Here is a 115343-nt window from a genome sequence, read left to right on the forward strand (position 1 = left end):
CCATCGACATCGACATCGACGTTCTCCATGGGGCCGGGACTTTCACGGTCGGCGTCGCTGTCCCTCTCGACGTCAACGTCAACGTCGACGTCAACAGCAGCCCCGGCCCCGGAGTCGGCCTCGGCCCCGGAGTCGGAATCGGAATCGGCCGAGCCGGGGACGTCAGCAGTCATGGCGACAGGAGCGCCGGCAGCGCCGCCACTGTCCCCGGCCTCAGCATCGGTGGTGGCGGCATCGTCGGTGGCGCGGGGGTCGGTGGCGGCACGCTCGTCGACCACTGTTGCGGTGGAGAGGTTCTCGACACCGTCACCGTCACCGGCACCGGGGCTGCCGGGCCACAGCTCCACCTCGCCACCGACGCTGCCGCGGGCGGCGGTGGTGGCGGGATCGTCTTCCTCGGGCAGTGTCGGGTCGGGGCGGCCCGCGGCCGGATCAGGCCCGGGCGGGGCGTCCTCACGGCCGCGGCGCCGGCGGGAGCGGAGCTCTCCCTTGGAGTACTTGGCCAGCTTCGCCGCGGGACCGGCCACACCGGGCACCGACAGGGCGGCCATCAGTTCCAGCTGCTGCGCCTGCACCCGCGCGACCAACGCCTGCCCGGCAGCGATCCGGGCCACCAACTCGCGGCCACCCAGCTCGCCCACCTGCAGCCCCTCGAGCAGATCGACCGCGACCACCCAACCCGGGCCGTGCTCACCGGCAACGATCACAGCGACCTCCCCTCGGCGACGTCAGCGGCGCCCCCGCGCCTTCTCCCACTACAGTACCTGATCACAACCTACAATTCGAACAGCAGATCGAGCCCGAGCGAAGATTCACCCGTTTGGAGTTCGATCGGAACCCTTGCTGCAGCACATCTCTCACCATGACAGCCAGCACACTGGGCGAACCCCTGCGACAACTGCTGCTGTGGAACCGATCCAGTCCTATCACGCACCACCGACAGCCCCGCAGTTCGAGATCATCTGCAGGGAAATCGGTCCGGCCGCGTCTCACACAGCACCCGGTCAGGCCCGGCTTCCGACAACGGATCAGCGGGTCACGAGAAACCCCAGGGGCTTTCGTGGCCGACCTCTGGCGGCTCCGCGGCGCTGATCTCGCCTGCCTGCTCCACCACTCCCGCCTCCCCGCACCCTCGGTGGTCGCGATTCGTGCCGCATCCCTATCGCAGGACACCGACAACGGGCTCGCTGCAACAACAGTCACCCTGCACTTTGCGGTGAGAGTTCTGGGGTCGATCTGCACGGGCAGGACGACAGCACTCCCGCCGGTGCGTCCGGTACACACGCGGGACCGCCGTCACTCAACCTCACGACCGAAGGAATCCTGGGCGACGCTCAGGAAATTGAATCGCGCCGCCCACTCGCCGACGTGGCGGCACCGGTCGCCCCGACGGCGCACACCCGGCCGACCGGAGCAGCTCCTGCCTGTGCAAGTGTCCGAGAAGTCGTCCGAGCAGGCGAGGCCGGCCCGCTGGTCGCGTGCGGTGCGGGCACCGCGGGACCGTGGTGGTGCGGAAGTACGCAAGAGCCCGAGTGACCGTCGACGACCGCCAGGGATCGAAGGGGTTCCGACACAACGCGTCCGGAGCCGACCGTTCCTACGCGGACGCCGCGGACCACGCCGGCACAAGGTCCGGGAAAGCCTCGACAGGCGCCGGCACACGAGAGGCGGCTCCAACACCACGCGTCCGGAGCCGACCGTTCCGACGCGGACGCCGCGGACCACGCCGGCACAACGTCGGGGAAGCCTCGACAGGCGCCGGCACACGAGAGGCGGCTCCTGCCGGACGCGTCCGGCAGAGACGGCGTCTGGACGCCGCGGACCGCACCCGCGCGGACCGCCGCTGAGGGAAACCGGGCGACCGCGAGAGCGCGACGCCGACGGCCGGGTACCGGCGCAGTTGCACCAGCCGGTCCCGACAACGGGAGTCAGCTGTGTAGAGAGCCGCCTCTGCGCAGAGGTCAGCGAGAGGTCCGCAGCGCTCGGTCGAGCAGCCGGATCCACTCCCCCACCATCCCTCCTCCGGGCGGGGCATCGGGATAGCGACGGAGGACGTCGACCATCCGATCGGAGGAAAGGCCGACCACAGCGTCGAGATGGACCGCACCGGGCGCACTGTCGGGAGCGAGGCCGAGGGCCACAGCGGCGTGGGCGGCGGATCCGAGGATGTGCTTGACCTGGGTCGCCTTGGCGAGCGGGTGCAGGTAGGCGGACCCGGCGGCGTGCATCGCGGACAGCGCGGCGTCGGAACCAGCAGCCGAACGGACCTCCCGGGATGCCGCGAGGGCACCGAAGGCCGCGTCCCGCAGCGCCTTTCCGCGACGACCACCGTTGGCGAAGTCCGCCGCCACCGCCACCGCAAGAGCGGGACGGGGGTCGTCCGGCCGCGCGGCCGCAAAGACGGGCAGCACCGGCGTGGCGCAGTGGACCGCGAAGGCCGTCACCGCCCGCAGGTCGTCGGCGTCCAACGGTTCAGTGGTCAGCACGCCGTGGGTCACCCCGACAGTCTGCCGCGAACGCCAGCAACACCAACCGGGCGCACCGCCGCGCGAACGCCCTCACGACCGGCATCCAACGGTTCCAGAGGTCAGCGCGCCGTCGCTCATCCCGACGCTCTGCCGTGGAGGGCGCCCGCAACCAGGGTTCCGAGCACGTCAGCGGTGTCGGCCGGTTCAGAGGTCAGCGCGCCGTCGGTCACCCCGACGGTCTGCCGCGAATCCGTTCTCGTCCCCTGCCGCGTACACGTACAGGCCGGTGTCAGCGGCGCCGAACCACAGGCCGGCCATCTCGTGGCGGCCACCGGTCGGCACGACCTCGGTGACGACCCGGCCGATCATGCCGTTGACGGCAGGATCGGCAGCAGCGCGCCACTGCAGCGCCCAGGTCACCCAGGCAACCGGCGGCACCGCGAGATCGATGGTTTCCCAACTGATCGAGAGATCGTCGACCCGCTGCCAGCAGAGTTCCAGCTGCCGCCCGTCGTCGAACACCAGCACCACCGGGAGGTCGGTGAACCATTCGTCCTCCTCCAGGATCCACACGACCCACACCGCCGTGATCCGGCGGCCGACCAGTCCGCCGAGAGCGGCGCGGTGACGTGACACCGCCGAGTACCCGGGTGACCAGTCAGCAACCCAGCCCGAGATCTCGCCCCAGCTCACAACAGTTCACAAGGACAGCGGCGGCGGGATCGGGGCCACGTCGACGGAGACGTCCATGGTGCTGGACTCGGCGTCGGAGTAGATGACCCCGCGCAGCGGCGGCACGTCGGCGTAGTCGCGACCCCAGGCCACCGTCGTGTAGCGCTCGTCGACGAACTGGTCGTTGGTCGGATCGAAGGCCAGCCACTGCCCCGCCGGCAGCCGTACGGCCGCCCAGGCGTGCGAGGCGTCGACACCGACCATCCGTTCCCGGCCGGGCGGCGGATCGGTCGCCAGGTATCCCGACACGTACCGCCCCGGCAGCCCCATCGACCGCAGGCAGGCCACCGCGAGATGGGCGAAATCCTGGCATACGCCGGATCTCTCGGCCATCACCTCGGGGATGGACGTCCCGACGTCGGTGCTGCCCTGCTCGTAGGTGAAGTCGGAGTGGATGCGGCTGGTCAGGTCCCGCACCGCCTCCGCGAGTGGACGACCCTCGGTGAAGGACTCCGCTGCGTACGCCCGCACCTCGTCGGTGAGCAGCACCTTCGGCGAGGACAGCACGAAGTCGACTGCGTCCGGCGCCTCGCACGCCTCCGGCCGGGCCAGCTCCCACGGCAGCGCGGCGTCCAGCAGGTCGATCTCCGGACGCTGCACCCGCACCACCGACACCCCGACCACCAGCAGCTCGTCGTGGGCCTCGGTGACGTGGAAGTAGCTGTCCGAGTTGCCGTACACGTCCACACCTTCCGCCGCATCCGTCGGCGCCGGCGCGACGGTCAGCGTGTACTCCCGGCACTCCTGCGAGTCCAGCGCCCGTGGACGCATGTACCCGCGCCCGTACGAGGCGTTGACGGCATCGGAGTAGCGGTACCGGGTGCGGTGCTCGATCCGGTACCAGCGCACCGGCCGATCGGCGGTCGTCATGACATCGCCCCCGATCCCGCAGCACCCGATCCGCCAGGTCCCAGCGGACCGAGCGGCAGCATCGCCCGGGAGCGGAAGAAGTGCTGCGCGGCAACGGCATCCGCCAACGAGCGCAAGGACTCGTGGATCCCGGCGAGGAAATCGGCGAGTTCGGACCGGCGTCCGGTGGCGTCGACGTCGTCCATCACGCCCGGCCCGGCCCGGCGCAGCCGGCTGGAGATGTCCTCGACGATCCGCTCCGGCCGACTGGTGCCGGAGGCGTCCGGGAGCCGGCGCAGCGCGTCGCCGATGGTGCTGATCTGGTAGGCCAGCGCGCGCGGGTTGCCCTGGTCCAGCAGCAGCAGCTCCAGCACGGTGCCGACCTGCAGGTGACCGCGGTACCGGCGCCGGTAGGTGACGCCGGACTCGGTGACCACCAGCACCGCGTCGATCACCGTCGCCTCCACCTCGGCCGCGTGCCCGACCGTCAGCGTGGCCTGCAGCAGCGCCGAGAGCTGTTGCGCCCGTTCGACCCTCCGCCCGATGTCCATCAGGTACCAGCCCGGATCCCGGACCATGTTCTCCGAGGCGAGCCCGGACAGGGCCAGCATCCCGGAGATCACCGCGGCGTGCGTGGCCTGCAGCTGGGCGCCGGTGTCCTGGCCGGCCGCCGCCAGGTCCGCCACCGACCGGTCGACCCCGGCGAGCACCATCCAGGTGTCGCCCGACAGCTGGTCCCGCACCGAACGAGCGGTCTCGTGCAGGCCGGACAGCGCGTGCGAGACCGTGCCCGGCACACCGGAATCCAGCACCAGCCGGCGCATCTGATCCATCAGGTCGACCCCCGGCGGGAAGCCGAGCCCGGAGGCCGACACCCGGGTCACCGCGTCCAGCAGCACCTGCACCGCACCTGCCCCGGCGTCGCCCGCCCGGTACCGGTAGGTGTCCGCGACATCTCTTGCACTGCTGAGCAACCGGGTCAGGTCCTCGGTGCGCTCGGCGTACCGGCCGAGCCAGAACAGGTCCTCCAGCACACGCGGCGACACGGCGGCCGCCATCTCCACCGGCGGCACCAGGTCCTCGGAGTCCTCGGTACGCCGGTAGGCCGCGGACGCACGCGAGTCCACACCGGAGGACCGCACCCACACGTCCTTCGCGGCCACCGCACCGCCGGCCAGGATGGTGTGCGGCAGCACGTCGTCCTTGATCACCCGGCCCAGCGCACCCGGCATCACCACGTACCCGGACTGGTGCGCCACCAGGAAGGTGCGCATGCCGACCCGACGGGCCGCCAGTTCGGCGCCCTGCACCGTCGGCGCCTCGGAGAACGGCGCGTGCTCCTGGCCGACCCAGCGCGCCGGGTCCGCGAGGATCCGCAGCCGTAGCTCGTCCTTCTCGGCGGCCGACATGCGTTGCGGCACCAGCGGCATGCCGACGCCGGTCGGCTTGATGATCAGATCATCGAGATGCGACAGCACGTAGCCGCGGGCGTCCGGATCGCCGCACCACCAGGTCGGGATCGACGGCATCGCGAGGTCCTCGCCGAGCAGGTCGCGGGCCAGCGCCGGCAGGTACGGCAGCAGGCCGGGGTTCTCCACCGCGCCGCTGCCCAGGGTGTTGACCACGGTGACCGTGCCGCGCCGGCAGGCCTCGACCAGGCCCACCACTCCCAGCGCGGAGTCGGGGCGCAGGTCCAGCGGGTCCGAGTAGTCGGCGTCCACCCGGCGCAGCACCACGTCGACCGGCTCGTACCGGCCCATGGCGCGCATCCAGACGCGGCCGCCGCGCACCGTCAGGTCCGCGCTCTCCACCAGCGGCACGCCCAGCAGCGACGCGAGAAATGCCTGGTCGAAAGCGGTCTCGGAATGCGTGCCGGGACTCAGCACCACCACCCGGGCGTCCTCGGCCCCGGCCGGCGCGACCGCCTGCAGCGCCCCGCGCATGGCATGGAAGTAGGTGCCCAGGCTGCGCGGCGCGCTGCGCCGGTACAGCTGCGGCAGCACCCGGGAGATCACCCGGCGGCCGGCCATGGCGTAGCCGGACCCGGACGGCGCCTGCGCCCGGTCACCGAGCACCAGGAAGTCCCCACCGGGACCGCGGCAGAGGTCGACGGCATGGAAGAAGAGCTGGTGCCGGCCGGGGATCCGGATGCCGTGCGCGGCCCGCAGGTAGTGGTCGTGCCGGAACACCAGCTCCGGCGGCAGCAGGCCGCGGCGGATCAGCGACCGCCGGCCGTAGATGTCGGTCAGCACCGCGTCGAGCAGGGTCGACCGCTGCACCAGGGCCGACTCCAGCCGCCCCCAGTCGTCGCCGTCGACGATCAGCGGCACCGGGTCGACCGGCCAGCGCCGGACGATGCCGGGCGGGCCGTCCGCCCGGGTGCCGACCGGGATGTAGCTGACGCCCTCGTCCTCGAGCAGCCGGTCCACCGACGCGGACAGCGCGGGCAGACCGTGCCGGCCGATGCCGTCGAGCACCGCGGCCACGTCCGCCCACCCGGGCTGCAGTTCATCCGACCCACCGGTCAGCTCGTCCCAGCCGCCGGGCAGCCCCGGCAGCAGCCCCGGGAGCGCGGGGAACAGGCCCGACCGAGCGCGATAGGACTCCACCAGTGACGGCGGCAGCGTGACGGTACCGGTCACCGGCCGGTCCGGAGCGCTTGTCGGGTCGTCACCACGGCTCTGATTGTGACCCATTCGGCCGCCGTTCGTGTCCCACTGCCCCGGTCGCTCACCGCAGGACCGCGTCGGCCCGTCGCAGATCCAGCAGACCGCTCGGGGTGGCGTCGACGGCGAGCCGGGCCGCCGCCTCGCGCAGCGCTCCGATGTCGATCTTCCCGGTGGTGTGGCCGGCCCCCTCGAACCGCCGGCTGCGGCGCGCCTCGGCCTCCAAGGCGTTCATCGGCGGGGTGTCGTAGGCCCGGCCTCCCGGGTGCACCACGTGGTAGGTGGCGCCGCCCAGCGACACGGCGCTCTCCACGTCCACCACGTCGAACCGCAGCGGGGACTGCACCTGGATCGTCGGGTGCAGCGCACTCGGCGGCTGCCAGGCCCGGTACCGCACACCGGCCACCCGGCGGCCGGGCGTGTCGGTGGCCAGCAACGGGACCGGCACGCCGTTGCAGGTGACGATGTGCCGGCCTGGTTCCAGACCCTCGGTCAGCACCTGCATCCGCTCGACGGAGGAGTCGACGTACCGCGCGGTGCCGCCACCGGTCGCCTCCTCCCCCAGCACGTGCCACGGCTCGATCGCCCCACGCAGCTCCAGCTGCACCCCGCCGGCCGTGGTGGTACCGATCCGCGGGAACCGGAACTCGGTGAACGGGTCCAGCCAGCTGGTGGAGAAGTCGATGCCGTGGGCACGGAGATCCGCTGCCACCGCGGAGATGTCGGCGATCACGAAGTACGGCAGCAGGTACCGGCCGTGCAGGTTCTCACCGTGCCGCACCAGCGGGGCGACCAGCGGCTCGTCCCAGAACCGGGCCACCAGCGACCGCACCAGCAGCGCCTGCACCAGCGCCATCTGCGGGTGCGGCGGCATCTCGAACCCGCGCAGTTCCAGCAGCCCCAGCCGGCCGCGGGCCGAATCGGGGCTGTAGAGCTTGTCGATGCAGAACTCGGCCCGGTGGGTGTTGCCGGTCAGGTCGGTGAGGATGTGCCGCAGCGCCCGGTCGACGATCCACGGCGCCGCGCCGCCGTCGTCGGCGGTCAACCGGCCGATCTCCGCGAAGGCGATCTCCAACTCGTACAACATGTCCGGGCGGCCCTCGTCGACCCGCGGGGCCTGCGAAGTGGGGCCGATGAAACGACCGGAGAACAGGTACGACAGCGCCGGGTGACGCTGCCAGTAGGTCAGCATCGACACCAGCAGGTCGGGCCGCCGCAGCAGCGGCGAATCCGCGGGAGTGGTGCCGCCCAGGGTGATGTGGTTGCCGCCGCCGGTGCCCGCGTGCGACCCGTCGATCGCGAACGTCTCCGTCCCCAGCCGGGACAGCCGGGCCTGCTCGTACAGCGTCCCGGTGAGCGCGACCTGCTCCGCCCAGGTGCCGGTGGGCTGCACGTTGACCTCGATCACCCCCGGGTCCGGGGTCACGGTCAGGGTGCCCAGCCGCGGGTCGCCCGGCGGCGGGTAGCCCTCCAGCACCAGCGCGACACCGGTGGCCACCGCTGCCTTCTCGACCACGCCGATGAGCTCGGTGAACGCGTCCAGCTCCTGCACGGGCGGCAGGAAGACGTACAGCACGCCGTCCCGCACCTCGGCCACCAGGGCGGTGGTCGGCATCCCCTCTGCGGGCACGACGGTGGCGACCAGGGCCTCGGCCGGCTCCGGCAGCGCACCACGGAACAGCAGCGGGTCCGGCTCGGCCTCCGGCTCCGGCGGCACCCAGGAGATCGCGTCCAGCGGCAGCCGCAGCCCGGCCGGGGAGTCACCGGCCAGCAGCACGATGCGGCCCCGGCGCAGCTGCCAGTCCGGGCTCAGCCACTGCTCGGCCGCCGGCTCACCGGCGGCCAGCCGGGCGATCGGTACCACGAAGGCGGTGGGATCCGCCGTCCCGGCGTCCAGCTGTCGGACGAGATCCGCTCGGGCGTCCGGGGTGTCGCCGGAGGGATCGAGGTCCTCGGTGACCGGGTCGCCGGCCGGCAGCCGGACCTGGTGCGCCAGCCTGGCCAGCCCGTCCTCGAACGCCGGGCGCACCTGCGATTCCGGCAGACCGAACCCGGCCGCGAACGCCTCGGCGAACGCGCGCGCCGCGGAGGCCGGCGCAGTCGGGGTCGTCGCCGGGTCGGCGAGCAGCTCGGCCGCCGACCACAGCGGCACCCCGTCGTGCCGCCAGTGCATCCCGATCTGCCAGCGCGGCAACGGTTCTCCCGGGTACCACTTGCCCTGGCCGCGGTGCACCAGACCACCCTGCGCGTAGATCTCCCGCAACCGCTCGGCCAGCACGCCGGCGCGTTCCCGTTTCTGCGGGCCGTCCGCGGCCACCGTCCACTCCGCCGCCTCGAAGTCGTCGATGGAGACGAAGGTGGGCTCGCCGCCCATGGTCAGCCGGACGTCCTTCTCGTGCAGCCCGGCGTCCACCGACTCCCCGAGTGCCTGGATGGCCGCCCACTGGGACTCCGTGTAGGGCAACGTGACCCGCGGGTCCTCGTGCACCCGGGTGACCACGTTGGAGTAGTCGAAGGTGACCTCGCACACCTCGGTCGACCCGGTGATCGGTGCGGCCGACGACGGGTGCGGGGTGGCTGCCAGCGGGATGTGCCCCTCGCCGGCGAACAGGCCCGACGTCGGGTCCATCCCGATCCAGCCGGCACCGGGGATGTACACCTCGGTCCAGGCGTGCAGGTCGGTGAAGTCGGCGGTCGGGCCGGACGGCCCGTCCAGCGACTGCTGGTCCGAGGTGAGCTGCACCAGGTAGCCGGAGACGAACCGGGCGGCCAGGCCGAGCTGCCGGAGCACCGACACCAGCAGCCAGGCCGAGTCCCGGCAGGACCCGATGGCGGTGGTCAGCGTGTGGTCCGGGGTCTGCACGCCCGGTTCCATCCGGACCGAGTAGCCGACATCGCCCTGCACAGCGGAGTTCACCGCGACCAGGAAGTCGACGATCGGGGTGCCCTTGCCGGCGCCGATCTTCTCCATCCACGCGGTCACCACCGGGCCGGGACCGCTGCCCGGCCCCGACTCGTCGACCGGCCGCAGGTAGGGCTCCAGGTCGGACAGCAGGTCGGCCGGGTAGGAGAACCCGAACTCCTCGGCGTACTCCTCGATGAAGAAGTCGAACGGGTTGATCACCTCGAGGTCGGCGACCAGGCCGACGGTGATGGTCAGCTCACGGGTGCGCTCCGGGAACACCAGCCGGGCCAGGTAGTTGCCGAAGGCGTCCTGCTGCCAGTTCACGAAGTGCTCGGCCGGGGAGACGGTCAGCGAGTAGGACTCGATCGGGGTGCGGGAGTGCGGCGCCGGCCGCAGCCGGACCACGTGCGGGTGGACGCCGACCAGGCGGTCGAACCGGTAGGAGGTGTGATGCTCCAGCGCCACCTTGATACCCACGACACTCCTCGCCTCCGGCCGGCCCCGGCGGGACCGAAGTCACCCGTGCACTCTAGGGAAGGCGTGTTTCCGGCGTGCGTCAGGCGGTACCTGTCAGAAGCCGCGTCAGGAGATGCCCGCGGCCTTGTCCAGGCGCTGCAGCAGGTCGTGCGCGGCCAGCTCGACGGCCTTGTGCCGCCATTCGGCCGCCCGGTACACGCAGGCGATCAGGCCGGACCGGTGCACCCGACGGAAATCGCCCACCACGAAGGCGTAGCGGGCCTTCGTGCCGTCGGTCGCACCGACCGTCAGCCCGAGGTGCCACGAGGCGTAGGCGTCCCAGTCGTGCCGCTCGAGATAGGCGTTCTGCGCCGCCGCGTCGGGCTGCACCTCACCCCAGTCGCTGTCCAGCACGTACTGCTTGCTCTCGATCAACGACCGCACGTGGTCGACCGCGGCGTCGTTGCGCTCGTACCTGGCCATCAGTCGCGGTCCTGCCAGGTGCAGATGCACACCTCGTTGCCCTCGGCATCGGCCAGGATCCAGAAGGCACGGGCCGCCGCGTCGGACACCAGGGTGCCGCCGGCGGCCAGCGCGGCGGCCAGCCGTGGCTGCGCCTCGTCCTCGGTGACGGTGATGTCGAGGTGGATCCGGTTGCGCTGCCGCCGCGACTCGTCCATCTGCTGGAACCACACCGCCGGCCCGGTGCGGGTCGGGTCGACGATCGCCACGTCGGGGCCCTCCGGATCCGGGACGTAGCCGAGCACCGCCTGCCAGAACGGCAGCACCGCCGGGATGTCCAGCGCATCGATCGCGATCTCCAGCTGCTGCACCGCCCGGGCGCCACCGGCGGTCGCCGTCCGGAACCCGGCCCGGGCCAGCGCCTCGGTGATCCCGCTGGCCAGCGCCAGGTCGCGGCCGGTCAGCGGCGGGTCCGACGCGGTCTGCAGGGTCAGCTCGCAGCGGTCGGGGCGCAGGTCGACCCGCAGGTGACCGTCCGCGGCCGGTCCGGCGGTGCGGACCGCGGTCTGCGCGACGGTGACCGCGTCGGCCATCGAGCCGACGGAGACCGAGGTGGTCAGGGTGCCGAGCAGGTAGCCCCAGCCCCACGGCGCGGCGGTGGCGGCGGCCTCGGGGCGCGGCACTCGGGCCGCGTAGGAATCACTCATCCGAGAACTCTGTCAGTCGCGGCACCGCTCCGCAGCACGACGGGCCACGCGCAGACATGCCATGGCCGGGCGACGGGCGCGGCTCGTCATACCGACGGCGGGGACAGGCCCGTTCGAAGTATGCGTCACCGCACATGATCATCATGGCCGTCGCAGCGTGATCGCAGCGTCGGCGGATTCACCCTGATCGGGAAGTTTCGGTCCATGGATCTCGGGAGAAATGACCGGAGACACCCGAACGGCGCACAGCTCCGGCTCACCGCCCGCCCACACAGGAAGGTCCCGTCGATGCTCACACAAGTGCCCCTGCTGGTCGTCCAGCCGCCGGCGGCGACCGACCCGACCGTGCGGATCTTCACCCCGCCCCGGCATGCGACCGCCGACCACGTGTACCTGAGCGGGCCGGGACCGCTGCACTCCTCCTGCGGGGAGTGCGGGCGGATCCTGCTGCGCGGGCAGCGGTCGGTGCACCACGTCCCGGGGATCTACTTCGTCTGCCCCGGGTGCGGTGCCTGCAACGCCCTGCCCGGCTGAACGGGCCGCGCTCAGGCCCGGGTGAGGGCGATGACCGGGATGATCCGGCTGGTCTTCTCCTGGTAGCCGGCGAAACCGGGGGCCGCGGCGGTGATCTCGACCCACTTCGCGTCACGCTCGGCGCGCGGGAGTTCCTCCGCCACAGCCCGGTAACGCTGCACGTCACCGTTCCCGCCGACCTCCACCTCGACCTCCGGGTGGGCCAGCACGTTGTGGTACCAGGCCGGGTTCTTCGGGGCGCCGGCCGCCGATGCGACGATCAGGATGCGGTCGCCGTCGGGGAACCACATCAGCGGCGAGACGGTCTCAGCGCCGGAGCGGGCACCGATCGAGTGCACCAGGATCATCCGGGCCCCCTCGAACGGACCACCCACCGCCCCGTTGTTCTCGCGGAACTGGCGGATCACGTCGGCGTTGAAGTCGCTCATGATCACCATCATGCCCTGCGGCGGCCGCGCCTCCCGGCCCGGTACACATCGATCCGGCGGACGATCACCAGGGTCAGCACCGCCGCGATCACGATGCCGAACAGGTTGATGGCCAATTGCAGCGCCGCCCCACCGACCTGCGGCCAGTGGCCCAGCACAGCGGCGACCGAGACGTAGCCGGCCGCCGGCACGGTGGTCACCGAGATGAACACCCCCACCAGCGCGGCGGACTTGCCGCTGGTCATCGACAGCATGCCGGCAGCGCCGGCCAGCAGCGCCACGATCAGCGAGAACGGCCCGACCTCGTAGATGAACTCGGTCTGCTGGGACAGGTCCAGCTCGCGGTCGCCGAACAGGCCCGCCGCCACCGCCAGGGCGGCCAGCAGTGCGGTGATCAGCATGGCGATCGGGAACCCGGCGTAGATCGCCAGCGCCCCGCCGCGCACCAGGGACCACCGGCGGCGTACGAGGCCGACCGAGAGTGCCGCCAGCGGGCCGAATTCCGGGCCCACCACCATCGCGCCGACGATGGTGATCGGCGAGTTCAGCACGATGCCGATCCCGGCGAGCAGCGCGGCGATGGTCAGGAACGTCAGATAGGTGCCGGACAGCGCGGCCTCGCCCTCGCTGCGCTCCTCCACCTGCTGCCAGATCACCGAGTCGGCCGACTGGCCCGGGGATTCGGCCTCCGCCCGGTCGGCCTCCGGCGAGCGGACCAGCACCAGGTCCTCGCCGGTGATCGCACCGTCGTCGCACAGGCCGATCGCGATCAGCTCGTCGATCAGCTCGTCCGTCGCCTCGCGGACGACGTCGGCCTCCACCAGGTCGCCCGCCGGCAGCTTGGCGCCACCTGGCACCGAGGTCACGTGGGCGACCCCGGGATAGGACACCAGCAGTTCCAGGATCCGCCCGGTCAGCTCGGCGGGGACCAGCAGACGGAGGTGGAACACCCTGTCACTCGGCGGGTTTCGGGGCCGGCGGCTTCGCGTCGACCCCGGCCTCCTTGCGCTGGGCCGGGGTGATCGGGGCCGGCGCGGCGGTCAGCGGGTCGTAGCCGCCACCCGACTTCGGGAAGGCGATGACCTCGCGGATCGACGACTCCCCGGCCAGCAGCATGACGATCCGGTCCCAACCGAACGCGATCCCGCCGTGCGGCGGCGCACCGAAGGAGAAGGCGTCCAGCAGGAAGCCGAACTTCTCCCGGGCCTGCTCCTCGGACAGCCCCATGACCGCGAAGACCCGCTCCTGCACGTCCTGGCGGTGGATACGGATCGACCCGCCGCCGATCTCGTTGCCGTTGCAGACGATGTCGTAGGCGTAGGCCAGCGCGGAACCCGGGTCGGTGTCGAAGGTCTCGAGGAACTCCGGCTTCGGCGAGGTGAACGCGTGGTGCACCGCGGTCCACGCGCTGCCCTCACCACCCACGGCGACGTCGTCGGTGTCGGCGGTGCTCTCGAACAGCGGGGCGTCGACGACCCAGCAGAAGGCCCAGGCACTCTCGTCGATCAGCCCGGCACGGCGGCCGATCTCCAGGCGGGCCGCGCCGAGCAGCTCCTGCGAGGACTTGCGGGCGCCGGCGGCGAAGAACACCGCGTCGCCCGGCTGCGCGCCGACCGCGGTGGCCAGGTTCTCCCGCTCGGTGTCGGAGATGTTCTTGGCCACCGGGCCGCCGAGCGTGCCGTCCTCGGCGATGGTCACGTAGGCCAGTCCGCGGGAGCCGCGCTGTTTGGCCCACTCCTGCCAGGCGTCGAACCCGCGCCGCGGGGTCGACGCACCGCCGGGCTGCACCACCGCGCCGACGTACGGCGCCTGGAACACCCGGAACGGGGTGGCCGAGAAGTAGTCGGTCAGCTCGGTGAGCTCGAGATCCAGTCGCAGGTCCGGCTTGTCGGAGCCGTACCGGTTCATCGCATCGGTGTAGGTGATGCGCGGGATCGGTGTGCTGATCTCGTGCCCGATCAGCTTCCACAGCGCGCCGACGACCTGCTCGGCGAGGGCGATCACGTCGTCCTGGTCGACGAAGGACATCTCGATGTCGAGCTGGGTGAACTCCGGCTGCCGGTCGGCGCGGAAGTCCTCGTCCCGGTAGCAGCGGGCGATCTGGTAGTACCGCTCCATCCCGGCGACCATCAGCAGCTGCTTGAAGAGCTGCGGGGACTGCGGCAGGGCGTACCAGGAGCCGGGACGCAGCCGGGCCGGCACCAGGAAGTCACGGGCGCCCTCGGGGGTGGACCGGGTGAGCGTCGGCGTCTCGATCTCGACGAAGTCGTGGCCGTCCAGCACCGAGCGCGCCGCCCGGTTGACCGCGCTGCGCAGCCGCAGCGCTGCCGCCGGCTTCGCCCGGCGCAGGTCCAGGTAGCGGTACTTGAGGCGGGCCTCCTCGCCGGCCACCGCATCGCCCTCGACCGGGAACGGCAGCGGCGCGGCCTCGCTCAGCACCTCGAGCGAGGTCACGTCGACCTCGACACCGCCGGTGGGCAGCTCGTCGTTCTCGTTGCCCTCGGGGCGGATGTCGACGGTGCCGGTGACCGCCACGCAGAACTCGCTGCGCAGCCGGTGCGCCTGCTCCAGCACGTCACCGGACCGGAACACCGCCTGCACCACGCCGGAGGCGTCGCGCAGGTCGATGAAGATGACGCCGCCGTGGTCGCGGCGGCGCGCCACCCAGCCCGCGAGATGGACCGTGCTTCCGGCGTCGGTGGTGCGGAGGGAGCCGGCGGGACGGTCGCGGAGCACTGGCAGATCCTTGTCGGTAGCGGGCGGGCTGGTGCCCGCACGATCCTACGGCCAGCGGCGACTCAGTCCTCCGGAGCCGGGCGGGAGCGGTGGTTGCGGACGTGGCCGGCGAGCTCGGTCAGCCGCTGCGCCCGGTCCCGGTTGTCGCGCTGGGCCAGCCAGTCCACGTACTCCCGCTGTTCCGCGGGCCGCATGGCCTCGAAGGCGGTCAGCGCCTCCGGATCGGCGGACAGGGCCGCGGCCATGTCCTCGGGGACGGCGACGCCGGTGGTGGTGATCATGGGTCCACGCTCCTTCGGGTGGTTCAGGTTCCGTCGGTGTTTCGGGAATGTTTCCGCTGTATGTCCTGCACTGCCGAGTGTGCCCGCACATCGCCGCCGACGCCACGGGAGCCGAAGAAGTCCTTCTCGGCGGTGGTGCGGCCGTGCCGGGCGGCCTCGGCCCAGGCGAGCGCGGCCTCGGCGTCGCGGCCGAGGTCGGTGAGGAAGCGGGCACGGGCGGCGTGGGCGTACGGGTCGCGCTGCAGCCCGGCCGGCCCCATCACCTCGTCCAGGTCGGCGAGGGCGGCGTACGGGCCGCGCAGATGCGAGAGCGCGACACAGCGGCCGACGGCGAACCCGGGAGCCGGATCGGCGGAGAGGATCTCGTCGTAGAGCCGGAGGATCCGGGGCCAGTCGGTGGAGGCCAGATCGGCGGCGCGGGCATGCTCGGCGGCGACCAGCGCCTGCGCGACCATCGGACCACGTCCGCCGGCGGCGAACGGGACCAACAGGTCCAGGCCACGGCGGATCAGCTCGCGGTCCCAAAGCCGGCGGTCGGCATCGGCCAGCAGCACCTGCTGCCCGGCGGCGTCGAACCGGCCGGCCGCACGGGCCCGGGTGAGCAGCACCAGTGCGTGCAGCGCGGTCAGGTCCGGGTCGGCGGGCCGGGCCGCGTGCAGCACCCGGGCCAGGTAGTCGGCCCGGTCGGCGAGGTCCTCGTCGGTGAGCTCGTCCCCGTCGGCGGCGGTGTGGCCGAGGGTGAAGGCCAGGTGCACCACCCGGGCGACCGCGGGCAGCCGGCGGTCCACCGTGGCGTCGTCGGGCAGGTCCAGCTGCGGCCCCGCTGCCGCCAGCTTCGCCTTGGCCCGGGTCAGCCGGGCGGCCATGGTCGGGGTGGACACCCGGTGCGCGGCGGCGATCGCCGCGGTGCTGATCCCGCAGGCCAGCCGGAGGGTGAGCGCGACCTGGTCCACCTCGGGGATGCGCGGGTCGCAGCAGAGCACCACCATCCGCAGGTCGTCGTCGCCGACCACGGCCGCCTCGACCGTGCTGTCCGCGCCCGCCGTGGTGCCGGACCAGCCGCCGGTCATGGTGATCAGCGCCCGCCGGGCCACCTGGGCCCGGCGGACCCGGTCGATGGCCCGGCGCTTCGCCGCGGTGATCAGCCAGGCCTCCACCGACCGCGGCACCCCCTGCTCCGGCCAGGTCTGCACGGCCAGCAGGAAGGCGTCGGCGGTGGACTCCTCGGCGATGTCCAGGTCGCGGACCGAGGACAGGGTGGCGGCGAGCACCCGGCCGGACAACGTCCGCCGGGCCTCGGCCAACTGGGCCAGCGCTGCTGCCGCCGCCTCCCCCGTCACCCGCACCGGATCACTGCTGCTCGGAGAAGTCCCAGATCGGCCGCATCTCGATGTAGCCGAAGGGGGCAGGGCAGACCTTCGCCAGCTCGGCCGCCACCGACTCGTCGGCGGCCTCGATCAGGTAGTAGCCGCCGAGGATCTCCTTCGCCTCGGGCAGCGGGTTGTCGACGGTCCGGACGTCGTCGGTACGGGTGCCGCGGAAGAAGGTCGCGGTCGCCACCGGCAGCAGCGCCTCCCCGCCCACGATGCTGGCGCCGGCGTCGGCCACCGCCTGCGAGAACGAGTGGTGCATGGCCATGATCTCGTCGAACGAGGCGCCGCCACCCTCGGCGTACGGTTCCTCGGCCTCGACGATCGACAGCAGGTACTTGGGCATCTCGGGTTCCTCCAGCAACTCGGTGGTCATGCGGTCATCCAGGAGACGAGCGAGGCGCGGCCGGATCGACAGCTCCGGCGCAGATTCTTCCGCAGGGCCTCGGGACGGTGCCGGTTGACATCCGGTCCGGGCGGTCCTACTTTGACCACAGGCTCAATTCTGAACCGGTCTAAAACTCTCGCAAGAAGGCAGCTGCCCGATGAAGCTCGGCGTCTACAACGCGATCCTGCACGACCGTCCCCTGCCCGAGGCCCTCGACGCCGTCGCAGCTCTCGGTCTCACCGGCATCGAGATCAACTCCGGCGGATTCCTGCCGCCGGTGCACATCCCGACGTTCGACGACATCCTGGTGAGCGACACCGCGCGCGACGACTACCTCGGGATCTTCGAGGGCACCGGGGTCTCGATCGCCGGGCTGAACTGCAACGGCAACCCGCTGCACCCGAAGCCGGAGATCGGCGGGGCGCACGCCGAGGACATCCGCCGGTCGATCCGGCTGGCGGAGCGGCTCGGCCAGCACCGGGTGGTCACGATGTCCGGCCTGCCCGGCGGGGAGCCCGGCGCGACGGTCACCAACTGGGTCGTCAACGCGTGGAACTCCGCGGCACTGGACGTGCTGGACTACCAGTGGACGGTCGCCGTGCCGTTCTGGCAGGAGATCGACCGGCTCGCCGCCGACCACGACGTGAAGGTCGCCCTCGAGCTGCACCCGCAGAACCTGGTGTTCAACACCGCCGACGTGCGCAAGCTGGTCGAGCTGACCGGCGCCACCCACGTCGGCGTGGAACTCGATGCCTCGCACCTGTTCTGGCAGCAGATGGACCCGGTCGCGGTGGTCCGCGAACTCGGCCCGCTGGTGTTCCACGCCGCGGCCAAGGACATCCGGGTGAACACCGCCCACGCACAGCTGTACGGGGTGCTGGACAACCGCTTCCGCCGGCTGTCCGCCGACGAGCCGCGGACGAACCTCGGTGGCGACGAGTGGGCCAACGAGTGGCCGAAGGACTCCGCGTGGGACTTCGTGGCCCTGGGCCGGGGTCACGACACCGCCTACTGGACCGAGTTCCTGCGGGCGCTGCACGAGGTCGACCCGGAGATGCTGGTCAACATCGAGCACGAGGACGTCTCGCTGGGCCGGATCGAGGGGCTGGAGATCGCCGCCACCGTGCTCAAGGACGCCGACGCGGCGCTGCAGGCCTCGCTCGCCACGGCCTGACGACCGCATGATTTAGCCTCTCGGGCATGGGGATCCCGGGGCAGCTGCTCGTGCTGCTCCGGGCCCACGCCGGCCGGTTCTGGCGCGAGCTCAGCGTCGGCGGGGTGGCCGGTGCACTCACCTTCTTCTGCTTCTCGATGACGCCGTCGCTGCTGCCGCGGGAGTGGTACCTGCAGGGCGTGGCGAGCGGGATCTGCACGGTGCTCGGATACGCCGTCGGCACCTTCCTCGGCGCCCTGGTGCGGCGGCTGGGATTCCGGGGGCTGCACCACGCCCGGCACCGGGTGATCGCGAACCGGGTCCTGCTCGGACTGGCGATCGTGCTGATCCCGCTGTTCGGAGTCCTCGGCGCCCGGTGGCAGCTGCAGGTGCGGGAGCTGGTCCGCGCCGACACCGACGACCCCAACTACTACGCCCTGGTGCTGCTCATCGCCTTCGTGCTGGCCCGGATCCTGCTCGCCCTGGCCCGTTTCCTGCGCTGGTCGGCGCGGGCCCTCGGCCGGTTCGGCGGCCGGTGGATCCCGGTGCCGATCGCCAAGGCGGTGGCCGCGGTGCTCGTCACGGTGGCGGTGGTGCTGCTGCTGACCGACACCCTCGGCCCGGCGCTGCTGCGGGCGGCGAACAACTCGTTCTCGCTCACCGACCAGGGCACCGCGGACGGGGTGCAGCAGCCGACCGACCCGGACCGCTCGGGATCACCGGCCAGCCTGGTCTCCTGGGACGACCTGGGTCGGGAGGGTCGCAGTTTCGTCGCGACAGGCCCGTCCACGGCTGACATCTCGGCCTTCACCGGCGCCCCCGCACTGGCGCCGGTCCGGGTGTACGCCGGTCTGGAATCGGCCGACGGGCTGCAGCAGCAAGCCGATCTGGTGGTCCGCGAGCTGCAGCGCACCGGCGGCTTCGACCGGTCGGTCCTGGTGGTGGCGACCAGCACCGGGCGGGGCTGGATCAACCAGGTGGCCGCCGCCGCACTGGAGTACATGTGGGGCGGGGACACCGCGATCGCCGGCATGCAGTACTCGACGATGCCCAGCCCGGTGGCCTTCGTGGTGGACACCGCCACGCCGCCGCAGGCCGGCCGGATCCTCTTCGACGCGGTGCACGCGGTCTGGCAGACGCTGCCCGTCGACGACCGGCCCCGGCTCATCACCATGGGCGAGAGCCTCGGGTCCTTCGGCAGCCAGGGCGCGTTCGACGGTCTGGCCGACGTCACCGCGGAGTCGGACGGATCGGTCTGGGCCGGCACCCCGTCGTTCACCCCGCTCTGGGAACGGGCCACCGCGGACCGCGATCCCGGTTCGCCGGAACAGGTCCCGGTGCTCGACGACTGCGCGGTGGTCTGCTTCTCCGCGGCGCAGGGCGACATCCCGGCCGAGGCGACGCCGAAGGTGGTCTACCTGCAGCACGTCAACGACCCGGTCGTCTGGTGGTCCGGCGACCTGCTCTTCAACCGGCCGGACTGGTTGGACGAGACCCCGCAGGAGGGCCGCTCCACCACCATGACCTGGATCCCGCTGGTCACCTTCTGGCAGGTCACCACCGACATGGTGTTCTCCAGCGCGATGCCCGACGGGTACGGCCATCACTACGCCCTCGAGCTGGTGGACGCCTTCGGCGCCGTGGTGCCGCCGGACGGCTGGTCGGCCGGGGAGGCGGAGCGGCTCCGGCAGGTGCTCAGCTCGGTCGGGACCGGGGGCTGAGGGGGCTGAGGGGGCTGAGCATCGTCAGCAGGCTGCGGGTGATCGCCGGTGGCACCACCGAGCTGTGCGACTCGCCGTCGAACACCCGGTGCTCCACCGGCAGTCCGGCGGCGCGCAGGCGGGCGACGAGATCCGCGGCGCCGTCGACCATCCGGAGCGCGGAGATCCACTGGTGGACCTGGTCCAGGGTCATCTCCGGTCGCCCGGCCGGTACCTCGTCGGGCAGGTCCTGCTCCTGGCCGCCGACCGAGACGAACACCTGCGGCTGCACGCCGTCCCACGATGCCGGCACCGCGGACAGCAGCGCCGAGTCGTCCCACCAGACCGACGGGCTGAGCAGGCAGTAGCCACGGAACGCTCCCGGCCGGGTGAGCAGGGCGTGGCCGACGAGCAGACCGCCGAGGGAGTGGCCGATCAGGGTGACGTCGTCGCGGTCGATCGTGGGGTACCGCTCCGCCAGCGCGTCGAGCACCGGCCCGGTGAGCAGGTCCAGGAACCGGTCGGCCTCCCCCGCCCCGGCGTAGGCGGCGACCTGGGCGGTGACCGGGTGGCCGGTGGACACCGGCGGGGTGAGGTCCTGGGTGCGCAGTCCGATCGTCTCGCCGACGGTCGTGCCGTAGCCGATGCCGACGACCAGCGCGGTGCGCACCTCGGCGAACGGCTGCAGGTAGCCGTAGGTCTGCGCGGCGATGCCGAAGTACAGGTCGGCGTCCAGCACCAGCACCACCGGCAGCGGCCTATCGTGCTCCACGGGATCGAGAGTGCTGATGTGGTAGGTGGTCCCGTACGGCGCCTCGATCTCGAACGACGAGATGCTGTCGAGGATCCGGTGCGCCATGGGTCTCCTGTCGGGGGGGTGCTCACCTCACGCTATCCGGCGGGTGCGGACTACCGTCGCGGGCATGACTGTGGACCGGGAACGCATGGTGGACGAACTCGCACGGATGGTGGCGGTGCCGTCGATCGGCATCGAGCCGGAGCACGGCGCGGACGTGCTGCGGTCCGCACAGCAGGTGGCCGAGGCCTTCCGGGCGGTCGGGGTGCCGGTCGAGGTGGTGACCGCCGGCGGAGGTGCACCGGCGGTGATCGGCCGCCGGGAGGGCCCGGCCGGTGCGCCGACGGTGCTGCTGTACGCGCACCACGACGTGCAGCCGGTCGGCCGACGCGACGAGTGGGGCAGCGAGCCGTTCGAGCTCACCGAGCGGGACGGCCGGCTGTACGGCCGCGGCAGTGCGGACGACAAGGGCGGCGTGGTGGTCCATCTCGAGACGCTGCGGGAGCTCGGTGAGCACCCGCCGGTCGGGATCGCGGTGCTGATCGAGGGCGAGGAGGAGATCGGGTCCCCGACCCTGCAGTCACTGCTGGACGAGCACGCCAAGACCCTGCGCGCCGACCTGGTGCTGGCGCCGGACTCGGTGAACCCGGCGCCCATGGTCCCCTCGCTCACCGTGTCGCTGCGCGGTCTGCTGTCGGTCGGGGTGTCGGTCCGCACGATGTCGGCAGCGGTGCACTCGGGCATCTTCGGCGGTGCGGTCCCGGACGCGCTGACCGCCCTGGTCCGGCTGCTGGACTCGCTGGTGACGCCGGGCGGGTCGCCGGCGGTGGCCGGGCTGCACCCGGGGACCGGGCCGTCGGCGTCGGTGGCGCCGACCGAGGCCGGGGTCCGCAAGGGCGCCGGGGTGCTCGAGGGGGTGGAGCTGATCGGGGCGGGACCGCTGGGGCAGCGGCTGTTCGACGCGCCGTCGGTGTCGGTGCTCGGGCTGGACGCGCCGCCGACCGCCGGTGCGGCGAACGTGCTGCACCCGTCGGCGCGGGCCACGGTCGGCTTCCGGTTGGCGCCGGAGGACGATCCGGTGTCCGCGTTCGAGGCGGTCCGGGCGCACCTGGAGCAGCACGCGCCGTGGGGTGTGCAGCTGGAGGTGGAGCTGCTGCAGGCCGGACGCGGGTGGCGTGGGAAGGCCGGCCCGGTGGCCGATCTCGCCCGAACGGCGCTGACCGGGGCGTTCGGGTCGGCGACGGTGGACGTCGGTGTGGGCGGCGGGATCCCGTTCGTCGCGGCCGTGAGCGCGGCCCTGCCGGACGCCGCCGTACTGGTCACCGGGGTGCAGGACGACCGCACCCGGGCGCACGCCCCGGACGAGTCCGTCGACCCGGATGCGCTGGTCGCCATGGCACAGGCGCAGGTGGAGCTGCTGCGGTCCTTGGGCTGAGCCTCAGCCGACGTAGGGCGGGGTGCGGCGCAGCTCGTCGCGGGCGATCGACCGACGGTGCACGGCGTCCGGGCCGTCGACGATCCGCAGCACCCGGGCCCAGGCGTAGAAGTAGGCCAGCGGGGTGTCGTCGGAGACCCCGGCCGCGCCGAACACCTCGATCGCCCGGTCGATCACCGCGGTGGCGACTTGCGGGGCGGCGACCTTGATCGCCGCGATCTCGGTGCGCGCACCCTTGGCGCCGTGGTGGTCGATCAGCCAGGCGGTGTGCTGCACCAGCAGCCGGACCTGGTCGATCTCGATCCGGGAGTTGGCGATCAGCTCACGCACGACACCCTGGTCGGCGAGCGGCTGACCGAACGCCACCCGGTTCTTCGCCCGGTCCACCATCAGCGCCAGCGCACGCTCGGCCATGCCGATCGCACGCATCGCGTGATGGATGCGTCCCGGCCCGAGCCGCGCCTGGGCGATCCGGAACCCGTCGCCCTCCGCTCCGAGCAGGTTGGTGGCCGGCACCCGCACGTCCTCCAGCACGATCTCCGAGTGCCCGTGCTGGTCCTGGTAGCCGAACACCGGCAGGTGCCGGGAGATGGTGAACCCCGGGGTGTCCCGCGGCACCAGCACCATCGACTGCTGCCGGTGCGTCTCCGCCGACGGGTCGGTCTTGCCCATCACGATGAAGATCTCGCACCGGTCGTCGGCCGCCCCGGTGATCCACCACTTGCGGCCGTTGATGACGTAGTCGTCACCGTCGCGGACGATCGAGGTCTCGATGTTGGTCGCGTCGGAGCTGGCCACCGCAGGCTCGGACATCGCGAACGCCGACCGGATCCGGCCGTCCAGCAGCGGCGCGAGCCACTGCCGGCTCTGCTCCGGGGTGGCGAACAGCTGCAGCGTCTCCATGTTGCCGGTGTCCGGCGCCTGGCAGTTGATCGCCTCCGGGGCGATGACCGGCGACCAGCCCGAGATCTCCGCCACCGACGCGTATTCCAGGTTGCTCATCCCGGACACCGACGGCAGGAACAGGTTCCACAGACCGCGGCGGCGGGCTTCCGCCTTGAGCTCGTCGATGACCGGCGGCAGGCCGTGCGGATCGTTCTCCGCGAGCCAGCGGTGGTAGGCCGGCTCGGCCGGGAACACCTGCTCCCGCATGAAGTCCCACATCTCGCCGCAGACCTGCACCGTGCGGTCACTCGGGGTGAAATCCATTGCTCTACCGTCCTTGTCGTGACTGTGCGGGAATGCGCTCGAGACCGTAGGCGGCCATCATCGCCAGGTCGTCGGCGACGTCGCCGAACTGCTGCCCGGCCATCGCACCGTCGGCCGCCCGGCGGGCGACGCCCTGGGTGATCACCGCGAACCGGAAGGCGGCGAACGCCTCGTAGTAGGCGATCCGCGACAGGTCCAGCCCGGACCGCTCCGCGTACCGCTGTGCCAGGTCCGCGCGGGTCGGGAAGCCGGGCAGGTTGCTGACGCCCGGGATCAGCACCGGGAAGCTCTCCCCCATCTCCCGCCAGAAGAACAGCAGGGCACCGATGTCGGCCAGCGGATCACCGATGGTGGCCAGCTCCCAGTCGAGCACGGCGCGCACGGTGCCCGGGTCGGTGGCGTCCAGCACGCAGTTGTCCAGCCGGTAGTCCCCGTGCACGACGGCCACCCCGCCGTCCGGTGGGACATCGGCGCGCAGCCGGCGGGCCAGCTCGTCCAGGTCCGGGACCGGATGGTCGCTGCTGCGTGCCCACTGGTCCGACCAGCGGGCCACCTGCCGCTCGATGTAGCCACCGGCCCGGCCGAAACCGTCCAGCCCGACGGCAGTGTGGTCGACGGTGTGCAGGTCGGCGAGGGTGTCCACCAGGGCGTGGGCGATCGCGGCCCGGTCTGACCCCGCGTCGGCGAAGCCGTCGGGCAGGGTGTCGCGGATGATCTGGCCGTCGACGAGTTCCATGACGTAGCAGGGCACCCCGAGCAGACCGCCATCGTCCGCGAGCGGGATCCGCGCGACCGGGACCGGCGTGGGCGCCAGTGCCTGCTGGACCCGCACCTCGCGGCCCATGTCGTGCGCCTTCGGCAGCAGGGTCCCGGTGGGCGGGCGGCGCAGGACGGCGGACCCGGCGGGTGAGGTGAGCCGGAAGGTCAGGTTGGACTTGCCGCCGGCGATCAGCGTGGCGGTGACGTCGGTCCACCTGTCGTCGCCGGCGGCCGCCGCGAGGGCAGGGCCGATCACGGCCGGGTCCGGTGAGCCCATCGGCTGCGATGCCGTCACACGCTTCCTCTCGCTGTGGCAAACATCCGTTCGCCGCCCGGTGCGAGCATGCGGGAGATTGCCGGAGTGCACAAGCGCGAGTCGGCCTAGGGTATTCAGCGTGACTGAACATTCTGGGGATCCGGTCGTGGGTGCCGCCGTGCGGTCTGCACGGGAGCGGCACGGGCTGGGCCTGCGGGCACTGGCCGCGGCGATCGGGGTCAGCCCGGCGACACTGAGTCATCTGGAGAACGGCAAGGTCGCGGTGTCCACGGTGCGGCTGCGGGCGCTCGCGGCCGCGCTGGGCGTGCCGGTGGGCGAACTGCTGGTGGCGCCGGTGCCGGTTTACCCGGCGGACAATCCTGCGGAGCCGGCCGACTGGCGGGTGTTCCGGCCGCTGGACATCCGGGAGCCGTTGGCCTCGGCGATCGCCGAGTTCGTGCGCACCGGCTACCACGCCGCGACCTTGCGCGGCATCGCCGCGGCCGCCGGGATGAGCGCCGCCGCGATCTACGACCGGCACCCCAACAAGCAGTCGCTGCTGGTGGCCGCACTGGACCTCACCATGGACGAGATCGACGGTCGGATGGCTGCCGCCGCGGCCGAGGCGGAGCCGGGGGCCGCCCGGATGGGGCTGCTGGTCGAGGCGCTCGCGCTGTATCACCTGCACCGCCGCGACCTCGCCTTCCTCGGGGCCAGCGAGATGCGCTCCCTGATCCCGCCGCACCGGGCCCGGATCACTGCCCGCCGGGACGCCGTGCAGCACCGCCTCGACGCGCAGATCGACATGGGCGTCGCCGCCGGGGAACTCCGTCCGGTCTGGCCGACCCGGGTGGCGGGGCGGGCGATCTCCACCATGTGCACCTCGCTCCCCCAGTGGTTCTCGCACAACGGCCCGGCCGACGCCGGCACCGTCGCCCGGGCCTACGCCGGGTATGCGGTGGTGATGCTGGGCGGTGAAACCTGATCCCGGAGTGCGGCTACTGGTCATACAGCATGTGATCGACCCCGACAGTTCTTCGAACCGTCATTCTGAGCTGATCACCACCACACCAACGTAAAACAGCGTATGGTTCCTGAGATGCAGCCACGAATAAGAGAGATCCATCTGACCACCCCCGGGCAAAAGGTGGCCACCAGCAGGAATGTGACCTTGATTGTTGGACCCAACAACGCCGGAAAGTCTGCATTGCTCTACGGCATTTTGCACGAGATGCAGAGAATAGAGGGACAGCAGGGGCCTGACCACCCCATTGTGGATTCTCTTGAAGTCGAGATGCCATCAAAAGAGGATCTGCGAGAATTCTTTGCGGAACGCTCCGAGATCTATCCTCCCGGAACATATCGTAACACTTTCTACCAAGAAACGACCTACGTCGTTCAGAACGGCACACCACTACAAGAGTCCGTGATTGATCAAGCATCAAACATGACGAATCGGTTTGGTCCAAATATTAGCTCATCTCTGATCGCCATCATCGGGCCCGAAGGCCGCGGAGCTGGCCTCTCAAGTCGACAAGCTCCAGATCTGATGAACAACCAGGCACCCCAGGCTCCTCTCGACTTTCTTTGGGCCGACCGCGACCTCGAGGAGAAGATGAATGGCCATATGCACACAGCCTTCGGAGAGAACATCGTGGTCAATCGCCACGCTGGCCCGAATGTGCATCTGCATGTCGGACGGGTCGAGACCCCCGAGCCTCGTATCGGTGATCGATCTCCCTATATGGCAGAACTGATGGCCCTACCGCTCTTCAATGAGCAAGGTGCTGGCATGCAGGCTTTTATGGGAACTGTCGCCACACTCTCTACTGATCGACGCACAATCCTACTGTTCGATGAGCCCGAGGCATTCCTTCATCCTCCCCAAGCGCGACTCTTGGGCACCTTGATGGTTCAATTGGCACGTGAGACAAAGACTCAAGTAATCGCAAGCACACACAGCGATGATCTTGTACGAGGGGTACTTGACGGCGCAAAGACAGAGTCGGAGGTCACTCTCGCGCGCATCACAAGGCCGAGCCATGAGAAGAATCGGATCGCCCAAGTAACGCCTTCGACCATCAAAGACATGTATTCCGATCCATTGCTTCGCTTTTCGAAGATTCTGGACGGAATCTTCTACAAGGGAGTCGTGCTATGTGAAGCGGAAATGGACTGCACCTACTACTCGGCCGTACTTCAGCACGTAGAAGAAACCAAGGAACTGGCAGCTTCCGATCTTCTTTTCACGCATTCCTCGGGCAAGGACCGTCTAGAACGCTCCTTCAGCGCCTTGCATGCCGCATCGGTTCCGGTGGCAGTGATAGCCGACGTCGATCTATTGGCCGACTCGGCAAAGTTTCGATCAATTTATGAAGCAATGGGCGGAGAGTGGACCGTCATAGAAGCGCAGTTCAATGTCTTGGAAGCCTCGATATCGAGTCTGAAACGGTGGCCATCTCGGACAGAGGCCCGCGAGAACCTACAAAAGATTCTCGGCGTTGATGGGAATGAGACTCTCACAGCAAGCGAACTTCGTTCGATTCGAGAAGCAGTCAGGGTCGAAACGGGTTGGAAGCTCATCAAGAAGCGCGGTCGAAGTGGCGTGGATTCCGGTGACCCGACGATTGCTTTCGACAAGATTCTCACGGAATGCTACAAGTGCGGCCTTTTTGTGCTCGAAGTCGGCGAACTGGAACGTTTCCACCCTGAAGTTGGCGGAACGAAGCAAACGTGGCTGCGCCTGGTACTCGAAGGGGGATTATATCGGACTAGTGATGCTGCACAGAAGCTGCTCCTACGGGTTCGGCGATTCATTGAAGGACTGCAGTAGGTCGCCAGCCCGCCCTGAGCGGTCAGCCACTCCGAATCCTCGGTCAGCGCACCGGATCCCGGCCGGTCGGGCGGATGCGGATGTCGTCGACCGAGGCGCCGTTGCGGAGGACGATGGCGTCGCGGATGACGGCAGCCACCTCGTCCGGGCGGAGCAGCAGGGCGGGGTCGTAGTGGCCACCCTCGTGCTGCTCGACGGAGGCCTCGAGCAGCGCGCTGTCGGTGCGGCCGGGGTAGACGCTGGTGACCCGGAGGCCGTGCGGCTCCTCCTCCAGACGCAGGGTGTCGGCGAAGGCCTTCAGCGCGTACTTCGTCGCGGAGTAGAGGCTGCCGGTCGGGTAGGCGAAGAGCCCGGCGCCGGAGTTGACGAACACCACGGTGCCGCCCCGCTCCCGCAGCCCCGGCAGCGCCAGCTGGGTGATCCGCACCGGCGCGAAGACGTTGAGCTGGAACGACTCCCGCCACTCCTCGGGTCCCATGGTCGGCACCGCTCCGCGTGGGTAGGCACCGGCCGAGTGCACAACCGCGTCCAGCGGCGGCAGGTCCGCCGCCGCCCGCTCGAGATCAGCGGGATCGGTCAGGTCCACCGGCCAGGCGGTGATGCCTGGCACGGTGGCCAGGTCCGCCAACCTGCCGGGGTCGCGGCCGCCGGCCAGCACGTCGTGCGTGCCGGCCAGCGCCCGGCACACCGCGCCGCCGATCGCGCCGGACGCCCCGGTCACCAACACCGTCGGTCGTGCACTCATGCGACATCTCCTGTCCGACGGTCGATCCCGAGCTGCTCGGACATCGCCGCCACGAAGTTCTGCAGGGCCGGGTCGACATGGTCGGTGCGCCAGTACATCCAGGTCCGCACCCGCAGCCCGGAACCGTCGAGCGGCACGGTGACCACCCCGCCGAGATGCGTCGTGGCCATCGACTGCGGCACCAGGGCGATGCCGTACCCCGCCGCCACGAACCCCGCGTGCTCGATGTAGGTGGCGTGCACGGTCCGGATCTCCGGCGAGAAGCCGAGCTCGCGCGCCGCGTGCACCAGGTCGTCCTGGCCCCCGGCGTAGGCCTCGCGCGGGAACGAGATGAAACTCTCCGCCCGCAGGTCCAGCAGGGACAGCGACGTCCGGGAGGCCAGCCGGTGGTCCTTCGGCAGCGCCACCACCAGCCGCTCCTCGTGCAGCAGCGCACCCTGGATGCCAGGGGCGTCCACCCCGGAGAAGGTGAAGACGACGTCCAGCTGCTGGTCGGTGAGCCGGTTGACGGCCACCACGTTGTCCATCCGGGTCAGGTCGACCTGTACGTCCGGCAGCTGCGCCCGCACCCGGTAGAGCGCCTCCGGCACCTCACCCAGGTACAGCAGGGTCGGCACGATCCCGGCCCGCACCCGGCCGATCCGGCCGGCCACCGACTGCCGGGCCGCCTGCTGGATCTCCCGGTAGTGCTGCAGGATCGCCAGCGCCCGGGTGTAGATCTCCTGCCCGACCGGGGTCAGCGCGAACGGCCGCAACGACCGGTCCAGCAGGGTCACCCCGAGATCGCGCTCCAGCTTGGTGATCTGCTGGCTCAACGCGGACTGGGTGACCCCGCAGTACGCAGCCGCCCGGGCGAAGCTCTGCTGCTCGACCAGGGCTACCAGGTAGCTCATCCGGCGATCGGCGATCGCCCCCTCCGGATCCACGAAGCCCCCCGCCGTCGGTGCCGCGGCGGGCCCGCTGCCCACCGGTACCGCGACAGCATCGAGATCGAGGCTGCTCTCCGCAAGTCCCCGCTTCACCGGGCAGGCGCTCTCACGGCCCGGGCCAGCCGTAGTCGGCCGCCGCGGCCTCGGCGGTCAGCCGGCCCTGCAGCACCTCACGACCCACGTCCTCGGCGGACCGCAGCGCCGGGTCGCCGTAGCCGCCGCCACCCGCCGTGTCGACGGTGATCACGTCACCCCTGTTCAAGGTGGTCACAGTCCGGGTCACCGGCTCGGACCCGTTGCGGGTCACCGCCAGCGCGGCACCCGGCCGGCCGCCGAACAGGCCCCACGGCCGGCTGGCCACCCGGCTCACACTGACGTCGCAGAGGCAGTCGTCGTGCTCGATCCGCAATTGCCGGCGGATGCCCATGCCGCCGCGGAAGGTGCCGGAACCGGCCGAGCCGTCGACCAGCTCGTACCGTTCCACGGTGATCGGGTACTCGGACTCCAGGCACTCGATCGGCAGGTTGGAGGTGTTGGTGATGTGCGCCTGCACCCCGTCCAGCCCGTCCTGGCAGGAGCCGCCGCCGTAGCCGCCGCCGATGGTCTCCAGGTACACGTAGAACTGCCCGGTCCGCGGGTCGGTCCCGGAGAACTGCACCGCGGGCACCGATCCGTAGCTCGCGGCCAGTACCTGCTCCGGGACGGCCGGCGCCAGCGCCCCGTGCACCAGGTCGACCACCCGCTGACAGAGCTGGGTCCGGCCGTTCACCGCCGCCGGCGCCACGCAGCTGAACACCGAGCCGGACCTGGCCTGCACCTCGATCGGCCGGTAGAGCCCCGCATTCGCCGGGATGTCCGGCCCCACCAGACTTTTCATCGCGTAGTACACGGTCGCCAGCAACGCGGTGCGCACCATGTTGATGCTGGACCGGTGCTGGTCCGGCCCGTCGAACACCAGGCGGACCGTGTCGCCCGCCACGGTGATCTCCACACCGACGTCGAGGGCCTCGTCCAGCTCGTCGCTGTCGAAGGTGTCGCGGAACGGGTAGACGCCGTCCGGGATCCGGCTGATGCCGATCCGCACCATCCGCTCCGAGTAGTCCATCAGCGCACTGCCGGCCGCCGCGACCACGCCGGTGCCGTAACGACGGCAGATCTCGGCGTACCGCCGCACGCCCAGCCGGTTCGCGGCGAGCTGGGCGCTGAAGTCGGCGAGGCGCTCGGTCGGGACCTGCATGTTGGTCAGGATGAGGTGCAGCACGTCGTCGATGTAGCCGTCGGCGGTGGCGAACCGCACGGCCGGGATGCGGATGCCCTCCTGGAAGATCGTGGCGTGCCCGCGGTCCGCGTAGTCGGCGTGGTGCGCCAGGTTGGTCGCCCAGGCCACCAGTTCCCCGTCGACGAAGACCGGTGTGGCCACCACGATGTCGGGCAGGTGGGTGCCGCCACCGGTGTGCGGGTCGTTGCCGACGAAGGAGTCGCCCTCCCGGATGTCGTCCAACGGGTACCGCTGCCGGATCGCGTCGACGATGCCCATCAGCGATCCCAGGTGCAGCGGGATGTGCTCGGCCTGCGCCAGCGACCGCCCCTGCGGGTCGAACAGCGAGGTGGTGCAGTCCCGGCGTTCCTTGATGTTGGGCGAGAACGACGCCTTGACCAGCGCCTCCCCCATCTCCTCGCAGATCGAGGCCAGCGCTGCCCCGATCACCTCCGTGGTGATCGGATCCGGTGCGGCAACAGTGGTGTCGGTCATGACTGCACTCCTGTCAGCACGGCGGCGGACTCGATGGATCGGTCGGGCACGGTGCCGGCCGAGGCCGGTCGGCAGATGATCGCCAGGTGGGCATCGACCTCCGCCTCCTGCCCGGGCAGCAGCACGGTGGTGGCGTCGTACTGCTCGATGACGGCCGGGCCGATGACGACGTCGCCGGCCCGCAGGGCGGCGCGGTCGTACACCGCGGTGGGCACCCGGCCACCGGCCTCGGGGAAGTGGACCTCGCGCATCCCGATCACCGCCGCCGACGGGTCACCGCCGGTCACCTCCACCCGGGCCGGCTCGACCCGCGGCACCGCCTGGGCAGCGGCGACCCGGAAGGTCACCAGCTCGATCGGCGCCCCGGCGTTGACGTAGCCGTAGCGCCGCTGGTGCGCCGCCTCGAAGGCAGTGGTGGTGGACCACAGCCATCCGGCCTCGTCGTCATCGACATCCGCCACCGGGACCCTGATCTCGTAGTTCTGACCGAGATACCGCACGTCCACCGCGAGTTCGGTGGACCGCTGGTCATCGTGCACCCCCTCCCGGTCGAACCAGGCGTGTGCCTGCCCGGTCAGCTCCCGGCCGAGTGCTGCGGCCACCGGCACGGCGGCCGCGTCCAGCACCAGCCGGCGGGTCCGGGTGAAGTCGCAGCGCACATCGGTCATCAGCATGCCCATCGCCGACATCGCCCCGGGGGTGGGCGGCAGCAGGATCTGCGACATGCCCAGTTCGGCGGCCAGTCTCGCGGCGTGCAACGGCCCGGCGCCGCCGAAGGCGACCAGGGTGTAGTCCGCCGGGTTGTAGCCACGCTGCACCGAGATCCGGCGGATGGCCCGGGCCATGTTGGCGGTGACCACGCTGATGATGCCCTGGGCGGTCTGCTCCACGCCGAGCCCCAACCGGTCGGCCAGCCGGGCGACGGCCTTGACCGACAGCTCCGGGTCGATGGACATCCGGCCGCCCAGCAGCGCCCGCTGGTGCAGCACGCCCAGCACCACGTTCGCGTCGGTCACCGTCGCCTCGCCCGAGCCCAGCGCGTAGCAGGCGGGCCCGGGGTCCGCCCCGGCCGACTGCGGCCCGACCTTCAGGTGACCGGCGTCGTCGATCCAGGCGATGGAACCGCCGCCGGCGCCGACGGTGCTGATGTCGAGCATCGGCGTCCGGATCGGCCGGTCCTCGATGGTGGTGCCCGCCGACACCACCGGACGGGCGTCCCGCACCAGCGCGATGTCGGTGGAGGTTCCGCCCATGTCGAAGGTGATGATGTCGTCGTGGCCGGACACCGACGACAGGTGCGCGGCACCGACGACCCCGGTGCTGGGTCCCGAGAGCACCGTGCGCACCGGCAGTTCCGCGGCCTGCTCGAACGAGATGACGCCGCCGTTGCTCTGGGTCACCTTCGGGCCGACCCGCAGCCCGGCCGCGGCCAGCCCGGTGCGCAGCCGGGACAGGTAGCCGTGCATGACCGGGCCGACGAAGGCGTTGACGGCGGTGGTGGACAGCCGCTCGAACTCGCGGAACTCGGGCAGCACCTCGTGCGAGACGGACAGGAAGGCGTCCGGCAGCATCTCCCGCACCACGCCGGCGATCGCCTGCTCGTGGGCCGGGTCGAGATAGCTGTACAGCAGGCAGATCGCCACCGCGCCGACGCCTGCGTCTTTGAGATGCTGGACCTGGGAACGGATGTCGGCCTCGTCGAGCGGGATCCGGACGGCGCCGGTGTGGTCCAGTCGCTCCTGCACCTCCAGCCGCAGCTCCCGCGGGACCAGGTCGGAGGGCTTGCGGGCGGCCAGGTCGTAGAGCCGCGGCCGGCGCTGCCGGCCGAGTTCGAGCAGATCGCGCAGGCCGGCGGTGGTGATCAGGCCCAGGGTGGCGCCACGATGCTGCAGCAGGGCGTTGGTCGCCACGGTCGTGCCATGGGCGAGGTAGGAGATGGCCGTGAGGTCCTCGTCGCCGGACCAGGCCTGCAGCACGCTCCGGACCCCCTGCAGCACCGCCACTCCCGGGTCGGCCGGCGTGCTGGACACCTTGACGACGGTGACCCGCCCGGTGCTCTCGTCGAAGAGGCAGACGTCGGTGAACGTCCCGCCCGTGTCGACCCCGATCCTGACCGTCATGCGACGCCTTCCTCGATCCGCGTGCCGGTGGGCCGGCCGCCAACGGCGAACGGGCTGTCCGTCCGCTCTCCGAGCGCCAGCGCGACGGCGAGTTCGCCGACCGCGGGCGCCATCTTGAACCCGTGTCCCGAGAACCCGGTCACCACGACCGCTCTCGGGTCCGGGCCGGAGACCACCAGTGGTGTCCGATCCGGGGTGTAGACGTCCTGGTGCACCGAGACCCGGACCGGCTCCGGTCCCAGGCCCGGCAGCAGGCCGGCCACCGTGGCACCGAAGGCGGAGAGCTGCCGGCGGGACGGCGCGCCGGGCAGGTCCTGATCGACTGGGACGTCGCCCCAGACGTCGGTGGTGGCCACCTTGACGGTCGCACCGTCCAGGGTGGGCGCCCCGAACAGGTGCACCGGGCCGTGATCGCGCAGGAAGGCCGGGAACACCGACGGCGCAAAGTCCGCGGGGCGGTCGGCCAGGAACCAGGTGAGCAGCAACCGGCGCCGGACCAGCGGCGGCAGGCCGGGGACCGGTACCAGGGGCTGCCGTGTCGATCCGGTGGCGACCACCACCTTCCCGGCGCGGACCGTCCCGGACCTGGTGTGGACGGTGACCGGGTCGGTGGTGAGATCAACGGCGGTCACGCCGTTCCCGCCGTGAAGCCGGGCGCCGGCTGCCCGGGCAGCAGTCTGCGCCGCGTGCACGGCGGCCTCCGACCGCAGCACCCCGCCGCGCGGGTCGAGCACGCCGATCTCGCCGCCGGACAGCCGGTGCTGCGGGAAGCGCCGGGCCAGCTCCGCCGTGTCCAGCACCTCGTGCGGGAGGCCGAACCCCGCCGCCGAGGCGAACACCCCGGCGAGCTCCGGCCGGTCCGGCGGACTCACCGTGAGCACCCCGGTGCGCAGCAGCAGCCCGGCGCCGGTCAGCGCCTCGAGCTCACCCCACAGCCGGTCCGACTCCTGCAGCAGCGGAACGTATCTCGAGCCTTCGTGGTACAAGGAGCGGTACAGCCGCGACTCCCCCGCGTACGAGCCGTGGGAGTGTGCACCGACGTAGGTGTCCAGGCCGACCACCCGTACGCCGCTCCGCCGGGTCGCCCGCCAGGCGGCCATCGACCCGAAGGTCCCGAGCCCGATCACCGCCAGATCGGCGACCTGTTCCGGCATGCCCACTCCCCCTGCGACCCGTCCCGTCCCGGTCAGCCCGCGACGGCGCGGTCGAGCAGGGCGCCGTCGAACTTGACGTCGAAGAGGTAGTCGTCGAGGGCGACGGACAGCGCCGAGTTGAAGATGTTGGAGGCGATCATCTTCGCGCCGACCGTGGTGATCAGCACGATCTCCGACGGTGAGAAGCGGGCCCGGAGCGCATCGGTGATCGCCGGGTCGATCGTGGTCGGGTTGTTGACCATGGCGCGGCCGTAGGCGATCAGCATCTTCTCCTCCTCGGTGAACTCGAAGTCGGCGAAGGACAGGTCGAGCTCGGCGAGCAGGCGGGCGTGGTACCGCGAGCAGATCACGCACTCGTCCTCGACGGAGATGGCGTAGCAGAAGAAGTACACCGCGCGGGATCCCACGACCTCGGTGAGCTTGTCCCGCACCGGGTAGAACTCCATCGCCCGGTAGGACGGCAGGCTGTGCAGCAGTGTGGCCACCATGTTGGTGACCCGGCCGTGCTTGGCGCGGATGGATTCCAGCAGCTCGGCCGCCGCGGGCTCGGCCTCCTCGGCGGTGATCAGCGGGACCACGGGCGCGGCCTGGGTGGCGAACGGGAGGGTCATGACAGGGCCTTTCGGGTGGGGTGTGCGGGGGTGGGGACCAGGCGCCAGGCGGTGCCGTACCAGCGGTCCGCGGCAGCCGGGGTGGTCTTGCCGGCGATCACGTCCGCGGCGACGGCCTCCGGCCGCCGGTCGGCGGCCAGTCCGACGGCGCCGCCACCGGGCAGGGTGTGCACGACGAGATCCCCGGCGACCAGTCGGCGGGTGAACTTGCTCGGCATGTCGCGGGTCTCTCCGTCCTGGGTCAGCGTGGTGCCGCTGACGGTGCCGTCCGCGCCGCCGTGCAGCCCGAACGGTGCCCGCACCGAACGGTCGGACCGCACGTGCACCATCGCCTCGCCGTCGACCAGCCGGTAGGACCGGCGGACGGCGAGCCCGCCGCGGTACTGCCCGGCGCCGCCGGTGTCCGGGACGTAGCCGTACTCCTCGATCCGCACCGGCACCCCCGCCTCGATCAGCTCGACCGGCTCGTTGACCGCGTTGCCGGCCGGCGTGGCGCATCCGTCGATGCCGTCGAGCCCGGACCGCGCACCCCAGCTGCCCGCGAAGAAGTCGACGAACACGTACCGGCTGCCGTCGCTGCGGGTGCCGCCGAAGGACACCCCGGTGGACCCGCCGTCGGAGCCGGCGAACACCGTGCCCGGGCAGGCCAGGTCGAGGGCGCCGAGCACGGTGTCGAAGACCCGGAACATGGTCACCCCGCGGGCCGCGCAGGCGGCCGGCATCGACACGTTGACCAGCGACCCCACCGGCGCGTCGATGTCCACCACCCGGAAGAAGCCCTCGTTGTTCGGGACGTCGACCGGCAGGAAGTACCGGACGGCGGCGTACACGGCGGCCTTCGTCGACGGCAGCGTCGCGTTGATGGCGCCGGCCGCCTTGTCCGCGGTGCCGGCCAGGTCGACCCGCAGCCCGTCGCCGGCCACGGTCAGCGTGACCACCACCGGCAGCGGCGTGTCGCCGATCCCGTCGTTGTCGATGCAGTCCTCGAACCGGTACTCGCCGTCCGGCCAGCGGCTGATCTCCGCGCGCGCCAGCCGCTCCCCGTACTCGACGAGATGCGTGCAGTAGTCGAGCAACTCGCCGGTACCCATCCGCCGGGCCAGTTCGGTCAGACCGCGGGCCGCGGTGGCGCAGGCGGCCAGCTGCGCCCGCAGGTCCGCCATCACCAGGTCCGGCATCCGGACGTTCGCGCAGAGGATGTCGAGCACCACCTGCTGCTTGACACCCCGGTGCACCAACCGGATCGGCGGGATCCGCAGCCCTTCCTGGTGGATCTCGGTGGAGTCGGCGGCGATGCTGCCCGGCACCCGCCCGCCCATGTCGACGTGGTGGCAGACGACCACGGCGAACCCGAGCAGCACCCCTGCCTCGTCGTGCACCGCCCGCACCACGAACACGTCCGGGATGTGCATGCCGCCCTGGTACGGGTCGTTGGTGACGAAGACGTCGCCGACGCCGATGTCGTCGCCGAAGCGGCCCAGCACGGCACGCATCATGTCCGGCATGGCGCCGAGGTGCAGGGCGCTGGACAGGCCCTGCACGAGCAGGGTGCCGTCCGGTCCGCAGACCGCCGTGGAGAAGTCCATGCTCAGCTTCACCACGGTGGACTGCGAGATCCGCAGCACGGTGAAGACCATGTCCTCGGCGATGCTCTCCAGCGCGTGCCGGGTCACCTCGAGGGTGATCGGGTCCGTCGTCACGACTCCCGCTCCATCCTGATCACACCGGCACCGGCCGGCGCGGCCCGCCAGCCGGGAGCGATCACCACCGTGGTGTCAGGCCGGCGCAGGATCAACGGCCCGGATCTCCCGTCGCCCAGATCCGCCACCTCGTCGAGGATCTCGGTCATCAGCCGGCCGTGCCGCGACCCGAAGTGCACGGACCGCTTGCCGACCGGCGGTCGTTCGCCGGCTGCGGAACCGGCCGGTCCGTCGGTGGCCTGCGGCAGATCGGTCGCCAGGGTCGCGACCAGCCGCACGGCGGCGATCTCCAGCGGGAGGTCGAACCGCAGCCCGAAGATGCGCTCGTAGGACTCCTGGAACGACTCGCCGAGATCCGCAGCGGTGACACCGGCGGCGAACCGGACCGGGAGGTCGGTCGACTGCCCGGTGTAGCGGAGGTCCACCTCGACCTCGGTGGTGGCGCCGCCGGTCGACGGCGCCTCGAGTGCGACCCAGTCGGCGGCCTCGGCCCGCAGGACGTCGACCACCGGATCCAGTGCACCGACGGCGATGTCGTCCAGTGCCCGGATGGTGGAGCGCAGGAACGCCCGACGCACAGGGGCGGTGGCCAGGCCGACCGCGCTGAACACCCCGGCCAGCGGCGGCACCAGGACGGTGCGGATGCCGAGTTCCTCGGCGATGTCGCAGGCGTAACCGGGGCCGTTCCCGCCGAACGCGATCAGCGTGAAGTCCCGCGGGTCGTGGCCGCGCTCGGTCGAGACCGCCTTGAGGGTGCGGGCCATCGTGGTGGTGGCGATCCGCCGGGCACCCGAGGCGGCCTCGTCGACCGTCAACTCCAGCGGGGCGGCGATCCGGTCGCGGATCGCGTCCTCGGCCGCTGCGCGATCGAGAGTAACCGTGCCATCAGCGATGTCGTCCAGGTAACCGAGCACCAGACCGGCGTCGGTGATCGTCGGTTCGGTCCCGCCCCGGCCGTAGGCGACCGGTCCGGGCCGGGCACCGGCACTGCGCGGGCCGACCCGGAGCAGGCCGCCCTCGTCCACCCGGAGTAGGCTGCCGCCTCCCGCACCCACCTCGGCGATGTCCAGCGCGGGTGCCCGCACGGCGAACCCGCCGCCGGAGAACACGCGGCTGCCGACGCTGAGCTCGGCGCCGACGGCGAACTCCTCGGCCATCACCACCCGCCCGTCCTCCACCAGGCAGGCCTTCGCGGTGGTGCCGCCCATGTCGAAGCTGAGCGCCCGTGCGACCCCGAGATCGCCGGCCACCCGTTGAGCGGCCACGACTCCCGCGGCCGGACCGGACTCGATGACCGTGACCGGCAATTCCCCGGCGGTGGCCAGGCCGACGAGTCCGCCGTCGGACTGCATGACGTGCACCGGGACCCGCAGGCCGGCTCCGGAGAGTCGGGCGGCGACGCCGGCGAAGTACTCCCGGACGGCCGGGCGCACATAGGCGTTCACCACGGTGGTGCTGGTGCGCTCGTACTCCCCCGGGCGGGCCAGCACCTCGTGCGAGAGCGAGATGTCCAGGCCGGGCAGTCGTGTGGTGAGCAGCTCGGCGAGCCGGCGCTCGTGGGTGCCGTCGGCGTAGGAGTGCAGGAGGCAGATCGCCACCGAGCGGATGCCGTGCCGGTCCAGCTCGCCGGCGATCGCCTCCACACCGGCCTCGTCCAGGGGCGTCACCACCGCACCGGTCGGGTCCAGCCGTTCGTCGACCTCGAAGCGGAACTGCCGGGCCACCAACGGTTCCGGCTTGACCCACAACATGTCGTAGAGCCGGGGCACCCGCATCCGGCCGAGTTCGAGCACGTCCCGGAACCCGCGGGTGGTGATCAGCGCGGTCGGGCCGCCGCGTCGCTCCAGGATCGTGTTGGTCACCACCGTGGTGCCGTGCGCGAGCAGACCGACCGCGTCGGCGGGGATCCCGCAACGGGCCATGATCGCGGCGACGCCCTCGGCGATGCCGCGTGAGTAGTCGTCGGGGGTGGAGTGCACCTTGACAGCGGCGTGCGTCCCGTCCGGTCCGATGGCCACCACGTCGGTGAAGGTGCCGCCGACGTCGGCGCCGATCCGCCAGCCGGTCATCGGGCCACCCGGTGTCCGCCCGGGACCGAGTTCAGCAGCAGCCGGGTGTATTCGTGCTGCGGGTCGGCCATCACCTGCGTGGTCGGCCCGGTCTCCAGGATGCGGCCGCCTCGGATCACCACCACCCGGTCCGACAGGTATTCCGCGACCCGCAGGTCGTGGGTGATCAGCACGATCGCCACCCCCCATTCCTCGCGCAGCCGCAGTAGCACCTCGAGCACGCCGGCGCGGACGGACACGTCGAGCATGGAGACCGGCTCGTCGGCGATCACCAGGTCGGGTCGCTGCACCAGCGCCCGGGCGATCACCACCCGCTGCCGCTGACCGCCGGACAGCTCGTGCGGCAACCGGTGCAGGTACGTCTCCGGCGGCGTGAGCCCGACGGCGGTGAGCGCCTCGACCACCGCCGCGCGGTTGCCGTCCCGGCCCTTCCGGCCGTGCGCCCGCAGCGGTTCCGCGACGGCGTCCAGCACCGGCTGCCGGGGGTCCAGGCTGCGGAACGGGTCCTGGAAGACCATCTGCACCCGGGCGGTGAGCGCGGTCCGGTCCAGGTCCCCGATCGGGGTGCCGTCGATCCGGACGGTGCCGGCGGTGGCCGGCAGCAGGCCCGCGGCGATCGAGGCCATGGTGGACTTGCCGCTGCCGGATTCGCCGACCACGGCAACGATCTCGCCGCGCTCGACGCGCAGGTCGGCGTCCTGCAGGGCGGTCAGCCGGTTCTGCTCCCGGTCGACGAATTGGGCCAGCACACCGGTCTTCGTCCGGTACTCCTTGCGCACCCCGGCCAGCTCCAGCACCGGGACGGCCGCCGGCGCCGGGGGTTCCGGCCGGTCCTGCGGCCTGGAGAGCAGGTCGGCGTCGCGCAGGGCGATGGTGTAGCGGCGCCGGGGCTCGTCGAAGATCTGTGCCACCGGGCCGGACTCGACCACGCCGCCGTTCTGCATCACCACGACGGTGTCGCACATGTCGGCGATCACCCCCAGGTCGTGTGAGATGAGCAGCAGCGCGAAGCCGAGCTCGCGGCGCAGGTCGCGGATGGTGTCCAGCACCTGGGCCTGCACCACCACGTCCAGCGCGGTGGTCGGCTCGTCGGCCACCACCAGGTCCGGCCGTCCGACCAGCGCCATCGCGATGCCGACCCGCTGCCGCATGCCGCCGGACAGCTCGTGCGGGAACGCCGTCAGCCGGGAGGCCGGCAGGCCGACCGCGTCGAAGACCTCGCGCACCCGGGTCCGGATCTCGCTCCGGCCCAGCCCGCCGCGGATCCGCAGCACCTCCGCGATCTGGTCCTGCACCCGCAGTACGGGGTTGAGCCCGTTGATCGCGGCCTGCGGCACCAGGGCGATCTTCTCGCCACGGATGCGCCGCATCCCCCGGTCCCCCACGCCGACCAGATCGGTGCCGCGGAAGAGGATCCCGCCGTCGATGTCGGCGGCCGGGCCGAGCAGGTCGAGCACGGCGTGGGCGACCGTCGACTTCCCGCAGCCGGTCTCGCCGACGATGCCCACCGCACCGCCGGCCGGGACGGTCAGGGACACGTCGTCGACGGCGCGGAACGCCTCCGCGCCGACGCCGTAGGTGACGGACAGGTGGGACAGGGTCAGTACGGGTGCGGGGGCTTCCGGTGTGCTCATCGGACCTCCCCGGTGATCACGTCGACGGTCTTCCGGCGGCGGGGGCGGCGGCGGACGTCGCCGCGGCCGCCGATCGCCGCGTTGATGCCGTCGCCGCACATGTTCAGCGCCACCACGAGAAGGAAGATCGCGGCGCCGGCGGAGGTGGCGATCCACGGTGCCGAGCTCAGGTAGTTCTGCCCGTCCCGCATGACCTGGCCCCAGCTGGTGACGTCGGGGTCGCCGAGGCCGAGGAAGCCCAGGCCCGCCTCGAGGATCACCGCGAACCCGACCAGCAGCGTGGCCTGGGCGATCACCGGGGCCATGCAGTTGGGGATCACGTGGCGGAACAGCGTGCCCCACTCGCCGACACCCGCGGCGCGGGAGGCGGTGACGAACGGTTCATTCCGCGTCGCCTGCACCTGCGCCCGCACCACGCGGGCCACGGCCGGCCAGGACACGGCGCCGGCGACCAGCGCCAGGGTCACCAGGTCCGGTCCGAACAGCGCCGAGAACACCACCAGCAGTAGCAGACTCGGGTACACCGAGACGATCTCCAGCAGCCGGGACACGAGGCTGTCGACCAGCCCGCCGAAGTAGCCGGCCACCGCGCCGAGGACGGTGCCGAGCACCAGGGCGACCACGCCGACCATGACGCCGAACAGGATGGAGGCGCGGCTGCCCCAGATCAGCTGGCTCAGCACGTCCCGGCCCAGGTGGTCGGTGCCCAGCAGGTGGGACCCGGACGGCGAGGCCAGGGTGAGATCACTGCCGGCGAAGGCCGGGTACGGCGCGATCCAGGGCGCGGTGAGGGCCACCAGCACGAGCAGCACGACGACCGATGCACCGACAACGGCCGCCCGGTCGGCGCGGAACCGGGTCCAGGCGGTCGACCGGCGGCGGGTCACCGGCGCACCGGCGTCGTCGCTCATCGGATGCTCACTCTCGGGTCCAGGAAGGCGTTCACCACGTCGGTGACCAGGTTGGCGACAGCGACACCGACGCCGGCCAGCAGGAAGATCCCCATCATCAGCGGGTAGTCGCGGGACAGGATCGCCTGGTTGAGTGTCTGACCGACACCCGGCCAGCCGAAGAGGGTCTCGGTGAGCACGGCGCCGGTGACGGCCAGCCCGAAGTTGAGGCCGGCCAGGGTGATCACCGGCAGCCGGGCGGTGCGCAGGGCGTGGGCGAAGTACACCCGGGTCTCCGAGGCACCCTTGGCGCGGGCGGTGCGGACGAAGTCCTCGCGGGCGGACTGCAGCACGCCGGCCCGGGTGATCCGCAGGTAGGTGGGCAGTGTCCAGGCCGCGGTGAGGGTCACCACCGGCAGCAGCAGGTGCTTGAGCAGGTCCTCGAAGGCCGCCCAGGTGCCGGGTTCGACGAAGGGATCGGACATGCCGGAGGACGGCAGCAGCTGCCACTGCACGCTGAACAGCAGGATCAGCAGCATCCCCAGCCAGAACACCGGCATCGACGCCAGGGCGAGGGAGCCACCGGAGATGAGCCGGTCGGCCGGCGAGCCCCAGCGCTGGGCGGCCATGGTGCCCAGCACCATGCCGAGCACCAGGCCCAGCAACTCGCTGGCCACGATCAGCAGCAGGGTCGCCGGCAGCCGGCTGAGCAGCACCTCGAGCACCGGCTGGTTGGTGGAGAAGGACTGCCCGAGGTCCAGTCGGACCAGCTGGCCGACGTAGTCCAGGAACTGCTGCAGCGTCGACTGGTCCAGCCCGTACCGGACCCGGACCTCCTCGATGTACTCGTTGGTCGCGGTCGGGCCGGCCAGCACCGTCGCCGGGTCACCGGGCGCCAGGTGCACGATCGCGAAACTGATCACCACGACGGCGATCAGCAGCGGGACGAGCTGGAGCACCCGTCCCGCGATGTACCTCGACAGGCTCATCGATCCCCGGCCGGTGTCGGGGCGATGTAGCAGATCCAGTCCCCCGTCATCAGGGTCGCGCTGCGCCGCAGGCTGACGACGGTGCACCGGACGTCCGCCCGGACCACCGCCAGCACGTCACCGAAGACGTCGGCCACTGTTCCGATCTCGTCGCCCGCCTCGACCACCGCGTCGACATCGACGGACGGGCGCCAGATCCCGCCGTCCTCGGCACGCAGCCAGTACGGGTCGCCCAGCTCCTGCAGCACCTCCGGCTCGGGCGGGTCACCGGGCAGGTTGCCGCGGGCGACCAGCACCCGACGCAGGCCGCGGGCCCCCTCGGCGACGACGGCCGGGTCGACCGGTCCGTGGCCACCGAGCTCGACGCAGATCGCCGGGGTGCCCAGGGTGTTGGCGGCCCGGGTGATCATGCCGCCCATACCGGTGGTGGCGACCGGCGGAGTGAGCACCACCGGCATCCCGTTGCCGTAGGCCGCGGCCAGGAACCGGTTGCCCGCCACCAGGTCCGCGTCCGTCGAGTCGTGCACGATGGTGAACCTGGCGTGGCAGTCGCAGCCGCCGTCGTGGAAGTCGACGCAGTAGTCGGCGCGGGCGATGCCGCCGGTCTGGACCGCATCGGCCAGCCGGTCGCTGATCGAACCGTCCGGACGGCCGGGGAAGGCACGGTTCATGTTCGTCCCGGAGGCGTCCAACGGCGCCACCCGGGCGTCTGACATCCAGGCGAGCGGGTTGACCACCGGGAAGGCCACGATGGTGCCGCGCAGCTCGGCCGGGTCGATCGCGCCGAGCACCTCGGCCAGGATGAACACGCCGGTGCGCTCGTCACCGTGCACCGATGCGGTCAGGCAGGCCACCGGTCCCGGGTGTGCCCCGTGCAGCACGTGCACCGGCAGGGTCACCGGGGTGCCCTCGTGCAGCGTGCCGATGGGCACCCTGGCCTTCACCGCCGTGCCGGGATCGCAGGCGAGGCCGAGGGTGTCGAACGAGGCCACCAGGGTGCCGGTCACGCCTTGGTCACCTTGGTGAGGTCGAGCCGGTAGCTGATCGAGCCGTCCTGCGAGAAGAAGCCCTTCCAGCCCGCCGAGTGCACGAAGGAGTAGGGCGCGGCGAAGATGTTGGTGTACGGCAGGTCCTCGACCACGATCTCCTGGATCTTGAAGTACGACTCCGCCCGGGTCGCCTCGTCCGAGCTGGCGACGCCCTCGAGGAACAGCGCGTCGATCTCCTCGTTCGAGTAGCCGGTGCGGTTGTAGGCACCGCCGGTGCCGATCTGCTGGGCCCACTCGTTCGGGTCCGGGCCGATCCACAGCGCATCGATGATGACGTCGTGGTTCAGCTCCTTGGCCTGGGCCATGAAAGTCGGCCGGTCCACCAGGTTGATCTCCAGCACGATGCCGACCTCGGCCAGCTGCGACTTGAGCACCTGCGCGACGTCGTTGTAGAAGTCGTTGGACGAGACCAGGAAACTCAGCGAGAACCGGTTGCCGTCAGCACCTCTGGCGTGGCCGGCGGTGTCCAGCAGGGCATTCGCCGCGGCCACGTCGAAGGCCGGGTAGGCGGCCTTCTCGTCGAAGGCCCACGGGGTGCTCGGCACGAACGGCCCGGTGGCCGCGGTGGCGACGCCCGCGGTCACCCGGGAGGTGATGGTGGCCCGGTCGATCGCGGTGGTGATCGCCTGGCGGACCTGCAGGTCGTCGATCGGGGTGCGGGCCTGGTTGAAGCCCAGGTAGCAGGACCACGGCCCGGGCGGTGCCTCGACGGCGACGCCGGCCTCCTTCTGCAGTCCACCGACCAGGGTCAGCGAGGGCGGGAACGCCAGCGCCTGGAACTGGCCGGAGCGCAGGCCGGCGAGCGCGGTCTGCTCGGTCGGCACGAACTGGAACGCCACCTTCGACAGCGACGGGGTGCCGCCGAAGTAGTCGGGGTTGGCCTCCAGCAGGATCTGCTGGCCGGGGGTGTAGCCGGCGAACTTGTAGGGCCCGGAGCCGACCGGGGCCATGTTGGCCGGATTCGTCTTCCAGTCCGTCCCCGAGTACAGGTGCGCCGGCAGGATCGAGGTCCGCGGGTAGACCGAGATCGCATACAGCAGGGCGGCGTTCGACTCCGACAGCAGGAACTTCACGGTGTGCGCGTCCGGCGTCTCGATGGTCTTGATGACCTTGAGCAGGCCGGCCGCCGGACCGGAGTTGGCGATGATGCCCTCGTAGGTGACCTTGACGTCCTCGGAGGTGACCGGCTTCCCGTCGTGCCACATGGCCTTCGGATCGAGGGTGAAGGTGTACTCCTTCGCATCCGGCGACACCTCCCAGGAGGTGGCCAGCTGCGGGTGGATGGCGAACTCGGGGCCGTAGTCCATGACGGTGAGCCGGCTGAAGATCAGCGTGGACGGGAACTGCGACCCGCCGTCGTAGGCGAGGGACTGGTTGAAGCCGGCGGTGTCGGACATGCCGTTCAGCGCCACCACCATGTTGCCGCCGGTCGGGGCCGTGCCGCTGCCGGCGGTCCCGCCGGTGGTGGCGGCGGACCCGGAGTCGTCGGTGCCGCAGGCGACCAGCCACGGGGCCAGGCCCAGCCCGGCCACCCCGAGGGCGCCGAACCGGAGTGCCTGGCGTCGGCTGACGCGGGCGGGAACGCGGTGGGGCTCGTCGGCGCTCATGACACTCCTTGGGAGTTTTGCTTAAGTTAACGGTCGCCGAATATTAGAGTTGCTGTAGTTGAGGGGTAAAGCTCCACCGCGCGATCCACGGTGTCGGGTAACCCACACCGGCCCTGTCACACGATCGCAACACTGCCGGGTTAGCGCGCGTGGAGCTCCGGAACAGCATGCGGGTCGGCGGTCCGGTCGGGCCCGTCGTAGCGTTCGATCTGCACCAGGACCGTCTGCGCGGTCACGGCCTGGCCCATCCGGGAGGATCCGACATCCCGGGACAGCGCGTTGGGATTGCCGTGCACGTCCCAGATCTCGTCGCCACGGAACTCCGGGGTGAACCATGCGCCGGTGGCCAGCAGGGCGACACCGCGGACGAGGTCGTCCCGCAGCTCCGCCCCGGCGAGCACCGACCCGCGGACGTTGAAGATCCGGATCAGGTCGCCGTCGGCGATTCCCCGGTCGGCGGCGTCGGCGGCGTGCAGCACGCACGGTTCGTACCCGCGGATCTTGCTGCCCAGGCTGACCGCGGCCATGTCGAGCTGGCTGTGCAGCCGGGTGGCGGGCTGCGGGGAGAGCAGGTGCAGGGGGTGTTGTGGGTCGGGGTCCCCGAGCCATTCGTAGGGCGCCAGCCAGACCGGATGGCCGGGGCACTCGGGGTACCCGAACCCGGCGACCCGCTCGGAGAACAGTTCGATCCGCCCGCTCGGCGTGGCCAGCGGGTGCGCCGCGGGATCGGCGCGGAAGTCGGCGAACGGGACCTGGGAGTCGGGCACGTCGATCTCGATGCTTCCCAGCCGCCAGAAGTCCTCGAACCCAGGGAGGTCGACGGCATGCACCGCCGCGTCCGCCCGGGCCTGCTCGTACATGTCCGCCAGCAGTTCGCGTTCGGAACGACCACCGGTGAGATCGTCGAGCACACCGAGTCTCTCGGCCAGCCCGCGGAAGATGGCGTGGTCGTTGCGCGCCTCGCCGACCGGCGGCACGACCCGGCGCATCGCGGTGATGAAGGAGTCCTTCGACCCGGCGGCGATGTCGTCCCGTTCCAGCGTGGTGGTGGCCGGCAGCACGATGTCGGCGTGCCGCGCGGTCGGCGTCCACCACGGCTCGTGCACGATGATCGTCTCGGGCCGCTGCCAGGCCCGGACCAGCCGGTTCAGGTCCTGGTGGTGGTGGAACGGGTTGCCACCGGCCCAGTACACGAGCCGGATGTCCGGGTAGGAGTACCGCGCACCGTTGAACTCGTACTCTCGGCCGGGGTGCAGCAGCATGTCGGCCATCCGCGCCACCGGGATGGACCGGCGCAGCGGGTTCCGGGTGGCGGTGAACGCCGGCACGCCGAAACGCCGCCGGTAGTTGCCCGTCCCGGCGATGGACCCGTACCCGAAGCCGAAACCCGTTCCCCGGAGACCGATCCCGCCGAGCACGGCAGCCAGGGCGATCACCGCCCAGTACGGCTGCTCGCCGTGGTCCGCTCTTTGCAGCGACCAGGTGGCGGTGACCATGGTCCGGCCGCCGGCGAGGGTGGCTGCCAGAGCCAGGATGTCCCGCTCCGGGATCCCGGTGATGCCGCTCGCCCAGCCGGCCGACTTCTCGACGCCGTCGGCGCTGCCGTCCAGGTAGGCGAGGTAGCGGTCGGCGCCGACGGTGCACCGGTCCAGGAAGTCCCGGTCGTGACGCCCGGCGCGGACCACCTCCCGGGTGAGCGCCAGGATCAGCGCCGTGTCGGTGCCCGGTCGGATCGGCAGCCAGGACAGGTTCCGGTGCGGCGGGGCGTCGTAGGCGACCGGGTTGACGTTGACCGCCCGCACCCCGTGGTCCAGCGCGTCGAGCAGGCCGAGCCGGGACCGGTGGGCGGCCACCCCACCGGGCTCCACCTGGACGTTCTTCGCCGGGGCACCGCCGAACATCAGCAGCGTGTCCGCGCCTTCCCGGATGTCCTGCCAGGTCGGCACCCCACCGAGCACGGCGGCGGAGTCGCCGACGACGTGCGGCAGCACGGCGTCCGCGGCGCCGAAGCTGTAGTTCGAGATCTGGCCCACGTAGCCGCCCGTGGTGGCCAGGAAGTGCGACAGCTGGGTCTTGGCGTGGTGGAACCGGCCGGCGCTCGACCACCCGTAGGAGCCGCCGAACACCGCGTCGTGGCCGTGCTCGGCCCGCACCCGCAGCAGCTCCCCCGCCACCAGGTCCAGCGCGGTGTCCCAGTCGACCTCGACGTAGCCGTCCTTCCCGCGCCGACCCGGGTCCCCGCCCTCGCGGCCGGACAGCCACCCCCGGCGCACTGCCGGCCGCAGCACCCGGTTCGCCGCGTGCACCGCCGACGGCACCGACTCCAGCAGAGCCGAGGGGTCCGGGTCCTCGGGCACCGGCCGGGCCCGGATCACCCTGCCGTCGGCCACCTCCGGCACGAACGCACCCCAGTGGGAGCTGTGTCGGGGTGTTTCCTGCCGGTGCACCAGGGCCCCTTCCGTCGGCCGGCCGCGACCATCAGTTCTTCTGACGCCGGCGGGTTCTCTCCTTCAGGAGTTATAGCGCCCCGTCCGACGCCCGTCGCACCACCGTGGCGGTCGTCATGACGGAAACGACCGAGCTGCCATGCTGGTCGGATGGAACCCGCTGATCCCGACGTCGCGCGCCGCCGCAGGGGGACGGTGCTGGAGGACGCGATCCTGGAAGCGGCGCTGACCGAGCTGAACGAGCAGGGCTGGAACGGGTTCAGCATGACGCGCGTCGCAGCGACCGCAGGAACGGGGAAGGCATCACTGTACCGGCGCTGGCCGGACAAGCAGTCGCTGGTGCAGGCCGCGGCGGCGAGGATGGCAGCACGCGGCGATGTGAACCGCCCCGAACTGACCGGTCGGCTCCGGTACGACCTCTTCCAGTTCCTGCTCGGCGTCGCGACGTTCCTGACCGGTCCCTTCGGCCAGGTGGTGCGTGGGTTCGTCACGGATGTCGATCCTGCGGCGCTGTCCGGGCCCTTCGTGGTCGACGACCGGATCGCCGCGGTCGACGCCATCCTCGCTGCCGCGCAGCGGACCGGCGAGTTCGACGGGCGCGAGATCCCGGTACATGCGGTCAATGTCGGGTCCAACCTGGTGGTGCACCATTTCCTCGTGCACGGAGCTGTGCCGGACCGGCGGACCATCGGTGAGTTCGTCGACACGGTCTGGCTGCCACTGTTGGTTCCGACCCCTGCGGTCGATCGGCGGCGGACCTCGTAGGGAACTATCCGTTCCTTATTGACCGCGCTTCACCGGACCAGTACGGTGCACACACGATCTGACGGTGCGCCGGACACAGTCCGCCCGTCCGGCGCACCGGTCGTCCGCGCGCCTCGCGAACCCCACTTCTTGATCGACATCAACTGCGGCGCTGTACTTCTCGGGCCATAGTGGATCGCCGCATCGGTATTCAACCATTGACAGCCAGCCGCTCGTCACCGCACAGTTCACATGGTGCCGATCCATTCGGCACTGACTGTCTATTCAAAGGAGAACTGATGGTGGATCGACGCACGCTCTTCCAGGGTGCCGGCGTGGCCGCGGCGGGTGTGGCGCTCTCCGCGACCGCCACCGGGACCGCCGGTGCGGCTCCCGTGCCGCAGGCGGTGGCGGCCGCGGGTCCGAGCGTCTACCGCGACCCGGCCGGCCCGCGCAGCCGGGTGCTGATCGTCAACGACACCGGTGGTGACCCGGACGGACTGTTCTCCACCGCCCACGCGCTGCTCTGCTCGTCGACCGAGGTCCGCGGCATCGTCGCGACCCTGCACAGCAACGGCAGGATCCCCTCGCCGGCTGATCTCTCCGCCACCAAGGCGAAGGAACTGCTCAAGGTGATGGGCTTCCCGAAGATCCCGGTGCACGTCGGGTCGAACACGAAGATGACGAGCCGCACCATCCCGATCGACACACCGGGCGCACGGGCGATCATCGCAGAGGCGAAGCGGACCGACACCACCCTGCCGCTGTACGTCACCGTCGGCGGCAACCTCACCGAGGTGGCCAGCGCCTACCTGCTGGACCCGACCATCGCCGGGACGTTCACCGTCATCTGGATCGGTGGCGGCTCGTACCCCGACGGCGGACCCGAGTACAACCTCGACCAGGACCCGATCGCTGCGCAGGTGGTCTTCAACGACACCAGCATCCCGATCTGGCAGGTGAACCAGGACGCCTACCGGCAGGCCGTGGTGTCCGACACCGAACTGCAGGCGGCCATGCTCGGCTGCGGCAAGGTCGGGCAGTACCTCTGGAACGAGCTGTACACCAACACCATCGTCGCCTACTCGCGCTACATCAACCTGGGCGAGACCTACGTGCTGGGCGACAGTCCCCTGGTCCTGCTCTCCGCGCTCAACCAGGCCTACGACAGCACCGGGGCCAGCGGCACCGGCACCAGCCTGTTCGACACCGTGCCCGCCCCGGTGCTGGGCGCGACCGGCTCGTACACCGAGAACCCCGACGGCCGGCCGATCCGGGTGTACCGCACGATCGACACCCGTCTGATGTTCAACGACTTCTTCGCCAAGATGCTCTTCCGGTACGGAAAGCACTGAGACGCAGTCCTTCCCATACCCCCACCACGACCCGACGGAGTGAAAGATGGTTGATCGTCGTACTTTCCTGCAGGTTGCCGGAGTGGCATCCGGTGTCATCGCGGGTGGCACACTGTCCGCCACGGCGGCGGGCGCCGCCGCGCCGACACCCGCGGCAGCCGGCCCCCTGGTGCCCACCAGCGCCTGGAAGAACCCCAACGGACCGGTGGCCCGGGTCCTGGTGGTGAACGACAACGGCGGCGACCCGGACGGTCTCGTCTCGACGGCCCATGCCGTGCTGAGTAGCGGCGGACAGGTGGTCGGGATCGTCGCCAGCCGCAAGGTGTACCGCTTCGCGCCGAATCCGACATCCGCGGACCAGGCCAAGGCGAAGACCGACGAACTGCTCAAGGTCATGGGAATCAAAGGCATCAAGACCTACGCCGGTTCCATGGATGCGATGACAGCTGTCGATGCGCCGAAGGACTCGGCCGGCGCCCGCGCCATCATCGCCGAGGCCAACCGGACCGACACCACACTCCCCCTGTACGTCACCGTCGGCGGGGCGCTCACCGATGTGGCGAGTGCCCTGCAGCTCGACCCGTCGATCGCCGGGAAGTTCACCCTGATCTGGATCGGCGGCGCCGCCTACCCCGCCGGCGGCGCCGGCGAGACAAATTCGAGCGACGACCCGATCGCCGCGCAGTCGGTGTTCAACAACTCCACGGTCCACATCTGGCAGGTGCCGATCGACGTCTACTCGCAGGCGCTCGTGGGGATGAGCGAATTCCAGCTCGCCATGCTGCCCTGCGGGAAGGCGGGCGGCTACCTGTTCAACGAGATCACCGCGCGGATCGGGCTCTTCCGGCTGAAGGGCGACTCCTACTGCATGGGCGACAACCCCCTCGTGCTGCTCAGTGCCCAGAACCAGGTGTACGACAACGCCGGCAGCAACGGGAAGTTCGTCGTCCGTCCCGCGCCGACACTCAATGCCGACCTGACCTACACCGACAACCCGGCCGGCCGGCCGATCCGCGTCTACACCTCGATCGACACCCACCTGATGTTCAACGACTTCTACGCCAAGATGCTGCTGAAGTACGCGAAGCGCTGAGGCAGGCGACGCCGGATCGCGGCCGGGCGGTCGGGTCCGGCGTCAACCAGCGTCGCCGGGTGTCGTTGTCAGCCCGCGAACGGTGACACGGCTTCGGCCGCACCCGGCTTCCCGCCGTAGATGCCGAGGACGCTCTCGGCGGTCGTCTGGAACCCGACCAACCCGGCCAACTCCGGGGCGAGATCCTCGACGATGCGGGCGAACTCGGCCGCGGCCCGGGGCCCGAGCTCCTCGTACCCGAGCGCGAACAGCTCGCGGGCGTCCTTGCGTGGCCAGTCGTCGGGCAGCAGCTCGACCGGCAGCTGCGGGTCGCGGGTGGAGAACCCGGACCAGAGCTGGGTGAGGAAGGTGCGGGACACCAGTGCATCCCCCGGCTCCATCACGCCGCTGCGGGCGCGTTGCAGGATCGAGCGGGCGCGCACGATGAACCAGTCGTACTCCGCGCGCAGCGACTGCAGGTCCCACGCCCGCTCGGGACCGCCGGCCGCACTGTCGGCCAGGGTGCGGTGGACCGCGCGGAACGCCGAGACGGTCGGCACGCCGAGCTCGGCCAGGGTCCTCAGCGCGGCTTCGACCCGGTCGTGCGGGGTGACCCACACCCCGTCGTACAGCGAGGCGAATCCCAGCCACCGCAACCGGTCCCGCAACACATCACGCAACCGGCGGTTCTCCTCGGGAACGGAGAACGCGACGAGACTCCAGCGCCCGTCCCAGCCGAGGTCCTCGGCCCCGAAGCCGAAGATGCGCACTGCGCCATCCCGGAGCACCTGCGCGGCGCGTGCGCTCAGCGCGTAGAAGGTGCGCCGGCCACGGCGCTCGACATCGAGCAGGCCGCGCCGGGCCATCCGGCTCAGGGTGGCGCGCGCGGCAGCCTCCGGCACACCGAACAGCCGCAGCAACTCGACCAGCGACGCGGACGGCAGCGGTTCCGGGCGCTCCCACCAGTACTCGCCGAGCACCGACATCAGCAGCGTCGCAGGGTGTTCGAACGGCCGGAGCAGATCCTCGCTCGCCTCGACGGCACGGGTGTCGCCGGTTGTCACTGCCGCATCCCCTTTTCCGGTCCGGTGCGGCCGCCGGGCCATCGGTCATGGCGGGCGGCCGGCACGCAACACGTCGTTCACATTCTGGCAACACATGCAGGGCAACAACAGTCGCTGTCCGCGAGGGGACGGTAACCGACCGGTGAACCGGACCCGCACGTGACATGGACAACACTAGACACATCTACCGACGATCGCTACCTTTCCTGTCATCCGAGCAGGACCGGCGGCCCCTCACGCCGCCCCCGAGTCCGTTCAGCGTCGATGCGCTCGCGATCCGCACCTGCACTGCCGGCACCGCCGTCCGCTGTCCCTCGCCGAATGGAGTCGTTGTGTTCCGTCGTACCCTCGCCCGTCGCTCACGGTCCGCCGCAGGGCCGATTGCCCTGCCCATCGCCGCCTTGACCGCGGTCGCCCTGCTGGTCTCGGCCTGCGGGTCGGGCAGCGACACCGCGGCGACCACCACGTCCGCTTCCACCGCGGACTCGGCGTCCACGGCCCAGTCGGCGTCCTCTGCGTCCTCTGCGTCCTCTGCGTCGTCGGCGCCATCTGCGTCGTCGGTGTCCTCGAGCGGGTCCGCTGCCCCGGTCGACCTGTCGGGGCTGGCGGAACAGGCCCAGCTCTCCCCCGGCTTCCCGGTGGACGATGCCCTGCGTTCCGCACTGCCCGCCGACGTGCTGGAGGCGGGCAAGGTCGACGTCGCGCTGTCGGTGGGCATCGCCCCGGTCAACTTCCCGGGCGCGACCGAGACCGATGTCAAGGGAGCACTTCCCGACCTGCAGGCCGGCCTGCAGGGCCTCTTCGGCGTCGAGTTCACCGGCGAGATCTACCCGAGCACCGCCTCCCAGCTGACCGCGCTACAGTCCGGCCGCGTGCAGATGACGCTGTCCACCAACGGCGACACCGCCGAGCGGCAGGAGACGATGGACTTCGTCGACTACATCCGGGTCGACTTCAACGTCGCGGTGGCCGAGGGCAACCCGCTCGGCGTCACCACCCTCGCCGACCTCTGCGGCAAGCGGCTCGGCCAGGTCAAGGGATCGGCCTCGATCCTGGAGAAGATCCAGCCGGCCTGCGCCGCGGCCGGCACCGAGGATCCCGCGGTGTCGGAGTTCGACGACGTCGCCAGCATGCAGCTGGCGCTGGCCTCCGACCGCATCGACGTGTTCGGTGACAACACCTTCAGCACCCTCTGGTCCAAGGCCCAGGGCCAGCCGGTGGACAGCGTGGTCATCCCCGAGCTCGGATCGCTCTACTTCGGCTTCACCTTCATGAAGGGTCAGGACCAGCTCCGCGACGCGATGCTGGCCGGCATGCAGAAGTTGGTCGAGATGGGCTACTACGACGAGGTTCTGCAGCGCTGGGGCCTGAGCGGTGGGGCCATCACTCCCGGCGTCAACCTGGCCACGGCCGCGAGCTGACCCGCCCCGTATCACGGATCCACCAGCACCAGCGAGGAGCATCATGCAGTCCAGCAGCGCCGGCCCGTTGTCCGGTATCAGGATCATCGACTTCACCCGGCTGATCGCCGGTCCGTGCGCCACGGACCTGCTGGCCGGCATGGGGGCCGAGGTGATCAAGGTCGAGTCGGCCGAGGGCGACGCGATGCGGCAGGCCCGCTCCGTCGACGGCGGCGGGTCCCGGACGGCACCGTCCTTCACGGCCTACAACGTCATGAAGTCCTCGCTGGTGCTGGACCTGAAGGATCCGACGGACCTGGAGACCGTCCGGAACCTGTGTCGGGACGCGGATGTCGTGATGCAGGCGTTCCGGCCCGGGGTCATGGAGCGGCTGGGCCTGGGCCCGGAGGCGCTCCGGGAGACCAACCCCCGGCTGGTCTACGGCTCGCTGTCCGCCTTCGGCGACACCGGGCCGGATGCCGCCCGCGGCGGCGTCGACATCGTGATGCAGGCCGAGACAGGCCTGATGTCGGTGACGGGTGAGGAGGGGCGCGGCCCGGTCAAGGTGGGGTTGCCGATCATCGACGCGGTGAGCGGATACGCCTTGGCCCTCGGCATCCTCGGGGCGCTGCTGCAGCGCGAGAGGCAGGACGTCGCCGGTGATGTCGCGGTGTCGATGCTGGACGCCGGCCTGCACCTGCAGGCGCAGCCGGTGGCCGAGTACCTCAGTTCCGGCAGGATCGCGTCCCGGGTCGGCAACAAGGCCCCCTACGCCGCACCCGCCGACGCCTTCACCACCGGCGAGGGCACCCTGGTGCTGTCGGCCCATCTGCCGGGCCACTGGCGCACGCTGTGCCGGCTGCTCGGCCACCCGGAGTGGATCGAGGACCCGCGTTTCGTGACCACCGAGATCCGGGTGCAGCACCGGGCGGAGATCACCGCGCTCATCGAGGCGGAGCTGGCCACCGCGCCGGCCGACCACTGGGTGGAGGTGCTGGGCGGGGCCGGGCTCACGGTCGGCAAGATCCGCGACTACCGGGAGGTGCTGGGGTCGGCCCAGGTGGCGGCGAACGGCTCCGTGCTGGACGCCACCGATGTCGACGGCACCCCGATCCGGATCGTCCGCACCCCGGTGCGCTTCTCCTCCTTCGACGACACCGCCATCGAACGGCACGTCCCCGGCCTCGGCACCGCGGCCGTCCCGCAGGCGGTGTCCGCATGAGCGCCCCGGTGCTGCTGGAGATCCGGGACGGGGTCGGCGTGGTGACGATGTCCCGGCCGGAGCGGATGAACGCCGTCTCGCTCGATCTGGCCCAGGGTCTGCACGACACGCTCGGCGCACTGGCCGTGGACGACGCGGTGCGCGCCGTCGTGCTCACCGGCGCCGGCCCGCGCGCGTTCGGTGCCGGTCTGGACATCCGTGAGGCCGCGACGCTGGACAGCGACCAGCTCGCCCGTCAGCACGAGCTCTACAGCGGCGTGCAGCGGATGATCGCGGACTTCCCGAAGCCCACGATCGCCGCCGTCAACGGTGTCGCGGCCGGCGCCTCGTTCCAGCTCGCGCTGCACTGCGACCTGCTCCTGGCGGCTCCTGCCGCGCGGTTCGGCATGCCCGAGCTGGCGGCGGGCCGCCCGTGCATCATCGGCAGCTACCTGCTGCACCGCCGGATCGGCCCTGGACTGGCCGCCGATCTTGTGCTCACCGGCCGCTGGCTCCCCGCGACGGAAGCAGTGTCCGTGGGACTTGTCTCGCGCATCGTGCAGCCGGAGTTCCTCCTCGAGGCCGCGGTGGAGGCCGCCGCGGCGATCGGCGGGCGCAGCCCGGCGGCCGTCGCCGCCACCCTGTCCTGGTTGCGGGAACTGCGCACCGGTGCGGTCCCCGACCTGGCCGGTGCCTTCGACCGCGGGGCCCGGGTCAGCGCGGAGTCCGCCGATCCGGACGCGGAGCGGGCGGCGCTGGCAGTCCTCACCGGGAGCCGGTCATGACGATGACACTGCACACCGCTTCCGGGATCCGCTCGCAGTTCCCATGTCTGGCCGACCTGGTCTACCTGAACACCGGCACCGTCGGGCCGTTGCCGACCACCGTGATCGAGGCCGCGACCTCGGCCCTGCGCACCGATCTGGAGCGGGGCCGCAGCTCCGGGCGCCGGTTCCAGGGCATCGCCCGCAACCGGACGCGGGCCCGTGAGCTGTGCGCCGCCCTGGTCGGGGTCGAGCCGGCGGCGGTCACCCTCACCTCGGGCACCACCGAGGGCGTGATGATCGCGCTGCGCACGGTCGGCTGGACGTCGGGTGCCGAGTTGCTGGTCTCCGATGCCGAACACCCGGCCGTCACCGCCGCGCTGCGCGGGCTCTGCGAACGGCACGGCATCGTGCTGCGGAGCTTCCCGACCACCGGTTCCGACGAGCAGGTCCTGGCGGCCGTGCGGGAGGCTCTCGGACCGCGGACCGCCGCCGTCCTGGTCTCGCACGTGCTGTTCGCCGACGGACGACCGCTGCCGGTCGCCGGGATCTGCGCCGCTGCCGCAGGAGTCGGCGCCGTATCCGTGGTCGACGGCGCCCAGGCCGTCGGCGCGATCCAGGTCGACGTCCCCGCCACCGGCGCCGACTTCTACGCCTTCCCCGGCCAGAAATGGCTGTTGTCGATCGAGGGCACCGGGGCGCTTGTCTCCCGGACCGCCGTCAGCGGCCTGGATCCCGCGCCGGTGCCCGGCGCCGCGGTAGCCGCCTTGATCGCCGCCCTGGAGTTCCGCGACGGCATCGACAGCGAGCCGGAACTGGTCGCGCTGGCGGCCCGCCGGAACGCGGAGCTGCGCGCTGTGCTGGAGAGCACCCCCGGCGTCCGGATCCTGTCCCCCGCCTCCGCCACCACGCTGACCTCCTTCGTCGTCGAGGGCACGGCCTCGTCCGAGGTGGTCGCGGCCCTCGGCGCGGCACGGATCGGGACCCGGGTCATCCCGGAGAACGACGCGATCCGGATCAGCGCCGGCTTCTGGACCGACACCCACGACATCGACCGCTTCGCAGCCGGTCTGGCGGGCCTGGCCGGGTCGGGCCGGTCGACGGACCCGCAACCGGCTGCTGCGTGCCCGATCAACCCACCGGTGGCCGAGGGCCCCGCGGAAAGGCAACGATGACTGCGACACTCCCCACCGGCCTGCTGGCCGACCGCCTGGGCATCGAGGTGCTCGAGGCCGGCCCGGAGCGGGTGGTGGCCCGGATGCCGGTCGCCGGCAACCAACAGCCGGACGGCCTTTTGGCCGGTGGCGCCTCCTGCATGCTCGCCGAGAGCGTCAGCTCCCGCGCCGCGGCGCTGCACGCCGCCGAGATGGGCGCCAAGGCCGTCGGTGTCGAGCTCAACGCCACACACCACCGGTCCGCCACCTCCGGGCACGTCACCGCCGTCGCCACGGTGATCCACCGCGGGCGCACGGCCGCCTCCTACCAGGTCGTGGTCACCGACGAGGCGGGCAAGAGGATCTGCACGGCCCGCGTGCTGTGCCTGGTCGTGCGGCGGCCCGGCCACGACCCGAATTCGACGACCCGTGCGGAGGAGACATGACCGTCGACGAGATCCATTCCACCACCACGGCTCCCGATCCCGATGGCCGGTTCGCCGCCGAGATCCTGCTGCCCCGCCGCTCCCCCGGCCGGTGGATCGCCGGGGCGGTCGCCCTCGTGCTGGTGTACTTCGTCGCCTCCTCCCTGCTGACCAAGGAGGGGCTGGAATGGGCTGTCATCGGGAAGTACCTGTTCTCCGAGGGCATCCTGCACGGCCTGCTCAACACCCTCTGGCTCACCGTCGTGGTGATGCTGCTCGGATTCCTCTTCGGGATCGGCCTGGCCGCGATGCGGCTGTCGAAGAACCCGGTGCTGCGTTCGATCAGCTGGACCTACGTCTGGATCTTCCGGTCGGTCCCCATGCTGGTGCAGATCCTGTTCTGGTTCAACATCGGCTACCTCTACCCGCAGATCAGCTTCGGCATCCCGTGGGGACCGACCTTCTTCCGCGGTGACGCCAACGAGATCATCAGCGCCACCACCGCCGCGATCCTGGCGCTGACGGCGCACGAGGCCGCCTACGCCTCGGAGATCATCCGCGGCGGCATCCTCGGCGTCGACCAGGGGCAGACCGAGGCGTCTGTGGCCCTCGGCGTCCCGCAGTGGCGCATCCTGCTGCAGATCGTCCTCCCGCAGGCGATGCGCACCATCGTCCCGGCCGCCGGGAACATGCTGATCGGCACGCTGAAGGGCACCTCGATCGTCAGCATCATCGCGGTGTCCGACCTGCTGTACGCGGCACAGTTCGTCTACAACAAGACGTTCCAGGTGGTCCCGCTGTTGGTGGTGGCCACGATCTGGTACGTCGCGGTCACCTCGCTGCTATCCGTGGGGCAGTACTTCGTCGAGCGCCACTACGCCCGCGGGGCCGTCCGGGTGCTGCCACCGACGCCCTGGCGCCGGCTGATCGCCGCCCTGCAGGGCCACTCGACCAGGAGGACAGGGGCATGACCTCGACTGTTCCACGCGCCGTGCCCGGCGGCGCTCCCGTCACCACGCCGGCGGTCCGGATCTCCGGGCTGCGCAAGCGGTTCGGCTCGATCCTGGTACTGGACGGGATCGACCTGGTGGTCCCGCACGGGTCGGTGACCGTGCTGATCGGACCGTCCGGATCGGGCAAGAGCACGCTGCTGCGCTGCGTGAACCAGCTCGAGACGATCGAGGGCGGCCGGATCGAGGTGGACGGCGAGCTGATGGGCTACGAACCGGCCGGCCCGGGACGGCTGCGGGCGCTCGGCGAACGCCGCAAGCGGCAGCAGCGCACGGCCACCGCCATGGTCTTCCAGTCCTTCAACCTCTTTCCGCACATGACCGCGCTGGAGAACGTCTGCTACGCACCGGTCAAGGTACGACGGCAGGAACCCGCGGCCGTGCGTCGGGAGGCGGTCGCACTGCTCGAGCAGGTCGGCCTGTCCGACCGCGCCGAGCACTACCCGCGGCAGCTGTCCGGTGGTCAGCAGCAGCGGGTGGCGATCGCCAGGGCGCTGGCGATGCAGCCGTCCCTGATGCTCCTGGACGAACCCACCAGTGCCCTCGATCCCGAGCTGGTCGGCGAGGTCCTCACGGTCATCAGGGATCTCGCCGCCTCCGGCATGACGATGCTGGTCGTCACCCACGAGATCGGTTTCGCCAGGGAGGTCGCCGATCAGGTCGTCTTCATGGACGCCGGACGGGTTGTCGAGGCCGGGCCGCCCACCGAGGTGCTGGAGCGCCCCCGCACACCCCGGGCCAGGGAGTTCCTGGAACGACTGCTCTGAGCCGCCCGTCCCCGAACCGGAAGGAACCGTGACCGAGACCGCCCCGTCCACCGGCACTCCCGTCGAAGCGACGGACCTGCGCCGTCGGACCACCCAACGCCGCACCCTGCGGGTGCTGGTCGTGGCGCAGGTGGTCGGCGCGATCGGCACCGCCGTCGGCCCGTCGGTCGGTGTCGTGCTGGGTGACACCGTCGCCGGGTCGGAGGCGGCATCCGGCCTCGCCCGCACCGCATCGACGGTCGGTGCCGCCCTGGCCGGCATCACCCTGGCCACGCTCTCGCTGAAGTTCGGCCGCCGCCCGGCGCTCGTCCTCGGCTGGACCACAGCCGCCGTCGGGGCCGCCCTGCTGACCGTGGCGGCGTTCGCCTCGAGCCTCGTCCTGGTGATCACCGGCATGGCGATGCTGGGGGTGGGCACCTCCGTTGGCGTCCAGTCCGCCTACACCGCCACCGATCTCGCAGATCCCGTGCGCCGTGGCCGACAGCTGTCCCTGGTCGTCTGGGCCGGGACCGTCGGATCGGTGCTCGGCCCGAACATGGGCGCACCCGGCGCCGCGCTGGCCGGGGCGATGGGCTGGCCACCGCTGACCGGCGCGTTCCTGATCGCCACCGTCGTGCTCGTCGTCGCGGCGGTGGTCGTCCTCACGCTGCTCCGGCCCGATCCGCTGCGCCTGGCCAGGGAACTCGACCGTCCGCGGTCCGGCGACCGACCCGCGCTCCCCCGCCTCCGGGAGGCCCTGCCGATCATCTGGCGCACGCCGGCCGCGCGCACCGCCTACATCTCGATGATCTGCGCCCACATCGCGATGATCGGCGTGATGACGATGACCCCCGTGCACCTGCACCGGCACGGGCACTCCCTCACGGTCGTCGGGCTGACCATCTCGGTGCACGTCGCCGGGATGTTCGCCTTCGCACCGCTCGTCGGCTGGTGCGCCGACCGGTTCGGCAGCCGGCCGGTCATCCTCACCGGCCAGGCCCTCTTCGCCGCGGCCGCAGTCAACGGGTTCATGGCTGGCGACTCAGCCGGTGGTGTCACCGGTGCGTTGTTCCTGCTCGGCCTGGCCTGGTCGGTGGTCACCGTGTCCGGGGCCAGCCTGCTCAGCGGCGCCGTCGACCCGCATGTCCGTCCCCTCGTCCAAGGCACCACCGACACCAGCATGAACGCCGCCGCAGCCATCGGCGCCGGGGCCGCCGGGCTGATCGCCGCCGGGATCGGCTTCAACGCCCTCGCCCTGGTCGCGGTCGTCCTGGTGGTGCCGCCGATCGTCGTGCTGGCAGCCGGGCGGGGCGCGCCGGCCGGTCGCTGAGATCGCGCATCATTGGCTGCCTCGGGCATCTCGCGCGACCACCGCTCCTTCCGACGACCGCCCAGCAACCCGTGGTTCAGTCGGTGGCGGCGACACGGATCAACGCACGACCCGCGACGACGTACCCGACACCGGCGTCGAGGACGTCCGGCAGGTTGGTCGCGTCCACTCCGCCGTCGACACCGACGTGACCCAGCCCGCACAGCCGGGCCGCGATATGCAGCCGTCCGGTGCGGGCGCTTCCGGTCGAGCCGGGTGTCAGGAGCATGACCAGGACGCCGTCGAAGTGGCGGGCCACGGCTTCGACCTCGACCGGTGATGTCTCCGGGGACACGGCCAACCACGGCGACGGACCGAGCTCCCGGATCGTCTTCGCGGTGCCCGCCGGATCGGCGAGACGTTCGAGGTGCACGGTGATGCGGTCCGGACCCCCGGCCGCCACGGCGGACAGCATGTCGTCCGGACGCTCGACCATCAGGTGCACGTCCACCCGGTGCGAGACCGCCACCAGCGCGGCGATCTCGTGGACGGGAACACCGGTGCGACCGGCGAACGGCACGTCCATCACGTCGATGTGCGTCCACATCGCGGAGGCTCGCAGCAGGCCGGCAGCGGTGATCCGCCGGCCTGCTGGGACGCCCGTGAGGCTGCCTGCCGGGGTCGCCCCGGACGGCAGCCCGTCGAACAGACCTGTCAGTCCGACGGTCACGCGTGCTCGAGGGCGCCGGACTGGCCGCCCTGGTGGAGGGCGAATCCGTGCTGGCGCTCCACCTCGTCCTCGGGCAGATCGATGGGCTGCCCGATCATCCTGGCCACGGCAACCGTCTTCGCGACCTCCTCGACCATGATCGCGGCGCGGAGGGTGGCGGTCAGATCCGCTGCGGCACAGAACACTCCGTGGTTCTGCATGAGGACCGCCGGCGAGTTGCCACGGACCCGGAGGACCTCCCGGCCGGTCGCGTCACCCCCGATCTCGACATAGTCCCCGCACGGCACGGGTCCACCGAAGTTGTCGGCGATCGATGTGAGGCACGGTGGGATCGCCTGGCCGGTCGCGGCCCACGCCGTCGCATAGACCGAATGCGTGTGGATCACCGCGCCGACGTCGGCGGCGTGACGGTAGAGGTAGAGATGGGTGGAGGTGTCCACCGACGGTTTGAAGGCCCCGTCCACCGTCCTGCCGGACTCCAGGTCGAGCACGACCATCGATTCGACGGTCAGCTCCGGGTAACGGATCCCGGTCGGTTTGATGACCACCACGCCGAGATCCCGGTCGACGATGCTGGCATTGCCGCTCGTCCACGCGACGAGATCGTGGGCAGGCAGCTCCATGTTCGCCTCGAACACCTGCCGGCGGAGCTCCAGGTAGCTCATCTGCTGACAACTCCTTCTGGGATCGTGGCCAGGACGGCATCGATCGAGCCGCCCTCGGACGCATCGGCGAGCACCCGGCGGCGACGTTCCTTCGCGCGCCGCATGAGATCGGTGCCGTGCCGGCCGAAATGGTCGTGCAGTTCCAGGTAGTCGGCGTACATCTCGTCGTAGATCTCACGAAGTGCCGCCTGCGGCAGGTATTCCGCCGCGGGGGGCGCGGCAAGGGCTGCGGCCGCCGCGGCAACCGAGGAGTGTCCTCCGGCCGACGATCCGGCGGCCACCGAGGCGAGCAGGGCCGATCCGCGGGCCGGGATCTGGGTGCTGCCGGCCACGACGACCGGCAGGCCGGTGACGTCGGCGTAGATCTGCATCAACAGCGGGCTCTTCCGGGGCAACCCGCCACAGGCGACCAGTCGGTCGATGGACACGCCGGCACCGGTGAAGGCCTCGACGATGCGACGGGTGCCGAACGCCGTCGCCTCCAGCAGTGCCCGGTAGACGTCGGATGCCCTGGTGGCCAGCGTCATCCCCATGACGAGGCCGCTCAGGCCCGCGTCCACGAGGACCGACCGGTTGCCGCTCCACCAGTCCAGCGCCGTCAGACCGTGCGTGCCGGGTGCGGATCCGGCAGCGGACAGCTCCAGGTACTCGAACGGCGAGAGACCTGCCTCCGCCGCGGCTCTCGTGTCCCGCTCCGGCATGCCCTCGCGGACGAACCAGCCGAACATGTCGCCGACGCTGTTCTGACCGGCTTCGTAGGCCCACAGTCCCGGCGTGACGACGTCCCGCGCTGTCCCGCACATCCCCTCGACCTGCACGAGGTCCTCGCCGAGGACGAAGTCACAGGTCGAGGTGCCCATGACCATGACCATGGCGCCGGGACCGGTGACCCCGGCGGCAGCCACCGAGGCCACCGCGTCCATGTTCGGACAGGCCACCACGGTGTCGGGGGACAGACCGAGCAGGTCGGCCATCGCCGGTGCGAGGGTGCCCACCGCCTCGCCGGGGCGGTGGAACGAGGTGCCGAGGGTGCGGTGCACCAGGGCCGGCAGGTCCGGGTGCAGCGCCGCGAGGAACCCGTCGGCCGGATACCCGCCGCCGTCCGACAGGTACATCGCCTTGTAGGCCGCCCCGGCGATGCTGCGCACCTCGTGCCCGCAGAGCTGCCACACGATCCAGTCCTGCGCCTCGATCAACCGAGCCGCGGCCGCCGCGACCCCGGGATCCTCCTCGAGGATCTGCAGCACCTTGGGCACCATCCACTCGGCCGAGATCCGGCCGCCGTACCGGGCCAACCGGGCCCGGTCGAGCCGTTCCCCGAGATCATTGATCCGGTCCGCCTGTGACTGCGCCGCATGGTGTTTCCACATCTTGGGCCAGGCGTGGGGTCGTGCCGACCACCCGTCCAGCCGGCACAGCGGGGTGCCGTCGGCGGTCGTGGGCAGCATCGTGCAGGAGGTGAAGTCGGTGGCGATGCCGATGATGTCGGCCGGATCGACACCGCTGCCGGCGACGACGTCGCGGACCGTCCCGACCAGGGTGTCGAGGTAGTCCCCCGGATCCTGCAGCGCCCACTCCGGCGGCAGTGCCCCGCCGTCCGGCAGCGCGCGGTCCAGAACGCCGTGCGGGTAGGCCATCTCCGCGACGGCAACCTCCCGCCCGTCCTCCAGGTCGAGCAGCAGGGCTCGCGCGGACTCGCTGCCGAAGTCCACGCCCAGGGTGTACGCCACCGGTGCCGTCAGCTCCCGGCCACGGCCGGCATCACGACATCCGCGACCAGCGAGATGATGTCGAGGTCGTCGCCGGGCGCGAGCATGAGCATCGTGTGCTGGACCCCGACGGCGGCGTACTCCTGCAGTCTGACGACGAGATCCTCGGCGGTGCCGACGGTCCAGGACTCGCGGGTCTTCTCCCGCCAGGCACCGACGTCGTCCAGCCCGAGGAACCGCCCGGCCTGCGCAAGCCGCTCGTCCACGTCGGACCTGTCGGCGGCGATCACCGCACCCACCAGGATGGAGCGCTCGATCTCCGCCGGGTCCCGCCCGATGTCGGCGCAGGCATTGTCGACGTTGCGGTTGAGCCGTCCGGTCTCCTCCGGTGACAGCCAGTCGACGTTGTAGTCGTCGGCGTACCGGGCGGCGATCCTGGGCGTCCGGCGGGGTCCGTGCCCGCCGAGGATCAGCCGCGGGCGGGGCCGCTGCACGGAGGCGGGTGCCACGGTGAAGTCGTCGACCCGGTAGTGCTGCCCCTCGACACCGCCGGTGCTGGTACCCCAGAGCTGGTGCAGCACGGCGAGGTACTCCTCGAGCTGGTCGAACCGGTCGCGGAGCTCCGGGAACGGCAGGCCCAGCCGCAGGTGCTCCGGGGCGTACCAGCCGGTGCCGATCGACACGTCGACCCGACCGTCGCTCATCTCGTCGACGGTGTTGATGATCTTGGCGTACAGCGAGGGGTGGCGGAACCCGACCGGGGTGACCAACGTGCCCAGCCGGAGCCGCGAGGTCTCCCTCGCCAGGCCGGCGAGGGTGCTCCACGCCTCGCTCGCCGCCCGCTCGAAATGGTCCGCCGTAGAGGTCAGGTGATCCGAGCGGTACATGCCGTGGAACCCGAGCCGCTCGGCGGCGAGCGTGGCCTCCCGGAGCGTCGCGTAGGATATGCCTTCCTGCGGGTCCAGGAACAGTGACAGTTTCATGGTGCTCTTCCTTCTCGTGCCGGGGCGGGCCGGCGATGTCCGGGTGAGGCTCAGTGGTTCTCAGAAGCTCAGGCGTTCTCAGAAGTCGTACTCGTCGATGTTGTCCGGGGTGAACACGATGGGCTTCTTGTAGACGACCTCGCCGTCCTTGCCCACCGTGTACGTCCCCGCCGTCCCCGCCTCGAAGGTGGCGCCCTCGGTGGCGGTGAGCTCACCGGTCAGCAGACGGTGGGCGGCGTAGACGGCGATGTAGCCGAGTTCCTTCGGGCTCCACATCATCGAGGCCTTCATGCTGCCGTCCTTCATGAACTCCTTCACCGAGTTCGGCAGCGTCTGACCGGTGGCGTACACCTGGCCGGACCGGTCGCTGGCCACGATCGCCCGGGCCGCGGCGGGGACGCTGACCGAGGACGGGGACACGATGTACTTCAGGTCCGGGTGTGCCTGCATCAGGTTGACCGCGACGTTGTAGCTGGTGGCGTCGTCGTCGTTCGCGTACTGCACGTCGTCGATCGCGGTCAGCTTCGAGTACTTCGGGTCGGACGCGATGTGCTGCTTCATGTACTCGATGATGGCCTTGTGGTTGGGCGCCGTGGGGGATGCCGCGACGAACGCGACCTTCCCGCCGTCCGGGTCGTTCATCAGGGCGCAGTCGAGCTCGGTCGTCGCGATCAGCTCGTAGCCCACCGGGTTGCAGAAGATGTCGCGCGCGTCGGCCGCGGCGTCGCCCTCGAACGAGACCACCTTGATGCCCTGCGAGCGGGCCTTCTTCAGCACCGAGGCGATGGCGTCGCCGTCGATCGCCGCCACCAGGATGGCGGACGGCTTCTGGGTCAGGAAGTTCTGCAGGGTCTGGGTCTGCAGGCTCGCGTCCGGGTGGTCGGCGCCGGCATAGGTGAACGAGTCCGCCAGCTCCTTCGCCGCGGCCTCGCCGCCGATGCGTGCCTGCTCGAAGTACGGGAACCCGGTCCACTTCGGGGTTTCCAGCAGCGTGAAGCCCCCCGCCGCGGCGCTGCCCGCGGCGGAACCGGAGGTCCCGGCGGCGGCGCTCACCGCGTCCTTGCTGGACACCCCGCACGCCGAGAGCCCGAGGCCGAGACCGGCGGTCAGCGCGAGCTTCCCCAGGGTGCGCCGGTCGATGGGGGTCGAGAGGCGGCTGACTGCCGCCGTGGTCAGGTCGGACATCCGTTGTCCTTTCATCGATGGGATTCCGGTCGGTGACGCGATCAGGACGACCGCGTCACCGGGGTGCCGACGGTGTCGGCGTCGGGGCGTGTGTCGGAACGCGGCCGGTCGACCGCGTCGGACCTGGTCCGCCGTGACGGGAGGGCACGACCGACGAGCACGACGACCCGCGGTACAGCAGTACTGAGGACGAGAAGACCGCCGAGAATCAGGGTCTGGGTGGGGCCGGCCACGTTGGCCAGTCCCAGGCCGTTGGACAGCGTGCCCAGCAGGAACAGCGCGAGGACCACACCGAGCACCGTGCCGCGCCCACCGTTGATCGCGACACCGCCGAGCACCACGGCGGTGACCACGAAGAGGATTCCGCCATCGGCGTTGTCGGCCCTGGCCGAGGCGTACTGACCGATCCACACCCAACCGGCGAGTCCGGCCAGCGCTCCGGCGAGCAGGTAGGCGGTGATCTTCGTCCGCTGCAGCGGGACCCCGCCGAACGCAGCCGCTCTCGCGCCGGCGCCGACTGCGTAGCTGTGCCGGCCGAAGACGGTCGTCCGCAGCAGGAGGGCGACGGCCACGGCGACGACCACGAAGAGCACCAGCGAGGCCGGCACGATCCCCAGGTCGGTGCCGCCGAGCCAGGTGAAGCTGTCCGGGAAGTCCGAGACCCCCTCCTGCCCGCCGATGATGTAGGCGAGACCGCGGTAGGCACCCATGGTGCCGAGGGTGACCGCCAGCGACGGCAGCCCCCATCTCGCCACCAGCAGCCCGTTGACGGCGCCGAGGGCGCCGCCGATGACGACCACCGCCGCCAGGGTCGCCGGCGCGGGCCAACCGGCGTGCATGAGCACCGCCGCGGTCGTGGTCGCCACCGCGAGCGTGGAGGCCAACGAGATGTCGATCTCGCCCTGGATGACGACGATCATCAGGCCCAGCGCCATCAGGCCGGGGATCACGAAGAACCTGGTGGAGCCGAGGATCTGGTCGAGATACAGGTAGTAGGGCGACAGCGACGCGGACCAGGCCATGGCCGCGACGACGAGGACCACCAGCAGGACCTCCCAGCGGAGCAGCATCCGCTTGGCCCGGGCGATCATGCCGTCACCGCGACCCGGCGCCGGGTACGGGAGAGCAGGGCCGCCCGCCGGGTGATCGCCGCATCGACCGCCACCGCGAGCACGATCGCCGCACCCTGGATGAGCAGCTGCCAGTAGGCCTGCACCCCGAGCAGGATCAGTCCGTTCTGGATGGTGGCGAGCACCACCGCGCCGAGGGCGACGCCGACGATGCTGCCCGAACCGCCCCAGATGCTCACCCCGCCGATCACCGCCGCTGCCAGCACCTGCAGTTCCCAGCCACTGGCGAGGACCACGGTGACGGTGCCGACCTGCGCCGCGTAGAGGAATCCGGCGAACCCGGCAATGGCACCCGCAACGATGTACGAACTCCACACCACCCGCACCGAGGGCAGGCCGAAGAACCTGGCCGCATCGGAGTTGGACCCGACGGCGTAGAGCATCCGCCCGGGCACCGTCCACCGCAGGGCCGCCGCGGCGCCGATCACCACCAGCAGCGCCAACAGGACCAGGTTGGGGATGCCCGCCACCGAACCGCCGGCCAGCGCACCGAACCAGGAGGGCACCTCGTTGGAGGTGATCTGCTGACCGTCCGCGTACACGTACGTCAGACCGCGGTAGACCGAGAGGGTGCCGAGAGTGGCGACGATGGACGGGATCTGCAGCAGCGCGACGAGTGCACCGTTCAGCAGGCCCAGCACGGCGCCGATCGCCACCGCCACCAGCACCAGCAGCGGCCCGCCGTCGACGTGGGTGGAGATGTCCGCCGTCACGTAGGCGGACAGGCCCATGACGGACCCGACGGAGAGGTCGAGGTTCCCGGTGAGCACCACCATGGCCTCGCCGGCGGCCGCGATGGTCAGCACTGCGGCGGCGAACAGGATCGCGCGGGCGTTTCCGGCGGTCAGGAAGTTGTCGGCGCTGACGGCGAAGACCACCCACAGCAGCACCAGGAACACCGCGACGCCGAGGAACCTGACCCGCAGCAGCCCCTGTCCACGATTCGGGCCGGAGGCCTCGGGGACCGGTCGTGGTGAGCGCGCCGGGGCGGTCATCGGTGTCCTCCGACGGTCGCCGATCCGGTGGCGGCAGCCATCACTGTCTCCTCGGTCGCCTCGCCGCGGGCGAGGTCGGCGGTGAGCCGGCCGCCGGCGACGACCAGCACCCGGTCGGACAGGGCGAGCACCTCGGTCAGGTCGGAGGAGATCACCAGCACGGCCATGCCCTCCTCGCGGGCCAGCCGTTCGATGATCCGGTGCACCTGTGTCTTCGTGCCGATGTCGATGCCGTGGGTGGGTTCGTCGAGGATGAGGATGCGTGGGCGGGTGGCCAGCCACCTGGCCAGCGCGACCTTCTGCCGGTTGCCTCCGGACAGCGCGGACACCGGCGATCGCGGGCCTGCTGTCTTGATCTCCAGCGCGGTGATCTGCTCGGCCGCCAGGGCGGTCTCCGGCCCTTCGAACAGCACGCCGCCCCGGGCGAGCGAGGACGCGCTGGGCAGCGCGATGTTCCGCTGCACCGACATCGACGGGATGAGGCCTTCGACGTCGCGGTCCTCGGGGACGTAGGCGACACCGTGCGCGACGAGCTGTCCCGGCCCCCCGATGCGCACCGGACGCGAGTCGATCAGCACCTCGCCACCGTCGATCTGCCGGACACCACAGACAGCTTGGGCGATCTCGGTCCGACCGGCTCCGACAATCCCTGCCATTCCGACGATCTCGCCGGAGCGGACGGCGAAGGTGATGTCCTCGAACTCGCCGTCGGACCGGAGGTCGCGGACCTCCAGCGCGACCGGCCCCGGGTCGGCGGGAGCGGGTGCGGCGAAGAGCCTGTCCATCCCCCGGCCGACCATGAGGCGAACGATCGTCTCGTCGTCCAGTTCCACGGTCGGAGCGGTGGCCACATGGCGGCCGTCACGGATGACGGTCACCGTGTCGGTGAGTGCTGCGATCTCCTCCATCCGGTGCGAGATCCAGACGACAGCTGTGCCGTCGTCCCGCAGTCTGCGCACCACGTCGAAGAGACGACCGGTCTCGACCGGCGTCAGGGACGCCGTGGGTTCGTCGAGGATCAGCAGTCGGGTGGGTGAGGTGAGAGCTCTTGCCAGTTCGACGAACTGGGCCTCTGCCAGGGAGAGCGACGACACCGGCGCCCGGGTGTCCAGGGCGACACCGAGCCGGGCGAGGAGTTCCTCGGCACGCAGGTGCATCCGACCGCGGGACAGGATGCCGCGCGGGCGCTGCGGGTAGACGCCGGCGAAGATGTTCTCCGCGACGTCGAGGTCACCGAACAGCTTCGGATCCTGGTACACCGCCGCGACGCCCGCGGTCCGGGCCTGCCGGGGATTGCGGTACCCGACGGGCTCGCCGTCCAGCAGGACCTCGCCGGTGCTCGGGGACAGCAGGCCGGTCACCACACCGACCAGCGTCGACTTCCCCGCGCCGTTCTCCCCCACCCAGGCATGGATGCTGCCGGGTGCGACCGAGAAGCTGACGTCGGCCAGCGCGTGCACCGCCCCGAAGCTCTTCCCGATGTTCCGCAGCTCCAGTCTCGGTGCGGGAACGGTCATGTCGAGGGTCATGTTCGTACGACCTCCTCCGAACGTCGTTGTCACGGTGGTCGATCCCGGCTACGCCGTGGCCCGGTCGGTCAGCAGCTTGCCGACCGCACCACCGGGGTGGCTGTGCGCGAACAGCTCCCACGCCTGCTCCCGTACGCCCATGGTCACGGCGGCGAGTGCGTCGCCCAGCGCGCAGTTCGCCAGCGAGCTGCCCATGGCGATCATCCGGCCGTAGTCCGCCTCCGGGTCGGTCCGGGTGACGAGCACCCGGTCCGCCGCGGCGGCCAGCGCGGACCCGGCCTCCGAGGTCATCGCCACCGCAACGGCTCCACGCTCCCGGGCGCGGCGGACGAACTCGTTGAGCTCGTCGCTCTCCCCGCCCTTGCTGATGGCGATGACGACGTCCGAGTCGGTGACCGCGCCCAGGCCGCCGTGCAGCCCGTCCGCGGCGCTGACGAACATCGCCGGCGTGCCACCCACCGACAGCAGGTGCGCGATCCGCCTGGCTGTCGCTCCCGAGGTCCCCATCCCGGCGACCAGCACCTTGCCCGCACATCGCACCAGAAGGTCGACGACATCGAGGAAGTCGTCGCCGAGTTGATCGGGCAGCGACGCCACGGCCGCGGCATCCGCGAGCAGCACCTGGCGCGCAGTGGCGAGAGCGATCTCGTCGGGGATGACGCGCATGGCACGGGGATCCGGCATGACCACCTCCTATCCGCTCATTTGAGCATCACTAGTTCTCATCTGATCGTTGCAGACGATAGGACGGCTACACCAACATGGTCAAGACCTTCCCGCTGTCGGCCAGAATTCGCTGCGCTCACTGATGTTTCGTCCTGCCATTGGTCCGAGCCGTGGCGCTCAGATGAGCGGGGTGCCTTGCGAAGGGACCGACAGCGCTGGCATGCTTCCGACAGCGCGGCACGGCGCGCACCGCGCAGACGAGGGGACGGTCGAAGATGGGGCCCGCCGAACTGACCCGAGCAGTCGCCATCGCCCGGATGTACTACCTGGAGGAGCTCTCGAAGAGCCAGATCGCCGAACGGACCGGGCTGTCCCGGTTCAAGGTCGCGCGGATCCTGGCCGACTGCCTCGCCCAGGGGATCGTCACCATCACCATCGCCAGCCCGTCGAACATCGATCCGGACCTGTCGGAGCAGCTCGGCGAGAGATTCGGACTACGGCACGCACTCGTTGTCCACCCCACCTCCGGCAACGATGCCGACCTGCGGGCGGACCTCGGCCGGGCCGCTGCCCAACTGCTCGGCGAGATCCTCGACGGCGACGATGTTCTCGGGGTCGGCTGGGGGCGGACGCTGACCGCCATCGCCGATCACCTGGACACCCTCCCCGCCTGCCCGGTCGTCCAGATGACAGGCGTGACGAGCAGCGACATGGACAACTCCATGGAACTCGTCCGCAGGATCAGCGAGGTGTCCGGGGGTCGCCCGTACCCGATCTTCGCGCCGCTCGTCCTCCCGGATGCCACCACGGCGGCGGGACTGTTGCGCCAGCCCGACCTCGCCGCCGCCACCAACCAGTTCGGCACCATCACCAAGGCCATCGTGGCGGTCGGTAGTTGGGATCCGCCCAACTCGCAGCTGCGCGGTGTGATGACTCCCCGCGAGCGCGACGACCTCGCCCGGCTCGGCGTCCAGGCCGAGGTGTGCGGAGCGTTGCTCGACCAGCAGGGGCAGGAGGTCGACACCGACATGAGGAACCGGATGATCGCCGTCGGGATCGACCAACTCCGCGACATCCCCGAGTTGATCGCCGTCGCCGGCGGCGCCTCCAAGGAGAAGGCGATCCTCGCCGTCCTGCGCTCCGGCCTGGTCAACTCCCTGATCACCGACGACGCCGTCGCGCGGGGACTGTTGGCCGCGGCCGGTTGACGGGCGGCCCGCCGCGACCTAACCCTTGCATGCTTCGTTGCATGCAAGGGTTAGGCTGGCGGCATGGCAGGTCCTACCGAGCGCACCGCACCTCCGCCGTCGGCGGCGGTGCGGGCGTACGAGCACACGAAACGACTGATCCTCACCGGCGAACTGGCCGGCGGCGCGGCGGTCAGCGAGCTGGCGATCGGCGAAGCGCTCGGCGTCAGCCGGACGCCGACGCACGAGGCGTTCCTGCGGCTGGCGACGGAGGGTCTGCTGGTCCTCGAGTCACGCAAAGGCGCTGTCGTGCGACCGATGTCACCGAGCGAGACGGCCGACGTGCTGGAGATGCGGGAGGCCGTGGAGTCCGCGGCCGCAGCGCGGGTCATCGAATCCGGCTACGACGCCGACCTGGTCGGTCATCTGACTGAACTGCTCGCAGCGCAGGAGCGGGCCCTGCGCGACGGCGACGTCGAGCGGTTCGTCGACATCGACGACGACCTGCACTCCTCGGTCGTGGCGGCCTCGCGGAACGCCATCGCCGCGCACTTCATGGCCATGCTGCGCGACCGGCAGCAGCGCCTGCGGCACCAGCTGATGCGAGTACGCCCGGAGCAGTTGGAACCCGCGTATCTCGAGCACCGGCAGCTGGCGGCCGCCATCGGCGACCGGGACGCCGATGCGTACCGGACTCTGCTGCACCACCACATCTCGGTGCACAAGGTGGTCCTGTGAGCGCCGTGGTGCAGCAGGCCGTCACGGGGGCCGGAGCTGCTGTGCGCCGGCGCATGTGGTGGCGGGTCTGGGGTGCTGTGGTCGTCTCGTCCTGGGGCGGCAACCAGTTCAGCCCGCTGCTGGTGATGTACGAGGACCGTGAGCACTACTCCACGGTCGCCACCACGCTCTTCCTCGGCCTGTACGTCATCGGGCTGGCTCCGGCCCTGTTGGTGGCCGGGTCGCTGTCGGACCGGCACGGCCGGCGTCCGCTGCTGATCGCCGGCGTCGCCGCCGGCGTGATCGGCAGCGCGCTGCTCGCGCTCGGCGAGCTTGGCCCGGAGTTCCTGGCCCTGGGCCGATTGTTCTCCGGGTTCACCGTCGGTGCGGCCGTGGCTGTGGGCACCTCGTGGATCAAGGAGCTGTCCGATCCGGAGTGGGACCCGTCCGCGCGGCCGGGCGCCGGTGCCCGCCGGGCCTCGCTGGCCTTCCTGCTCGGCTCGGCCGGCGGGGCCTGCGTGGCCGGCGTGCTGGCGCAGTTCGCGCCACTGCCCGAGGTGCTGCCGTACGTCGTGCACTGCCTGGTGGCCGCGCCGTTCCTGGTCGTGCTGCTGCGCACGCCCGAGACCCACCGCAGCGGCGGTGTTCCCGGCCCGTGGTGGCGGCAGTTGCGGGTGCCGAGCGCCGGCCACCGCCGGTTCCGGCGGGTCGTGCTGCTGGTCGGTCCGTGGATCTTCGTCGCCTATGCGCTCGGCTACGGCTACCTGCCGACCCAGCTCCGGGAGGCGACCGGGTCGGGGGCACTGCTCTTCGCCACCCTGGCCTCCGGTGTCGCGCTGGGTGCCTCCAGCGCGGTGCAGCCGATCGCGAAACGGCTGCACACCGAACGCAGCGCCCGGGCACTGACCGCCGGGCTGCTGGCGCTGACCGTCGGCATGGCACTGGTGCCACCGGCGATCGCCCTGCAGTCGCTCGCCGTCGGGGTGGTGGCGAACGTGATCATCGGTGCGGGAGCGGGCATTTGCCTGGTCTCGGCGCTGCAGGAGGTGCAGCGCATCGCCACCACCGCGGACCTGGCCGGTCTCACCGGTCGCTTCTACGCCGTCGCCTACGCCGGATTCCTGGCACCGTCGGTCATCTCGGCGGTCGCCCTTCTGGTGCCGGTGCAGCTGGTGCTCTGGATCGTCGTCGGCGTGGCGGCAGCGAGTCTGGTCCTGCTGCAACTCACCTCGCGGCGGCATCCGGTGGGCTGACCCGGCACGCCCGTCAACCCTGGGCGGTCAGTCCCTCCTCGATGGCCAGGATCTGCAGCGCCAGGTGCTTGGAGTAGAAGCGACTGGCGAAGATCCCGGTGGACACCATGAACCACAGGCCCGGGACGCCACAGCCCCGCCAGACGGCGGTGTACTCGCGGTCCTCCCCCACCGTGCAGATCTCCGGCAGCTCATCGGTGAGATCGCCGAGCAGCGGGCGGCTGGACTCCTTCGCGGAGCGGAACCCGGTGGCGAAGACGACCAGGTCCGCCTCCAGTTCCGTGCCGTCCTCCAGGACGACGCCGGAGGCCGAGAAGCGGGTCACCGGCCCCTGGGCCACTCGGATGCTGCCGTCGATGATCAGGTCCGAGGCGCCGATGTTGTAGTAGTAGCCGGTCCGGTTCTCCCGGAACACGAGACCGTTGATGCCCTCACCGTTCGGCCCCCACCCCAGCCGGAAGCCGGCTGCTGCCAGCCCTTCCAGCGTCTCCCGGTCCTGCTCCCGGGCGGCGGCGACGAGAGTGGGACCGAATGCCGGGTACATGCCGAACGGCAGCGCCGCACCCATCAGGTCGGCGTCGGCGGTGCGCCGCACACCCTCGAGGTAGTTGGCGAAGAACTGCTGGTGGAAGGTCCCGGCATTGATCACGTAGGTGGGACCGCGCTGGACCATGACCACGTCCGCCACCCCCTGCTCGGCGAGGTCCTGGGCGATGTCGTGCCCGCTCACCCCGGTCCCCACCACGACCACCCGACGCCCTGTCCAACCGGCGGCGCCGGCGAACTCGGAGGAGTGACACACCTGTCCCCGGAACACCTCCCGACCCGGGATGTCGGGCATCGCCGGCAGATTGTTGAAGCCGGTGGCCACCACCACGTGCCTCGGGTGCAGTGACCTCGTCCCGCCGTCGGCGTCGACCAGGTCGACCTGCCACCCTCCCTCGTCCGACGGGCGGGCACCGGTTACCTCGACCCCGGTGAGCACCGCGATGTCCAGCAGGTCGGCGTAGGAGCGGAGGTAGTCGCCGAACTTGCCGGCGGGGGTGAAGTTCGGCCAGGTACTCGGCAGCGGCAGGTAGGGCAGATGATCGGCGCCGACCGGGTCGTGCAGCGCCAGCGCGGCGTAGCGGTTGCGCCAGTTGTCCCCGACGGCCGCGTTCCGCTCGAGGACCAGACACGGCACTCCCAGCCGGCCGAATCGCGCAGCGATCGCCAGACCGCTGTGACCACCACCGATCACGACGACCGCGGGGTCGGTCCACGCCTGGTCGGCAGCTCGCTCGTCCGGCCAGGTCGGCCGCCCGCGGACCGGGCCGTGGTGCTTGCCCGCGGGGCGGCTCGCCCCGATCCGCTCACCACGCCCGGACAACTCGACGAGCTCGGTCACCAGGGCGGAAGCCAGCCACCGGCCGTCCTCGGCCTGTTCCAGTTGCAGATACCCGTCACCGCTGCCGACGTCGGTGGTGAAGGCGATGAACGCCGACACCGCCGACGGCCCTCTGGCATCGTCGTACCAGGCCTCGGGTTCGCCGAGATCGTCCATCCGTACCTGGAAGTCGGCCAGCGCCCGGGCGCGCGGCGCGGATGCGAACCGTTCGCCGATCGCCGCCGCCCCGGTCCGGTTCGTGAAGTCCCACTCGAGGACCAGCAGGTCGCGCACCGTCGCGCCGTCGGTGAAGCAGGCTGCGATGGCTCCCTCGTCCGCGGCGGCCACGGCCGGGGCGAAATCGGCGAGCCACTCCCGGACCGGCGTGGCAGGCGGTGTCAGTGGGGGTGTCACTGGGGGTGTCGTCGTGTCCGGCAATGCCGGATCGGTGATCGTCATGTGATGTCCTCGTCGACGTGGTGCTCGGAATGGTCGGAAAACTGCTGCACTGACATCGTTCTCATTCGTCGGCGGTGGTCCACACACCACCGGTGTCGACGCGGGCGAGCACCGAGGTGCGGTGGGCCAGCCGGGTCAGGTCCTGCCACCGGCTGCGTCGCGGTGCCCCGCCGTACTTCCAGGTGGGGCGCCCGAGCAGCCGGGTGGCGAGCGCGTACAGGATCGCCCCGTCGCTCCACTGCGTCACGATCCGCCCGGAACCGGACTTGTAGTAGTTGTTCGCGGTGGCGAACGCCGTGCCGGCGAGGCGTCGCTGCAGTACCCGGTTGAAGATCTCGGTGGGCCGCCGCCGCACCTCGATCCGGTCGGCGCCGGCCCGCACCATCGATCGCACGGCGCGGGCGATGTAGGACGCCTGCGCCTCGAGGTGCGTGACGATCGCTCCCCCGTTGGTGTTCGGGCCGTACATCATGAAGAAGTTCGGCACGTCCGGCACCATCAGCCCGAGCATGGCGGACGGCTCGCCGTCCCAGACCTGGGCCAGCTTGCGGCCGTCCCGGCTGATCACGTCGAACTCGAAGCCGAAGTCCGTGCGGAACCCGGTGGCCATCACCAGCACGTCGACATCGTGCTCCTGCCCGTCGGTGTCGACCACCCCGGCCCGGGTGACGCGGTCGACGGCCCGCGGCACCACCGAGACATTGGGCCGCAGCAGTGCCGGGTAGAAGGCGTCGGACAGCACCGGGCGCTTGCCGCCGTAGCTGTAGGCCGGGGTCACGATCCCGGCCAGCTCGGGGCGATCGGCGAAGGTGGTCCCGATGTAGCTCCGGGCCGTCGCCTCGGCCGCGGCGTTCTGCGGTGTCCCCGGCCGCCACCCGGCATTGCGGTACTGGGACTTCTCCCGCCGCCACAGCATCGCGAACCGGTTCAGCCGTTGCGCCGTCGGTGAGCGCATGGCGTCCTTCTCCGCCTCCGAGTAGTCCCGGTCGAGTTTGGGCAGCACCCACCCCGGTTCCCGCTGGAACAGCATCAATGCGGCACAGTCCGGCGCGATGGTGGGTACCACTTGCGCAGCCGTCGAACCGGTGCCCACCACGGCCACCCGCTTGCCGCGGACGTCCAGACCGCGGGGCCAGCGGCTGGTGTGCACCGCCAGTCCGGCGAACTCGTCGAGCCCCGGCCACTCCGGGTAACGCGGGATGTTGAGGAACCCCACAGCGCTGACCACCACCTGGAACGCGCCCAGGTCCCGCTCCCCCGACGTCAGACGGTAGGCCTGCTCCTCCTCCACCCACTCGACCCGGTCCACCGCCGTCCCGGTGCGGACGTGTTCGCGGATCCGGAACCGGTCGGCGACATCGCCCAGGTAGCAGAGCAATTCGCGCTGCCGGACATGCGTCCGGCTCCACACCCGTGGCGCGTAGGAGAACGAGTAGAGCACCGACGGGGTGTCCACCTCGGCACCCGGGTACGTGTTGTCCCACCAGGTCCCACCGATGTCGGCGGACCGCTCGAAGATCGTGAACGGCAGGCCCGCCCGGCGGAGGGCCACCCCGGCGGCGATGCCGGAGAAGCCGCCGCCGATCACCGCCACCCGCGGCAGGGGGTGGTCGAACTCGTGTCGCTTCAGACGAATCACCATCGACTGCGTCTCCATCATTTCGAAATATCGAAATGGGCTTCGATATATCCCAGTGTAGGGTCGGTCGTCGAAGGGGTCAACCGGCCCCGGACCACCGGAAGGGCGTTGGCCCGGGCCTGGACAGAAAGCTCGCTCGTATGAAGCCCGCACTCTCCGCGCAGCGATCGCTCTCGGTGCTGACGTACATGACAGTGCGTCCGGGGAGCGTCTTCTCGCTCACCGAACTGTCCTCGGCCCTGGACGTCAGCCCGGCGTCGATGTCCGCGGTGCTGCTCGCCATGTGCGATGCCGGGTACCTCGAGCGGCACCCGCGGCACCGCACCTACTCGCTCGGGCCGGCGGCCGTCGCGTTGGGCCACGCGGCATCGGATCGGCATCCGGTGATCGAGGCGTCGCGCGCGGAGCTGCGACGACTCGCGACCCTCGGGTCGGAATGCCTGGGCAGCGCCGTCGTCGGCGACGACATCATGATCCTGGCCATGGAGGGCCGGCCGAACGGTCGGTCCCGGGGATCATGGGTGGGACAACGGATCCCGTTGGTTCCGCCCTTCGGGCAGGTCTTCCTCGCCTGGCACCCCGGTCCGCCGGTCGACGCATGGCTGGGGCGGCTCGGGAATCTCCGGTCGGAGCACGAGGTCGCACTGCGCTCGTCCCTGGACCTCACCCGGCGACGCGGCTTCTTCATCGGCCTGCGGAACGTCCCGGTGCAGACGGTCGTCGACACCGTGCATGCCTCGTCCACCGTTCCCGATGCCGACGCCCACCGCCGGTTGGAACAACTGATCCCGGACCAGATCGACGGATACGGACTGGATGTCGTGGACCCGGACCGTCACTACGACGTGGCCAACCTGGCGGTCCCGGTGTTCGACGGGGATGCGGCGGCGGTGTACGCGCTCACCCTCTACGGCCTCGACGACATCCCGGGCAGGCAGCTGACGGAGGTCGCCGGCCGCATGCTGGACTCCGCCGCGGTCATCACCCGGGAGATCGGCGGCCGGCCGCCGCTGCCGACCGCGGGCGGGGACCGGGCATGACGGCCCCGCCGGAACTGCTCGAGAAGCGACGGCTGCTGGAATCGATGATGGCCGGGCGTCCCGAGGTGCCGGGTGTCAGCGGGCGCCCGGTGCACATCGGCGGGGTGCCCGTCCTGGTCCAGACCCCGCTTCTCCCCCGCGCGAGGTTGCTGTACTTCCACGGCGGCGGCTACCGCCTCGGCTCGCCCGCCGCGATCGCACCGTTCACCGCCGCCCTGGCAGCGGCGCTCGAGGTGGAGATCTTCTCGGTCGACTACCGTCTCGCACCCGAGCATCCGTTCCCGGCCGGCATCGAGGACGGCATGGCGGTGGCCCGGACCCTAGCCGACGGTCCGCTGCTGATCGGTGGCGATTCGGCCGGCGGTGGGGTGGCGGCCTGCCTGCTGACGGCCGGCCCGGAGCAGGAGCTGCCGGTCTTCGCCGGCGGCCTGCTGCTGTGCCCGTGGGTGGATCTCAGGGTGGGCGCACCGAGCTTCCTGGACTGCGCCGACACCGACCGGATGTTCTCGCTCGCCATGGCGACCGAGGCGGCCGACATGTACCTGGCCGGGCACGACCCCGCCAACGCGCGGGTGTCGCCGGTCCTGGCCGACTGGACCGGCTGCCCACCGCTCGCGGTGCAGAACAGCACCACCGAGGTGCTGCGGGACGACGCCCGTGCACTGGTCGCGACGGCGCGGGCATGCGGGGTCGACGTCCGGCACGACGAGTACCCCGACCAGCCGCACGTCTTCCACTACGCCCACCCGGACACCGCCGCGTCGGTCGCAGCGGTGGCCGCGTTGCGGGCGTTCGTCGACGGGGTGCTCCCCGGCTGACCGTCAGACCATCAGGGCCAGCGGGTACTTCACCGACGCGCCGCCGTCGACCGACAGCACCTGCCCGGTGACGTAGGACGCCAGCGGGGAGGCGAGGAACAGCGCAGCCCCGGCGATGTCGTCAGGCTCGCCGAGCCGGCCCATCGGCACCGCCCCGCTGAACTCCGGGGCCCGCTCGCTGGTCGCCATGAAGGTCGCCATCCGCGGGGTCGCCACGATGCCGGGGGCGATGGCGTTGAACCGCAGTCCGGAGGTGGCGTGCTCCAGGGCCGCCGACCGGATGAGATTCACCAGACCGGCTTTCGCCGCCCCGTAGGCGGCGTTGTACGGCGAGGAGACCACGCCGTTGATCGAGGCGATCGCGACGTACGACCCCGGCCGCCGCATCGACACCAGGCACTGCTGGATCACCAGGTACTGCTGGCGGAGGTTGAGGGCGAACATCCGGTCCCAGGTGGCGTCGTCGCAGTCGGCGAGGTGCCCGGCGGCGGCGATCCCCACGACGTCCACCACCACCGTGGGTTCACCGACGTCCGCCACGACAGCGCGGAAGGCCTCGGCAACGGATCCCCGTGCAGTGACGTCGATCTCGACACCGACCGCGCCGTGACCGATCGCGGACGCGGTGTCCCGGGCGATGTCGGCGCGGACATCGGCACAGACCACCGTCATCCCGGCACCGGCGAACAGGGCCGCCGTCGCCGCCCCGATGCCCGGGCCGGCGCCGAGCACCACCGCCACCTCCCCGCGCAGGCCGACGTCGGGACGGGCGGGCAGGGCGGGAACGGGCGTGTCAGCCATGTGGGTCCTCGAGGGGTGAGAACGACGACGGGCCGGTCGGCCGATCGCTCAGAGACGGCGGAAGCCGCGGACCGCTGCCGCGGACGAGGCGTCCACGATGCGGTCGCCGAAGCGCTCCAGGACGAGCTCCTGGGTGGCGTGCAGGTGCTTGACGGCCAGTGCATCCAGGGCAGCACCGTCGCCGTCGGCGATCTGCCGGGTCATCGACTCGTGGGCCTTGAGGACGGCACGCTGCTGGCTCTCCGCCGGGTACTCGTCTGTCAGCTGGACGTTGTCCGCCCACGCCTCCTCCTGGATCGACCACACCGCGACCAGGCTGCGGACCATCAGCCGCAATGTCTGGTTGGCGGTGAAGTCGACCAGGATGTGGTGGAAGGTGCGCGAGACATGGGTGAAGGCCGGGCCGTTCCCGATCACCAGGCGGGTCTGCTCGAGATTCTCCCGCAGCGCCGGGACCACGGTGGACCGCCGGTCCCGCCGGGAGGCGCACGACAATGCGCACATCGGTTCCAACGTGATCAGTGCGCCGGCGAGGTCCCGCAGGGTGATGTCCTGTCCCTGCATCGACAGCCCGAGGGCGTAGGCCGCGGAGGACCAGCTCGGCCGATGGACATGCGCCCCACCGAGTTTCCCGCGGCGGACGGTGATCAGGCCCTCCGCCTCCAGGATGCGCAGCGCCTCGCGCAGCGACGGGCCGCTGACGCCGTACTGCTCCATGAGGTCTTCCTGCTTCGGCAACGGCCCGTCCACCAGGCTGTTCCGCAGGATGCGCTGCCGCAGGTCCGCGGCCACGGACTCGGCGATCCGGGACGGACCCGCCGAACCCGCACGTGCTGCCGGTGCGTTCACCGTCCCCCTCCTCGCCCGAGCGCCGAATATGTATGAATATTACCAGCCTTCGACCGCCTGACACGGTCGGTGCGCCGTCAGTGCGCCGTCCAACCGCCGTCGACATGCAGGACCTGGCCGGTGATGTACGCCCCGGCGTCACCGGCGAGCAGCAGCAGCACCCCGTCGAAGTCGTCGACGGCGCCGTGCCGTGGCAGCAGGGTGTTCGACAGGATCCAGTCGTGGATCTTCGGCACCGCGATGACCGGCGAGGTCATCTCGGTCTCGATGAAACCCGGTGCGATGGCATTGATCCGGATGCCGAAGCGGCTCCACTGCGCGGCCCACTCCCGGGTGATGGCGTTCAGGCCGCCCTTCGACGCCGCGTAGACGGCCTGCGGCAGCCGGCCGATGCCGACCCCGGCCACCATGGACGACACGTTGATCACCGACCCGCTGCCGCGCTCCTTCATGTGCGGGAACACCCGCTGCACCATCAGTATCGGTGCGACGAGGTTCACCCCCAGGGTCGTCGTGATGTCGTCCAGGGACTCGTCCTCGGCGCGGATCCCGCCGGCGATGTAGGCCGCGTTGTTGACCAGGACGTCCACCGAGCCCAACCGCTCCATCGCGGTGTCCACCGCCGCCACCGCTGCTGCCGGGTCGGAGAGATCGGCCGGCACCGCGATCGCCCGCGGACCGAGTTCGTCGACCAGCTCGTCCAACAGCGCAGCGCGCCGGGCCACGAGCGCAACCGTCGCGCCGGCGCCGACGAGGACGTGGGCGAACCGGCGGCCGATGCCCGCGGTCGCGCCGGTGAGCACCACCGTCCGGCCCTCGAGGGAGAACTTCCCGATCGCCCCGGTCATGCCGCTCCCGCCCCGGTGACGCCGAACCGCTGCAGGTCGAAAGCGCGGATCGCGTTGCCGTGCAGGAACTTCGCCCGGACCTCCAACGTCAGCGCCAGATCGTCCACCTGCCGCAGCGGCAGGTCGAAGTCCAGCAGCGGCCAGTCGGTGGCGAACAGGCACTTGTCCTGCCCGTAGCTGGCCAGGAACTTCCGGAAGCCCGGTTCGAAGTGCTTGGGCAACCGGGCGGAGGTGTCGATGTAGACGTTCTCGTGCTTCCACGCCACGTGGATCATCTCCTCGACCCACGGCGATCCCACATGTCCGCAGACGATCCGCAGGTCGGGGAAATCCAGTGCCACGTCGTCGATGTGCAGCGGCTGGCCGGAGCGGGAGGGGAACAGCGGACCGGTCCCGCCGACCTGCGTCTGCAGGGTGATCCCCAGTTCCTCGCACTTGGCGTACAGCGGGTAGAAGATGCGGTCCGTCGGATCCCGCCAGAGGTAGAACGGCTCGAGCTTGAACCCGCACACCGGGTAGTCCCGGACGTAGGCCTCGAGTTCCCGCACCGCCTTCATGATCCCGTCCGTGGGATCGCACCAGACGACGCCGAGGAACTTGCCCGGGCGGGCCTCGAGCGCGGCGAACACCTCGCCGATCGGTGTGGCGGGGCCGCCTGACATCAGCGCGAGATCGACGTCGGAACGGTCGAACCGCTCGAGCATCTCGGCCATGGGGATGCCGCCCTCGAGCTCGCTGTTGCGGTAGCGGCGCAGCACGTTGAGCGTCCGCTCCGGAAGGGCTGCGGCCACGGTGGGCGTCCACGGCTGCGCCCATGCGTCGATCACCCGGACCGTGCCCGGTACGGCGGAGGTGGTGCTCATCGGTGTCCTCCCTGGGCGGCGGCAACCCTGCCGCCGTGGTCGAAGTCGGCGGACCGGATGATGCCACCCGCATCCTGCAGGCACGTCGCCACCCGGGCGGCGAGCAGCTCGGGATCACCGTGCAGTCCGTCGTGCAGCAGTGCGGAGCGGGCCAGGGCACCGAGGCCGAACTCCTCGGTGTAGGCCATGCCGCCGCAGACCTGCAGTGCGGCGGCGGTCGTGGTCCGGGCGGCGACGGCCGCCTGGTGGGCCGCGACGGCGACGGCGATCGGGGTGGTGCCGGACCAGGCCTGGGAGGCTGCGGCACCGGCCGAGGTGATCGCGACGTGCGCATCCACCAACCGGTGCTGCACCGCCTGGTAGCTGCCGATCGACCGGCCGAACTGGTACCGGTCCCGGACGTGCGCGAGCGCGAGGTCCAGCGCCGCGGCGGCGAGGCCGATGCGCTCGTGGGCCACGGCGAGGCGTACCAGCAGGCCCGCGCGTCCCACGTCGTCATCGGTTCCGGAACCCTCTGCACCGTCGGAGGTGTGGACCGGGCCGGTGATCCGGAACATGGCCGCCCGCGGGTCGATGCCGGTCGTCGGGGACACCTCCAGGTGGGCGGCACCGACCCCGACCAGTACCGCACCGGATCCTGCCGCCCGGTGGTCGACCACCAGCAGGTGGGTGGCAGGCCTTTCCGCGCCGCGCCGGACGGCGTCGACCACGGCCCCGGCGGGCCCGGGCGACACCCGGCCGGACAGCACGGTCACCGCGGCATCGGCTCCCAGGCGGCCGGCGAGGACATGGGTCGCCAGCAGCGAGGCGCCGGCCGTCACCGCCGCCGCGGCGCCGGCCGCCTCCTGCAGCGCGCCCACTGCGAGAGCCGTTTCCTCCTCGAGGATGTCGGGCCAACCCGCGGTGATCAACGTCTCCGCCGACAGGCCGGCCGCGGCACTGTCGGCGACCAGGGCGCGGCACAGTTCGCGCACCGATTCCCGGAGTTCGGTGTCCGTCACGCCGACCTCCCCAGTCCCAGCACCCGTTCCGCCACGATGTTCCGTTGCACCTCGGCCGCGCCGCCGTAGACCGTCGCGGCCCGGCTGTAGAACCACTCGCCGCGCCGGTGTGCGTCCTCGGTGGTCCCGCCCAGCACGAAGTCCGGCCCGGCCAGCCGGCGCACCGCGTCCTGGACGAGATGTTCGGTGCGGCCCAGCATCAGCTTGTCGATCGACACCTCCGGACCGAGCACGGTGCCGGCGGCCAGCGCCTCGACGGTGGCGAGTGCCCGGGAGCGCAGCGCGGACAGCGCCGAGTAGGCCTCCCCCACCGCCGCGGCCGACACCGGTTCGAGCCCGTCACCGACGCCGGCGAGGGCACGGCCGAGCATCGCGTGCATGAGTGCCTGCCGCTGCCACGCCCACATGCCGCGCTCGAACTGCAGCATGTGCATCGCGATCGCCCAGCCCTGCCCCGGCTCGCCGATCAGGTGGTCGGCCGGGACCTCGACCCCGTCGAAGAAGACCTCGGAGAACTCCGGCTCGCCGGTCACGCTGTCCAGCGGCCGCGCGGTGACGCCGGGGGTCGTCATCGGGACCCACACCAGCGCGAGGCCGCGGTGCCGCGGGGTCGTGTCGGAGGTACGGGCGAGCACGGCGCAGTGCGTCGCCCGGTGCCCCAGCGACGTCCAGATCTTGTGACCGGTGACCTTCCATCCGACCTCCGACCGCTCGGCCCGGGTCCGCAGCGAGGCCAGGTCGCTGCCCGCCTCCGTCTCCGAGAATCCCTGGCACCACAGCTCTTCCCCGGCCAGCAGGGCCGGCAGGTGGCGCCTGGCCAGCGCCGGTGCGTAGGAGGTGAGCGCCGCGCCGACCACCTCCAGCGCCGCGGCCGACTCCGGCAGCACCAGGCCGGCGGCGACCAGCCCGTCGTACAGGACCGCCCGGTGCACGGCAGTTCCGCCGCGACCGCCGGCATCCACCGGCCAACCGTCGAGTGCCACACCGAGCGCCGACAACCGGCCCCAGAGCTGCGACCCGCGGTCCACGCGCTCGTCCAGGGTGTCGGCCGGGTCCGCACGCCCGACGGCGAGATCCTCGCGGTGGTCGTCCAGCCACGCCCGCAGCGTCGCGGAGCCGGCCAGCGGCGAGCCCGGCGGCAGTTCACTCATCGGTGCACCCTCGTGTTCCCCTGCCGTCACGCCGCGTCGAAGTCCGAAAACGGACCGTCCAGCCCGATCGACGTCGCCAGCACGGTCAGCCTGCGCACCGTCTGCGACTGCCCCTCGGGCAGCCGCCGGACGGCCTGACTGGCCCGGGACAGCCACGAGACGTCGGTCTCGTCGCAGAATCCCATGGCGCCGTGCAACTGGTGTGCGCCACGCAGCACGACATCGGCGGCTTCCAGGGCCGCGACCCGCAGGGCCAGCGCATCGGCCAGCCGCACCGCCGGAGCGGACCCACTCCGGGACCGGGCCGGGGACCGGGATTGCGACCACAGCGTGTACTTCGCCAGCTCCTCGAGACCGTTGACCGCGACGGTCATGTCGGCGAGCCGGAACCCCACGGTCTGGAAGTGCTGCAGCAGGTGCCCGAACTGCTCCCGTTCACCGGTGTAGCGGCGGGTGTCCGACAGCGCCCGGTCCAGCAGACCGAGCAGCCACCACGACTGCAGCGTCACCAGGAGCGCGGCAGCGGCGGGATCGGGGTCGCCGTCCGCACCGACACCGACGGCGTGCACGAAGGCGCCCAGCGGTCCGCCCAGCACCTCGGTCGTCGGGGTCACCGACGCCGTGGTGCCGTCCAGGCGGACCCCGGTCCAGCCCAGCGGCACGTCCACGTGGGCGGCGAAGGCGGCTCCGGTCCCGGGCAGCGGGGTGAGTGCCCGGGTGCCGTTGCCCGCGAGCCGCTCCGCGACCGGATACGGCAGGGCCACCCAGCCGGCCGCCCGGCAGACGGCGGCAGCCGCCTCGGTCTCGGCCTCGTCGCTGCCGGGCCGCAGGTCCCACACCCCGAGGCCGGCCAGCGCCTCGTCGATCGGCCCGATCCGCCCGGCCGGTGCGCGGACCGCCGCCCGCAGCAGGTCCAGGCCGCCGAGCGCCTCGAGTGCCCCTGCCGTCACCTCGCCGAACTCCAGCGCCTCGGCGGACATGTTGCCGTTCATCGTCGGATCAGACTCCTTGCCAGGTGCTGCTTCTGCATCTCGAGGGTGCCCGAGGCGACGGTGGACGCCTGGGCGTAGCGCCAGTGGTCCTCGACCGCCCGATCGAACAGGGTGCGGCCGGACCCGCCTTCCGTCTCGGTGCCGGCCAGCCCGGAGGCGCCGCAGATGTCCATCAGCACCTCCGCCACCTCCTGGTCCAGGGTGGTCACGGCGATCCGGTACGCGGCCGCATCGGCCGGGTCGAGGCCGCCGCGGACCTGGTGGTCGACCACCTTGTAGGCCAGCAGGCGTGCGGCGCGGGTGTGCACCAGGGCGCGGGTCCACCGGTCCAGCAGCGCCGGGGGCAGGTCGTCCCAGCCGTCCCCGAGGGCGATGGGCGCCCAGGTGAGCAGCCGTTCGCACCGCGCGTACCGGGCGATGCCGACCCGTTCGAAGGCCAGTACGTCCGAGATGATGTCCCAGCCTCCCCCCACCGTGCCCAGCACGGCCGCGTCGGGGGCCCAGGCCTCGGTGAAGAACACCTCGTTGAGGTGGTGGTTGCCGAGCATGCTGGGCACCGCCCTGGCCTCGATCCCCGGCTGGTCCATCTCGACCAGGAACACGGTGATCCCGTCCTTGCGGCCGCCGGCCGGTCCGGTCCGGGCCAGCAGGAAGCACCACTGTGCCATCCGGGCGTACGACGTCCAGATCTTCTGGCCGGTGATCCGCCAGCCACCGTCCACCTTGACCGCTGCGGTCCGCAGGGCCGGTAGGTCGGATCCGGCACCCGGTTCGCTGAAACCCTGGCACCAGATCACGTCACCGGCGGCGATCGGCGGGAGGAACTTCTCGTGCTGGGCCCGGGTGCCGTGCCGCATGATCACCGGCCCCACCCAATTGATCCCCATGTACTGCGCGCCCCGGGGTTCGTGGACGGCCCACATCTCCTCGCGCAGCGCGGTCTGCTCCCAGCTGCTCGCGCCGGCACCGCCGAACTCCGGTGGCCAGGACATGGCGAGCAGCCGTTCGGTGCCGAGCACCTTGCAGAACCGTTCGGTGGTCGCCAGGTCTGCCGGGTCGTCGGTGAACGCACCGAGGAACTCCGGCGGGATCTCACGGGAGATGATGCGGCGCAACCGGTTCCGGAGGTCGGTGACCTCCGTGGATTCGGAAAAGTCGAGCACAGGTGTCTCCTGGTGTCGCGACGGCCGTCCCGGCCGTGCGGATGTGCGTGGCGTGCTGCTGGTACCGGCGGTCAGTCGTCCGCGGTCGTGGTGGGCTGCATGAGTTCCTCCAGGGCCGCGGCGTCCAGCGATCCGGGGTCGGCGGTCAGCGCGAGCCGGCCTTCCTCGACCACCAGGACCTGCTCGGCGATCCCCGAGAGCACGTCGTCCATCTGCTCCTCGACGAGCACGACCGCGAGGCCCTCGGCGGCGAGCGCGGCGAGGGCGGCGTGCACCTCGTCGACCATGATCGGCGCGAGACCGGACGAGGGTTCGTCGACGAGCAGCACCGACGGGCGGGCCGCGATGGCCTGGGCGATCGCCAGGATCTGCTGCTGGCCGCCGCTGAGCGACCCCGCCGGTTCCCGCAGCCGGTCCGCGAGAACAGGGAACCTGTCGAGGATCCCGGCGATGACAGCCGGTCGCTCGCCGCGCGGCAGCCTCGACCCCTGCACACCGAGCACCAGGTTCTCCTGGACGCTCAGACCGCGGAACACCTGCTTCCCGCGCACGAGGCCCAGTCCGTGGCGCACCCGCCGGTGGGCAGGCCAGGTCGTGACATCCGTGCCGCCCAGCAGCACCGACCCGCCGGCGGCGGGCAGCAGGCCGGCCACACCGGCCAGCAACGTCGACTTCCCGGCCCCGTTGCGGCCGACGACCGCGAGCACCCGGCCGGCCGTCGCGGTCAGCGAGATGTCCCAGACGGCGATCAGGTCGCCGTAGCCGACCTTCAGCGAGGTGACCGTGAGAGCTGTTGCCGTGTCCATGGTCCCGGTTCCCTCGTTCCTGGCGGTGCTCATGACTCCGGGACCGACCTCTCCAGCAGGGTCGACGCCCGCGCACCGAGGTAGGACGAGATGACCTCGGGGTCGGAGGCGACCTCCTCGGGTGTGCCGGCCGCGATCATCCGGCCGAGCCGCATCACGCAGATCTTCTCGGCGAGGTCGAAGACGAACCGCACGTTGTGCTCGACGATGACCACCGTGGCGCCGGCATCCCGGGCGCGCAGCATCAATCGGGAGAGCTCCGCCAGCCCGTCCTCGTCGAGCCCGGCCGCGGGCTCGTCCAGCAGGATCACCCCGGGTGCCGCCGCGACGGCCCGGACCACCTCGAGCAGCCGCCGCACACCCAGCGGCAGTTTGCCCGCAGTGCGGTCGGCGATCCCGGTGAGACCGGCGAACTCCAGGGCCTGCTGGCCGGCGAGGTGGTCCTGCCGGCGGATCCGCCAGGCGGACGGCAGCCGCAGCATGGTGGCCAGGGTGCCGGGTCCGCGCACCCACAGCCGGCCGCTCTCGGCGATCTCCCGGACGGTCATGTCCTCCGGGATCACCGGGGTTTGGAACGTCCGGCTGACACCGGATCTCGCCACCTGGTACGGCGACAGGCCGGACACGGTGGTGTCCCCGACCTCGATCTCACCGGCCTCCGGACGGACGAACCCCGAGATCGCGTTCAGCAGCGTCGTCTTGCCCGCACCGTTCGGCCCGATCACCGCGGTGATGGTGCCGGGCTCGGCCACGAAGTCCACCTCGTCCAGTGCCCGGATGCCGCCGAAGGAACGGCTGAGCCCACGGGTCCGGATCCGCTGTCCCGGGATCCGCAACCCACCCGACGCCCCGGATCCGACTGCCGCGACGGGGGTGTCGTGCTGCTCGTCCTGCCGGCTCCGGCCCAGTCGGCGCAACACCCAGGCCCAGAGGATCCGGAACAGCTCGGCCAGCCCGCCGCGGAACAGGACACCCACCACGATCAGGAAGATGCCGTAGACGACTGTCGAGTACAGCTCGAAGCCGGAGGCCTGGAGCGGTCCGAGGACCAGCAGGGCGGCGCCGGCGAAGGCGCCGTAGATGCTGTTCGACCCACCGACCACCGAGGCGGCGAGGATGGTGATGCCGAGGTTCAGGTTGAACGCGTCCGGCGAGATGAAGCCGTTCAGGTACGCGTAGATCGCGCCGGCGGCGCCGGCGGGCACACTGCCGAGCACGTAGACCCGCATGCGGAGCCGGTACGTCGGCAGCCCCAGGGACGATGCCAGGGCCGGGCTCTCCCGCATCACCCGGAAGGACACCCCGTGCCGCGACAGCACCAGGTTGCGCATCAGCACCAGCCAGATCAACGCCACCATCAGGGCTGTCACGTAGAAGCCGGTGAAGCCGACGGGGATGCCGAGCAGCGTCGGCCCGGAGATCCCGGACAGGCCGAGCAGCCCCCCGGTGACCCCTTCGGTCATGGTGATGACCACCGGGATCAGCAGCACCAGGAAGAAGGAGACGATCGCCAGTGACCAGCGGCTCAGCCGCAGTCCCGCGGCGCCGGAGATCAGCCCGACCACCGCTGCCGCCACCATCCCGGCCAGCACGGCGACGGTGAGCTCGGTGACGCCGTGCTGGGCGAGGATGCCGGTCACGTAGGCCCCGGCCGCGAACATGGCGACCTGGCCGAGGGCCAGCTCCCCGCCGTAGCCGAGGCTGAGGTTCAGGCCGGACACCACCAGCGTGTAGATACCGATGAGGATCAGCTGACGCTGGTCGTACTGACCGAGCGCGGCCAGCGGCACGATCACCAGGACGGCGGCGACCAGCAGCGGGAAGGCCCACCCGTAGGGCAGCGGTCGGGGGACGGAGTTCTTCGAGAGGCTCACAGCAGACGCAACTTCCGGTCGCCGAACAGGCCGGTCGGACGCGCGACCAGCACCACGATCAACAGCACGAACACGGCGAGCAGGCCGGCCTGGCCACCGATGTACTGCGCGGCCAGTGCCTGCACGATGCCGGTGAGCAGTCCGCCGATGAGGGCACCGACGAAGCTGCCCATCCCGCCGACCGCGGCGGCCACGAAACCGAGGATCACCAGGGAGTTCCCCAGCTCGACGTTGGCCGACACCAGGGACACCACCAGTGGTCCCAGGGCCATGGAGAACGCCCCGGCCACCACGAACCCGAGCGTGCGCACGCGCTCGACGTCGATCCCGCGGAGGCGGGCGTTCTCCTTGTCCGCCGACACGGCACGGATCGCCATGCCCCAGGTGGTCCGGCGCAGGCCCCATTGCAGCAGCACCGCCACCACAACCGCGAGGATCAGCAGGGTGAGCTCCACCGGGAGGATGCGGCCGCCGAGTATCTCGAGAGCCTCCCGGCCGCCCTCGAACGGGACGTTGCGCGGGGTGGTCCCCCAGATGATCAGCGCCGCACCGGACATCACGACGGACACGCCGACGGTGGTGACGAGTGCGCCGTGCGACGACCCCGATCCGAGCGGCCGGATCGCCGCCTGGTCCTCGAGCAGGCCGAGGAGCCCGCCGATCACCGCGGTGGCGACCAGCAGCACCCAGAGCGGCAGCCCGAGCACGACGCTGCCCTCGAAGGCGAGGAAGGCGCCGATCATCACGAACTGCGGCTGCGCGAAGTTGAAGATGCCAGAGGTGGTCAGCACCATGTTGTAGGCGATGCCGACGAGCGCGTTGATCGCGCCGAGGGCGAGCCCGGACCAGACGACGGTCACAGCGACAACCCTTACTTCCCGAAGCTTCCCGGCACCATGAGGCCGTTCACCCGCTCGCCGGCCTCGAAGATCGCGGAGTCCTCGGGGCTGTACACCGGTGCATGGTTGGTGGCGCTGAACTTGATGTCCTTGGAGACGAACCAGCCCTTGACGTCCGCGGCGGTCTGCAGTTGCTCCATGCCGGCCTTGAACGTGTCGGCGTCGGTGGAGCCGGCCTTCTCCGCACCCGCACGGCCGAGCAGCAGGCACGAGTAGTTGTCGCCGTAGACCTCGGCGGCGAAGGTCAGATCGGTGGTCTGCTTGGCGAGCGCGTCGGCGTAGGTCTTGAACTCCGCGCTCTTGGTGACCGCGGTGTCGGTCACGTTGAGCAGCTGGGTGTTGAGGTCGACGCCCTCGAAATCGCCCGGGTCGGCCAGCTGGCTGAAGTTGTTCACCCCGAAGGTGTCGTTGCCCATCACCGGAACGTCCCAGCCGATCTTGGTGCGCGACTTGAGCATCACGCCGGCGATCGGGCCGAAACCGTCCAGCACCAGGGCATCCGGGTCGTCACCCTGCAGCTGGGTCATCTGCGGGCTCAGGTCCAGCGCGGCCGGATCGGCATCCACCGTGGTCATGGTGATGCCGAGCGCCCCCGACGCCTTGACCGCGGCATCCCGGTTCGAGTGCCCGAGCTCGGTGTCCGGGAACATTCCGGCGACGTTCTTGTACCCCTTCTCCTGCAACGCCGACGCCAGCGCCTCGGCGTTGCGGTCGGAGATCGCCGAGGTGATGAAGTGGTACGGGAACTGCGCCGGGTCGTTCAGCGCGGTGGCGGAGGCCGAGGTGCAGGAGACCACCTTCGACTGGGTGAGGAACGGCAACGTCGGAACCGCCTCGGTGCTCGTCGCCCCGTTCAGCACGTAGTCGTACTTCTTGCCGGAGGTGAGTTCCTTCTGCAGCGCGGCCACGGCCTGCGAAGAGGTGCCGGTGGAGTCGATGTAGGTGGCCGCCACCTGCTTGCCGAGAATGCCGCCCTCGCTGTTGACCTGGTCCACGGAGGCGGCGACGGCCGCACGGTCGGCGGCCCCGATCGAGGACAGGTTGCCGCTGAGCGGCAGCAGCACCAGGTAGTTGAAGGTGTCGCTTCCGGTGCCCCCGCCGCCGTCACCGGAATCGGAGCTGCCGCAGCCCACGGCTCCGGCGGCGAGGGTGAGGGCGGCGAGCGCGCCGGCGAGGGTCCGACGGGTGGTGCTGGATGGCTTCTTTGCCATGGTTGCTCCCATGAGTCGAGGGCGGTGGATGTCATGCGCGGTGGTTGTCGAGCGCGGTGGTGGTTGCTACCGGGATCCCGTGCGCGAACCGGGACGGACGAATGCGGTCAGCAGGAGGCGATGCCGTGGTCCCGGGCGCTGACACCTACCGTAGCGAATATCCTCATCCTTGTATAGATAAGAACTTCAGGTCTCGAGGATTTCTCCTCAGACCTTCAGCATCGCCTTCACGACCTTGCCGCTGGCGTTCAGCGGCAGGGCATCCACCACGACGATGCGGCGCGGCACCTTGAAGTTGGCGAGACGCTCGCGGGACCAGGCGCGGATGCCCTCGGCGACACCGGGGTCGGATCCGGGCAGGTCGCCGAGAACCACGAAGGCGACGGGCACCTCACCCAACCGCTCGTCGGCCATCCCGATGACAGCCGCGGACGCCACGGCGGGGTGCTCGCAGAGTGCGGCCTCCACCTCGGCCGGGTAGACGTTGAACCCGCCCACGATGACCAGGTCCTTGATCCGCCCGGAGACCACGAGGTCGCCGTCCGGCGTCCACCGTCCGAGATCGCCGCTGCGCAGCCCGACCGCCGGGTCCACGGGCACCGGCCGGCCCGTCGCCGGGTCGAGGTAGCCGGCCATGACGTATTGGCCCCGCACGACGATCTCGCCCTCCTCACCCGGACCGACGGGGGTGCCGTCCTCCCGCTCCAGCGTCATGTCCAACCCCGGTACCGGACGTCCGGCCGTGCCGGCCACCACCGCCCGCGGGTCGCCCGCACGCGTCATCGTCCCCAGACCGGTGGCCTCGGTGAACCCGTACGGCACGTGCACCCGTTCGAAACCCAGTACGTCGTACATGTCCTCGATCAGTGCGCCGCGGATGCTGGTGGCACCGACCACCGAGGTGCGGAGCGAGGAGATGTCCCGTCCGGCGAGCGTCGGGCTCGCCATCAGCGACTGGAACACCGTGGGCGGGCCCGGGAAGTAGGTGATGCGCTCCGACTCGATCAGGTCGAGGACCACCTCGGCGTCGAAGACCGGCACCGGGTGGACCGTCGCACCCTGCACCAGTGCGGACAGCAGACCGACCTTGAGCCCGAACGCGTGGAAGAAGGGGTTGCTGACGAGGAACCTGTCGCCGGCGGTGAGGCCGGTGAGACCACTCCACCTCCAGTAGCCGTGCAGCAGCGCCCGGTGCCGGAGCATGGCGCCCTTCGGCCGGCCGGTGGTACCGGAGGTGAAGAGCATGGTGGCGATGTCGTCCGGGCCGACGGCCGCGGCTGCCCCGGCGACATCATCCGCGCTGCAAGCACTGTCGAGGAATGTCCGCATCGAGGTGTCATCGAGGCGGACGATGCGCGGCGCCGGTGCCGCCGGTGCCTCGGCACCGGCGTACAACGCGGTGAGCGACTCCTGGTAGCGATGCCCGAGGAACTCCCCCACGGTGAAGACCAGCCGGCAGTCGGCATCCACGATCATCTGCGCGGCCTCCCGCGCGGTGAATCTGGTGTTCAGCGGCAGCAGCACGCATCCCGACAGGTGCACCCCCAGCGCGGTGACGGCCCAGTCGACGGAGTTCGGCGCCCAGACGGCCACCCTGTCGCCTTTGACGAGCCCGGCGCCGAGGAGACCCCCCGCCACCCGACGGGCCCGGTCGACGTACTCGCGGAAGGTCAGGCGGATGTCACCGCCGACCAGGGCATCCAGGTCGCCGAACACCGCCCGGGAACGGGCGGCCGCCTGCGGAATCGTGTCGATCCCCGGCTCGACCGGGTCCGGGCCGTCGGTGCCGACCTGCATGATGCCTCCTCGTCGCGACGTTGCGACCGAAGTATGTCATGCTTATAAAGATTCGCTCGGCGGCCACACCGTGCATCCGGGATGTCGGGGAGCCGGACACCTGATCCCGCCCCGCCCGAGCCCCCACCGACGCGACCGAGAGGGAAGTCGATGCAGCCGATGACGACCGATGCCCAGGACCACCCGCCGTTGTCCGCCCTGTTGTCCTTGAGCGGGCGGGTCGCGGTGGTCACCGGCGCGGGGCGCGGGATCGGTGCGGCGATCGCCACCCGGTTGGCCGAGGCGGGCGCCGATCTCTTCCTGGCCGATCTGGACGCCGGCGCAGCCGAGGAGACGGCCTCCGGACTGCGGGACAGGTTCGGCGGCCGGGCGGTGGCCGTGCAGCTGGACGTGCGGGACCGCGACGCGGTCCACGACCTGGCCGCCCGCGCCGACGGGACGGACGAACGGCTGCGTATCTGGGTGAACAACGCGGGCATCTACCCTGCCACACCTTTTACCGACATCAGCGCGCAGGAATGGGATCTCGTCCACGACGTGTGCGTCACCGGCACGCTGATCGGGTCGCAGGCCGCAGCCGCGAGGATGCTCGGCCACGACCGCCCCGGCGGTCACGTCATCCTCAACATGAGCTCGGTGGCCGGGCTGCTGGGCCGCCCCCGGATGGCCTCCTACGTCGCCGCCAAACATGCGGTGTCCGGATTGACGCGCGCGATGGCGGTCGAACTGGGCCCGGCCGGCATCCGCGTGCTCGCGATCGCCCCGAGCATGGTGGACACGCCGGGCATGCAGGCGAGACGGACCGGTGGGGACGGCGCCGACGCCGCTGCGCTCGCCGCCGTCGAGGCGGGACTCACCGCGAACATCCCCTTGGGCCGGGTCGCCACCGCGGACGAGATCGCCCGTGTGGCGGTCTGGGCCGTCGGCGACCTCGCCGCCTTCGTCACCGGCGTGGTGCTGCCGGTCGACGGCGGGGTCAGCTCGCACTGACCCCCTGACCGGATCGACACCGTCTCCCGCATCATCACTCTCATCTCCTCGAAGATCAGAACAACGGAGTGCCAGTGTGTTCGTGACACCCTTCACCGAGCTCTTCGGAGTGCAGCACCCGATCGTCTGCGGCGGCATGATGGGGGTCGGCCGGGCCGGCCTGGTCGCCGCCGTCGCCGAGGCCGGGGCGTTGGGATTCCTCAGTGCCCTGACCCAGCCACGTCCGGAGGACCTGGCCGTCGAGATCGAGCGGTGCCGTGCGCTGACGTCACGGCCGTTCGGCGTGAACCTGACCATCCTGCCGACCCGGAACCCGGTGTCCTACGAGGACTACGCCGACGTCATCATCGAAGCCGGCGTGCCCGTGGTGGAGCTGGCAGGCGGCGACCCCGGCCCATGGGTGCCGCGCTTCCACGCAGGCGGGGTGAAGGTCATTCACAAGTGCACCTCGGTCCGTCATGCCGTCAAGGGCGAGCAGGCCGGGGCGGACGCGGTGGCGATCGACGGTTTCGAATGCGCCGGACACCCGGGTGAGGAGGACGTCCCGTCGCTGGTGCTGCTGCCGGCCGCCGCGCGGCGCCTGTCCGTGCCGGTGATCGCCTGCGGCGGCTTCGCCGACGGCGCCGGGGTGGTGGCCGCGCTCGCTCTGGGGGGATCGGCCGTCTGCATGGGCACCCGGTTCCTGGCCACCGAGGAGGCCGCGGTGCACGCCAACGTCAAGCAGCGGATCGTCGACAACACCGAACGGGACACCGTTCTGCTGTTCCGGCAGTGGCGCAACACGGCCCGGGTGGCCAGGAACGCGGTGTCCGAGGAGATCGCCCGGATCGGTGCCCGGCCCGGCGCGACCTTCGACGAGGTCGCGCACCTCGCCTCCGGTGCCCGGGGCAGGGCACGGGTGCTCGGGGACGGTGAGATGGACGACGGCGTCTGGTGGGCCGGCCAGTCGCAGGGCCTGATCGACGACGTCCCGACCTGTCGGGAACTGCTGGACCGGATGATCGCCGAGGCCGGGCAACTGGTCTCCACCAGTCTGCCTGCACTGACCCGGGAGCAGTCATGACGCAGCCCATCGACGCCGCCGCGGCCCTGGACGGCATCCGGACCGACCTGTACATCGACGGCCACTGGCGGTCCACCGCCCGCACCTTTCCGGTGGAGGACCCGGCCAGCGGTGAAACCATCGCCGAGATGGCGGACGCCGGTCCGGCCGATGCCGTCGCGGCACTCGCCGCGGCCACCGGTGCCGGTCCGGGATGGGCCGCCACCGAGCCGCGGGTGCGTGCCGAGATCCTGCGCCGGGCCTTCGATCTGCTGATGTCCGGGGCGGACCGGCTGGCCACGGTGATCTCGCTGGAGATGGGCAAACCGCTGGCCGAGTCCCGCGCCGAGATCGCCTACGGCGCCGAGTTCCTCCGCTGGTTCTCCGAGGAGTCAGTGCGCATCTCGGGCCGGTACTCGGTGGCACCGACCGGCGGCACCCGGCTGCTGACCATGCGCCGGCCCGTTGGTCCGGTGCTGGCGATCACCCCCTGGAACTTCCCGCTGGCCATGGCCACCCGGAAGGTCGGTCCCGCACTGGCGGCCGGGTGCACCGTCGTACTGAAGCCGGCCGCCCAGACCCCGCTGACCGCCGCGTACCTGGTCGCGGTGCTGGAGGAGGCCGGTGTGCCGCCGGGCGTGGTCAACCTGATCCCCACCTCCGGCTCCGCGGCCGCCACCGCACCGGTGCTGGACGATCCGCGGCTGCGCAAACTCACCTTCACCGGATCGACCGAGGTCGGCCGCGCGCTGCTCGGGCAGGCCGCCACCCGCGTGCTGCGTACCTCGATGGAACTGGGCGGCAACGCACCGTTCCTGGTCTTCCCGGATGCCGACCTCGAGAAGACCCTGGACGGAGCCGTTCTCGCCAAGATGCGCAACACCGGACAGGCCTGCACCGCGGCGAACCGGTTCCTCGTGCACGAATCCGTGGCCCCGGCGTTCGCGGACGGCCTGGCCCGGCAGCTCGGGGCCCTACGGATCGGACCCGGGACCGAGCCTGCGACACAGGTCGGCCCGCTGATCGACGGGAAGGCCGTCGCCGCGATGGAACGCCTGGTGGCGCAGGCGATCGACGACGGCGCCCGCCCGCTGACCGGGGGCGAGCGGTGGGGGCGGCAGGGGCACTTCTACGCGCCGACCGTGCTGGTGGACGTCCCTCCGGGATCGGCGCTGCTGCGCGAGGAGATCTTCGGGCCGATCGCCCCGGTCACGACGTTCGCCTCGGACGAGGAGGCGGTCCGGCTCGCCAACGACACCAGCTACGGCCTGGTCGGATACGTCTTCACCCGGGACCTTTCCCGGGCCATCAACGTGTCCGAGCAACTGGAGACCGGCATGATCGGGCTCAACCAGGGCATCGTCTCGAATCCGGCCGCACCGTTCGGCGGCGTGAAGGAGTCCGGCCTGGGCCGCGAGGGCGGCCCGGAGGGCATCGACGAGTACCTGGAGACCACCTACCTCGGGATCGCGCTGTGACTGCGTCGGTCGCCGTCGTCACCGGCGCCGCTTCCGGCATCGGTGCCTGCGTCGCCGACGTCCTTCGTGCCGACGGCTGGCGGCTGTCCCTTGCCGACCTCTCGCCGATGCCGGAAGGCACGGCGGATCCGACGGATCTGACGACCGCGACGGACATCTCGTCGGCGGCGGACGTGGAGTCACTGTTCGCGTCGACCCTGCGCCGGTTCGGCCGGATCGACGCCGTGGTGAACGTCGCCGGCATCACCCTGGCCGGCGATGTGCTGGTGGAGGACCTGGACGAGGAGACCTTCGACCGGGTGATCGGCGTGAATCTGCGGGGCACGTTCCTGATGTGCCGGGCCGCGGTCCGCACCCTGCGCGGGTCCGGCGGCGCCATTGTCAACATCGGGTCCACGGCATCCGTGGTGGGGATCGGCGGCACCGCGTACGTCACCTCGAAGTCCGGCGTGGCCGGGCTCTCCCGGGCGATCGCCTACCAGTATGCGGACCGCGGGATCCGTTGCAACACCGTCGCTCCCGGCGCCACCGACACCCCGATGATCCGGACCTCGCTGGCGAAGGGTGCAGCGGCGGTCGACCGACCGGGCTGTCTGCCCGGCATGGCCCGGCCGCAGGACGTCGCCGAGCTGGTGCGGTTCCTGGTCTCCGACGCCGGGCGCTTCGTCACCGGCGCCGTCTACACCATGGACGGCGGTCTGACCCAGCACTGATCGGTCCACCTCCCCCGTCGAGCACAGGAGTCCCAGGTGCCGGACACCTACCGTCGCGCCGTCTTCACCGGTGCCGGGCATCCCATCGAGTGGCGCCGGCAGCCGCTGCCCCGGCCGGCCGAACATGAACTGGTGGTCGGTGTCGAACTCGCCGGGATCTGCGGGACCGACGTGCACCGGCTCGCCGGGGACGTCCCGACGGACGGTCCCGTCGCCTTCGGCCATGAAGCCGTCGGTCGGGTGCTCGAGATCGGGGACGGAGCCGGCACCGACCGGTCGGGTCGCCGGATCCGGGTCGGCGATCGTGTCCTCTGGAACCCGGTGCCGGCGTGCGGCAGGTGCCGCGCCTGCACGGTGGAGCGGACGCCGGTCCGCTGCACCCGCGCGCGCTGGCCGGCGCCTGCGGATCAGCACTCGGCGGCCGGGTTCCAGGAGGTCGCGCTGCTCGGTCCCGATCACGAGTTCCACGTGCTACCCGACGATGTCGAGGAAGCCGCGGCGGTCGCCCTGGGGTGCGCCCTGCCGACCGCCATCGGCGGGTTCGGGCGGTTGGGCGGCATCGCCGAACAGGACGTGGTCGTCGTGCAGGGCTCCGGACCGGTCGGGCTGGCGTCGACGGTGCTCGCCGCACAGAGCCCGGCCACCCGGATCGTGGTGATCGGCACCGGTGATGCCCGGCTGCGAGCGGCGCGTGATCTCGGGGCAACCGCGACGATCGATCTCGTCGGCACCGACGCCGGACAGCGGGCCCGGACGCTCCTGTCCCTGACCGGTGGGCGTGGTGCCGACGTGCTGATCGAGGCGGCCGGACGTCCCGGGGCGTTCGTCGAAGGTCTGGATCTGCTGGCCGCGGGCGGCCGATACCTCCTGATGGGACTGTTCTCGGGGACCGCGCCGGCCACCGTCGACGCGGTCCGGTGGGTGAACCGCAGCCAGCACCTGATCGGCAGCCTGGGATCGCCGACCGGCAGCTTCGGTGCCGCAGTGTCGGTGGTGCAACGGCTGTCGCAGCGCTACGACCCGGGGCGGCTGGTGTCGAGCGTGTTCCCGCTCGCCGATCTCGAGACGGCGATCGCGCACGCGGCCGGCGGCACCGCGATCAAGACGGCGGTCTCCGCAGGGCCGTGGACCTGACCGGCCAACTCGTTTCGTAGGGTGGCCACGGCGCCCCGGGTGGGGTCGAGTGCCACACGGACGAAGGAGCCCGCATGCCGGCCGTCGAGCTGACGATCGAGAACCGAGTCGCGCACATCCGGTTGAACCGGCCGGAGGCGTCGAACGCCATCAGCATCGAGTTGGCGCACGACCTCGGGGCGGCGGTGGTGGAGGTGGCCGCGTCGGACGCCCGGGCGGTACTGCTGACCGCGGCGGGGGCACGGTTCTGCGCGGGTGGCGACCTGGGCGCGATGGTGGCCGCCGACGACCAGGCCGCGTTCGTCCACGAGCTGGCGGTGGCCGCGGACCGGTCGCTGCTGGCGCTGGAGGCGTTGCCGGTTCCGGTGATCGCGGCGGTGCACGGATCCGTCGCCGGGGCGGGTCTGGCCGTGATGCTCAGCTGCGACCTGATCCTGGCCGCCCGGTCCACCAAGTTCCTGTCCGCCTACTCCCAGGTCGGGCTGACCCCGGACTGCGGTCTGTCCTACCTGCTCCCCCGCTCCGTCGGGCAGACCCGGGCGCTCGAACTGCTGCTCACCGACCGGCGGCTCACCGCCGAGGAGGCACACGCCTGGGGCATGGTCACCACCGTCGTCGAGGACGACGACCTGACCGCCACCGCCATCGCCCTCGCCGCGAAGCTCACCGGCGGGGTGACCGGTGCGCTGGCCTCCGCCAAGGACCTCATCCGCGCCCGAGCAGACGTCCCCCGCGCCGACATGGGCCTGCTGGAGGCCACCACCATCTCCCGCGCGGTCACCGATGCCGAGGCGCAGCAGCGGATCTCGGCCTTCTTCTCCCGCTGAACCCGACCTCGTCCGCCGGCACTGTCGGTGACGACGGGTAGGACTGTCCCATGCCCTTCGCCGACGAACTCCTCGGTGCGCCCGCCGCACGGTCGCTGCTGGCCGCTGTCCGGAAGGCCCGGCCGCGTCGCCGGCTGCAGGCACTCACGGCGGCGGTCACGGGTCTGGACGGATTGACCCTGCGCGCCCGGTGCGACCTGCTGACCGCGGCATTGCTGGACGACATCCCCGGTGACGACGAGGATCTGGGTGAGGTGGTACGCCGACTGCTCGCCGATCCGGCGTTCACCGGGTGGGCCACCTGGCCGGTCGGCGAGGCCGTCACCGCCCGGGCACTGGAACAGTTGACCACCGACGCGATCGACCGGGCGCTCGACCTGCTGCCCGCACTGACCCCGCTGCTCTCCTCCGAGTTCGCGATCCGCCCGCTGATGATCGCCGACCTGCCGCGGGTGATCGCGGCCGCGGTGCGCTGGACCGCCGATCCCGACCCGGCCGTCCGCCGACTCGCGAGCGAGGGCACCCGTCCGTACCTGCCATGGGCCCGGCGGGTACCTGCCCTCGACCTCGATCCGGCGGTGACCGTGCCGATCCTCGATGCCCTGTACCGCGATCCGGACGAGGTGGTGCGCCGGTCCGTCGCCAACCATCTCAACGATCTGTCCCGGCAGCACCCGGAACTGGTGGTGGCCACGGCGGCGGGCTGGGCGGCGGCACCGGATGTACACACACCCCGGGTCGTCCGCCACGCGCTGCGCACCCTGGTCAAACGCGGGCATCCCGATGCACTGGCGCTGCTCGGCTTCGGCGCCGGCGGAACGGTGGTGGTGACGGGGCCGGTGCTCAGGGCCGGGCACGTGCAGGACGGCGGCGAGATCGCCTTCACCGGATCAATTCTCAATCCCGGCGCGGAGTCCGTGCGGGTCGCGGTCGACTACGTGCTGCACTTCCGCAAGGCCTCCGGCCGCACCGCGCCGAAGGTCTTCAAGATCACCACCGCGACACTGGCGCCCGGTGAGCAGCTGGATCTGGCCCGCACCTTCTCCTTCCGCCCGATCACCACCCGCCGCTACCACCCCGGCGAGCACGCGCTCGAGCTCCAGGTCAACGGTGTCGCTTCCGGTCGGGTGGCGTTCGTCTACATCGGCCAGGGAACCGGCGCGGTCTGATCAGCGGGTGACCGGGCCCACCCTTCCGGGCACGGCGACATCCCAGTATCTGGGCTACACTGAATCGATTCCTGGAGTGCGTCGCGCTGCTCTCGTCATCGGATGTTTCGATCTTTCGGGGGATTGCGACTGTTCCGGCACCGACCTGGTGCCGGCGCCCGCTCCCACCGAACCACGAACGGTTGCAATGTCTGTCCTGCTCGACCCTGCCCTGACGACCCCTGAGAACGACCGGATCGAAGCCCCTGCGGTTCCGGCCGGCCCCACCTTCGCCGAGCTGGGCCTGCCGGCCCCGCTGCTGCGCGCGGTCACCGACCTCGGCTTCGTCACCCCCTCCGCCATCCAGGAGAAGGCCATCCCGGCCCTGCTGGACGGCCGCGACATCACCGGTGTCGCGCAGACCGGCACCGGCAAGACCGCCGCGTTCGGCCTGCCGCTGCTCGCCGCCATCGACCCATCGCTGGGCCGCGTGCAGGCGGTCGTGCTGACCCCGACCCGCGAGCTGGCGATCCAGGTCTCCGAGGCCATCACCACTTTCGCCGCGCAGCTCCCCCGCATCACCGTCGTCCCGATCTACGGCGGCGCCAGCTTCCTGCCGCAGCGGGCCGCCCTCAAGGCCGGCGCGCAGGTCGTCGTCGGCACCCCCGGCCGGATCATCGACCACCTGGAGCGCGGCACGCTGGACATCACCGGCCTGCGCTTCCTGGTCCTGGACGAGGCCGACGAGATGCTCCGCATGGGCTTCGCCGAGGACGTCGACAAGATCCTCGAGTCCGCCCCGAACCAGCGGCAGACCGCACTGTTCTCCGCGACCATGCCGCCGGCCATCCGCGCCGTCGCCGGCAAGCACCTGGTGGATCCGGTCGACATCACCGTCGCCCGGCAGTCCTCCACCGTCACCAGCGTCAAGCAGACCTACGCCGTCGTGCCGTTCCGCGACAAGGTCGACGCGCTGACCCGGGTCATCCAGACCTCCGACGGCGACGCCACCATCGTCTTCGTCCGCACCAAGGAGGCCTGCGACCAGGTCGGCACCGAGCTGGTCGCCCGCGGCATCGGTGCGGCCGCCATCAACGGCGACGTCCCGCAGAAGGAGCGCGAGCGGATCATCGACCGGCTGCGCACCGGCAAGCTGGACGTGCTGGTCGCCACCGATGTCGCCGCCCGCGGCCTGGACGTCGACCGGATCGACCTGGTCGTCAATTTCGACGCACCGGGCGAGGTCGAGGCCTACGTGCACCGCATCGGCCGCACCGGCCGGGCGGGCCGCACCGGCATCGCGCTGACCTTCTTCACCCCGCGGGAGATCGGCCGGCTGCGGCTGATCGAGAAGACCACCCGTACCACCATGGAGCAGATCGACCTGCCCTCGCAGGACGACGTGTGGGCGCACGGCGGCAACGCCGTGCTGCGCCAGGTCCAGGACTGGGCCGGCGGCTCCCGCAAGGGCACCTACCGCGGTGCGGTCAACGCCTTCCTGGGCGAGACCGGCATGAGCGCAGAGGATCTCGCCGCCACCCTGCTGGCCCTGGCCGCCGGCGACGACGGCAGCTGGGTGCCGCCGGTCAAGGAACAGCGCCCCGAGCGTCGCCCCCGCTTCGACGAGGAGCCGGCGCAGCGCGGCGGCAACCGTCCCGACCGCCCGCGTCGTCGTGACGCGGCCGGCCCGCGCTACCGCGTCGCCGTCGGCCGCCGCCACGGGGTCCGCCCGGCCGGCATCGTCGGCGCCATCACCGCCGAGGGCGGGCTGTCCGGCAGTGATCTCGGCCGGATCGACATCTTCGACGACCACTCGATCGTCGAGATCGGCGGGCACATCAGCCGCGAGGCGTTCGGCCGGATCTCCCGCGCCACGGTGAGCGGTCAGGCGCTGCAGATCAAGCTGGAGCGTGACGGCGGGCCGTCGCACGCCCCGCGTGGTTCCGGGCCGGCCCGGGACCGCGACCGCGGCCCGCGTCGTCCGGGCGACGACCGCGGCGGCGAGCGCCGCTACGGCAACCGCGAGTACCGCGGCCGCTGACCCGCGCGGCCGGCGACGGCCGCTCGAGAACTGAACAGCACCACCCCGGAGATCGTCCGGATCCACACGGATCCGGACGATCTTCGCGATTCACCCACCTGGCGCGGGCCCGCTTTGCGATAGTGCTCCTCGATCGGCAATCGCCGGTCACCCCCGCGAAGTGCCGGAGGGACCGCCATGCCGCAGTTCGTGGCCAACGGCAAGAGGATCGTCGACGTCCACCTGCAGGGCGACTCGTTCCGCGCCCGGGCCGGATCGATGGTCGCCTACCAGGGCACCGTCGCCTTCAAGCGTGCCCCCATCGGCGGCGGGGAAGGGATCCGCGGTGCGATGAAGCGCGGCCTGGCCGGTGAAGGGCTGGAGCTGATGGAATGCACCGGGCACGGCGTCGTCCACCTGGCCGTCGACGCCGCCTACGTCGAGATCGTGCAGCTGACCGGGGACAAGCTCATGGTCGAGTCGTCCTCGCTACTGGCCTACGACACCCACCTGACCACCGGGATCGCCTTCCACGGCCTGCGCGGTCTGTCCGGCGGGCAGGGCGTGGCCACCACGACCATCAGCGGAGCGGGCACCATCGCCCTGCTGTCCTTCGGCGGACCGCTGGTGGCGCTGCAGGTCTCGCCGCAGCACCCGCTCACCGTCGATCCGGACGCCTACGTCGGACACCTCGGCAACCTGCAGCAGACCTTCGTCACGGACATCAGCTGGCGGATGATGATCGGCCAGGGCAGCGGCGAGGCCTTCTCGCTCCACTTCACCGGTACCGGAGTCGTGTGGATCCAGCCGGAGGAGCGCTGATGTTCGACCCGGTGAACTCCAAGGTGGTCCGCGGCGAGCTCGGGCCGGGCAAGGATGCCGTCGCCCGCCGCGGCGCGATGATCGCCTACCAGGGCGACGTGCTCTTCTCGCCGATCTTCCTGGGCGGCAACATGTCCGGCTTCGTCGGCCGACAGGTGAGCGGCGAGGACCAGGCGATGATGAAGGCCTCCGGCCGTGGGTCGATCTGGTACGGCTTCGGCGGCATGGACACCACGGTGCTGCGGCTCTCCGGCGAGTCGCTGACCACCGAATCGTCGCGGATCCTCTGCCACGAGCCGTCGCTGCACGCGTCGGTCGTCTCCGCCGCGCAGGCCGGCGGTGGCGGGGGCCTCCGCGGTGCCGCCCGGGGCGTGGTCTCCGGTCAGGGCTTCATGACCACCCAACTCACCGGGCACGGCATGGTGGTACTGCTGAGTCACGGCGGCACCATCGAGATCCCGGTCCAGGGCGGCGGTGTCACCGTCGACCCACAGGCCTACATCGCGCACCGCGGTCAGCTGCACCTGAAGCTGCAGGCGAAGGTCGGCTGGCGGGAGGCAGTCGGCCGCGGCAGCGGCGAGGCCATGCAGCTCGAGGTCACCGGTCACGGCAGCGTTCTCGTCCAGGCATCGGAGAAGAAGTTCTGATGGTCGCCACTCCCCTCGATCCGTCGACCCTCCCGTCGAACGACAACATCACGTCGTACTGCTACTGCATCGAGAACTCCGGCGAGTACTTCCTGCAGAAGGGCGCGATGCTCGCCTACTACGGGCAGATGCGCTTCGAGAACCTGATGTCGTCCTCGGTCCCCAACATGGTGGCCAGGCAGTTCGGTTCGCCCACCGGGATGAACGAGTGGGTGCTCGCCCGCGGGCACGGGAAGCTCCTGCTGGGCCGCGGCGGGCTGGAGTTGAACTCGTACACCCTGGAGGACGGCAACCTGACGGTCCGGGCGAGGAACCTGCTCGGGTTCGACCCGACGTTGGAGCTGAAGCAGTCGATCATCCCGGGCTACCTGAACCTGATCGGGTCCGGCACGTTCGTCGCCGGGTCGAACGGCCCGGTGATGTTCGCCGAGCCGCCGATCCGGGTCGACCCGCAGGCGCTGCTGGGCTGGTCGGACACCCCGACGCCGTGCGTGCACTTCGACACGAACTGGATGACCGGCCTGGTCAGCGGTGCGCAGGCGTTCTTCGGGCGGCGCAGCGGCGAGGAGGAGCAGTACGACTTCACCGGCTCCGGCACGGTGCTGATCCAGTCGTCGGAGATCGTCTCGTTCGCCGAGGAGATGGCCATCCAGCAGACCCTGCGGCGCTGAGGGATCTCCTCCGTTCCGGCCCGGGACCACCCGTCCGGCGGATACGGTCCGCTGCATGGCACGGACTTCCGGTGGATGGACGCGAGGCGCTGCGGCGATCGGCGCGATGACGGTGATCGGGCTGCTGGCCGGCTGCACCTCGGGCGGCAGCAGCGCACGGTCGACGGTGACGACCACGGTGGAGCAGACCCGGACGACCGCGGTCACGGTCACCGTCACCACCTCTTCGTCGATCCGCACCCCGCCGCCGCCGAGCACCACGCCGACAGTCGGACCGGGCACCGAACTGGGCGCCCAGGACGCCGACATGCAGTACGGTGCAGCGGTTCTCAACCCACTGCAGCCGTGCGAGGTACTCGACCCGGATGCCGGCGACCTGGTCGACCTGCCGCTGGAGCCGAGCGATTCCACCCCGAACAGCTGCGTCGCCTTCGACGACGGCAAGGGTTTCGGCGTGAAGGTGGAGGTCGGCGACATGGCCGATGCGATCGACACGGTCAAGCGGTGCTTCTACGCCGACGACGACCAGGACCAGTGCGACCTGCCGGACATCATCGACGACTACGACGCCCGCACCTTCGTCCGCGACGGCGTCACGGTGATCACCGAGGACGTGATCAACGGTGACGACGGGTACCTCGGCGCGAACGTGGCCGCGGCGAAGAACGCCTGGGTGCAGATCACCGTGCACTTCGACGGCGGGCTGACCCCGGTGACCGACAAGATCCGGATGCAGCTGGTCGATCAGGTGATCGCACACTCGAAGGGCGCATGAGACCGGTGCACGGCCGGGGAGCTTGATGGGAGTCCTCGGGGAAACCGGGGTACGGGAACCCGGCGCCGGGTACGGTCCGTTGGCAGAGCGGTGCCGGGTGTCCGGCACCTGAGGTGAGTACGCGTCGGGAAGGACCGTCATGTCGTTCTGGAACCAGCTGAAGTCCAAGACCCAGGAGATGAACAGCTCCCTCAAGACGAAGGCGGGCCAGTTCAAGAACAAAGAGTTCGCCGCCGGCTCGATGGCGATGTGCGCGCTGATCGCCGCCGCCGACGGCTCGATCGACCCGCAGGAGCGGCAGAAGACCGCCGCGCTGATCATGAGCAACGACGTGCTGTCGATCTTCCCGCCGGCCGAGCTGCAGCAGAAGTTCGACTTCTACTGCAGCAAGCTGGCCAGCGACTACGACTTCGGCAAGGTGGAGGCCATCGCCACCATCGGCAAGCTGAAGTCGAAGGCCGACCAGGCCCGCGCCGTGATCCAGATCGGCATCATCATCGGAGGCGCCGATGGCAACTTCGACGAGCACGAGCGTCGCGCTGTCAAGGAGGCCTGCTTCGCGGTGAACATCAACCCCGCGGAGTTCGATCTCTGAGGGTTCAGATGTCAGAGGGGTGCGGTGTCCTGTCGACACCGCACCCCTTCGTCGTTCCACCGAGCAGCATCGGACGGTCAGAACAGCGCCTGCTGCTCGGCCGGGGCCCGGTGATCCGGGGACCCGGAGGGTGTGGTGCCGGGCATCGCACCCTCCGGGAAGGACTCCCCCTCCGCGCCCGGCACGCCGCGTAGCGCGTCGTCGCCGGACCTGGTGATGCCCACCCGGCGGCGGGCGCGCCGGACCCGTTCGGCCAGCTCGGCCCGGTAGCCGGCGTCCGCGTTTGCACCGCGCCGGTAGAGCCCCTCGTAGGCCGGCACCAGCTCCGGGTGCTGCTCGGCGAGCCAGCGCAGGAACCACTCCCGCGCCCCGGGACGCAGGTGCAGCGCGAACCCGGTGACGCCGGTCGCGCCGGCCTCCTTGAGATCGGCCATCACCTCGGTGATCTGCTGCTCGGAATCCGTCAGGTACGGCAGCAGCGGCGCGACCAGCACCCCGCACGGCAGCCCGGCATCGGTGATCCGGCGGACCAACTGCAGCCGGGCCGTCGGCGACGGCGTCCCCGGCTCGAGCAGCTGCTGCAGCTCCTTGTCGACCAACGCCAGTGACACCCCGATCCCCACCGGCACTCTCGTGGCGGCTTCGGCCAGCAGCGGTAGGTCGCGGCTGAGCACGGTGCCCTTGGTGAGGATCGAGAACGGCGTCCGGTGGGCGACCAGCGTCTCGATGATCCCGGGCATGAGCGCATAGCGTCCCTCCGCCCGCTGGTACGGATCGGTGTTGGTGCCCATCGCGACCTGCTCCCGCCGCCAGGACGGAGCCGCCAGCTGCTTGCCCAGCACCTGCGCGATGTTCGTCTTGACGACGATCTCGGTGTCGAAGTCGTGTCCGGCATCGAACTCCAGGTAGGTGTGCGTGTTCCGGGCGAAGCAGTAGACGCAGGCGTGGGTGCAGCCGCGGTACGGGTTCACCGTCCAGGAGAACGGCATCGGACCGCGGATCCGGTTCAGCACGCTGCGGGCCACCACCTCGTGGAAGGTGACGCCGGCGAACTCCGGCGTCCGCACCGAGCGGACCAACCCGCCGAGCCGGCCCAGGCCGGGCAACGCCGACGGATCCTCACCGAGCAGACTCTGCCGTTCCCACCGCACCCGGACATTCGAACACATGTCCAGGCGCGGTGTCGAGCGGTGCGGTCAGCAGGTGACCTGGACCTGGAAGTAGTAGTCGACCTGGTTGCCGTTGTAGTTGGTCATCTGGATGTAGATGTACTTGTCGTCGACGTAGGCGGACACGTTGTACGCGTAGTAGTACGAGCTGACGATCGGGGTGCAACCGTTGAGCGACCGGTTGGCCTGGACGACGTAGTAGCCGGTCGAGCCGTGCGAGTAGGGCGAGAGTGTGCCGTTGCCGTTGAACAGGTTGCCGGCCGTGGTGAAGGTCCCGTAGATCTGCGGGGCGTAGTAGCCGGTGACGTCGACCGTCACGTCGGTGGTGCCCGCATAGTTCTTGATCGCCAGGTTCTTCCCGGCGGCGGGGTTCACCGCGAGCGTGACGCCGCTGCCGTTCGACGTCCCGGAGTACTGGACCAGGCTCGCGCCCGGTTCGGACTGGCCGGTGGGCCAGGCCCGGAGCCAGCCGGTGCCGGCCGGGTCCACCGCGGTGATCACCGCGGCGATCGCAGTGGTGCCGACCGGGATCCCGCAGCCGCCCGACTTCCCGCCCTGCGGCGCGAAACCCGTAGTGCCGCTGGCGTAGTAGGTCCGGGAGACCTGCGATCCGAACGGGGTGCCACCCCCGATCCGGGTGTCGACGATCCGGCACGGGGCGATCGGGGTGAGCACCGCCCCCTGCTGCGTCGCGGTGGCCAGCGTGGCTGCCGGCGGTGGAGGCGGTGGCGCGTCGTCGGCGGAGGCGCCGGTCCCCGCCACCCACGCCCCGGCCAGCAGGGCCAGCGCGGCAACACCGATCACGGACAGACGGTTCATGGTGACTCCTGGTGGCAGGAGAGGGATCTCACGTCCCTCGGGGCACCTGGGAGCATGGCACCGGCGACCAGCGCGGTCGAGCCGCCGAAAGAGGTCCGGCACACCCCGTTCGGGTTCAGCCGGCGTGCGCCCGGGCCAGCCGGGCCACCGCCTCGTCCAGCCGGTCCTCCGGCACCGAGGCGAAGCAGAAGCGGGCGCTGTCGCGGTTGCCGCCGGTGGTGGAGAAGGCCGGGCCGGGCACGAACGCCACTCCCTCGGCGAGCGCCCGCTGCAGCAGCGGCGTGGTGTCGGTGCCGTCGGTGAACCGGGCCCAGGCGAACATGCCGCCGGCCGGGGAGTTGACCTCGACCGCGTCACCGAAGGTCTGTTGCAGGGCCGTCACGAGGTGCCCGGCGCGGCCCGCGTACAGCCGGCGCACGCCGGCGACATGCACGGCCAGTCGGTCGGTCTCGGCAGCGGCCCGGTGCAGCATCAACTGCGCCAGCGTGGAGGTGTGCAGGTCGGTCGCCTGCTTGGCCTTCGCGGCCGCGGCCAGCACCTCGACCGGCCCGGTCATCCAACCGACCCGCAGTCCGGGTGCCAGAATCTTGGAGAAGGTGCCGAGCCGGACCACCCGGTCGGTGTACGCCGCGATCGGCGCCGGCGCCGACCCGTCGAAGGAGAGCTCGCGGTAGGCGTCGTCCTCGACCACCAGGAACCCGAACTCGTCGGCCAGCGCCGCCACGTGCCGGCGTCGGTCGTCGGCGAGCGTGCTGCCGGCCGGGTTGTGGAAGGTCGGCGTCAGATAGACGAACTTGGGGCGCAGACCGGCACGCAGCGCCTGCTCGAGCAGATCGGTGCGCATGCCGGCGGCGTCCTGCGGGATCGCCGCCAGCCGGACGTCGGCCAGCGCGAAGGACTGCAGCGCGCCGACGTACGCGGGGTCCTCCACCACCACGTCGTCACCCGGGTCGAGCAGCACCTTGCCGAGCAGGTCCAGTGCCTGCTGCGAACCGGTGTTGACGATCACCTCGTCCGGACCGACATATCGTCCCCGCCATGCGGTCTCCCACTGCGCGATGACCGCTCGCAGACCCTGGTGACCCTCGGTGGTCGAGTACTGCAGGGCGCCGGGGGCGGTCATCACCTCGGCGGCGGTGTCCGCCAGCCAGCGGGCCGGCATGGCCGACTCGTCGGGGAGACCACCTGCCAGCGAGAGGATCTCGGGGCGGGAGGTGACAGCGAGCAGGTCCCGGATGGCCGAGGACTGCAGGTCGGAGATCCGGCGGCTGAGAAGGTCGCCCACTCCACGAGCGGGTAGCGCTGCCACGGTGAGCGCAGTAGCGCTATCCGTTGCTGTCATGTTCGACGATAGCACTTCGGTCGGGTCCGACTCGACCGGATTTCGGTGTTGGATGAGGTGTGAGCCTGCGATCGACCGTGACCTCTGCCCGATCACGAGTGACCGGCGCGGCGGCCCGGGTGCTGACCCGGGACGACCGCCTCTACCGCGGCGTCGTGGCGTTCGTCCGGTTCCTCTTCCGGCTGCTGCGCCTCCGCTTCGACATGCGGGACGCGGACCGCATCCCGGCCTCCGGCGGGGCGGTGCTGTGCTGCAACCACATCGGGTTCATGGACTTCACCTTCGTCGGCCTGGCCGCCACCCGGCACCGCCGACTGGTCCGGTTCATGTGCCGGCAGGGCGTGTTCACCAACAAGCTCACCGGCCCGCTGATGCGCGGCATGCGGCACATCCCGGTCGACCGCACGAACGGCACCGCAGCCGCGCGTACCGCACTGGACCTCCTGGCCCGGGGCGAACTGGTCGGCATCTTCCCGGAGGGGACCATCTCCCGGTCCTGGACGCTGAAGCCGTTCCGGCAGGGGGCCGCGGTGCTCGCCGTCGCCCGGCAGGTCCCGCTGGTCCCGATCATCATCTGGGGCGGCCACCGCATGATCACCGTCGACGGGCACCGCAGCCTGCGCCCGCGCCTGCCGGTGAGCATCCGGGTCGGCGAACCCATCGAGCCGACGGAGCAATGGGCACAGGTCCGCGGCCGGGCCCGCACCGCGCTGGTGGTCGAGGTGGAGGCGGAGCTCCGGGCCCGCATGCAGGAGCTGCTGGACCGCACCCAGCGGGAGTACCCGGAACGGCCCCGGAACGAGAAGGACCGGTGGTGGCAGCCGCGACACCTGGGCGGTTCGGCGCCGACACCGGAGGAGGCTGCGGTGATCGACGCGGAGCGCATGCTGGACTGAGTGCGATCGACCGCTATCGTCTGTGCACATGGTGACCAGTAGCGCTGCCCGGGTGCGGGCCGATCTGCTGCCACTGCTCGGATCGCTGGGGCCGGGCGGCCGGTTGCCCGCCTCGCGCGCGTTGGTGGCGAAGCTCGGGGTCAGCGCCACCACGGTGCAGCAGGCGCTGGCCGCCCTGGTCGCCGAGGGGCTGGTGGAGACCCGGCCGGGGGCGGGCACCTTCGTCGCCGCCCGCCCTGACGCTGCGGAGCACGAACGGCCCGACACCGGTTGGCAGGACGTGACCCTCAGCGCCAGCCTGGTGCAGACGGCCGGCCTGGACGAGATGCTCCGCTCCCCCACCGGCGACGGGATCCTGCCGATGGCAGTGGGTTTCGTCGCCACCGAGCTGCAGGCCGATCTCCGGCTGCCGGCGGCGCTGGCCCGGGCCGCGCGACGCCCGGGCGGCTGGCTGCGGCCGCCGGTGGCCGGCATCCCGCAGTTGCGGTCCTGGTTCGCCGGACAGCTCGGCGCCGAGGCCGAGGACGTCATCATCACCCCGGGCGGTCAGGCGGCGCTGTCAACGGTGATCCGGGCGGTGGTGCCGGCCGGCGAGTCGATGCTCTTCGCGACGCCCAGCTATCCCGGGGCGCTGGCCGTGGCCCGGAGCCACGGGCTGGTGCCGGTCCCGGTGCCGGAGGACGAGGACGGCGTCCGGCCCGATCTGCTGGAACGCGCCGCCGCCCGCACCCGGGCCCGACTGGTGTACCTGCAGCCGACGTTCGGCAACCCGACCGGCACCGGCCTGGCCCACCACCGGCGGGCGGAGATCCTCGACATCGCCCACCGGCACGGCATGTTCGTGGTGGAGGACGACTGGGCGCGTTGGCTCGGCCACGGCGCCCCGGTCCCGCCGCCGCTGTACGCGGACGACCGGCACGGTCATGTCATCACGGTGAACTCGCTGACCAAGGTCGTCGCGCCCAGCCTGCGGGTCGGGGCGATCACCGCGCGCGGTCAGGTGGCGGCGCGGATCGCGGCGCTGCGGATGGTCGACGACCTGTTCGTCTCCGGCCCGCTGCAGGAAGCGGCCGTGGAGGTGGTGACCGCTCCGGGTTGGGCGGTCTACTGCCGCCGGCTGTCCCGGCTGCTCGGTGCCCGGGCCGCGGCACTGTCCTCCGAGCTGCGTGCGCAGCTGCCGGAGTTGCCGTTCCGGCCACCGAAGGGCGGCACGTCGCTCTGGCTCGGGCTACCCACCGGTGTCGACGACGCCGCTGTGGCCCGGCGAGCCCTGGCACACGGGGTCACCGTGACCGCCGGGCGGCATCACCTGGCCGGGGACCAGCCCGAGACCTGGCTCCGGCTCTCGTATTCCGGGCTGCCGGAGGCCGACTACCCGGAGGCGGTACGACGACTGGCCCGCGCCGTCGCCGATGTCTCGGCGGGCGCGGGCCAGTGAGTCCTGCTGTGGTGCCGTACTGCTGACCGGAGTGTCAGCCCTTGCGGGCGGTGACCGCTTCGGTGAGCTGCGGGGCGACGGTGAACAGGTCGCCCACGATGCCGTAGTCGGCGATCTCGAAGATCGGTGCGTCGGCGTCCTTGTTGACCGCGACGATCGTCTTGGAGGTCTGCATCCCGGCCCGGTGCTGGATCGCACCCGAGATCCCGAGCGCGATGTACAGCTGCGGGGAGACGGTGGTGCCGGTCTGCCCGACCTGGAACTGCGGCGGGTAGTAGCCCGAGTCCACGGCGGCCCGGGACGCGCCGACCGCGCCGCCGAGCGAGTCGGCGAGCTGCTCGACCACGGTGAACTTCTCCGCAGCACCGACGCCGCGGCCGCCGGACACCACGACCTTGGCCCCGGCCAGCTCCGGACGATCCCCGGCCGGCTCCAGGTGCACCGACTTCACGGTGGTCACCGCGGCGCTGTCGGCAGCCTCCAGCGCGGTGACCTCCGGGGTCCCCGCCGCATCAGCGGTGTGCTGGATCGCGCCGCCGCGGATCGAGATCACCGGCACCCCACGGGTCACCGCGTACTTCACCGTGTAACCACCACCGAACACCGACTGGGTGGCCACCACCTTGTCGCCGTCCAGCGCCACGTCCACCGCATCGGCCAGCACACCGGAGTTCAACCGCACCGCCAACCGGCCGGCGATCTCCCGACCGTCGAACGTCGCCGCCACCAGCACCGCCGCCGGACCGTCGACCACCGCGACAGCAGCATTCAACGCCGCCACCTCCGGGGTCACCACCGACGACCCGGCCGACTCCGACTCCACCGCCAGCACCTTCGTGGCGCCTGCGGCACCGAGGGCCTCGGCCAGACCGGCCGCGGTCCCCGGCGCACCGACGACCACCGCCACCGGGGACCCGATCTGCGCGGCCGCGGCCAGCAGCTCGCCGGTCACCTTGCGCAGCGCACCGTCCTGGTGCTCCACCAGCACAACAACATCAGCCATGATCAACTCTTCCTCGAGGAATCTTCGCGTCGGAAAACTGGGTGGTCAGACGAGCCGCTGCGCGACCAGGAACTCGGAGATCTTCTCGCCACCGGTGCCGTCATCGGTGACCTTCTCCCCCGCCGCCTTCGGCGGCCGCGGCGCACCCTCGACCACCTGCGTCGCCGCACCCGCGGTGCCCAGGATCGAGGCGTCCACACCGTCCAGCTCGCCGGCGGTCAGCGTGGTCACCGGCTTCTTCTTCGCGGCCATGATGCCCTTGAAGTTCGGGTACCGCGGCTCACCGATCTTCTCGTGCACCGAGATCACCACCGGCAACGGAGCGGACACCTCCGCAAAGCCACCCTCGATCACCCGCTCCGCGGTGACGGTGTCACCGTCCACCGACACCGTCCGCGCCGAGGTCACCGACGGCCAGCCCAGCCGCTCCGCGACCATCGCCGCGATCGACGCGGTCCGGCCGTCCGTGGCCTCGTTACCGGTGATCACCACCTGCGGGGAGATCGACGCCAGCGCTGCTGCAAGAACAGCGGAGGTGGCCACCGCATCCGAGCCCGCGAGCGCGGGATCCGAGACGTGCACGGCCTTCTCGGCACCCATCGCCAGCGCCTTGCGCAGCGCGTCGGTCGCACCGTCCGGGCCCATCGTCACCACAGTGACGCTGCCGCCGTGCTTCTCGGCCAGCTGCAGACCCAACTCCACGCCCTTGGCGTCGATCTCGTCGATCACCGCGTCCGACGCGGCACGGTCCAGCAGCCACGTCGACTCGTCGAGCTTGCGCTCGCCGTAGGTGTCCGGGACCTGCTTGACCAGAACAGCGATGTCCATGTCGTCCTTCTCTCGTTCTTCGTTCTTCGACTACAGGGTGGTGCCGGGTCGTGCGCCCGGCCGGGTGCTCGATGGCGGCCGAAGGCCGGGGTGGAACTCAGTGGTGACCGAAGGCCGGGGTGCGCTTCTCCACGAAGGCTCCCATACCTTCCTTCTGGTCCGCTGTGGCGAAGGTCGAGTGGAACAGCCGCCGCTCGAACCGGATGCCCTCGGCCAGTGTGCTCTCGTAGGAGCGGTTGACGGCCTCCTTGGCCATTGCGACGATCGGCGCGCTGAAGCCGGCGATGGTCGCGGCCACCTTCAGCGCCTCGTCGAGCAGCTCGGCGGCCGGGATGATCCGCGACACCAGACCGCTCCGCTCGGCCTCCTCGGCCTTCATGGTGCGGCCGGTGAGGCACATCTCCATCGCCTTGGCCTTGCCGACCGCGCGGGTGAGTCGCTGCGAACCGCCGATGCCGGGGATGACGCCGAGCCGGATCTCCGGCTGCCCGAAACTCGCGGTGTCGGCGGCGAGCAGGATGTCGCACAGCATCGCGAGCTCGCAGCCGCCGCCGAGGGCGTGGCCGGCGACCGCGGCGATCAGCGGGGTGCGCAGGTCGGCGAGCCGGTCCCAGTCGCGGAACAGGTCGTCGACATAGACCTGCGGGAAGCCCTGCGGCTGCATCTCCTTGATGTCGGCGCCGGCCGCGAAGGCCCGCTCCGAGCCGGTGATGACGATCGCGCCGATCTCCGGGTCGCGGTCGAAAGCCGTTGCGGCCTCGACGACCTCGAGCATCAGCTGGCGGTTCAGCGCGTTCAGCGCCTTCGGCCGGTGCAGGGTGATCAGGCCGACGCGCGGGGCGCTCTCCGGCCGGTCCACCAGGATGGTCTCGTACTCGCTCATCACTTCTCCAGCATGTCGGTCGGGACGGGCGGTGCATCGGGGAACGGGAGCTCGGTGGCCGGCGGGGCGAACCACGCGTCCACGTTCCCGACCTCCGCCAGCGTCGCCGGGGTCCACTGCGGATTGCGGTCCTTGTCGACGACCTGCGCCCGGATGCCCTCGGCCAGGTCGGGGGTGTCGAGAGCGTGGGAGCAGAGCCCGAACTCGAGGTTCAGTGCCTGCTCCAGGGTGCCGCCGGCGGCCCGCATGGCGCGGATCGCCCGGAGGGTGACGGTGACCGAGGTCGGGCTGACCCGGGAGATCGCGGTGGCCGCCTTCGCGGCCGCCGGTTCGGGTGCGTCCTGCAGGGCGGCGACGATGTCCACGGCGGTGGGCGCCGAGTAGCAGCGGTCGATCCACTCCCGCTCGGCCAGCAGCTCCGACTCCGGGGCCGGCTCGACGAACTCGGCCAGCGCCGCGGGAATGCCGTGGGTGGTGGCCTTCTCGATCAGGTCGGGCAGCTTGTCCGACGGCACGAAGTGATCGGCGAAGCCGAGCGCGATGGCGTCGCCGGCGGTCATGCGGCCGCCGGTGAGCCCGACGTGCAGGCCGAGCTGGCCCGGGGTCCGGCCCAGCAGGTAGGTGCCGCCGACGTCCGGGATCAGGCCGATGCCGGTCTCCGGCATACCGACCATCGACCGCTCGGTGACCACCCGGTGCGAGGCGTGGCCGGCCAGGCCGACACCGCCGCCCATCACGATGCCGTCCATCAGGGTCAGCACCGGCTTGGGGAACCGGGCCACCGCCGCGTCGACGTGGTACTCGTCACGCCAGTAGTCGATGGCGCCACGGCCGCCGCTCTTCGCGTCGGAGTAGATAGCCTTGACGTCGCCACCTGCGCAGAAGCCGCGCTCGCCGGCACCGTCGATGATCAGGAACCGGACCTCGGGATCCTCGGCCCACTCGGCCAGCACCGGCTCCACCAGCTTGACCATGCGGTGGTCGAAGGCGTTGATCTGCCGCGGGCGGTTCAGCGTGATCCGACCGACGCCGCGGTCCACCCGGAACAGCACCGGGTCTTCCTCGACGATGGTGCTGACCTGGGCGGACTCCGTGCCCGGGGCGCTCATCGGGCACCGACCAGGGATCGGGAGATCACCAGCTGCATGATTTCGTTGGTCCCTTCCAGGATCTGGTGCACGCGCAGGTCACGCATGATCTTCTCGATGCCGTACTCCGCAAGATAGCCGTAACCTCCGTGCAACTGGAGTGCGGCGTTCGCCACTTCGAAGCCCGAGTCGGTGGCGAACTTCTTGGCCATCGCGCAGAGCTCGATGGTGTTCGGGGCGGCGTCGTCGATGGCCGAGGCGGCCTGCCAGAGCAGCAGCCGCGCCGCAGCGAGCTTGGTGGCCATGTCGGCGAGGTCGAACTGCAGCGCCTGGAACTGGTCCAGCCGCTTGCCGAACGCGGTGCGCTCGGACATGTAGGTCAGGGTGCGCTCGAGGGCGGACTGGGCGCCGCCGAGCGAGCTCGCGCCGATGTTCACCCGGCCGCCGTTCAGCCCGCTCATCGCGATCCGGAAGCCCTGGCCGACCTCGCCGAGCACGTTGCCCACCGGGACGCGGGCACCCTCGAAGATGACCTGGCGGGTGGGCTGGGCGTTCCAGCCCATCTTGATCTCGTTGGGGCCGAAGGACAGTCCAGGGGTGTCCTTCTCCACCACGAACGCGGTGATGCCCTTCGCGCCGTCGTTGCTGGTCCGGGCCATGACGACATAGACGCCGCTGGCGCCGGCACCGCTGATGAACTGCTTCACACCGTCGAGGACGTAGTGGTCGCCGTCCAGGGTGGCCTTCGTGCTCAGCGCAGCGGCGTCGGACCCGGCGCCGGGCTCGGTGAGGCAGTAGGAGCCGAGCACCTCCATCGAGGTCAGACCCGGCAGGTGCTTGGTGCGCAGGTCCTCGGAGCCGTACTTGTCGATCATCCACGCGGCCATGTTGTGGATCGAGATGTAGCTCGCCAGGCTGGGACAGCCGGTGGCCAGCGCCTCGATGATCAGCGCGGCGTCCAGCCGGGTGAGTCCCGATCCGCCGACGTCCTCGCGGACGTACATGCCGCCCATGCCCAGCTCGCCGGCCTTGCGCAGCACGTCGATCGGGAAGTGCTTGGTGCGGTCCCACTCGACCGCGTTCGGGGCGAGGAACTCGTCGGAGAACTGGCGGGCCAGTTCCGAGAGCGCCCGTTGGTCGTCGGACAGCTCGAACATTGCCCACCTCCGTTGGTGTACGGACCGGGATCACCGGCCGCGATTACTCGGTCATCCTACTATCGGATCTCCCAGCGGGGCGGGGCAAGCCTTCTGCGACTGTCATCACAAGCTCGGATTCCGGGAACTCCTGTGACGGCGTCACGGATCTCGGTCTGCCGGGCCGTTGCGGCGTGCGCGGGTGCGGGCGCGGCCCCGATGCCCCGCACGTCAGGACACGGTGTCGTTGTTCCGGGTGGGGCAGGAGTCGACGAGTTCGTAGGCGCAGTCGAAGTTGATCATCGCGACAGGCGGGGCGGCCACCGCGCACGTCGGGAAACGGTGTCGTTGTTCCGGGTGGGGCAGGAGTCGACGAGTTCGTACGCGCAGGCGAAGTTGATCATCGCGTCAGGGCGGGGCGGCCATGCGGGGGGTCCTGCACGTCGGAAACAGCGACTTTGTTCCGCGTGGGACAGGAGTCGCCGAGTT

Annotated in this window: 100 protein-coding genes and 1 pseudogene; 37 read left to right on the plus strand and 64 right to left on the minus strand. The window is 71.1% G+C overall.

Translation table 11 applies throughout. From position 1 onward, the window contains the following. The 8 genes and pseudogenes from GIS00_RS20100 to GIS00_RS20135 all read right to left on the minus strand — a co-directional run. A pseudogene (locus GIS00_RS20100) lies at positions 1-707 on the minus strand (hypothetical protein); the annotation flags it as partial. Between the two features lie 1254 nt (positions 708-1961). Continuing rightward, positions 1962-2498 (minus strand): putative immunity protein, encoded by a 537-nt coding sequence (locus GIS00_RS20105; RefSeq protein ID WP_230313909.1) that lies wholly within the window; start codon positions 2496-2498, stop codon positions 1962-1964. Between the two features lie 174 nt (positions 2499-2672). Then, the gene (locus tag GIS00_RS20110) at positions 2673-3104 is read right to left on the minus strand and encodes a hypothetical protein (protein WP_154770268.1); all 432 of its coding nucleotides are present in this window, start codon (positions 3102-3104) and stop codon (positions 2673-2675) included. A 63-nt stretch (positions 3105-3167) separates the two neighbouring features. Then, on the minus strand, positions 3168-4070 hold the full coding sequence (locus GIS00_RS20115) for a transglutaminase family protein (protein WP_154770269.1): 903 nt from the start codon (positions 4068-4070) through the stop codon (positions 3168-3170). After that, positions 4067-6691: a circularly permuted type 2 ATP-grasp protein gene (locus GIS00_RS20120; RefSeq protein WP_154770270.1), complete on the minus strand. Its 2625-nt coding sequence runs from the start codon at positions 6689-6691 to the stop codon at positions 4067-4069. Before GIS00_RS20120 ends, GIS00_RS20115 begins: the two co-directional genes overlap by 4 nt. An 88-nt stretch (positions 6692-6779) precedes the next feature. Next, positions 6780-10097: a transglutaminase family protein gene (locus GIS00_RS20125; protein WP_322098199.1), complete on the minus strand. Its 3318-nt coding sequence runs from the start codon at positions 10095-10097 to the stop codon at positions 6780-6782. Between the two features lie 105 nt (positions 10098-10202). After that, complete coding sequence (locus GIS00_RS20130; protein ID WP_154770271.1) at positions 10203-10559, minus strand: hypothetical protein; 357 nt, start codon at positions 10557-10559, stop codon at positions 10203-10205. Beyond that, complete coding sequence (locus GIS00_RS20135; RefSeq protein WP_154770272.1) at positions 10559-11245, minus strand: VOC family protein; 687 nt, start codon at positions 11243-11245, stop codon at positions 10559-10561. The genes GIS00_RS20130 and GIS00_RS20135 overlap by 1 nt, the downstream gene beginning before the upstream one ends. 288 nt (positions 11246-11533) lie before the next feature. Here GIS00_RS20135 and GIS00_RS20140 point away from each other — a divergent pair, with 288 nt between their 5' ends. Beyond that, positions 11534-11779 carry a hypothetical protein gene (locus GIS00_RS20140; protein ID WP_154770273.1) on the plus strand — a complete coding sequence of 82 codons (246 nt, stop codon included), beginning with the start codon at positions 11534-11536 and terminating at the stop codon, positions 11777-11779. Positions 11780-11790: 11 nt separating this feature from the next. On the opposite strand, the gene GIS00_RS20145 is transcribed toward GIS00_RS20140, so the two are convergent. From GIS00_RS20145 to GIS00_RS20170, 6 genes are all read right to left on the minus strand, one after another. After that, positions 11791-12207, minus strand: a complete 417-nt coding sequence (locus tag GIS00_RS20145; RefSeq protein ID WP_154770274.1) for a nitroreductase family deazaflavin-dependent oxidoreductase — start codon at positions 12205-12207, stop codon at positions 11791-11793. An 8-nt stretch (positions 12208-12215) separates the two neighbouring features. Then, positions 12216-13157: a DUF389 domain-containing protein gene (locus tag GIS00_RS29095; RefSeq protein ID WP_322098200.1), complete on the minus strand. Its 942-nt coding sequence runs from the start codon at positions 13155-13157 to the stop codon at positions 12216-12218. 4 nt (positions 13158-13161) lie between these two features. Then, positions 13162-14943 (minus strand): aspartate--tRNA ligase, encoded by a 1782-nt coding sequence (aspS, locus tag GIS00_RS20155; RefSeq protein WP_322098201.1) that lies wholly within the window; start codon positions 14941-14943, stop codon positions 13162-13164. A 62-nt stretch (positions 14944-15005) separates the two neighbouring features. Then, on the minus strand, positions 15006-15224 hold the full coding sequence (locus GIS00_RS20160) for a YdeI/OmpD-associated family protein (RefSeq protein WP_154770276.1): 219 nt from the start codon (positions 15222-15224) through the stop codon (positions 15006-15008). A gap of 23 nt (positions 15225-15247) precedes the next feature. Then, positions 15248-16570 carry an RNA polymerase sigma factor gene (locus tag GIS00_RS20165; RefSeq protein ID WP_154770277.1) on the minus strand — a complete coding sequence of 441 codons (1323 nt, stop codon included), beginning with the start codon at positions 16568-16570 and terminating at the stop codon, positions 15248-15250. Between the two features lie 4 nt (positions 16571-16574). Then, complete coding sequence (locus GIS00_RS20170; RefSeq protein ID WP_154770278.1) at positions 16575-16970, minus strand: YciI family protein; 396 nt, start codon at positions 16968-16970, stop codon at positions 16575-16577. 169 nt (positions 16971-17139) lie between these two features. Between GIS00_RS20170 and GIS00_RS20175 the strand changes: the two genes are divergently transcribed. Together GIS00_RS20175 and GIS00_RS20180 are read left to right on the plus strand one after the other, a co-directional pair. Continuing rightward, positions 17140-18156, plus strand: coding sequence for a sugar phosphate isomerase/epimerase family protein (locus GIS00_RS20175; protein ID WP_154770279.1), 1017 nt, complete (start codon positions 17140-17142; stop codon positions 18154-18156). Between the two features lie 26 nt (positions 18157-18182). Further along, a complete protein-coding gene (locus tag GIS00_RS20180) occupies positions 18183-19856 on the plus strand; it encodes an alpha/beta hydrolase (protein ID WP_154770280.1) in 1674 nt (557 codons plus the stop codon). Here GIS00_RS20180 and GIS00_RS20185 read toward each other — a convergent pair. Beyond that, positions 19831-20694 carry an alpha/beta hydrolase gene (locus tag GIS00_RS20185; protein WP_154770281.1) on the minus strand — a complete coding sequence of 288 codons (864 nt, stop codon included), beginning with the start codon at positions 20692-20694 and terminating at the stop codon, positions 19831-19833. The two genes, GIS00_RS20180 and GIS00_RS20185, sit on opposite strands and share 26 nt — an antisense overlap. On the opposite strand from GIS00_RS20185, the gene GIS00_RS20190 reads away from it, so the two are divergent. Further along, positions 20693-22066 carry a M20/M25/M40 family metallo-hydrolase gene (locus tag GIS00_RS20190; protein ID WP_255455154.1) on the plus strand — a complete coding sequence of 458 codons (1374 nt, stop codon included), beginning with the start codon at positions 20693-20695 and terminating at the stop codon, positions 22064-22066. The genes GIS00_RS20185 and GIS00_RS20190 overlap by 2 nt on opposite strands. Before the next feature lie 3 nt (positions 22067-22069). Here the strand turns inward: GIS00_RS20190 and GIS00_RS20195 are convergent, their stop codons facing one another. Both GIS00_RS20195 and GIS00_RS20200 read right to left on the minus strand, forming a co-directional pair. Beyond that, complete coding sequence (locus GIS00_RS20195; protein WP_154770283.1) at positions 22070-23275, minus strand: acyl-CoA dehydrogenase family protein; 1206 nt, start codon at positions 23273-23275, stop codon at positions 22070-22072. A 4-nt stretch (positions 23276-23279) separates the two neighbouring features. Continuing rightward, positions 23280-24329: a phosphotransferase family protein gene (locus GIS00_RS20200; RefSeq protein ID WP_322098203.1), complete on the minus strand. Its 1050-nt coding sequence runs from the start codon at positions 24327-24329 to the stop codon at positions 23280-23282. 100 nt (positions 24330-24429) lie between these two features. Between GIS00_RS20200 and GIS00_RS20205 the strand changes: the two genes are divergently transcribed. After that, a complete protein-coding gene (locus GIS00_RS20205) occupies positions 24430-25275 on the plus strand; it encodes a TetR family transcriptional regulator (protein ID WP_322098204.1) in 846 nt (281 codons plus the stop codon). Between the two features lie 114 nt (positions 25276-25389). Next, a complete protein-coding gene (locus GIS00_RS20210) occupies positions 25390-27123 on the plus strand; it encodes an AAA family ATPase (RefSeq protein WP_196073380.1) in 1734 nt (577 codons plus the stop codon). Between the two features lie 43 nt (positions 27124-27166). Here the strand turns inward: GIS00_RS20210 and GIS00_RS20215 are convergent, their stop codons facing one another. From GIS00_RS20215 to GIS00_RS20280, 14 genes are all read right to left on the minus strand, one after another. Further along, positions 27167-27868 carry an SDR family oxidoreductase gene (locus GIS00_RS20215; RefSeq protein ID WP_154770286.1) on the minus strand — a complete coding sequence of 234 codons (702 nt, stop codon included), beginning with the start codon at positions 27866-27868 and terminating at the stop codon, positions 27167-27169. After that, positions 27865-28890 carry a LysR family transcriptional regulator gene (locus tag GIS00_RS20220; RefSeq protein ID WP_154770287.1) on the minus strand — a complete coding sequence of 342 codons (1026 nt, stop codon included), beginning with the start codon at positions 28888-28890 and terminating at the stop codon, positions 27865-27867. The genes GIS00_RS20215 and GIS00_RS20220 overlap by 4 nt, the downstream gene beginning before the upstream one ends. A gap of 13 nt (positions 28891-28903) precedes the next feature. Further along, positions 28904-30550 (minus strand): hydantoinase B/oxoprolinase family protein, encoded by a 1647-nt coding sequence (locus GIS00_RS20225; protein ID WP_154770288.1) that lies wholly within the window; start codon positions 30548-30550, stop codon positions 28904-28906. Next, positions 30547-32670: a hydantoinase/oxoprolinase family protein gene (locus GIS00_RS20230; protein ID WP_154770289.1), complete on the minus strand. Its 2124-nt coding sequence runs from the start codon at positions 32668-32670 to the stop codon at positions 30547-30549. Before GIS00_RS20230 ends, GIS00_RS20225 begins: the two co-directional genes overlap by 4 nt. Then, positions 32667-33824, minus strand: coding sequence for an N-methyl-L-tryptophan oxidase (gene solA / locus GIS00_RS20235; RefSeq protein WP_154770290.1), 1158 nt, complete (start codon positions 33822-33824; stop codon positions 32667-32669). Before solA ends, GIS00_RS20230 begins: the two co-directional genes overlap by 4 nt. A 32-nt stretch (positions 33825-33856) precedes the next feature. Continuing rightward, a complete protein-coding gene (locus GIS00_RS20240) occupies positions 33857-34435 on the minus strand; it encodes a carboxymuconolactone decarboxylase family protein (protein WP_154770291.1) in 579 nt (192 codons plus the stop codon). Beyond that, positions 34432-36135 carry a hydantoinase B/oxoprolinase family protein gene (locus tag GIS00_RS20245; protein ID WP_196073381.1) on the minus strand — a complete coding sequence of 568 codons (1704 nt, stop codon included), beginning with the start codon at positions 36133-36135 and terminating at the stop codon, positions 34432-34434. The genes GIS00_RS20240 and GIS00_RS20245 overlap by 4 nt, the downstream gene beginning before the upstream one ends. Beyond that, the gene (locus GIS00_RS20250; RefSeq protein WP_154770293.1) at positions 36132-38204 is read right to left on the minus strand and encodes a hydantoinase/oxoprolinase family protein; all 2073 of its coding nucleotides are present in this window, start codon (positions 38202-38204) and stop codon (positions 36132-36134) included. The genes GIS00_RS20245 and GIS00_RS20250 overlap by 4 nt, the downstream gene beginning before the upstream one ends. Then, positions 38201-39838 (minus strand): dipeptide ABC transporter ATP-binding protein, encoded by a 1638-nt coding sequence (locus GIS00_RS20255; protein ID WP_154770294.1) that lies wholly within the window; start codon positions 39836-39838, stop codon positions 38201-38203. Before GIS00_RS20255 ends, GIS00_RS20250 begins: the two co-directional genes overlap by 4 nt. Continuing rightward, positions 39835-40749 (minus strand): ABC transporter permease, encoded by a 915-nt coding sequence (locus GIS00_RS20260; RefSeq protein WP_154770295.1) that lies wholly within the window; start codon positions 40747-40749, stop codon positions 39835-39837. Before GIS00_RS20260 ends, GIS00_RS20255 begins: the two co-directional genes overlap by 4 nt. After that, positions 40746-41717 carry an ABC transporter permease gene (locus GIS00_RS20265; protein WP_230313911.1) on the minus strand — a complete coding sequence of 324 codons (972 nt, stop codon included), beginning with the start codon at positions 41715-41717 and terminating at the stop codon, positions 40746-40748. Before GIS00_RS20265 ends, GIS00_RS20260 begins: the two co-directional genes overlap by 4 nt. Further along, positions 41714-42724 carry a succinylglutamate desuccinylase/aspartoacylase family protein gene (locus GIS00_RS20270; RefSeq protein WP_196073382.1) on the minus strand — a complete coding sequence of 337 codons (1011 nt, stop codon included), beginning with the start codon at positions 42722-42724 and terminating at the stop codon, positions 41714-41716. Before GIS00_RS20270 ends, GIS00_RS20265 begins: the two co-directional genes overlap by 4 nt. Continuing rightward, complete coding sequence (locus GIS00_RS20275) at positions 42721-44373, minus strand: ABC transporter substrate-binding protein (protein ID WP_154770297.1); 1653 nt, start codon at positions 44371-44373, stop codon at positions 42721-42723. The genes GIS00_RS20270 and GIS00_RS20275 overlap by 4 nt, the downstream gene beginning before the upstream one ends. A gap of 140 nt (positions 44374-44513) precedes the next feature. Continuing rightward, positions 44514-46820, minus strand: coding sequence for a molybdopterin-dependent oxidoreductase (locus GIS00_RS20280; RefSeq protein WP_322098205.1), 2307 nt, complete (start codon positions 46818-46820; stop codon positions 44514-44516). Positions 46821-46970: 150 nt separating this feature from the next. Between GIS00_RS20280 and GIS00_RS20285 the strand changes: the two genes are divergently transcribed. The 3 genes from GIS00_RS20285 to GIS00_RS20295 all read left to right on the plus strand — a co-directional run bounded on the left by GIS00_RS20285 (position 46971) and on the right by GIS00_RS20295 (position 50012). Then, positions 46971-47585, plus strand: a complete 615-nt coding sequence (locus GIS00_RS20285) for a TetR/AcrR family transcriptional regulator (RefSeq protein ID WP_154770299.1) — start codon at positions 46971-46973, stop codon at positions 47583-47585. A 278-nt stretch (positions 47586-47863) separates the two neighbouring features. Next, complete coding sequence (locus tag GIS00_RS20290) at positions 47864-48919, plus strand: nucleoside hydrolase (protein ID WP_154770300.1); 1056 nt, start codon at positions 47864-47866, stop codon at positions 48917-48919. A 46-nt stretch (positions 48920-48965) separates the two neighbouring features. Beyond that, positions 48966-50012, plus strand: coding sequence for a nucleoside hydrolase (locus GIS00_RS20295; RefSeq protein WP_154770301.1), 1047 nt, complete (start codon positions 48966-48968; stop codon positions 50010-50012). Positions 50013-50080: 68 nt separating this feature from the next. Here GIS00_RS20295 and GIS00_RS20300 read toward each other — a convergent pair whose 3' ends face one another. After that, positions 50081-51055 carry a PaaX family transcriptional regulator gene (locus GIS00_RS20300; protein ID WP_322098206.1) on the minus strand — a complete coding sequence of 325 codons (975 nt, stop codon included), beginning with the start codon at positions 51053-51055 and terminating at the stop codon, positions 50081-50083. A gap of 401 nt (positions 51056-51456) precedes the next feature. On the opposite strand from GIS00_RS20300, the gene GIS00_RS20305 reads away from it, so the two are divergent. Genes GIS00_RS20305 through GIS00_RS20340 form a run of 8 tightly spaced genes read left to right on the plus strand, consistent with a single transcriptional unit; the run spans position 51457 to position 59085 of the window. Beyond that, positions 51457-52476, plus strand: coding sequence for a transporter substrate-binding domain-containing protein (locus GIS00_RS20305; RefSeq protein WP_154770303.1), 1020 nt, complete (start codon positions 51457-51459; stop codon positions 52474-52476). 43 nt (positions 52477-52519) lie between these two features. Next, a complete protein-coding gene (locus tag GIS00_RS20310; protein ID WP_154770304.1) occupies positions 52520-53677 on the plus strand; it encodes a CaiB/BaiF CoA transferase family protein in 1158 nt (385 codons plus the stop codon). Continuing rightward, a complete protein-coding gene (locus GIS00_RS20315; RefSeq protein WP_154770305.1) occupies positions 53674-54441 on the plus strand; it encodes an enoyl-CoA hydratase/isomerase family protein in 768 nt (255 codons plus the stop codon). Before GIS00_RS20310 ends, GIS00_RS20315 begins: the two co-directional genes overlap by 4 nt. Next, positions 54438-55595 (plus strand): aminotransferase class V-fold PLP-dependent enzyme, encoded by a 1158-nt coding sequence (locus GIS00_RS20320; protein ID WP_154770306.1) that lies wholly within the window; start codon positions 54438-54440, stop codon positions 55593-55595. Before GIS00_RS20315 ends, GIS00_RS20320 begins: the two co-directional genes overlap by 4 nt. After that, positions 55592-56020, plus strand: coding sequence for a PaaI family thioesterase (locus GIS00_RS20325; protein ID WP_154770307.1), 429 nt, complete (start codon positions 55592-55594; stop codon positions 56018-56020). The genes GIS00_RS20320 and GIS00_RS20325 overlap by 4 nt, the downstream gene beginning before the upstream one ends. Continuing rightward, a complete protein-coding gene (locus tag GIS00_RS20330) occupies positions 56017-56970 on the plus strand; it encodes an amino acid ABC transporter permease (RefSeq protein ID WP_154770308.1) in 954 nt (317 codons plus the stop codon). The genes GIS00_RS20325 and GIS00_RS20330 overlap by 4 nt, the downstream gene beginning before the upstream one ends. Next, positions 56967-57776: an amino acid ABC transporter ATP-binding protein gene (locus GIS00_RS20335; RefSeq protein ID WP_154770309.1), complete on the plus strand. Its 810-nt coding sequence runs from the start codon at positions 56967-56969 to the stop codon at positions 57774-57776. The genes GIS00_RS20330 and GIS00_RS20335 overlap by 4 nt, the downstream gene beginning before the upstream one ends. A gap of 28 nt (positions 57777-57804) precedes the next feature. Further along, positions 57805-59085 carry an MFS transporter gene (locus tag GIS00_RS20340; RefSeq protein ID WP_196073383.1) on the plus strand — a complete coding sequence of 427 codons (1281 nt, stop codon included), beginning with the start codon at positions 57805-57807 and terminating at the stop codon, positions 59083-59085. 76 nt (positions 59086-59161) lie between these two features. On the opposite strand, the gene GIS00_RS20345 is transcribed toward GIS00_RS20340, so the two are convergent. The 9 genes from GIS00_RS20345 to GIS00_RS20385 form a co-directional block, all read right to left on the minus strand. After that, positions 59162-59794: a beta/alpha barrel domain-containing protein gene (locus GIS00_RS20345; RefSeq protein WP_154770311.1), complete on the minus strand. Its 633-nt coding sequence runs from the start codon at positions 59792-59794 to the stop codon at positions 59162-59164. Further along, positions 59791-60459: an L-ribulose-5-phosphate 4-epimerase gene (locus tag GIS00_RS20350; protein ID WP_154770312.1), complete on the minus strand. Its 669-nt coding sequence runs from the start codon at positions 60457-60459 to the stop codon at positions 59791-59793. Before GIS00_RS20350 ends, GIS00_RS20345 begins: the two co-directional genes overlap by 4 nt. After that, on the minus strand, positions 60456-62189 hold the full coding sequence (locus GIS00_RS20355) for a ribulokinase (protein ID WP_322098207.1): 1734 nt from the start codon (positions 62187-62189) through the stop codon (positions 60456-60458). Before GIS00_RS20355 ends, GIS00_RS20350 begins: the two co-directional genes overlap by 4 nt. 8 nt (positions 62190-62197) lie before the next feature. Continuing rightward, a complete protein-coding gene (locus GIS00_RS20360; protein WP_154770313.1) occupies positions 62198-63151 on the minus strand; it encodes a TIGR03560 family F420-dependent LLM class oxidoreductase in 954 nt (317 codons plus the stop codon). 78 nt (positions 63152-63229) lie between these two features. Further along, positions 63230-64336: an autoinducer 2 ABC transporter substrate-binding protein gene (locus GIS00_RS20365; RefSeq protein WP_196073384.1), complete on the minus strand. Its 1107-nt coding sequence runs from the start codon at positions 64334-64336 to the stop codon at positions 63230-63232. A 41-nt stretch (positions 64337-64377) separates the two neighbouring features. Next, positions 64378-65427: an ABC transporter permease gene (locus GIS00_RS20370; protein ID WP_154770315.1), complete on the minus strand. Its 1050-nt coding sequence runs from the start codon at positions 65425-65427 to the stop codon at positions 64378-64380. Then, a complete protein-coding gene (locus GIS00_RS20375; RefSeq protein ID WP_154770316.1) occupies positions 65424-66461 on the minus strand; it encodes an ABC transporter permease in 1038 nt (345 codons plus the stop codon). The genes GIS00_RS20370 and GIS00_RS20375 overlap by 4 nt, the downstream gene beginning before the upstream one ends. Continuing rightward, the gene (locus GIS00_RS20380) at positions 66458-67990 is read right to left on the minus strand and encodes a sugar ABC transporter ATP-binding protein (protein ID WP_154770317.1); all 1533 of its coding nucleotides are present in this window, start codon (positions 67988-67990) and stop codon (positions 66458-66460) included. Before GIS00_RS20380 ends, GIS00_RS20375 begins: the two co-directional genes overlap by 4 nt. Positions 67991-68038: 48 nt before the next feature. Then, entirely contained in the window at positions 68039-68674 is a 636-nt protein-coding gene (locus GIS00_RS20385) for an SIS domain-containing protein (RefSeq protein ID WP_154770318.1), read from the minus strand. A 257-nt stretch (positions 68675-68931) separates the two neighbouring features. On the opposite strand from GIS00_RS20385, the gene GIS00_RS20390 reads away from it, so the two are divergent. The 3 genes from GIS00_RS20390 to GIS00_RS20400 all read left to right on the plus strand — a co-directional run bounded on the left by GIS00_RS20390 (position 68932) and on the right by GIS00_RS20400 (position 71813). Then, complete coding sequence (locus GIS00_RS20390) at positions 68932-69864, plus strand: sugar-binding transcriptional regulator (protein WP_154770319.1); 933 nt, start codon at positions 68932-68934, stop codon at positions 69862-69864. Positions 69865-69927: 63 nt separating this feature from the next. Next, entirely contained in the window at positions 69928-70581 is a 654-nt protein-coding gene (locus tag GIS00_RS20395; RefSeq protein ID WP_154770320.1) for a GntR family transcriptional regulator, read from the plus strand. Next, on the plus strand, positions 70578-71813 hold the full coding sequence (locus tag GIS00_RS20400) for an MFS transporter (RefSeq protein WP_154770321.1): 1236 nt from the start codon (positions 70578-70580) through the stop codon (positions 71811-71813). Before GIS00_RS20395 ends, GIS00_RS20400 begins: the two co-directional genes overlap by 4 nt. A 13-nt stretch (positions 71814-71826) precedes the next feature. Here the strand turns inward: GIS00_RS20400 and GIS00_RS20405 are convergent, their stop codons facing one another. Together GIS00_RS20405 and GIS00_RS20410 are read right to left on the minus strand one after the other, a co-directional pair. Further along, positions 71827-73638, minus strand: coding sequence for a flavin-containing monooxygenase (locus tag GIS00_RS20405; RefSeq protein ID WP_154770322.1), 1812 nt, complete (start codon positions 73636-73638; stop codon positions 71827-71829). A gap of 61 nt (positions 73639-73699) precedes the next feature. Next, the gene (locus GIS00_RS20410) at positions 73700-75280 is read right to left on the minus strand and encodes a flavin-containing monooxygenase (RefSeq protein WP_196073385.1); all 1581 of its coding nucleotides are present in this window, start codon (positions 75278-75280) and stop codon (positions 73700-73702) included. A 137-nt stretch (positions 75281-75417) separates the two neighbouring features. On the opposite strand from GIS00_RS20410, the gene GIS00_RS26995 reads away from it, so the two are divergent. Both GIS00_RS26995 and GIS00_RS27000 read left to right on the plus strand, forming a co-directional pair. Then, complete coding sequence (locus GIS00_RS26995; protein ID WP_196073386.1) at positions 75418-76317, plus strand: IclR family transcriptional regulator; 900 nt, start codon at positions 75418-75420, stop codon at positions 76315-76317. After that, a complete protein-coding gene (locus GIS00_RS27000) occupies positions 76314-77135 on the plus strand; it encodes an alpha/beta hydrolase (RefSeq protein WP_196073387.1) in 822 nt (273 codons plus the stop codon). Before GIS00_RS26995 ends, GIS00_RS27000 begins: the two co-directional genes overlap by 4 nt. Positions 77136-77138: 3 nt before the next feature. On the opposite strand, the gene GIS00_RS20420 is transcribed toward GIS00_RS27000, so the two are convergent. The 13 genes from GIS00_RS20420 to GIS00_RS20480 all read right to left on the minus strand — a co-directional run bounded on the left by GIS00_RS20420 (position 77139) and on the right by GIS00_RS20480 (position 91390). Next, the gene (locus GIS00_RS20420; RefSeq protein WP_154770324.1) at positions 77139-77936 is read right to left on the minus strand and encodes an SDR family NAD(P)-dependent oxidoreductase; all 798 of its coding nucleotides are present in this window, start codon (positions 77934-77936) and stop codon (positions 77139-77141) included. 48 nt (positions 77937-77984) lie between these two features. After that, positions 77985-78785 carry a FadR/GntR family transcriptional regulator gene (locus GIS00_RS29100; RefSeq protein WP_322098208.1) on the minus strand — a complete coding sequence of 267 codons (801 nt, stop codon included), beginning with the start codon at positions 78783-78785 and terminating at the stop codon, positions 77985-77987. A 77-nt stretch (positions 78786-78862) separates the two neighbouring features. Then, positions 78863-79633 (minus strand): SDR family NAD(P)-dependent oxidoreductase, encoded by a 771-nt coding sequence (locus GIS00_RS20430; protein ID WP_154770325.1) that lies wholly within the window; start codon positions 79631-79633, stop codon positions 78863-78865. Beyond that, the gene (locus tag GIS00_RS20435; protein ID WP_154770326.1) at positions 79630-80496 is read right to left on the minus strand and encodes an amidohydrolase family protein; all 867 of its coding nucleotides are present in this window, start codon (positions 80494-80496) and stop codon (positions 79630-79632) included. Before GIS00_RS20435 ends, GIS00_RS20430 begins: the two co-directional genes overlap by 4 nt. Further along, positions 80493-81497, minus strand: coding sequence for an acyl-CoA dehydrogenase family protein (locus GIS00_RS29105; protein ID WP_154770327.1), 1005 nt, complete (start codon positions 81495-81497; stop codon positions 80493-80495). Before GIS00_RS29105 ends, GIS00_RS20435 begins: the two co-directional genes overlap by 4 nt. Then, a complete protein-coding gene (locus tag GIS00_RS20445) occupies positions 81494-82648 on the minus strand; it encodes an acyl-CoA dehydrogenase family protein (protein ID WP_154770328.1) in 1155 nt (384 codons plus the stop codon). The genes GIS00_RS29105 and GIS00_RS20445 overlap by 4 nt, the downstream gene beginning before the upstream one ends. A 26-nt stretch (positions 82649-82674) precedes the next feature. Then, a complete protein-coding gene (locus GIS00_RS20450; RefSeq protein ID WP_154770329.1) occupies positions 82675-83640 on the minus strand; it encodes an acyl-CoA dehydrogenase family protein in 966 nt (321 codons plus the stop codon). Then, complete coding sequence (locus GIS00_RS20455; RefSeq protein WP_322098209.1) at positions 83637-84803, minus strand: acyl-CoA dehydrogenase family protein; 1167 nt, start codon at positions 84801-84803, stop codon at positions 83637-83639. Before GIS00_RS20455 ends, GIS00_RS20450 begins: the two co-directional genes overlap by 4 nt. Before the next feature lie 71 nt (positions 84804-84874). Further along, positions 84875-85642 (minus strand): ATP-binding cassette domain-containing protein, encoded by a 768-nt coding sequence (locus GIS00_RS20460; protein ID WP_154770330.1) that lies wholly within the window; start codon positions 85640-85642, stop codon positions 84875-84877. Continuing rightward, the gene (locus GIS00_RS20465) at positions 85639-87483 is read right to left on the minus strand and encodes a branched-chain amino acid ABC transporter ATP-binding protein/permease (protein WP_154770331.1); all 1845 of its coding nucleotides are present in this window, start codon (positions 87481-87483) and stop codon (positions 85639-85641) included. Before GIS00_RS20465 ends, GIS00_RS20460 begins: the two co-directional genes overlap by 4 nt. Continuing rightward, entirely contained in the window at positions 87480-88343 is an 864-nt protein-coding gene (locus GIS00_RS20470) for a branched-chain amino acid ABC transporter permease (protein ID WP_196073388.1), read from the minus strand. Before GIS00_RS20470 ends, GIS00_RS20465 begins: the two co-directional genes overlap by 4 nt. A gap of 11 nt (positions 88344-88354) precedes the next feature. Then, the gene (locus tag GIS00_RS20475) at positions 88355-89593 is read right to left on the minus strand and encodes an ABC transporter substrate-binding protein (RefSeq protein WP_196073389.1); all 1239 of its coding nucleotides are present in this window, start codon (positions 89591-89593) and stop codon (positions 88355-88357) included. 207 nt (positions 89594-89800) lie between these two features. After that, positions 89801-91390 (minus strand): AMP-binding protein, encoded by a 1590-nt coding sequence (locus GIS00_RS20480; protein WP_154770334.1) that lies wholly within the window; start codon positions 91388-91390, stop codon positions 89801-89803. Positions 91391-91549: 159 nt separating this feature from the next. Here GIS00_RS20480 and GIS00_RS20485 point away from each other — a divergent pair, with 159 nt between their 5' ends. The 13 genes from GIS00_RS20485 to GIS00_RS20545 all read left to right on the plus strand — a co-directional run bounded on the left by GIS00_RS20485 (position 91550) and on the right by GIS00_RS20545 (position 104252). Then, on the plus strand, positions 91550-92380 hold the full coding sequence (locus tag GIS00_RS20485; protein WP_154770335.1) for an SDR family NAD(P)-dependent oxidoreductase: 831 nt from the start codon (positions 91550-91552) through the stop codon (positions 92378-92380). Positions 92381-92456: 76 nt separating this feature from the next. After that, positions 92457-93443: an NAD(P)H-dependent flavin oxidoreductase gene (locus GIS00_RS20490; protein ID WP_407666895.1), complete on the plus strand. Its 987-nt coding sequence runs from the start codon at positions 92457-92459 to the stop codon at positions 93441-93443. Next, positions 93440-94900: an NAD-dependent succinate-semialdehyde dehydrogenase gene (locus GIS00_RS20495; protein ID WP_154770336.1), complete on the plus strand. Its 1461-nt coding sequence runs from the start codon at positions 93440-93442 to the stop codon at positions 94898-94900. The genes GIS00_RS20490 and GIS00_RS20495 overlap by 4 nt, the downstream gene beginning before the upstream one ends. After that, positions 94897-95613 (plus strand): SDR family NAD(P)-dependent oxidoreductase, encoded by a 717-nt coding sequence (locus GIS00_RS20500; RefSeq protein WP_154770337.1) that lies wholly within the window; start codon positions 94897-94899, stop codon positions 95611-95613. The genes GIS00_RS20495 and GIS00_RS20500 overlap by 4 nt, the downstream gene beginning before the upstream one ends. Before the next feature lie 36 nt (positions 95614-95649). Continuing rightward, on the plus strand, positions 95650-96747 hold the full coding sequence (locus GIS00_RS20505; protein WP_154770338.1) for a zinc-binding dehydrogenase: 1098 nt from the start codon (positions 95650-95652) through the stop codon (positions 96745-96747). 74 nt (positions 96748-96821) lie between these two features. After that, positions 96822-97574 carry an enoyl-CoA hydratase/isomerase family protein gene (locus GIS00_RS20510; protein WP_154770339.1) on the plus strand — a complete coding sequence of 251 codons (753 nt, stop codon included), beginning with the start codon at positions 96822-96824 and terminating at the stop codon, positions 97572-97574. Between the two features lie 50 nt (positions 97575-97624). After that, positions 97625-98743: a DNA alkylation repair protein gene (locus GIS00_RS20515; RefSeq protein WP_154770340.1), complete on the plus strand. Its 1119-nt coding sequence runs from the start codon at positions 97625-97627 to the stop codon at positions 98741-98743. A 187-nt stretch (positions 98744-98930) separates the two neighbouring features. Then, positions 98931-100763, plus strand: coding sequence for a DEAD/DEAH box helicase (locus GIS00_RS20520; protein WP_154770341.1), 1833 nt, complete (start codon positions 98931-98933; stop codon positions 100761-100763). A gap of 177 nt (positions 100764-100940) precedes the next feature. Continuing rightward, positions 100941-101564 (plus strand): AIM24 family protein, encoded by a 624-nt coding sequence (locus tag GIS00_RS20525; protein WP_154770342.1) that lies wholly within the window; start codon positions 100941-100943, stop codon positions 101562-101564. Then, positions 101561-102211: an AIM24 family protein gene (locus GIS00_RS20530; protein ID WP_154770570.1), complete on the plus strand. Its 651-nt coding sequence runs from the start codon at positions 101561-101563 to the stop codon at positions 102209-102211. Before GIS00_RS20525 ends, GIS00_RS20530 begins: the two co-directional genes overlap by 4 nt. Continuing rightward, on the plus strand, positions 102211-102882 hold the full coding sequence (locus GIS00_RS20535; RefSeq protein WP_154770343.1) for an AIM24 family protein: 672 nt from the start codon (positions 102211-102213) through the stop codon (positions 102880-102882). Before GIS00_RS20530 ends, GIS00_RS20535 begins: the two co-directional genes overlap by 1 nt. Positions 102883-102937: 55 nt before the next feature. Next, positions 102938-103657: a hypothetical protein gene (locus GIS00_RS20540; RefSeq protein ID WP_154770344.1), complete on the plus strand. Its 720-nt coding sequence runs from the start codon at positions 102938-102940 to the stop codon at positions 103655-103657. A gap of 139 nt (positions 103658-103796) precedes the next feature. Beyond that, complete coding sequence (locus GIS00_RS20545) at positions 103797-104252, plus strand: tellurite resistance TerB family protein (RefSeq protein ID WP_154770345.1); 456 nt, start codon at positions 103797-103799, stop codon at positions 104250-104252. Between the two features lie 77 nt (positions 104253-104329). Here the strand turns inward: GIS00_RS20545 and GIS00_RS20550 are convergent, their stop codons facing one another. The 3 genes from GIS00_RS20550 to GIS00_RS20560 form a co-directional block, all read right to left on the minus strand. Then, positions 104330-105403 (minus strand): Rv2578c family radical SAM protein, encoded by a 1074-nt coding sequence (locus GIS00_RS20550; RefSeq protein ID WP_322098211.1) that lies wholly within the window; start codon positions 105401-105403, stop codon positions 104330-104332. A 45-nt stretch (positions 105404-105448) separates the two neighbouring features. After that, on the minus strand, positions 105449-106240 hold the full coding sequence (locus GIS00_RS20555; protein ID WP_154770347.1) for a hypothetical protein: 792 nt from the start codon (positions 106238-106240) through the stop codon (positions 105449-105451). Positions 106241-106355: 115 nt separating this feature from the next. Then, complete coding sequence (locus GIS00_RS20560; protein ID WP_154770348.1) at positions 106356-107582, minus strand: aminotransferase-like domain-containing protein; 1227 nt, start codon at positions 107580-107582, stop codon at positions 106356-106358. Positions 107583-107659: 77 nt separating this feature from the next. Between GIS00_RS20560 and GIS00_RS20565 the strand changes: the two genes are divergently transcribed. Both GIS00_RS20565 and GIS00_RS20570 read left to right on the plus strand, forming a co-directional pair. Then, a complete protein-coding gene (locus GIS00_RS20565) occupies positions 107660-108478 on the plus strand; it encodes a lysophospholipid acyltransferase family protein (RefSeq protein WP_322098212.1) in 819 nt (272 codons plus the stop codon). A gap of 28 nt (positions 108479-108506) precedes the next feature. After that, positions 108507-109916 carry an aminotransferase-like domain-containing protein gene (locus GIS00_RS20570; protein WP_154770349.1) on the plus strand — a complete coding sequence of 470 codons (1410 nt, stop codon included), beginning with the start codon at positions 108507-108509 and terminating at the stop codon, positions 109914-109916. A gap of 34 nt (positions 109917-109950) precedes the next feature. Here the strand turns inward: GIS00_RS20570 and GIS00_RS20575 are convergent, their stop codons facing one another. From GIS00_RS20575 to GIS00_RS20595, 5 genes are all read right to left on the minus strand, one after another. Further along, the gene (locus GIS00_RS20575) at positions 109951-110919 is read right to left on the minus strand and encodes an electron transfer flavoprotein subunit alpha/FixB family protein (RefSeq protein ID WP_154770350.1); all 969 of its coding nucleotides are present in this window, start codon (positions 110917-110919) and stop codon (positions 109951-109953) included. Between the two features lie 45 nt (positions 110920-110964). Next, positions 110965-111747: an electron transfer flavoprotein subunit beta/FixA family protein gene (locus GIS00_RS20580; RefSeq protein ID WP_154770351.1), complete on the minus strand. Its 783-nt coding sequence runs from the start codon at positions 111745-111747 to the stop codon at positions 110965-110967. Between the two features lie 97 nt (positions 111748-111844). Then, a complete protein-coding gene (locus tag GIS00_RS20585) occupies positions 111845-112630 on the minus strand; it encodes an enoyl-CoA hydratase (RefSeq protein ID WP_154770352.1) in 786 nt (261 codons plus the stop codon). Next, entirely contained in the window at positions 112630-113739 is a 1110-nt protein-coding gene (locus GIS00_RS20590) for an enoyl-CoA hydratase/isomerase family protein (protein ID WP_154770353.1), read from the minus strand. Before GIS00_RS20590 ends, GIS00_RS20585 begins: the two co-directional genes overlap by 1 nt. Further along, the gene (locus tag GIS00_RS20595; protein WP_154770354.1) at positions 113736-114875 is read right to left on the minus strand and encodes an acyl-CoA dehydrogenase family protein; all 1140 of its coding nucleotides are present in this window, start codon (positions 114873-114875) and stop codon (positions 113736-113738) included. Before GIS00_RS20595 ends, GIS00_RS20590 begins: the two co-directional genes overlap by 4 nt. Between the last annotated feature and the right edge of the window lie 468 nt (positions 114876-115343).

This window comes from Nakamurella alba (genome assembly GCF_009707545.1).
Lineage (GTDB): Bacteria > Actinomycetota > Actinomycetes > Mycobacteriales > Nakamurellaceae > Nakamurella > Nakamurella alba.

Bases quoted from the DNA above. Each gene is read 5' to 3' on its own strand.
- GIS00_RS20185 (WP_154770281.1), bottom strand. From the start codon at position 20,694: ATGGCGCACCGGATCCTCGACAGCATCTCGTCGTTCGAGATCGAGGCG.
- GIS00_RS20575 (WP_154770350.1), bottom strand. From the start codon at position 110,919: ATGGCTGATGTTGTTGTGCTGGTGGAGCACCAGGACGGTGCGCTGCGC.
- GIS00_RS20410 (WP_196073385.1), bottom strand. From the start codon at position 75,280: ATGGTGATTCGTCTGAAGCGACACGAGTTCGACCACCCCCTGCCGCGG.
- GIS00_RS20405 (WP_154770322.1), bottom strand. From the start codon at position 73,638: ATGACGATCACCGATCCGGCATTGCCGGACACGACGACACCCCCAGTG.
- GIS00_RS20145 (WP_154770274.1), bottom strand. From the start codon at position 12,207: ATGAGCGACTTCAACGCCGACGTGATCCGCCAGTTCCGCGAGAACAAC.
- GIS00_RS20255 (WP_154770294.1), bottom strand. From the start codon at position 39,838: ATGAGCACACCGGAAGCCCCCGCACCCGTACTGACCCTGTCCCACCTG.
- GIS00_RS20140 (WP_154770273.1), top strand. From the start codon at position 11,534: ATGCTCACACAAGTGCCCCTGCTGGTCGTCCAGCCGCCGGCGGCGACC.
- GIS00_RS20510 (WP_154770339.1), top strand. From the start codon at position 96,822: ATGCCGGCCGTCGAGCTGACGATCGAGAACCGAGTCGCGCACATCCGG.
- GIS00_RS20240 (WP_154770291.1), bottom strand. From the start codon at position 34,435: ATGACCCTCCCGTTCGCCACCCAGGCCGCGCCCGTGGTCCCGCTGATC.
- GIS00_RS20525 (WP_154770342.1), top strand. From the start codon at position 100,941: ATGCCGCAGTTCGTGGCCAACGGCAAGAGGATCGTCGACGTCCACCTG.
- GIS00_RS20450 (WP_154770329.1), bottom strand. From the start codon at position 83,640: ATGAACGGCAACATGTCCGCCGAGGCGCTGGAGTTCGGCGAGGTGACG.
- GIS00_RS20365 (WP_196073384.1), bottom strand. From the start codon at position 64,336: ATGTCCGACCTGACCACGGCGGCAGTCAGCCGCCTCTCGACCCCCATC.
- GIS00_RS20555 (WP_154770347.1), bottom strand. From the start codon at position 106,240: ATGAACCGTCTGTCCGTGATCGGTGTTGCCGCGCTGGCCCTGCTGGCC.
- GIS00_RS20535 (WP_154770343.1), top strand. From the start codon at position 102,211: ATGGTCGCCACTCCCCTCGATCCGTCGACCCTCCCGTCGAACGACAAC.
- GIS00_RS20330 (WP_154770308.1), top strand. From the start codon at position 56,017: ATGACCGTCGACGAGATCCATTCCACCACCACGGCTCCCGATCCCGAT.
- GIS00_RS20560 (WP_154770348.1), bottom strand. From the start codon at position 107,582: ATGACAGCAACGGATAGCGCTACTGCGCTCACCGTGGCAGCGCTACCC.
- GIS00_RS20250 (WP_154770293.1), bottom strand. From the start codon at position 38,204: ATGACCGGCTGGCGGATCGGCGCCGACGTCGGCGGCACCTTCACCGAC.
- GIS00_RS20370 (WP_154770315.1), bottom strand. From the start codon at position 65,427: ATGATCGCCCGGGCCAAGCGGATGCTGCTCCGCTGGGAGGTCCTGCTG.
- GIS00_RS20335 (WP_154770309.1), top strand. From the start codon at position 56,967: ATGACCTCGACTGTTCCACGCGCCGTGCCCGGCGGCGCTCCCGTCACC.
- GIS00_RS20580 (WP_154770351.1), bottom strand. From the start codon at position 111,747: ATGGACATCGCTGTTCTGGTCAAGCAGGTCCCGGACACCTACGGCGAG.
- GIS00_RS20260 (WP_154770295.1), bottom strand. From the start codon at position 40,749: ATGAGCGACGACGCCGGTGCGCCGGTGACCCGCCGCCGGTCGACCGCC.
- GIS00_RS20590 (WP_154770353.1), bottom strand. From the start codon at position 113,739: ATGAGCGCCCCGGGCACGGAGTCCGCCCAGGTCAGCACCATCGTCGAG.
- GIS00_RS20480 (WP_154770334.1), bottom strand. From the start codon at position 91,390: ATGCAGGTCGGCACCGACGGCCCGGACCCGGTCGAGCCGGGGATCGAC.
- GIS00_RS20175 (WP_154770279.1), top strand. From the start codon at position 17,140: ATGAAGCTCGGCGTCTACAACGCGATCCTGCACGACCGTCCCCTGCCC.
- GIS00_RS27000 (WP_196073387.1), top strand. From the start codon at position 76,314: ATGACGGCCCCGCCGGAACTGCTCGAGAAGCGACGGCTGCTGGAATCG.
- GIS00_RS20540 (WP_154770344.1), top strand. From the start codon at position 102,938: ATGGCACGGACTTCCGGTGGATGGACGCGAGGCGCTGCGGCGATCGGC.
- solA (WP_154770290.1), bottom strand. From the start codon at position 33,824: ATGCCGGAACAGGTCGCCGATCTGGCGGTGATCGGGCTCGGGACCTTC.
- GIS00_RS20210 (WP_196073380.1), top strand. From the start codon at position 25,390: ATGCAGCCACGAATAAGAGAGATCCATCTGACCACCCCCGGGCAAAAG.
- GIS00_RS20390 (WP_154770319.1), top strand. From the start codon at position 68,932: ATGGGGCCCGCCGAACTGACCCGAGCAGTCGCCATCGCCCGGATGTAC.
- GIS00_RS20380 (WP_154770317.1), bottom strand. From the start codon at position 67,990: ATGACCCTCGACATGACCGTTCCCGCACCGAGACTGGAGCTGCGGAAC.
- GIS00_RS20160 (WP_154770276.1), bottom strand. From the start codon at position 15,224: ATGATCACCACCACCGGCGTCGCCGTCCCCGAGGACATGGCCGCGGCC.
- GIS00_RS20170 (WP_154770278.1), bottom strand. From the start codon at position 16,970: ATGACCACCGAGTTGCTGGAGGAACCCGAGATGCCCAAGTACCTGCTG.
- GIS00_RS20435 (WP_154770326.1), bottom strand. From the start codon at position 80,496: ATGAGCACCACCTCCGCCGTACCGGGCACGGTCCGGGTGATCGACGCA.
- GIS00_RS20570 (WP_154770349.1), top strand. From the start codon at position 108,507: ATGGTGACCAGTAGCGCTGCCCGGGTGCGGGCCGATCTGCTGCCACTG.
- GIS00_RS20420 (WP_154770324.1), bottom strand. From the start codon at position 77,936: ATGGCTGACACGCCCGTTCCCGCCCTGCCCGCCCGTCCCGACGTCGGC.
- GIS00_RS20520 (WP_154770341.1), top strand. From the start codon at position 98,931: ATGTCTGTCCTGCTCGACCCTGCCCTGACGACCCCTGAGAACGACCGG.
- GIS00_RS20385 (WP_154770318.1), bottom strand. From the start codon at position 68,674: ATGCCGGATCCCCGTGCCATGCGCGTCATCCCCGACGAGATCGCTCTC.
- GIS00_RS20495 (WP_154770336.1), top strand. From the start codon at position 93,440: ATGACGCAGCCCATCGACGCCGCCGCGGCCCTGGACGGCATCCGGACC.
- GIS00_RS20225 (WP_154770288.1), bottom strand. From the start codon at position 30,550: ATGACCGACACCACTGTTGCCGCACCGGATCCGATCACCACGGAGGTG.
- GIS00_RS20395 (WP_154770320.1), top strand. From the start codon at position 69,928: ATGGCAGGTCCTACCGAGCGCACCGCACCTCCGCCGTCGGCGGCGGTG.
- GIS00_RS20445 (WP_154770328.1), bottom strand. From the start codon at position 82,648: ATGAGTGAACTGCCGCCGGGCTCGCCGCTGGCCGGCTCCGCGACGCTG.
- GIS00_RS20180 (WP_154770280.1), top strand. From the start codon at position 18,183: ATGGGGATCCCGGGGCAGCTGCTCGTGCTGCTCCGGGCCCACGCCGGC.
- GIS00_RS20295 (WP_154770301.1), top strand. From the start codon at position 48,966: ATGGTTGATCGTCGTACTTTCCTGCAGGTTGCCGGAGTGGCATCCGGT.
- GIS00_RS20360 (WP_154770313.1), bottom strand. From the start codon at position 63,151: ATGAAACTGTCACTGTTCCTGGACCCGCAGGAAGGCATATCCTACGCG.
- GIS00_RS20285 (WP_154770299.1), top strand. From the start codon at position 46,971: ATGGAACCCGCTGATCCCGACGTCGCGCGCCGCCGCAGGGGGACGGTG.
- GIS00_RS20315 (WP_154770305.1), top strand. From the start codon at position 53,674: ATGAGCGCCCCGGTGCTGCTGGAGATCCGGGACGGGGTCGGCGTGGTG.
- GIS00_RS20275 (WP_154770297.1), bottom strand. From the start codon at position 44,373: ATGAGCGCCGACGAGCCCCACCGCGTTCCCGCCCGCGTCAGCCGACGC.
- GIS00_RS20325 (WP_154770307.1), top strand. From the start codon at position 55,592: ATGACTGCGACACTCCCCACCGGCCTGCTGGCCGACCGCCTGGGCATC.
- GIS00_RS20320 (WP_154770306.1), top strand. From the start codon at position 54,438: ATGACGATGACACTGCACACCGCTTCCGGGATCCGCTCGCAGTTCCCA.
- GIS00_RS20430 (WP_154770325.1), bottom strand. From the start codon at position 79,633: ATGACCGGGGCGATCGGGAAGTTCTCCCTCGAGGGCCGGACGGTGGTG.
- GIS00_RS20460 (WP_154770330.1), bottom strand. From the start codon at position 85,642: ATGAGCACCGCCAGGAACGAGGGAACCGGGACCATGGACACGGCAACA.
- GIS00_RS20475 (WP_196073389.1), bottom strand. From the start codon at position 89,593: ATGGCAAAGAAGCCATCCAGCACCACCCGTCGGACCCTCGCCGGCGCG.
- GIS00_RS20485 (WP_154770335.1), top strand. From the start codon at position 91,550: ATGACGACCGATGCCCAGGACCACCCGCCGTTGTCCGCCCTGTTGTCC.
- GIS00_RS20290 (WP_154770300.1), top strand. From the start codon at position 47,864: ATGGTGGATCGACGCACGCTCTTCCAGGGTGCCGGCGTGGCCGCGGCG.
- GIS00_RS20310 (WP_154770304.1), top strand. From the start codon at position 52,520: ATGCAGTCCAGCAGCGCCGGCCCGTTGTCCGGTATCAGGATCATCGAC.
- GIS00_RS20130 (WP_154770271.1), bottom strand. From the start codon at position 10,559: ATGGCCAGGTACGAGCGCAACGACGCCGCGGTCGACCACGTGCGGTCG.
- GIS00_RS20195 (WP_154770283.1), bottom strand. From the start codon at position 23,275: ATGGATTTCACCCCGAGTGACCGCACGGTGCAGGTCTGCGGCGAGATG.
- GIS00_RS20375 (WP_154770316.1), bottom strand. From the start codon at position 66,461: ATGACCGCCCCGGCGCGCTCACCACGACCGGTCCCCGAGGCCTCCGGC.
- GIS00_RS20545 (WP_154770345.1), top strand. From the start codon at position 103,797: ATGTCGTTCTGGAACCAGCTGAAGTCCAAGACCCAGGAGATGAACAGC.
- GIS00_RS20585 (WP_154770352.1), bottom strand. From the start codon at position 112,630: ATGAGCGAGTACGAGACCATCCTGGTGGACCGGCCGGAGAGCGCCCCG.
- GIS00_RS20215 (WP_154770286.1), bottom strand. From the start codon at position 27,868: ATGAGTGCACGACCGACGGTGTTGGTGACCGGGGCGTCCGGCGCGATC.
- GIS00_RS20135 (WP_154770272.1), bottom strand. From the start codon at position 11,245: ATGAGTGATTCCTACGCGGCCCGAGTGCCGCGCCCCGAGGCCGCCGCC.
- GIS00_RS20190 (WP_255455154.1), top strand. From the start codon at position 20,693: ATGGGTCTCCTGTCGGGGGGGTGCTCACCTCACGCTATCCGGCGGGTG.
- GIS00_RS20265 (WP_230313911.1), bottom strand. From the start codon at position 41,717: ATGAGCCTGTCGAGGTACATCGCGGGACGGGTGCTCCAGCTCGTCCCG.
- GIS00_RS20595 (WP_154770354.1), bottom strand. From the start codon at position 114,875: ATGTTCGAGCTGTCCGACGACCAACGGGCGCTCTCGGAACTGGCCCGC.
- GIS00_RS26995 (WP_196073386.1), top strand. From the start codon at position 75,418: ATGAAGCCCGCACTCTCCGCGCAGCGATCGCTCTCGGTGCTGACGTAC.
- GIS00_RS20515 (WP_154770340.1), top strand. From the start codon at position 97,625: ATGCCCTTCGCCGACGAACTCCTCGGTGCGCCCGCCGCACGGTCGCTG.
- GIS00_RS20350 (WP_154770312.1), bottom strand. From the start codon at position 60,459: ATGAGCTACCTGGAGCTCCGCCGGCAGGTGTTCGAGGCGAACATGGAG.
- GIS00_RS20115 (WP_154770269.1), bottom strand. From the start codon at position 4,070: ATGACGACCGCCGATCGGCCGGTGCGCTGGTACCGGATCGAGCACCGC.
- GIS00_RS20230 (WP_154770289.1), bottom strand. From the start codon at position 32,670: ATGACGGTCAGGATCGGGGTCGACACGGGCGGGACGTTCACCGACGTC.